This window comes from uncultured Modestobacter sp. (assembly GCF_947486615.1).
In the GTDB taxonomy this organism is placed as follows: domain Bacteria; phylum Actinomycetota; class Actinomycetes; order Mycobacteriales; family Geodermatophilaceae; genus Modestobacter.
This window is the reverse complement of record NZ_CANKUD010000003.1, coordinates 388,367-503,709: the sequence shown is the minus strand read 5'-3', so window position 1 is coordinate 503,709 and position 115,343 is coordinate 388,367. Positions and strand designations below refer to the sequence as shown.

Sequence of the window (115,343 nt, the reverse complement as noted above, 5' to 3'; positions counted from 1 at the left end):
GGTCGAGCACCCACGGCCGGCCGGCCTCCCCGGCGGCCCGGGCGGCCAGCCGCATCGCCTCCGCGGTGCGCTGGTGCACCGTGCCCACGTTGACCAGGACGGCGGAGGCGACGGCGGCGAAGTCCCCGGCCTCGGCGGGTTCATCGACCATCGCCGGGGCGGCGCCGATGGCCAGCAGGGCGTTGGCGGTGATCGTCTGCACCACGGTGTTGGTCAGGCAGTGCACCAGGGGTGCGGAGTCGCGCAGCGCCGTGCCGGCGGCGCGCAGAGCGGTGGCGTCCACGCCGTGACATCCCTTCGCCAGTGCGAACTGGAGCAGGTTCGACGGGTGTGCTCTCAGTCCCGGGCGGGACACCCCGTGTCAGGCCGGGACGCTAGCACCGCGCCCGGCCCGCCGCGGCCGGTGCGCCCGCCCGGCTTGATCACGAGCCGCTGACCTGCGACTCTGTGCGCCGGACCCAGGAGGAGGGCACGTGGACCCCATCGCCGTGGCCTTCCTCGCCGTCGGCGGGCTGGGCCTGCTCGTGCTCGTCGTCGCGCTGCTGGCCGGCGAGATCGGGGAGATCGGCCCGATCGACGCCGACGGCCCCTTCTCCCTCCCCGCCATCGCCGCGTTCCTCGGTGGGATCGGGTTCGGTGGCGCCGCGGCCACCGCGCTGCTGCCCGCCCTGCCCGGCGCCGTCACCGTGCTGCTCGCCCTGCTCGCGGGGCTGGTGGTGGCGCTCCCGCTGGCCGCCGGCGCCGTCCGGCTGTCGGCGCTGCTCCGCGACATGCCCACCGAGCCCACGCTCACCGCCGACCGGCTGCTCGGCGCCCAGGGGGTCGTCCTCTCCGCGGTGCCCGCCGGCGGGCTCGGTGAGGTCCGGCTCGGCGTGGCCGGCCAGCAGCTGAAGTACCACGCGCGCAGCGACGTCCCGTTGCCCGCGGGCACCCCCGTCTACGTCGTCGACACCCTCACGGAGACCTCCGTGCAGGTCGTCTCCACGGCAGCGGAGACGACCGACCTCTTCCCAGACCCCGGAGGAACCCAGCCGTGACCCTGCTCATCGCCCTCGGCGGCATCGCCGTCCTCGTGCTCCTGCTCGTCCTGCTGGTGCTCTCCCGGATCAAGGTCGCCGGGCCGAACCAGGCCTTCCTGGTGACCGGCCGGCAGGGCCGCTCGGTCACCGGCACCGACGGCGCGGTCAGCCGGGACATGTCCGGGCAGAAGGTCGTCATGGGGGCCAGCGTCTTCGTGCTCCCGGTGGTGCAGAAGCTGCACTCCATCGACCTGTCCAGCCGGCGCATCCCGGTCGGCATCCGCGGCGCGGTGAGCCTGCAGGGCGTCAAGTGCGACCTCGAGGGCGTCGCGATCGTCAAGGTCGGCGGCAACGAGGGCGCGATCCGCGCCGCGGCCCAGCGGTTCCTCGCCCAGCAGGAGGGCATCGACACCTTCACCTCGGAGGTGCTGGCCGGTGCGCTGCGCTCCATCGTGGGCCGGCTGACGATCGAGGAGATCATCCGCGACCGGGCCGCGTTCGCCTCCGCCGTCGCCGAGGAGGCCGAGTCCTCGCTCACCGGCCAGGGCCTGGTGCTGGACACCTTCCAGCTGCAGGACATCCAGGCCGAGGGCACCTACCTCGCCGACCTGGGCCGCCCGGAGGCCGCCCGGGTGCTCAAGGAGGCGTCGATCGCCGAGGCCCGCGCCCGGCAGGCCGCCCAGCAGGAGCAGCTGCTCGCCGACGAGGCGATCGCGGTCTCCCAGCGTCAGCTGCAGCTCAAGCAGGCCGAGATCGACGCGGAGATCGACGCCGCCAAGGCACGCGCCGCCGCCGCCGGCCCGCTCGCCCAGGCCGCGCAGGACCAGGACGTGCTGACCGCCCAGGAGAAGGTCGCCGAGCGGACGGCGGCGCTGACCCAGGCGCAGCTGGACACCAAGGTGCGCCGTCCGGCCGACGCGGAGCGGTACCGGGTGGAGCAGGAGGCCGAGGGCCGCAAGAACTCCGCCATCCTCACCGCCGAGGCCCAGCGGCAGGCCACCATCGCCGCCGCCCAGGCCGCGGCCGAGCAGGCGCGGCTGTCCGGTGAGGGCGAGCGGGCCCGCCGGTCGGCGCTGGCCGAGGCCGAGGCGATCGAGGGCGCCAAGCGGGGTGAGGCGGAGAAGCAGCGCCGCCAGGCGATCGCCGACGCCGTCGAGCGCGAGGGTGCTGCCGAGGCCGCCGCCATCCTGGCCCGCGGCAAGGCCGAGGCCGAGTCGATGGACGCCCGGTCCGAGGCGTTCGCCAACTACGGCGAGGCCGCGATCCTCGACCTGCTGGTCAAGGTGCTCCCGGAGGTGGTCGCGGCGGCCTCGGCCCCGCTGTCGGCGGTGGAGAAGATGACCGTCATCTCCGCCGACGGCGCCGGTTCGCTCGGCCGGTCGGTCGCGGCGAACGTCGCCCAGGGCCTCCAGCTGTCCGGTGACCTCACCGGCCTGGACGTCGCCGCGATGCTCAAGCGGCTGGGCAACGGGGCCGCGGGGAGCGTGGGCGAGGCGGCGCCGGTCACCCGCGTCCCGCTCGACGGCAACTCGCTCGACGGCAACGGCGCGACACCGGCGCGCGACTGACCCGCCGGCGTTCCCGCGGGAACGCCGTTGGACCGCTGACCTGCGGTTCTGTCGTACCCCCGGAGCAGCATCGCGGCATGGGTGCACTCGTGGCGGTCGGTGGCAGGTCGGTGGACGGCGTGGCTGTGGACGGCGTGGACGGCGTGGACGGCGATGGCGCGTCCGTGCCGCGGCCGGCCGAGCGGTCGGTGGCCGAACTGGCCCGGGAGATCCGGTCCGGGGCGGTCCGGCTGGCGGCGGCGACAGCTGTCTGGCTGCGGCTGGTGGCGGAGTTCGACGCCCGGGAGGGCTGGGGTGAGGTCGGCGTCCAGAGCTGTGCGCACTGGCTGGCCTGGCAGTGCGGCATGAGCCCCGGAGCCGCGCGGGAACACGTCCGGGTCGCCCGGGCGCTGGGCTCGCTGCCGGTGACGGCGGAGGCGTTCGCCGCCGGCCGGCTGTCGTACTCGAAGGTGCGGGCGATCAGCCGGGTGGCCGACCCCGGCACCGAGGTGGAGCTGGTCGAGCTCGCCCGGCACGCCACGGCGTCCCAGGTGGAGCGGGTGGTGCGTGCCTGGCGCCGGTCGGACGCCGTCGACGAGGGCCGGGTCGCGGAGAAGCGGTCCTTCCAGTGGCACTGGGACGCTGACGGGATGCTGGTGCTGCAGGTCCGCATGGACGGCGAGTCCGGCGCGGCCCTGCTGGCCGCGGTGGAGTCGCTGGCGGAACGGGACGCCCGCCGGGAACGCGCTGCAGCGACCAGGGCAGCAGCGGCGGCCGCAGAGGCGCCGATCGGAGAGGTGCCGCCCACGGACCCAACGCCCACCGAGACGGGGACGGCCGGTTGCCCTGCCGAGCCCGACACGTTCCCGCGGGAACGGATGAGTGCCCGGCGCTGCCGGGCGCTGGCCCAGCTGGCCGAGGTCGCCGCCGACACCGGCCGGCGAGCGGGCGACCCACCCCGCCGGGAGGTCGTGGTGCACGTGGACGCCGACGTGCTGGCCGACGACGCCGCCGCCGGGCGGGCGCACTTGGAGGGCGGGCCGGCGCTGGCACCGGCGCAGGTGCGGCGGATGGTGTGCGAGGCGTCCCTGACGGTCATCGTCGAGCGGAACGGTCAGCCGCTGGCCCTGGGACGCCGTCGACGGCTGGCCACCCGGGCGCAGCGGCGGGCGTTGTCGGCCCGCGACGGCGGCTGCGCACGGCCGGGCTGCACCGAGACCCGGATCGAGCGGCTGCACGCCCACCACCTCACCCCGTGGCGGCTGGGCGGCCGCACCGACGTGTCGGCGATGGTGCTGCTGTGCGATGTCGACCACGGCCTGGTGCACGACGAGGGCCTCGTGCTCGACCGTCGAGGGCGGGAGCTGGTGGCCCATGACCGGGGCGGGCAGCCGGTCTGGGGCCCGCCCGACCCGGCCTTCGGTGCCGGCCTCGCCGGAGAGCCGGCGGAGGCGGTGCGCCCGCCGCTGACCCTCGTGTCCGACGCCCCGCTGCCCGGCGCCCCACTGCCCGACGCATGGCCTGCCGGCGGGGAACGGATGGACCTCGGGCACGTCGTCTGGGCGTTGCTGGCGCATCGGGACCACCTGCGGCGGACGGCCTCCTGAGCGGTTGCGAGGATGACGCCGTGACCGATGCCCCCTCTCTGCGCTCGGCCCGGTTCGCCGAACTGACCCCCGCCGAGCTGTACGGGCTGCTGCGGCTGCGGGTCGACGTCTTCGTCGTCGAGCAGGAGTGCCCCTACCCGGAGCTGGACGGCCGGGACGTCGAGCCGACCACCGTGCACCTGTGGTTCGCCGACGACGAGGGCACGGTGCTGTCGACGATCCGGGTGCTGGAGAACGGTGAGGACCGGGCGATCGGCCGGGTGGCCACCGCGGTCCAGGCCCGGGGGCGGGGGCTGTCGGCGCAGTTGGTGCAGCGGGGCATCGAGCTGTGCGAGGGCCGCACGATCGACATCGGCGCGCAGGCGTACCTGGAGTCCTGGTACGAGCGGTTCGGCTTCCGCCGGTCGGGGCCGGACTACCTGGAGGACGGCATCCCGCACCTGCCGATGCGGCTGGCCGGCCGGGGCTGACCCGCGCGGACGCAGGGTCACCGGGCCACCCGGAGGGCTGTCACTCCGACGACCTTCTCGTCACCCAGCGGAGTGATCAGGTGACCATCTGTCTTCTGTTGGCCGCTGCGGGGACCTAGCGTCCGGGGTTCCGAGGTGGCCTCCGCCGGCCGACCTCACCGGAGTCCCGGAGAGAGCCAGGCATGACGAGGGTGCGCCCGCGCCGTCCCAGCCGTCGCGCGACGCGACGGGGCATCGTCGTGTCCACGGCCGGTGCGCTCGTGCTCGCCGCGGCCCTGCTGTGGCAGAGCGCCTACGCCGGCTTCACCGACCAGACCGCCGCGCTGCCGGCGAGCATCGGCACCGGCACGGTCGCGCTGACCAACGAGATCGAGGGCATCGCGCCCCTCAGCCTCCCGGAGATGCGCCCGGGCGACAGCGTCACCGAGTGCGTCATCGTCACCTCGACCGGGTCGCTGCCGGCGACCGTGCGGCTCTACGTCCGGGACCGGACGAGCACCACCGACCTGGCCAGCTACCTCCAGCTCTCCTGGGACGCAGGCACCGGTGGCGGCGTGAACGCCGACTGCGCCGGCTTCCGCTCCGCCGGCACCACGGTGAGCACCACGATGGGGTCCTTCGCCAGCAGCTACGCCCGCGGCATCCTGCCCTGGGACACGGCGGGCGGCACCACGGCGGAGACCCGCACCTACAAGTTCACCGTCACGCTCTCGGACAGCGCCCCGGCGCGGGTCAAGGGCGGCTCGGCGCGGCTCACCTTCGTCTGGGAGGCGCAGAACCGATGACCACGACCCTCCCGGCCCCGGCGCACGCCGCATGGCGACAGGGGTGGACGGCGTTCCTCCTCACCTCCCTGGCCCGCGTGGTGCTCGGCGCTCTCGCGGTGCTGCTCGCGGTCTCCGTGCTGCCGGTGGTCATCGGCTGGCAGTCCAGCGTCGTCCTGTCCGGTTCGATGGCGCCCACCCTCACCGTCGGGGACGTCGCCGTCGTCCGGCCGGTCGCGGTCGCGGTCGTCGAGCCGGGGCAGGTGCTGCTGGTCGACGACCCCGACTCCCCCGGTGAGCTCCGGCTGCACCGGCTGGTCAGCGTGCAGCCGGCCGGGCTCCAGCTCAAGGGCGACGCCAACGCGGCCGCGGACGGGTCGCTGGTCGCCCCCTCGGCCGTGCACGGCGTGGTCACCCTCGGGCTGCCGCTGGTCGGCCAGCCCGCGGTGTGGCTCGCCCAGGGGCAGGTGCTGCCGCTCGCCGGCACCGGGCTGGGGCTGCTCGCCCTGCTGGCGCTCGCCGTCGCGCACCGCCGTCCCGAGGACGACCCGCCGGCCGCTCCGCCGATCGCGACCGGGCGCCGCCGCCGTCCGGCCGTCCGAGGGCTGCGCCGCGGTGCCGTGCTCGCCTCCGCCGTCCTGGTGGCCGTGGCTGTGCCGGGCGCCGGCGCGGCGTTCTCCGACACGACGGCCAGCCCCGCGCTCACGTTCCCGGTCGCGGCACACTGGACCTGCCCGGACGTCGTCGCGGCCGACCGGGCGACGCACTACTACCGCCTCCAGGAGCGCTCCGGCACCATCGCCGGGAACTCCGGCACCACCGGCGCGGCGGGCAACGCGACCTACGGCGGCACGGCGACCAGCCAGCCCGGGGGGCCGAACTGTGGCGCCGGGGAGACCCGGGCGGTCACCCTCGACGGCTCCTCCGGGTACCTGTGGACCACCCAGGCGGTGGCGAACCCGCAGTCCTTCACCACCCAGCTGTGGTTCAACACCCGCACCAGCCGGGGCGGGAAGCTCATCGGCTTCGGCAACGGCACCAACGGCGACCGGTCCGGCTCCTACGACCGGCACGTGTACATGACCAACGCCGGGCAGCTGGTGTTCGGCCTCTACAACGGGACCATCTACACGGTGACCTCCCCGCGCACCTACAACGACGGGGCCTGGCACCTGATGACCGCCAGCTTCTCCGCGGGCAGCGGCATGCGGCTCTACGTCGACGGCGCGCTGGTCGCCTCCGGCTGGGCACCGGCGGCGGAGGCCATCACCGGGTACTGGCGGATCGGCTTCGACAACCTCAACACCTGGCCCGCCACGCCGACCAGCGAGTTCTTCGGCGGATCGCTGGCCCACGTGAGCATCTACGACCGGGTGCTGTCGGCCAACGACGTGCGGGAGGCCTGGGAGATCACCCGCTGACGGCCCGGTGACGTGGCCGGCAGACGGCCTCCCGCACCTGCCGATGCGGCTGGCGGGCACCCGGGCTGACCGGGCGCGGACGCTGGGTCACCGGACCACCCGGAGGGCGGTCACCTGGACGATCATCTCGTCACCCAGCGGAGTGAGTGTGTGACCGTGCGTCTTCTGTTGGCGTCGGCCGCGCCCTAACGTGCAGGTTCCGAGGTGGCCTCCCGCCGGCTGACCTCATCCGAGCCCCGGAGTGAGCCAGGCATGACGAGGGTGCGCCCCAGCCGTCCCGCGACGCGACGAGGCCTCGTCGCGTCCACGGCCGGCGCCCTGCTGCTCGCCACCGCCCTGGTGTGGCAGTCGGCCTACGCCGGGTTCACCGACCGGACGGCGTCCGTGCCGCTGCCCACCGTGACCACCGGGACGGTGGTGCTGTCCGACGACGACGCCGGCGGCACGATGTTCGCCGTCCCCGGCATGCGGCCCGGCGCCACCGGAACCCGCTGCATCACCGTGCGGTCCACCGGCAACGCGCCGGCCGGGGTCCGGATGTACGTCACCGGGCGCTCGGACACCAAGGGCCTGGCCGGCGCACTGCGGCTGACCGTCCGCATCGGCACCGGGGGCACCTACGCCGACTGCGCCGGCTTCCGGCCCGAGGGACCGATCTACGACGGCACACTGGCCGCCTTCCCGGCCGACCGGTGGGCCGACGGACGAGGCAGCTGGACGACGGCAGGCAACGCGGCCGGCGAGACGAAGACCTACGAGCTCACCTACGCCCTGCCGGCCGACGCCCCGACCTCGGTGCAGGGCGGATCGGCGACGGTGACCTTCGTCTGGGAGGCCCAGTCGCGCGGAGGCCGGACCCGATGAGCACCTCCCCGACCACCACCCCGCTGGACCCCGAGTCCGGGGACGGCGCCTGGCGGCAGACCCGGACGGCGCTGGCCGTGACGGTGCTGGCGCGGACCGTGCTGGGCACGCTCGTGTTGCTCGTCCTGGTCACGGTGCTGCCCGCCGTCGCCGGATGGCAGTCGACCGTGGTGCTCTCCGGTTCCATGGCACCGGGCGTGCAGCCCGGTGACCTGGCCGTGGTCCGGCCGGTGGACGCCGCGGAGCTGCGGCCGGGGCAGGTGCTCCTCGTCGACGACCCGGACGTGCCCGGCACGCTGCGGCTGCACCGGCTGGTCGACGTGGCGGACGGCGGCCTCCGGCTGCAGGGTGACGCGAACCCCCAGCCGGACGGTTCGCTGGTGCGCCCGTCGGCCGTGCACGGTGTGGGCGTGCTCCGGCTGCCCGGTCTCGGGCTCCCGGTGCTCTGGGCGGCGCAAGGACGCTGGCTGCCGGTGGCCGGTGCGGTGCTCGGGCTGGCCGGGCTGGTCGCGCTCACGCTGCTGCACCGCGCTCCGGCGGGCGCACCGGGCGGGCTGCCCAGCGACACGACCCAGCGGCCCGGCGGGGTCGGCCGACGCCGGGGTGTGGGTCGGGTGAGCCAGCGGACCGTCCGCGGTGGGCTGGCCGTGGGGGCCGTGGGGCTGCTGCTGGCCGTGCTGCCCGGCACCTCGGGCGCGGTCTTCACGGCCACCACCGCCAACCACGTGAACACCTTCACCGCATGGCAGCCCCCGACCTGCGCGTCGGTCGCGTCCGCTGCGCCCGGGTACTTCGGCTTCCAGGAGACCAGTGGGACCGTGGCCCGGAACAGCGGGACCGCCGGCAGCCAGGTCAACGGCACGTACCGCGGCGGGCCGACCCCGGTGGCCTCCGGGCCGCCGAGGTGCGCCCCCGACGGCGGTCGGGCCATGCGCTTCGACGGTGTCGACGACCAGATGACCACCTCCTACGCGATGGCCGACCCGCAGACCTTCTCGGTGCAGCTGTGGTTCGCCAGCACGGCCTGGGAGGGCGGAAAGCTGATCGGCTTCGGCACCGGGGCCAACGGCAGCGCCTCCGGCCAGCACGACCGGCACGTCTACATGACCAACTCCGGGAAGCTCACCTTCGGGGTCTACAACGGCGCCATCGAGACCGTCAGCACCGAGCGCTCCTACAACGACGGGGCCTGGCACCTGGTGACGGCCACGTTCTCCCCCACCACCGGGCTGCGGCTCTACGTGGACGGCGTGCTGGAGAAGGAACGGCGCACGACGACGTCGGCCGAGAACTACACCGGCTCCTGGCGGGTCGGCTACGACACGATCAGCGACTCCTGGCCGGGGAAGCCGCGCAGCGAGTTCTTCGCCGGCTCGATCGCGCACGTCAGCCTCCACCTGTCCGTGCTCTCGGCCGAGGAGGTCGCCCGGCAGTACGCGGTCGGCAGCTGAGGCAGGGACGGCGGGGTCGAGCCGGTCGGTCGCTCCCGGTCAGTCGCTCCCGGTCAGTGACGTGGCCGGCAGCCAGTCGGCGTCGAGCAGCTCGGCGATCTGCTGCAGGCCGGCGGTGTCTCCCCCGGCCGTCGAGCCGGTGACCGCCAGCCGCTCCACCATGACCCGGGCGACGTCCTCCTCCACCGTGTCCTGCGCGAACGCCACCCGCCACGGCGAGACCTGGTGGTCGCGGTGGGTGCGGCCGGTGACCTGCCGCGCGGCGATGCCGGAGAACCGCGGCTGGTGGAACAGCCCGACCCGCGGCGTCGTCGACGCGGTGCGCCCACCGGGCAGCACCTCGGCGGCGTGCAGGCTGATCGAGGCGGTCACGGTGAACACGCAGACCGGCGCCTCACCGGTCTGGAATCGCAGCCGCTCGGCCTCCACGTCGAAGCGGTCCCGGCCGTAGATGGAGGCGACCGCGATGCCGCCGTCCAGCAGGGCCTCGCGGATCGGGTCCGCGGCGGTCTCGACGAACTCCACCGACACCGCGACCTGCCGGTCGGCCTCCACCTGGGCCTTGACCCAGTCGACGGTGGCCTGCGCCCGGATCAGCCCGGCCTTCTGCCGGAACCGCAGCAGCGCCGCCCGGCCGCGCGCGGTCTCCCGCTTGCGGCGGGCCAGTTGCATCTCGGCGCGGAACTCCGACCACTCGGCCTCGTACTGGGCGCGCTCGGCCGGGGTCAGCTCGACCGGGGTGCCGGTGACCGACACCGGTCCCCACGGCGCGGGGCGGTGCAGCGTGGCCGGCGGATCGGTGTCGGCCAGCCAGCTGCGCAGCGTGGCCAGGTCGGCGCGGCGCTCCTCGGCGTCCTCGGTCCAGCTCCAGCCGTAGCGGGCACGTTCCACGTGGAACCCGTGCGCCGCCAGCCGGCTGGGCAGGTCGGCCCACTCCTTCAGCGGTTCCCCGTGGACGGCGGCGAAGTGCGGCGCGAGGTACGGCAGCTCCAGCGGGGTGTGCGCCGGGGTCGCGGTGGCCAGCAGGACGTAGGGCGCGTCCTTCACCCGGCCGGCGCCGGAGACCGACTTCCAGTGCTTCCACCGCTGGGTCGTGGTGTGCCGCACCATGTGCGCCTCGTCGGCGATCACCACGTCGAACCGCGCGCCGGTCGCCTTGGTCAGCCCGGCCACCTTGCCCAGCCGGTCCCAGGTGGTCACGCACCAGCGCAGCCCGCTGTCGCCGAAGGCGGCGATCGAGCGGGCCCAGTGCGGCACGGTGATGGCGGCCGGCCGGTCGGCGACGACCAGCACCGAGCGGACCGGCCGCTGCTGCTCGGCCCGCCGCGCGGCGATCTGCCGGACGGCGAGGACGGCAGTGCCGGTCTTGCCCACGCCCGGGTCGTCGCCGAGCAGGAACATCCGCCCGCCGGCGGCCTCGTGCGCGGCGATGACCGCCGACCCGGTCAGCTGCTCGGCCCGCGGGCTCATCGGCCGGGCCGTGGGGAGCGGGCGCGGCTCGGCGTTCAGCTCGTCCTCGACGAAGCGCTCGAAGCTGTGCGGCGGCGGGTCGTACGGCGCCAGCGCGGCGGGCAGCTCGCGGCCGACGAACACGTGCGCCGACAGCCCGGCGTGCCAGCTCGCTCCCGGCGCGGGTGCCCGGAACGGCACGGCGAGCACCCAGACGCGCTCCCCCGGCCCGGCCTGCGGCAGCTCGGCGGCCGCTCTCGGGGCCTTGCGGGGTGCGGCCTTCCGCGGGGCCGCCTTTCGGGTCGTGGTGGTCGTGCTGCTGCGGGTCGAGCTGGTGGAGCGCCGGCGGCGTCCGGGCACGGGGTCCTCCTGGGGCGGCCGTCGGGGAGCCCCGACGCTAACCGCGGGCACCGACGGTCGCGGGCAGCGACATCGGGTCTGGTGGGATGAGGGCATGACCGACGCGATCCGGCTGGCCGCCCGCACGCTCGGCACCACCGGCCCCCGGGTGGTGTTCGTGCACGGCCTGTTCGGCCAGGGCCGGAACTGGACGACGATCGCCAAGGCCCTCGCCGAGGACGGGCACCGGGTGACGCTGCTCGACCTGCCCAACCACGGGCACTCGCCGTGGACCGACCGGGTCGACTACGTCGACATGGCCGAGTTCGTCGCCGCCGAGCTGGCGCTGCTGGGCGACCCGGTGACGCTGGTCGGGCACTCGATGGGCGGCAAGGTGGCGATGCAGCTGGCGCTGCGGTGGCCGGAGCTGCTGCGGGCGCTGGTCGTCGTCGACATCGCCCCCACCGACTACCCGGAGACCGGCGGCCGCACCGACGACCCCGACGAGGAGGCCTCCCCGTTCGCCGCGTTCATCGCCGGGATGCAGGCGATGGACCTCGACGCGCTGGAGACCCGCGAGGACGCCGACCAGGCGTTGCGGGCGGCCGTGCCCAGCACGATGGTCCGGTCGTTCCTGCTGCAGAGCCTGGTCCGGGACGGCGTCGGGGCCGGCCAGGGCTGGCGGTGGCGGCTGAACCTGGAGACGCTGGCCCGCGACCTCGGCGAGCTGCGCCGCTTCCCCGACCCGCCGCCCGGGGCCACCTTCGACGGCCCGGTGCTGTGGATCGCCGGTGCCAACTCCACCTACGTGTTGGACGACGACCGGCCGCGGATGGACGAGCTGTTCCCCGCCACCCGGCTGGTGCGGGTGAAGAACGCCGGGCACTGGGTGCACTCCGAGCAGCCCGAGGTCTTCCTGGAGACGGTGCGCCGGTTCCTGGCGCAGGTGGAGGGATGACCTGGCCCCGGCCGGTGCCGCTGATCGGCGACGGCACCGCAGCCTCCGAGCGGGCCGCCGACCCGACCGGCTGGGCGCTGCCGGCCGAGGACCGGGCCGGGCTGTACCGGGCGATCGAGTCCCGGCGCGACATCCGCCGGTACCGCCCCGACCCGGTGCCCGACGAGGTGCTCACCCGGGTGCTCACCGCCGCCCACCAGGCGCCGTCGGTGGGGCACAGCCAGCCGTGGCGGTTCGTCGTCGTCCGGGACGCCGCGGTGCGGGACACCGCCGCCGTGCTCACCGACCGGGAGCGGCTGCGCCAGGCCGCCCAGCTGGAGCCGGACGCCGCCGCCCGGCTGCTGGACCTGCAGCTGGCCGGGGTGCGGGAGGCCCCGCTGGGCGTCGTCGTGTGCTGCGACCGGCGGGCGCCGGCGGCCGGGGTGCTGGGCCGGGCCACCTTCCCCGACGCCGACCTGTGGAGCTGCGCCGCCGCCATCCAGAACCTGTGGCTGGCTGCCCGCGCGGAGGGCCTCGGCCTGGGCTGGGTGACGCTGTTCCGCCCCGACGAGCTGGCCGCGCTGCTCGGCCTGCCCGAGGGCGTCGTCACGCTGGGCTGGCTGTGCCTGGGCTGGCCGGACGAACGGCCGCCGGAGCCGGGCCTGGAACGGGCCGCCTGGTCGCGCCGGCAGCCGCTGGCCGACGTCGTCCTCACCGACCGCTGGCCGGCCGGCGACGTCGCCGCTCCCCCGTCCCGGCTGCGGGCACCCGAGCCCGAGGCGGTGGTCGGCGCCCGGGATGCCGCCGACCGGCTGCTCACCCCACCCGGGTCGCTGGGGGTGCTGGACCGTGCGGTCGACCGCGCCGTCGCGCTGGGCCGCACCGAGCTGGCCGGCGGCACGCTCGTGCTCGCCGCCGCCGACCACCCGGTCGCCGCCCGCGGCGTCTCGGCGTACCCGGTGTCGACCACCCGGGACGTCGTCACGGCAGCGGTCGCCGGGGAGGCGCTGGGCGCGACGGCCGCCCGCTCGGCCGGGCTGGACGTCGTCGTGGTGGACGCCGGGGTCGCCGGACTCCCGGTGCCTGGCGCGGTGCCGGCGCGGGCGGCGGACCCGCGCGGTGACCTGGTGGACGCCGCTGCGCTCACCCCTGCCGACACCGAACGGCTGGTGGCCGCCGGTCGCCGGCTGGGCGCCGAGCACGGCGCCGCGACCGGGCTGGTGGCGCTCGGGGAGGTCGGCGTCGGCAACACCACGGTCGCGGCCGCGCTGGCCGCCGCCTTGTTGCACGTGGAACCGGACGTCGTCACCGGCCTGGGCGCTGGGGTGGACGCGGCGATGTTCGACCGCAAGCAGGCGGTGGTGGCGGCGGCGCTCGAGCGGGCCGGTGGGGACCTCGAGCCGATGCGCGCGCTCGGTGAGCTGGGTGGGCCGGAGTTCGCGGTGCTCGCCGGGGTGGTGCTGGGCGCGGCCGAGGCCGGGGCGATGGTGGTCGTGGACGGGTTCGCCACCTCGGTGGCCGCGCTCGTCGCCGTCCTGCTGGAGCCGGCCGTGCAGTCCTCGCTGGTTGCCGGGCAGCGCAGCCGGGAGCGGGGCCACGAGGCGGTGCTGCATGCGCTGGGCTGCGAACCGCTGCTGGACCTGCGGCTGCGCGCCGGCGAGGGCGTCGGCGCGGTGCTCGCGGCCGGGCTGCTGCACCAGGGCCTGGCGATGCGGGCCGGCACGGCGCGCGTCGACCACTAGTCGCCCGGCCCGGAGCAGGGACATGCTGGGCCGGTGCTGGCGGAGTCGGTGGTGCACCGTCCGCCGGCCGTGCTGCGGCCGTTCGTCGCCGAGGTGGTCGGCTACCGGCACGAGGGGTTGACCCCGACGCTGCACCGGGGGCTGCCCTCGCCGCACCTCACCCTGGTGCTGCCCCTGGACGAGCCGCTGGTGATGGCCGCCCACCCCGACCCCGGTCAGGCCGGGAGTGCCCACGATGCGCTGGTCGGTGGGCTGCACACCGCGCCGGCGCTCATCGCCACCGGCACCCGGCAGTTCGGCGTCCAGCTGTCGCTGACCCCGCTGGGTGCGCGGGCGCTGCTGGGCGTGCCGGCGGGCGCCCTGGCCTCGCTGGACGTCGAGCTCGCCGACCTGCTCGGCCCGGCGGCTGCCGAGCTGCTGGACCGGCTGCGGGCCGCGACCGGCTGGCCGGCCCGGTTCGCCGCCCTCGACGCGGCGCTGCTGCGGTTGCTGCCCGACCGTCCCGCGCTGCCTGCGCCCGAGCTGGCCGAGGCCTGGGCGCTGACGACCCGGGCCGCCGGCCGGCTCGGGGTCGCTGCCGTCGCGGCGCGGGTCGGCTGGTCCGAGCGGCACCTGCGGCAGCGGTTCACCGCCGAGTTCGGCCTGACACCCAAGGAAGCTGCCCGGGTGGCCCGTTTCTCCGTCGCCCGGCGGCGGCTGGCCGCCGCGGTGGCCCGGGGGCGCTCCCCCGACCTCGCCGTCCTGGCCGCCGGGCACGGCTACGCCGACCAGTCGCACCTGACCCGCGAGTGGCGGGCGCTGGCCGGGCTGCCACCGCGCCGCTGGCTGGCCGCCGAGCACCAGCTGCTGCGCCCCGACGCCGACGAGCTGCTCCGATTCGTCCAAGACGGGACGTCGGCCGGCGGGCCACCCTCACGGGCATGACGACTCCCCCGCCCACCGTCTGGCCCGCCTTCCGCGCCCGCAACGCGCACGGTCTGATCCGCTTCCTCGTCGACGCGCTCGGCTTCGCCGAGGTGTTGGTGGTGCCGGACGGCGCAGGCGGCGTCGCGCACGCCGAGCTGGCCTGGCCGCCCGGGGGCGGGGTGATGCTCGGCTCGGTGCGCGACGACCCGGACGACGGCTGGCCGGCCAGGCCCGGCACCGCGGCGGCCTACCTGGTCACCGCCGACGTCGACGCGCTGCACGTCCGCGCGGTCGCCGCCGGCGCGGTGTCGGTGCGCGAGCCGAACGACCCGCCGCACGGCGGCCGGGAGTCCTCGCTGCGCGACCCGGAGGGCAACCTCTGGAGCCTGGGCACCTACCGCGGCGCCCCGCGCCGGACCTGACCGCGTCCTCCCGGCCCGGGTCGACCCGCTGCACCGGTCAGCTGGAAGGGGCCGGACGTCATCTCCCCACGCCGGGGTTGACCCAGCCGCCATGATCACCTCGTGGACGACGCGACAACCCGGACCGGGACGGCGGACGTGGAGCTGCTCGCCGAGCTCCGGGGTCGACGGCAGTGGGTGCTGGGCATGTTCGCCGTGGTGTGGTTGGTCCTGGCTGCCCTCCAGTTGGCGGGCGGGAACGTCTGGGTGGGGTCCGCCCAGGTCGTGCTCGCGCTCGCGTATGCGGCGCTGTGGTGGTTCAGCCCCCGACCACATGTCCAGTCCGTCACCGAGGAGGCGCTGGTCCTGCGCCGCAGCACCTTCTGCACCCGGGCGATCCACCGGGCGCAGATCGACGACGTGCAGGCCAAGTACCTGGGCGCCTACGGCCTCCGTCTGACCCTGCAGGACGGCGAGACGATCGACCTGCCCGGCAGGGCGTTGCAGTACGAGGTTGCCGCAGCCCAGGCCGCGGCGCTCCGCCGGTGGGCCGGGCTGGACGACCCGGTCAGCTGAACAGCCCCCGGACGTCGTCGGCGGTCAGGGCGCCGGAGGCCAGTGCGCCGTCGTCGACGACCTGCTCGAATAGCGCCTGCTTGCGGGCCTTGAGCTCCATGACCTTCTCCTCGATGGTGCCCACGGCCACCAGCCGGTAGACGATCACCGTCTTGTCCTGGCCGATCCGGTGCGCCCGGTCGACGGCCTGCGCCTCGCTGGCCGGGTTCCACCACGGGTCGAGGACGAAGACGTAGTCGGCCTCGGTGAGGGTCAGGCCGAAGCCGCCGGCCTTGAGGCTGATCAGGAAGACCGGCGCCGTCCCGGTGCGGAACTGCTCGATGGCGGCGTCCCGGTCGCGGGTGCGGCCGTCCAGGTAGACCCAGTCGATGCCCTCGGCGGTGAGCCGGTCGCGGATGCCGCGCAGGAAGCGGGTGAACTGGCTGAACACCAGCACCCGGTGGCCCTCGGCGACCACCTCGCGCAGGTGCTCCAGGAAGGCGTCGGCCTTGCTGGACCGCACGTCGGAGTAGGCCGGGTCGACCAGCACCGGGTCCAGGCTCAGCTGCCGGAGCAGGGTCAGCGACCGGAAGATCGTCATCCGGTTCTTCTGCATGTCGTCGACCAGCCCGAGCACCTTGCTGCGCTCCCGCTGCAGGTGGGTCTGGTAGAGCTTCTCGTGCCGCGGGTTGAGCACCACCTCGAGCACCTGCTCCTGCTTGGGCGGCAGCTCGGCGGCGACCATCTCCTTGGTGCGGCGGCGCATCAGCGGGCGGATCCGGCGGCGCAGCACCGCCAGCTTCTCCGCGTCGCCGTCCCGCTCGATCGGGATGCGGTAGGCCTCGGTGAACCGCTCCGGGTCGGGGAACAGCCCGGGCGCGACGATCGACATCAGCGCCCAGATGTCCATGACGCTGTTCTCCAGCGGGGTGCCGGTCAGCGCCAGCTTCACCGGCGCCGGCAGACGGCGGGCGCACTGGTAGGTGCGGGCCTGGCGGTTCTTCACGAACTGCGCCTCGTCCAGCACCAGGGCGCGCCACGGCATCGACGTCCAGGCGTCCTCGTCGATCCGGAACAGCGCGTAGGAGGTGACGACGACGTGGGCGCCGGCCACCTGCTCCTCCAGCGCCCGCCCGCGCTTGCGCTCGGTCTCCTCCACGGTGACCACCCGCAGGCCGGGGGCGAACCGGGCCGCCTCCCGCGCCCAGGTGGAGACCACGCTGGTCGGCGCCACCACCAGCGCGGGCGCCTCGTCCAGGTCGCCGGCCTCGTGCGCCCGGACCAGCAGCGCGAGGGTCTGCAGCGTCTTGCCCAGGCCCATGTCGTCGGCGAGCACCCCACCGAGGCGGTGGTCCCAGAGGAAGGCGAGCCAGCCGTAGCCCTCGTGCTGGTAGGGCCGCAGCTCGGCGGCCAGCCCGGCCGGTACCGGTGGCGGCTCGGCCTGCTCGGCGTCGATCAGCCCGCGCACCTCGCGGGTCCAGCGCTCGCTCTGCTCCTCGACCACCCCGAGCCCGAGCAGCTGCTCCCACAGCCCGGCCTGGAAGCGGCTCACCTTCACCCCGTCGCCGGGCACGTCCTGCAGCGCCCGGGCCTCCTCGATCAGCAGCCGCAGCTGCTCGAACTCCGGCCGCTGCAGGGAGAACCAGGTGCCGCTGATCAGCGCCAAGCGGGTGCGTCCGGCGGCGAGTGCCTGGAACAGCGTCGCGAACGGCACGTGCTGGCCGTCGACGGTGACGCTGACCCCGAGGTCGAACCAGTCGGACTCCCGGCTGTCCCGGGCGGTGAAGCTGATCTCCGGTGCCGACGTGCTCTGCCGGTAGTCCGTCGGGGTGCCCAGCACGGTGACGTCGACGTCGGGGTCGGCGTGCAGCTCGGGCAGCACCTCGGTGGTGAACTCCAGCGCCTCCATCCCGGTCAGCTCCACCTCCTCGGCGAGCCGGCGCTCCGTCGTCCAGAGCTCGGGGAGCCCACCGACCGGCCCGGGGAGTGCCTCGACCAGCGACCGTTCGGCGGCCGGGTCACGGCCGTCGCCCGGCCTGGTCGGCTGTCCCAGGGAGAAGGAGCGCTCCGGCCCGTAGTGCACCGACCAGCGCACGCAGACCGCCGCGTCACCGGGGTAGCGCACCTCGACGGCCAGGCGCGGGGGCGCCACCTCGGGCAGGGCCACCGAGCCGTCGGCGGAGATGACCGGCACCGCCTTGCGCAGCCCGGGGTACCAGTCGCGCAGGAACCGGTCGACGTCACCGGACGGGATGCCGATCACCCCGCCGCGGGCCACCAGTCCGGCCAGCACCGGCGGCGCCGGGGCGTCCAGCCGGGCCAGCACCAGACCGGGGGCGCCGTCCGGTGCCTGGTCCCGGCTGGGCCCGTCCACGGTCACCCCGTGCGGCGGCATGCCCAGGAAGGAGATCAGCGCCGGGTCCACCGGACGGCCGTCCACCCGCAGGACGGCGGAGAGCTCCGTGCGCTCCGCGCCGTGCCGCAGGTCGACCGCGACGTCGGCATCGGCGTCGGCCAGCAGCACCGGGCGGGGCGGCCGGTCGGCGGTGAGCAGCGGGACCCCGTCGGTCACCGCCTCGCGCAGCAGCCGCCACAGCCCGGGGCCGAACTCGTGCAGGTACACGTCGACCGGGGCGTAGGACCAGTACTGGTTGCGGGCCGCCTGGTGGGTGGCGTGCAGCGCGCGCATCGCGGCCACGTGCGCGGGGTCCCAGCCGGCGCGGCTGTCGTCGTACTGCAGCTGCTTCCACGACACCCCGGTGCGCACCCACTGGCCGCGCTTGCCCGGCACCACCGGCCGCAGCCGGACCAGCCGCTGCCGGGTGCCGGGTGCGGCGACCGAGGAGCGGCCGCGGCCGGGCTCGGGCTCGACCAGCTCGAACTGCAGGCCGACCGGCACCGCGGCGCGCGGCGCCCGGTCCACGGCGGCGGTCACCAGCTCCTCGAGCTGCTGCTCCCAGCCCCGGACGGCGGGCTCGCGGGTGCCGGCCGGGATCAGCCGGCGCAGCGACAGCAGGACGGCGACCGCGTGCTTGCAGTCGTCGCCCACCGGGCAGGTGCAGGCCCCGGCCCAGGGCACCCGGCCGCCGTCGGTGCGCACCACCACCGTCCGGTAGGGCTCGGGCCCGCTGCCCTGCACCAGCCCGGTGAGCCGGCGCGCGTCGTCGGAGTGGCGGAGGTCGAGCACGCCCCGGGCGACGTAGGACCGGGCCCGCTCGAGCACCTCGGGCCCGACGGCGTCCGCCAGTGCCTCGTCGGTGACCATCTCCCGCCAGTCCCCGAGCACCCGATCAGGCTACGGCGGGGCACCGACAGGGCGACCCGGGTCGCGGTCAGCGGGGCTCCGGCGCGAAGATCAGCACATGAGCTCCGAGCGCGCCGGCCAGCCGGCCCAGCCCTCCGACCTGGTCGACGTCCCGCACCTGGTCACCGCCTACTACACGGTGCAGCCGGACCCGGCCGACGTGGCGCAGCAGGTGGTGTTCGGGACGTCGGGGCACCGCGGGTCCTCGCTGGACGGCGCGTTCAACGAGCCGCACATCCTGGCCACCACCCAGGCGATCTGCGAGTACCGCGCACAGCAGGGGTACGACGGCCCGCTGTTCGTCGGCCGGGACACCCACGGGCTGTCCGAGCCGGCCTGGGCGAGCGCTCTGGAGGTGCTGGCCGCCAACGACGTCACCGTGCTGGTCGACGCCGCCGACCGCTACACCCCCACCCCGGCGGTCAGCCACGCAATCCTGCGGGCCAACCGGGGGAAGACCAGCGGGCTGGCCGACGGCATCGTCGTCACCCCGTCGCACAACCCGCCCCGGGACGGCGGCTTCAAGTACAACCCGCCCTCGGGCGGCCCGGCCGACACCGACGCCACCGGCTGGATCGCGAAGCGGGCCAACGAGCTGCTGGCCGCCGGGCTGGACGGGGTGCGCCGCGTCCCGTTCGCCCGGGCCCGGGCCGCGGCACAGTCCTACGACTTCCTGGGCACCTACGTCGACGACCTGCCGAGCGTGCTCGACCTGGACGCCGTCCGGGCCGCGGGCGTGCGGATCGGTGCCGACCCGCTGGGCGGGGCGAGCGTCGACTACTGGGGTGCGATCGCCGAGCGGCACCGGCTCGACCTGACCGTGGTCAACCCGCTGGTGGATCCGACGTGGCGGTTCATGACGCTGGACTGGGACGGCAAGATCCGGATGGACTGCTCCTCCCCCTCGGCGATGGCCTCGCTGATCGGTGCGAAGGACCAGTTCCAGGTCGCCACCGGCAACGACGCCGACGCCGACCGGCACGGCATCGTCACCCCCGACGGCGGGCTGATGAACCCCAACCACTTCCTCGCCGTGGCGATCTCCTACCTGTTCACCCACCGCGACGGCTGGGGCGCCTCGACCGCGGTCGGCAAGACGCTGGTGTCGTCGTCCCTGATCGACCGGGTGGTCGCCGACCTCGGCCGGGAGCTGGTCGAGGTGCCGGTCGGGTTCAAGTGGTTCGTGCCCGGGCTGCTCGACGGGTCGGTCGGCTTCGGCGGCGAGGAGTCGGCGGGCGCGTCCTTCCTCCGCCGCGACGGCGGGGTGTGGACGACGGACAAGGACGGCATCCTGCTCGCCCTGCTGGCCTCGGAGATCCAGGCGGTGACCGGGAGCTCGCCGTCGCAGCTGCATGCGTCACTGACGGAAAAGTTCGGCGCCTCGGCCTACGCGCGGGTCGACGCCGCGGCCACCCGGGAGGAGAAGGCCGCCCTCGGCAAGCTCTCCCCGGAGGCCGTCACCGCCACCGAGCTGGCCGGCGAGCCGATCACCGCCAAGCTGACGACGGCGCCCGGCAACGGCGCCGCGATCGGCGGGCTGAAGGTCACCACCGAGAACGCCTGGTTCGCCGCCCGCCCGTCCGGCACCGAGGACGTCTACAAGGTCTACGCCGAGTCCTTCCAGGGCCCCGACCACCTCGCCCAGGTCCAGGAGGAGGCCAAGGCCGTCGTCTCCGCCGCCCTGGCCGGCTGACCAGCCCACTGACCGCCAAAATGGCCATTTTGGCGGTCAGTGGGCGAGGGCCTCGCAGACTCGACGGACGACGGAGTCCAGGTCGCGCAGGTCCGCGGCGCTGAGCCGGATGATCCGCCAGCCGGCAGCGACCAGGTCCGCGTAGCGCCGGTCGTCCGCGACGATCTTCTCTGCATCGAAGTGGTGGGCGCCCTCGTACTCGACGATGAGCTTCACCTCCGGCCATGCGAAGTCCACCCTGGCCAGGAAGTCGCCGCGGTGGAACACCTGGAACTGGGGCTCGGGGGTGAGCCCGGCGAGCTCGAATGCGACGCGCACCCTCGATTCCGGCGCCGACTCCGCTCGCGGGTCGACCAGCGGGATCGCACGTCGTACTCGCGTGACCCCCCAGCGGCCGGTGCCTCGTTCGGCGAGCTGCACCAGTTCGGGGAGGCTCACCGTCCCGCGCCGGGCCATCGCGTCGAGTGCTGCCACGGCGGTGCCCAGCGGCTCCAGGGTGGCGACGTCCCAGGCGGTGCGTAGCGGCGTGGTGATCGGTACACCGTCCACCTGCTGGACGTCGTCCACCCGGAGATCGGTTCGGTGCACTCGCACCTGCCGAGGGCCCTTCCACTCGATGTCCGCCGGCCGGACGACGGTCACCGCATCCTGGGCGCCGGCGAACGGTGCGCCGTGCCAGGCCGCCGCCGAATGGCCCCCGATCGCCGTCCCCGGGGGCAGCAGCAGCGCGACGCCGGAGGCGCGGACCCGGTGGTCGACGTCCAGTGCGGGATCTGCGTAGACGCCCTGCACGAGCCGCCGGTAGCCCAGGGTGCGCAGTCGCTCCCGAGTCAGCCGCCCCTCGGCGATGGCATGGCTGCCGATGAAGATCCCGGTGAGATGGGTGTCGCGCGGCACGCCGCAGAGAGTGCCGCGGATGGGCGAGTCGCCGCTCCCGCCGTCCACAGGGCCCGGCCTCATCCCGCCAAAATGGCCATTTTGGCGGACGGGTGGGTCAGCGGGTCTGGATCAGCACGCCGTACCAGCCGAGGCCCTGGTAGGTCTCGTAGCCGGGGGTGCGGGCGAAGCCGACGGTGCGGTCGCCGTCGGGGTAGGCGCCGGTCGTCTCGCCGCCGGTGCGCAGCTCCAGCCGCTCGGTGAGCACGCCCTGGCCGTCGGAGGCGGCGAGCACCAGGCCGGTGGCGTCGAGCAGCAGCGCGCGGGTGCGGGCGCGCTCGTCGTCGGCCAGCCGCAGCCCGTCCAGGATCGCCTGCGTCTGCGGCGCCCAGTCGAAGAAGACGCCGAGCGCGCCGATCACCTCGCCGTCGGTCTCGCCGTCCCGGCGCACCGCGGTGGCGTAGGTGGCGACCGCCGAGCCCAGCTCCGGTGACTCCCGGACGTCCTCCACGGCGTAAGCGTCCCCGTCGGGCGTGGCCAGCGCGTCGCGGAACCAGCGCTGGTCGCTGACGTCACTGCCGACCACGCCGGGCCAGCGGGCGGGGGCGGCGTTGGCCAGCACCCGGCCGGCGGCGTCGGTGACCCAGAGGTCCAGGTAGACGGTGTAGTTGCGCAGGATGACGCCGAGCCGCTGGGTGACCGTGGCCAGCGTGTGTGGGGTCGGAGAGGAGGCGGCATCGACGACGGCGGCGTCGGTGGCCCACCAGCGGACGTCGCAGGTGCGCTCGTACAGGTTGCGGTCGACCAGCTCGATGGCGTTGAGCGCCAGGTCGGCCAGCCGCTGCCCGCGCACCTGGGAGACCAGCTGGGCGCCGAGGTCGCGCAGCTCGGCGACGGTCGGGCCGAGCTCCTCCGACAGCCCGGTGCTGATCGCCGCGGCCCGCTCGGCGATCTGCTTGACCTCCTCGGCCACCACCGCGAAGCCCCGGCCGGCCTCGCCGGCGCGTGCCGCCTCGACGAGGGCGTTGAGGGCCAGCATCCGGGTCATCCGGGCGATGGTGTCCAGATCGCGCAGCCGGGACGACGACTGGGCGTCGACCGCCTCGGCCAGGGCGACGACTCTCTCCGGCACCGCTGCTCCGCTCGTCCGTGCAGCCGGTCGGGTCCGGCCTGCACCCTGGAGCATCGGTGCGTGGGAACGGTTGTCCAGCCGGGCCCGATGACGTTCGCGTTACCAGGTGCTCACCCATCCCCGCAGGTCAGACGCCGGTTCTCGCCGGGTGATCCCTCTGCTCCGGCACCGGGGCGCGGCGAGCCCACGGAGGTGACGAGGGTCGGCCGCATGGTCGGGCGGCGAGCCGTTGACATGCTGGCTAATGATGCTAGCTTCTAGCTAACGCACTAAGCCAACTGGAGGCAGTCATGACCGAGTTCCTCACCGTCGACGGCGGCACGCTCGCCTACGACCTGACCGGCACGACCGGTCCCCTCGTGGTGCTCGCCCACGGCATGGGCGACAGTCGCGAGGCCTACCGCTTCCTCGTCCCCGCCCTCGTCGACGCCGGCTACCGGGTCGCCGCCATGGACCTGCGCGGCTGCGGGGAGTCCAGCGCCGAGTGGCCGTCCTGGTCGCGCACCGACATCGCCGGTGACCTCCTCGCCCTGGTGCGCCACCTGGGCGGCCCGGCCGTGCTGGTCGGTCACTCCATCGCCGGTGGCGCGGTCACCATCGCCGCAGCGACGGCCCCGGAGCTGGTGACCGCGGTGGTCGAGCTCGCGCCGTTCACCCGCAAGCAGTCGATGAGCCTCGGCGACCTGCGGGTGGCCTCCTACCGCCGCGGCATGCGCCACCTGCTCGCCACCGCTGTGCTCGGCAGCACGAAGCAGTGGGTGAAGTACCTCGACGTCGCCTACCCCGGCACCAAGCCCGCCGACTGGGACACCCGGCTGGACCAGATCACCGCGATGCTCGCCGAGCCGGGCCGGATGAAGGCCCTGCAGGGGATGGGCAAGACCAGCCCCGTCGAGGCCGGGGAGCAGCTCCGCGACGTCCGCTGCCCGGTGCTGGTCGTGCAGGGCAGCGCCGACTGTGACTGGGTGTCGCCGCAGGCCGAGGGTGAGGCCATCGTCGCCGCCCTGCCCACCGGTCTGGGCCGCCTGGAGATGGTCGAGGGGGCCGGGCACTACCCGCACGTCCAGTTCCCCGCCGAGGTGGGCACCGCGATGCTCACCTTCCTGGCCGGCGCGCGTGCCTAGGGCCGGTCTCGGTACGGCCGCGGTCGTCGCGGCCGGCGCCGACCTCGCCGACGAGATCGGCTTCGCCGGGCTCACCATGGGCCGGCTGGCCGAGCGGCTCGGCGTGCGCACCCCGTCGCTGTACAAGCACGTGGCCGGCCAGGACGACCTCAACCGGCGCATCGCTGCGCTCGCCCTGGACGAGGCCGCGGGCGCGATCGGCGCCGCCATCCAGGGCCTCGCCGGCCGCGACGCCCTGCGGGCTGCGGCCCGGGCGCTGCGCGCCTTCGTCGTGGCCCACCCCGGCCGGTACGCCGCCACCATCGGCCTCGAGCCCACCGGACCCGAGGACCCGATCGCCCTCGCCGCGGCGCGGCTGCTCGAGCCGTTCAGCGCTGTGCTCCGCGGCTACGACATCGCGCCGGCCGACACGACCCACGCCCTGCGTGCGATGCGGAGCGTCTTCCACGGCTTCGCCACCATCGAGGCCGGCGGCGGCTTCCAGTGGGCCACCGGCACCGACGAGAGCTTCGAGTGGCTCGTGGACCTCGTCGACCGCGGCCTGTGCGCCGGGTCGGCAACCCAGCCCACGCGGTCCGCCGTCCACTGAGCTGCGCCCGGACGCAGCGCAGGCCCGCCGGAGTGGACTCCGACGGGCCTGCGCTGCTGACCAGGAGGCGTCAGCTGACGTCCTCGTCCACCCAGTCCAGCGACTTGGTGACCGCCTTCTGCCAGTTGCGGTAGTTGCGCTCCCGCTCGTCGTCGGCCATCTGCGGCTCCCAGCGCTTGTCCTCGGCCCACTTGGCGGTGAGCTCGTCCAGGTCGGACCAGAAGCCGACGGCGAGCCCGGCCGCGTAGGCCGCACCCAGCGCCGTCGTCTCGGCGATCTGCGGCCGGATCACCGGGACGCCGAGCAGGTCGGCCTGGAACTGCATGAGCAGCTCGTTGCCGACCATGCCGCCGTCCACCCGGAGCTCGGTGAGGTCGACGCCGGAGTCGGCGTTCATCGCGTCGAGCACCTCGCGGGTCTGGTAGGCGGTGGCCTCCAGGACGGCGCGGGCCAGGTGGCCCTTGTTGACGAACCGGGTCAGCCCGACGACGGCACCGCGGGCGTCGGAGCGCCAGTGCGGGGCGAACAGGCCGGAGAACGCCGGCACGAAGTAGGCGCCGCCGTTGTCGTCGACCGAGCGGGCCAGGTCCTCGATCTCCGGGGCGTTCTTGATCATGCCCAGGTTGTCCCGGACCCACTGCACCAGCGAGCCGGTGACCGCGATGGAGCCCTCGAGCGCGTAGACCGGCTTGGCGTCGCCGAGCTGGTAGCACAGCGTGGTGAGCAGGCCGTTCTGCGACGGGACGGCCTCCTCGCCGGTGTTGAGCAGCATGAAGTTGCCGGTGCCGTAGGTGTTCTTGGCCATGCCCTTGGTGAAGCAGACCTGGCCGAACGTGGCCGCCTGCTGGTCACCGAGCGACCCGGCGATCGGCACCCCGGCGAGGAAGCCGGCCTTGCGGCCCTTGCCGTACTCCTCGGAGTTGGAGCGGATCTCCGGGAGCATCGACATCGGGATGCCCATCTCCCCGGCGATGTCGGCGTCCCAGGCCAGCGTCCGGTAGTCCATCAGCATGGTGCGGGAGGCGTTGGAGACGTCGGTGAGGTGCAGCCCGCCGTCGGCGCCGCCGGTCATGTTCCAGATCAACCAGGAGTCGATGGTGCCCATGAGCAGGTCGCCGCGCTCGGCCTTCTCCCGGGCGCCGTCGACGTTGTCCAGGATCCAGCGGACCTTGGGGCCGGCGAAGTAGGTGGCCAGCGGGAGGCCGACCTTGTCCTTGTAGCGGTCGGCGCCGCCGCCGAGGGCGCCGAGCTGCTCGATGATCTTCGTCGTCCGGGTGTCCTGCCAGACGATCGCGTTGTAGACCGGCTGACCGGTGGTCTTGTCCCACACCACCGCGGTCTCCCGCTGGTTGGTGATGCCGACGGCGACGATGTCGGAGTTGCTGGCGTTGCCGCGGGCGAGGGCCTGGCCGACGACCTCGCGGGTGTTGGTCCAGATCTCGTTGGCGTCGTGCTCGACCCACCCGGCGCGCGGGAAGATCTGCTCGTGCTCCTTCTGTCCGACGGAGACGACCTTGCCGTCGTGGTCGAACAGCATGCAGCGGGTGCTGGTGGTGCCCTGGTCGATGGCGGCTACGTACTGGGCCATGGGGGTTCCTCCTGGAGACGGGGGGGTCAGATGGCGACGAACTGGGCGAACAGGCCGGCGAGCGTGGCGCCGATGATCGGGCCGACGATCGGCACCCAGGCGTAGCCCCAGTTGCTGGTGCCCTTGTTCTTGATGGGCAGCAGGGTGTGGGCGATGCGCGGGCCGAGGTCACGAGCCGGGTTGATGGCGTAGCCGGTGGGACCACCGAGCGAGGCGCCGATGCCGACGACGAGCAGGGCCACCGGCAGCGCCCCCAGCTCGGCCGGGCTGTCCCCGAACCGGAGGATGATGTAGACCAGCACGAACGTGCCGACGATCTCGCTGACCACGTTGTCCACGGGGCTCTTGATCGCCGGGCCGGTGGAGAAGGTGCCGAGGATCGTGCCGGCGTCCTCCTCGGCCTCGTAGTGCTTGCGGTAGGCGGCCCAGGCGAGCACCGCGCCGATGACGGCGCCGACCAGCTCTCCGGCGAAGTAGACCAGGGTCGTGGTGATCGTGACCGGCACGCCCGGCGCGTACTCGTCGGTGCCGCTGGCCCAGAGCCCGACGGTCACCGCCGGGTTGATGTGCGCTCCCGAGCTCGCAGCGGCGTAGACGCCGGCGAAGACGGCCAGGCCCCAGCCGAAGATGATCACGATGTAGCCACCGCCCAGACCGCCGGACTTGGCCAGCAGGACGTTGGCCACCACGCCGACGCCGAGCAGGATCAGGATGGCGGTACCGGTGACTTCACTGCCGAAGACGGTCCACAGACCGACGGTGTCCACGTGTAGGCGCTCCTCGCAACGGGTCCGCAGCTCTGCGGACCGTGGGTGGGTCTGGGCGGCCGTGTGGTGGCGATCACCTCGGGCCGTCCCGTGCGAGGACGGTAGGAGCCGGGTGTGAGCCGGACAACACGCTGAGTCCGACATCGTCGGACAGCCCGCGGTGACGCTGGGTCACCAGCGGGTCAGGGAGCGCCCCAGGCGATGCTCAGCTCCACCGCCCGCTCCCACCGCGGGTACTCCGCGGTGAGCGCCAGCGACCGCACCGGGGACGGCGTCCACTGCGCCGCCCGGTGCCAGTTCCGGCGCAGCGCCTCCACGTCGGACCACACGCCCACGGCCAGCCCGGCGGCGTACGCGGCCCCCAGCGAGACGGTCTCCCCCACCATCGGGCGCACCACGGGGGTGTCGAGGGCATCGGCGACGAACTGCATCAGCAGGTTGTTGGTGGTCATCCCGCCGTCCACCCGCAGTGCCGGCAGCGACAGCCCGGAGTCCGCGGCCATCGCCTGGACGACGTCCCGGGTCTGCCAGCCGGTGGCCTCCAGCACCGCGCGGGCCAGGTGGCCCTTGGTGACGTAGGAGGTGAGCCCGGCGACCAGGCCGCGGGCCTCGCCGCGCCAGTGCGGGGCGAGCAGCCCGGAGAACGCCGGGACGACGTAGCAGCCGCCGTTGTCGGCGACCGTGCGGGCCAGGGTCTCCACCTCGGCCGCCGAGCTGATCATCCCCAGCCCGTCGCGCAGCCACTGCACCAGCGCACCGGCCACGGCGACCGAGCCCTCCAGCGCGTAGTGCACCGGCTCGCCGGCCAGCTGGTAGGCGACCGTGCTGATCGAGCCCGACCGGGTGCGCACCAGCTCCGTCCCGGTGTTCTGCAGCAGGAAGCTGCCGGTGCCGTAGGTGCACTTGGCCTCGCCGGGGGCGAAGCAGGCCTGCCCGAACAGCGCCGCCTGCTGGTCACCCAGCGCACCGGCGATCGGCAGCGCCGGGGACAGCGCGGTGGCCAGCCCCAGGACGCCGACCGACGGGCGGATCTCCGGCAGCATCGCCGCCGGGATGTCGAAGAAGGCCAGCAGGTCGGGGTCCCAGCGGCAGCTGCGCACGTCCATCAGCAGGGTGCGGCTGGCGTTGGTCACGTCGGTGACGTGCACCCCGCCGTCCGGGCCGCCGGTGAGGTTCCAGATCAGCCAGGTCTCCATCGTGCCGAAGAGCAGCTCGCCGCGTTCGGCGCGCTCCCGGGCGCGGGGCACGTGGTCGAGGATCCAGCGCAGCCGCGGGCCGGAGAAGTAGCCGGCGATCGCCATGCCGCTGCGCTCGGCCACCAGGGCGGCGTCGGGCCGGGCGGCCAGCTCGGCGACCAGGTCGGCGGTGCGGGTGTCCTGCCAGACCAGTGCCCGGGTGACCGGCCGGCCGGTGGCCCGGTCCCAGACGACGGTGGTCTCCCGCTGGTTGGCGATGCCCAGCGCGACGACCTCGCCGCCGCCGGGCAGGTCGGCGAGCACCTGCGCGGCGGTGCGCTGGGTGTTGGCCCAGATCTCCATCGGGTCGTGCTCGACCCAGCCCGGCTTCGGGAAGTACTGCCGGTGCTCCCGCTGGCGGACGGCGACCATCCGCCCACCCCGGTCGAAGACCAGCGAGCGGGTGGACGTCGTCCCCTGGTCGACGGCGAGCACGTAGCGGTCAGCCACCGCCGGCCCCCAGTTCCCGGGAGACGCCGGCGGCGGCGTCGGTGACCATGCCGACCAGCAGCGGCCGGGGGGCGCCGCGGCCGTCGAACAGCGAGGTCACCGGTCCGTTGATGCCGAGCGCGGCGACGACCAGGCCGCCGGAGGCGCGCACCGGGGCGGCGATGCAGCCCCGCCCCGGGTGCTGCTCCCCCCGCTCGACGGCCCAGCCCCGGGCCCGGATCTCGGCCAGCTCCGCGGCCGCCGTCCCGGCCGCGGCACGGGGAGTGCGGCGGCCGAGGGAGTGGGCGAGCAGCACCCGGCCCAGCGCCGTGCTGCGGGCCGGCAGCGTGCTGCCCACGTCGAGCACCTGCGCGGAGTCGTCGGGCCGGAAGACGTGGTGGACGACGACGACCTCGTCGTCCCCGGCGGGGGTGACCAGCCGCACCGCGTGCCCGCTGCGGGCGGCCAGGGCGTCGGCCCAGTTCGACGAGCGGGCCCGCAGCTCGTTGACGTCCAGGTGGCTGCCCAGCCGCAGCAGCCCGGCGCCCACGGCGTAGTGGCCGGTCGCCCGGTCCTGCTCGACGAAGCCGACGTGCAGCAGGGTGCGCAGCAGGCTGTGCGCGGTGGTCTTGGCCAGCCCGACCGCCTCGGCGATGTCGGTGACCCCGAGCGTCCCGCCGGAGGCGGCGACGACCTGCAGGATGGCGGCTGCCCGCTCGATCGACTGCACGGTGCCCGGCACGACGCCCGACGCTAGGGCATGGCGACCGGCCGTGGAGAGCCCGCCGCCGTACGACCTCGTCGTACCGGGTGAGGCGGCGCCGTACGACCATGTCAGACAGCTCGCGTCGACGGGTCGCCCGGGACCGACCTACCGTGGGCGGCGAACGTGTGGGCGACAGCACATCGTCGTCCGGCACGTCGCAGCGGCAGCCACACCGAGGTGCGCCGGCCCGGCGCCACCTCGCCAGCACGTGCCCGTCCCCGCGACGGGACGTACCGAGGAGTTCGCATGACGGCAGTACGCCCGCTCGGGCCCGAGCAGCGCGCCCAGTCCTGGGCCGAGCTGGTCAAGGGCGAGTTCGAGGTCCTGGTCATCGGTGGCGGGGTGACCGGCGCGGGCGTCGCGCTGGACGCCGCCACCCGCGGCCTGCGGACGGCGCTGGTCGAGGCCCGCGACTTCGCCAGCGGCACCTCCTCGCGCTCGTCCAAGCTCTTCCACGGCGGGCTGCGCTACCTGGAGCAGTTCGACTTCGGTCTGGTCCGAGAGGCGCTGCACGAGCGCGACCTGTCGGTCAACCGGATTGCCCCGCACCTGGTCAAGCCGGTGCCCTTCCTCTACCCGCTGACCCACCGCGGCTGGGAGCGGCCCTACGTCACCGCCGGCCTGGCGCTCTACGACGGCCTGGCCCGCTTCGGCGCGCTGTCGGAGCCCATGCCGGGGCAGAAGCACCTGACCCGCACCGGTGCCCGCCGGATGTTCCCCGCGCTGAAGCCCGACGCGCTGGTCGGCGCCGTCCGCTACTACGACGCGCAGGCCGACGACGCCCGGCACACCCTGTCCGTGGCGCTCACCGCCGCCGCCTACGGCGCGACCGTGCTGAACTCCGCCGAGGTCGTCGCCTTCAACCACGCCGGCGGCCGCGTCGTCGGCGTCCGGGTGCGCGACGTGGAGACCGGCGAGGAGGTCGACGTCCGCAGCGAGGTGGTGGTCAACGCCACCGGCGTGTGGACCGACGACATCCAGACCCTGGTCGGCGGCCGCGGGCGCTTCCACGTGCGGGCCAGCAAGGGCGTGCACATCGTCGTCCCGCGCGACCGGATCAACGGTGAGGCGGGGCTGATCCTGCGCACCGAGAAGTCGGTGCTGTTCGTCATCCCCTGGGGCAGCCACTGGATCGTCGGTACCACCGACACCGACTGGGAGCTGGACAAGGCCCACCCGGCGGCGTCCAAGGCCGACATCGACTACATCCTCGAGCACGTCAACCGGGTGCTCTCGGTGCCGCTGACCCACCAGGACATCACCGGCGTCTACGCCGGGCTGCGCCCGCTGCTGTCCGGGGACAGCGAGATGACCAGCCAGCTCTCCCGGGAGCACGCGGTGGCCCGCCCGATGCCCGGCGTGATCGCGGTGGCCGGCGGCAAGTACACGACCTACCGGCCGATGGCCGCCGACGCGGTGGACGCCGTGGCCGAGGACGTGACCCGCACGGTGCCGCCGAGCGTCACCGAGAACATCCCGCTGGTCGGCGCCGAGGGCTACGCGGCGATGGTCAACTCCCTGGACGGGCTGTCCGAGCGGTGGGGCATCCCGCGGTTCCGGGCCGAGCACCTGATCAACCGGTTCGGCTCGCTCACCCCGGAGGTGCTGGCGCTGGCCGCCGACGCCCCCGAGCTGCTCGAGCCGGTGCCCGGCGCCGAGGAGTACCTGATGGTGGAGATGGTGTGGGGCGCCGTGCGCGAGGGCGCGCTGCACCTGGACGACCTGCTGGCCCGGCGCACCCGGATCTCCATCGAGACCGCGCACCGCGGCGTCGACTCCGCCGAGCCGGTGGCGCGGGCGGTGGCCTCGGTGCTCGGCTGGGACGAGGAGCGGATCAGCAGCGAGGTGGAGAGCTACCGGGCCCGGGTGGAGGCCGAGCGCCGCTCGCAGGAGGCCGCCGACGACCAGGAGGCCGACGCCGCCCGGGTCGCCGCGCCGGACACCCGCGCCGTCGCCGTGGGCCGCGCGCTGGGCTGATCGCCGCACGCCCGATCGAGGCCGTCGTCCCCCCGGGGGCGGCGGCCTCGTCCGTGTCCGGGGGGCAACACACGTCACACCCGTCCCGGCTCCCGATGCACCGGTGTATCCAATACAGTCCTGCATCGTGACCGCCACCGACCTCGACCGGCCCAAGCGCCGTCGTGAGGTCACCGTGGAGCGATTGCTGGACGCCGCCCTGGAGACCTTCGCCGAGCAGGGCTTCGACGCCGCCAGCGTGGAGGACGTCTGCAGCCGCGGGGGGTTCAGCCGTGGCGCCTTCTACTCCAGCTTCCGCAGCAAGGACGAGCTGTTCGAGGCCCTGATGACCCGAGAGGTCGACCGGGACCTCACCCGGGTCGCCGAGCTCCTCACCGGCCTGGCCGACGAGCCGGACCCGCTCGCCGCCGCCGTCGACCGGGTGCTGGGTGCCTTCCGGTGCGACCGCACCTGGGCGCTGGTGGTCACCGAGTACACGCTGCACGCCGCCCGGAACCCCGAGGCCGCCGAGGTGCTGCGCCGGCACGACGACCAGGTCGGCAGCCGCCTCGCCGAGCTGGTCGACCGGATGGCCACCGAGTCCGGACTCACCTTCACGATGCCGGCCGCGGACCTGATCGGGGCGGCCACCGCCCTGCTGACCGGGCTCAACGCCATGTCGCTGACCGCGCGGGGCGACCTCGAGCCCCTGCGCCGCACCGCCCTGCTCTCCCTCGTCCGCGGCGCGGTGTCGACCGCTCCGCCCGCTCCCTGACCCCGGCCGAACCACCAGGAGTACCGATGTCCACCCTGCTCTACCGGCTGGGCCGCGCGGCCTACCGCCGTCGCGTGCTCTTCTCCACCGCCTGGGTGGCGGTGCTGGGCATCGTCGTCGCCCTCTTCCTGACCATCGGCGGGGAGTTCGACGACGAGTTCACCATCCCCGGCTCGGAGTCCCAGGCCGCGCTCGACCGGCTCGACGAGGTCTCGCCGGCGGCGGCGGGGGTCGGCGCCCAGCTGGTGTTCGTCGCCCCCGAGGGCGCCACGGTCGCCGACCCGCAGTACGCCGCGGCGATCGGTGAGACCGTCGCCGCGGCCGGGCAGGTCGACCAGGTCGCCGCCGTCCAGGACCCGTTCACCACCCAGTCGATCAGCCCGGACGGGCGGGCGGCGCTGGCCTCGGTGCAGTACTCGGTGCAGGCCACCGAGCTCGGCGGGGACGCCCTCGAGGAGCTGCAGGCCGCCACCACCGCGGCGACCGAGGCCGGCCTGGAGGTCGAGGTCGGTGGCGGGGCCTTCGCCACCGGTGCGGTCACCGTCGGCCCGCTGGAGCTCATCGGTGTCGTGGTCGCCGTCCTGGTGCTGGTGATCACCTTCGGCTCGCTGCTCGCCGCCGGGATGAACCTGCTGACCGCGCTGGTCGGGGTGGGCATCGGGCTCACCGGCCTGCTGGCGACCTCCGGGATCATCACGCTCTCCTCGACCGCCCCCACGCTGGCGCTGATGATCGGCCTGGCGGTCGGGATCGACTACACGCTGTTCATCCTGTCCCGGCACCGTGCCCAGCTGGCCGCCGGGATGGACCCCGAGGAGTCGGCCGGGCGGGCCGCCGGCACCGCCGGGTCCGCCGTGGTCTTCGCCGGCCTCACCGTGATCATCGCGCTGTCCGGGCTGGCCGTCGTGGGCATCCCCTTCCTCACCGTGATGGGCCTGGGCGCTGCGGGCACCGTCCTGGTCGCCGTCCTGGTCGCGCTCACCCTGCTGCCCGCGCTGCTCGGCTTCGCCGGAACCCGGCTGGTGCCCAAGCCCGGGTCCCGCGCCGCCCGGCGCGAGCAGGCCCTCGCCGAGCACGCCGGCACCCCGGCCCGCACCGGTGGCGCCCGCTGGGCCGCCTTCGTCACCCGCCGCCCGCTGCTCACCGTGCTGGTCACCGTGGTCGGCCTGCTGGTCATCGCCATCCCCGCGCTGCAGCTGCGGCTGGCGTTGCCCGACGCCGGCACCGCCCCCGAGGAGAGCACCACCCGGCAGGCCTACGACGCGGTCAGCGAGTTCTTCGGCCCCGGCGCCAACGGCCCGCTGATCGTCTTCCTCGACGGCCTGGACCCGGCGACCGCCGAGCAGACCGCCAACCAGGCCGCCGCCGCGATCGGCGGCACGCCGACCGGCCAGCCCGGTGAGTTCACCGGCGGCCTGGACGACGTCGCCTACGCCGCCCCGCAGCTGCTGGCCGACGGCACCGCGGCGATCGTCCAGGTGGTGCCGGAGAGCGGCCCGCAGGACGAGGCGACCACCGCCCTCGTCGCCGACCTGCGCGACCTCGGCGACGACCTGGTGTCCGACCCCGGCGCCGACGTCACGGTCACCGGGCAGACCGCGGTCGCCATCGACGTCTCCGACCGGCTGGCCGGCGCGCTGCTGCCGTTCACCCTGGTCGTGGTCGGCCTGGCGCTGGTCCTGCTGCTGCTGGTCTTCCGCTCGGTCCTGGTGCCGATCAAGGCCGCGCTGGGCTTCCTGCTCTCGGTGGGCGCCTCGTTCGGCGCCGTGGTCGCCGTCTTCCAGTGGGGCTGGCTGATGGACCTCTTCGGCGTGCCGGCCACCGGCCCGGTGATCAGCTTCATGCCGATCCTGCTGATGGCGGTGCTGTTCGGCCTGGCGATGGACTACGAGGTCTTCCTGGTCTCCCGGATGCGCGAGGAGTTCGTGCACGGCGCGGCCCCTCGTGCGGCGGTGGTCGCCGGCATGCGGCACGCGTCCCGGGTCGTCGTCGCCGCCGCGCTGATCATGTTCTCGGTGTTCGGCAGCTTCGTGACCATCGAGGACGTGACCGTCAAGGCGATCGCCTTCGGGCTGGCCGTCGGCGTGCTGGTCGACGCCTTCGTCGTCCGGATGACGCTGGTGCCCGCGGTGCTGGCGCTGCTGGGCCGCTCGGCCTGGTGGCTGCCGCGCTGGCTGGACCGGCTGCTGCCCGACCTGGACGTCGAGGGCGCCAAGCTGAGCCGGACGGTCGAGTCCGAGCGCACCCCCGAACCGGTCGCCGGCTGAGCGCGGGGCAGGGGCGCGGGCCATGATCGGCCCATGAGCGCCCCTGCCCCGGACGTCGTCGCCCTGCTGCGCGAGCTGGTCGCCACCCCCACCGTCTCCGGTGACGCCGCCGCCCAGCGCGGGGTGCTCGGCACGGTGACCGACGTGCTGGCCGCCGCCGCGCCCCACCTGCGGGTGCAGACCGGCACCGACCCCGACCAGCCCTGGACGCTGCTCACCTCCCCCACCGACCCGGCCCGGCCGCGGCTGCTGGTGGCCTGCCACGTCGACACCGTGCCGGCCACGGAGCCGGGCAGCTGGCAGCGCGACCCCTTCGGCGCCGACCTGGCGGAGGGGCGCGTCTGGGGCCGCGGCGGGTCGGACATGAAGGCCGGTGTCGTGGCTGCCGTCGCCGCGTTCGCCGCGGCCGACCCGGGGACGCCGGTCGCGCTGCTGCTCACCAGCGACGAGGAGATCGGCTCCCGGGGTGCCGCCGCCGCGGCCGCCGCGGTGGCCGACCTGAGCGTCGGCGCCGTCGTCGTCCCGGAGGCGACCGGCAACCGGGTGGTGCTCGGCCACCGCGGCGCGCTGTGGCTGACCGTGCGGGCCCGCGGCGTCGCCGCGCACGGCAGCACCCCCGAGCGAGGTCACAACGCGCTGCTCGACCTGGTCGCCGTGCTGAACAGGGCGGGTTCGGAGCTGCCGCTGGCCAGCGAGCCGTTCCTGGGCACCGAGACCTGGAACCCGGGCGTGCTGCGCAGCGGCACCGTGCCCAACGTGGTCCCGGACCGGGCCGAGGCGGTGATCGACCAGCGCACCGTCGGCGAGGGCTCCGCGCTGCTGGACTGGTGGCGGGCGCAGCCGGAGGTCGCCGACGTCGACGTGCTGGTCGACCTGGCCCCGGTGCGCACCGACCGCGACGATCCGTGGGTGACCAGCCTGCCGGCCGGGGTCGAGCCGGCCCCGGCCACCTACTTCACCGACGCCTCGGTGCTGCGCCCGGTCGTGGGCACCGCGCCGATCGTGGTGTGGGGCCCGGGCACGCCGGCGGTCATGCACGCGGTGGACGAGTACGTCGAGGTCGCCGAGGTGCAGCAGGCGGCGGCCGCGTTCACCGACGTGCTCACCCGCTGGCCGGCGTGACCTCGTTCCACGTGGAACCGGGCTCGGTGACACCGGTGTGGGTCGAGGAGCACCTGCCGGTGGAGCCCGGCGTCGCGCTGTTCACCGCCCGGACCGCCGGCCCGGCCGACCGCACGCTGCTGGTGGTGCACGGCGGGCCGGACTGGGACGGCAGCTACCTGCGTGACCCGCTCCACCGGCTGGCACTCGCCCACCGCGTGGTGGTCCCGGACCTGCGGGGCTGCGGCCGGTCGACCACCGGCCTGCCACCCGGCGCCTGCACTCCGGATGCGGTGGTCGGCGACCTGGTGACGCTGATCGACGTCCTGGGCGGCGGGCCGGTCGACGTCCTCGGTTTCTCCTGGGGCGGGCTGATCGCCCAGCGGCTGGCCGATGCGGCACCGGACCGGGTCCGCCGGCTCGTGCTGGCCTCCACCAGCGTGCTCCCGGTGGAGGAGGTGCAGTTCGGCGACTGGCCGGAGCGGACCCGTCGCCGGGCGGCCGAGGGGGCCGTCTGGGCCGATCCGACCCTGGCCGGGCCGGCCTTCGCCCGCGCCGCCGCGCTGGCCGGCGCCCCGGCTGCCGTCTGGCGGGCCGAGGCGCTGCCGGGCTGGCGCGACCGGCTGGCCGCGGTGCGGTTCTCCGGCGACTGGCTGGCCGCCTGGCGCGCCACCGGCGCCCTGCCCTCCCCGCGGCTGCCCGACCCGGTCCGGCGGCTGGCGGCCACCGGGCGGCCGGTGCTGCTGCTGCACGGGCGGCAGGACATGGTCTTCCCGGCCGACCTCGCCCGGCAGGCCGCGGCTGCGCTGCCCGACGCCCGGGCCGTCCTGCTCGACGACGCGGGGCACATGGCCCACGTCGACTCCCCCGACGCCTGGCTCGCCGCGGTCCGCACATTCCTGGCGGGAGGGGCATCATGCTGACCGACGGCGAGGAGGCCGATGTGAACGAGTTCGACCTGGTGCTGCCCACGACGGTGGACGTGCGGGAAGTCGGCATGCGCGATGGCCTGCAGCTGGAGGACCCGCTGCCGCTGGCCGGCAAGCTGGCCATGCTCGAGGCGCTGGTCGCCACCGGCGTCCGCCGGATCGAGGTGACGTCGTTCGTCTCCCCCAAGGCGGTGCCCGCACTGGCCGACGCCGACCAGGTGGCCGCCGAGCTGCACCGCTTCGACGGGGTGCACTTCTCCGCGCTGGTCGCGAACCCCCGGGGCGCGGTGCGGGCGGTCGACGCCGGCATCGCGCACCTGGAGTACGTCGTCTCCGCCGCCGACTCGCACAGCCGGGCCAACGCCGGGCGCAGCACGGCCGAGGCGGTGGGCGCGGTCGGTGAGATCGCCGAGCTGGCCCACGGCGCCGGCGGCTCGCTGGAGGTCATCGTGGCCACCGCCTGGGACTGCCCCTTCGACGGCCGCACCCCGGTCTCGCGCACCGTCGACGTCACCCGGGCCGCGGTCACCGCCGGGGCCGACCAGCTCTGCCTGGGCGACACCATCGGCACCACCACCCCGCTGCGGGTCGTCCGGCTGATCGACGAGGTCCGCCGCGCCTGCCCCGGCACCCCGCTGGGCGTGCACTTCCACGACACCCGCGGCACCGGGCAGGCCAACGCGCTCGCCGCGCTGCAGGCCGGCATCACCCAGCTCGACGCCTCGGTCGGCGGTCTCGGCGGCTGCCCCTTCGCGCCCGGCGCCAGCGGCAACATCGCCACCGAGGAGCTCGTCTACTGGCTGGCCGACGCCGGCATCGTCACCGGCATCGACCTGGACGCCGTCCTCGCCGCGGCCGCGGTCACCGAGCACACGGTGGGCCACGAGCTGCCCAGCTCGCTGTACCGGGCCGGCGGGCGCAACCAGCCGCGGGGGGCCGTCGTCCCGGCGTGAGGCTCCGCACGGTGCCGGGTGCGGGCGGGCGTGATGGGATCGACGGCGTGAGTGCAGACGCGGCGGGCCCCCCGCCCCAGGTGGTCGACCCCCGGCTGATGCGCGACGTGCTCGGGCACTTCGTCTCCGGCGTCACGGTGGTGACCGCGATGGCCGCCGACGGGCCGGTCGGCTTCACCTGCCAGTCGTTCAGCTCGCTGTCGCTGGACCCGCCGCTGGTCGCCTTCGCCCCGGCCCGCACCTCCCGCACCTGGCCCCGGCTGCGCGAGGCCGGCCGGTTCTGCGTCAACGTGCTCGCCGAGGAGCAGAGCCACCTGTCCCGCCAGTTCGCCCGCTCCGGCACCGACAAGTACGCCGGGGTCGGCTGGACGCCCAGCCCGCACGGCTCCCCCGTGCTGGACGACGTGGTGGCCTGGATCGACAGCGAGCTGTGGGCCGAGTACGACGGCGGCGACCACACGATCGTCGTGGCCCGGGTGCTCGACCTGGGCGCCGACGCCGCCCGCACCCCGCTGCTCTTCCACCGCGGCGCCTACGGCCTGCAGCGGGCCCTCCTCGCCCCCGAGGTCACCGACACACTCTGAGCCGAGGCCGCCAAAATGGCCATTTTGGCGGCCTCGGCCTCGCAGGGGCGAGGGGGTCCTTCGTCAGTCGAAACGGACGGCGATGACGGCGACGTCGTCCCGGCGGTCGGGGTCGGTGCCCACCGCCTGCAGGCACAGCTCGGCCGGGTCGGCGTCGACGGGGGCGTCGGCGAGCCGGGTGACCAGCGCGGCGATCCCTTCGTCCATGTCCGTGCCGGGGCGCTCGATCAGCCCGTCGGTGTAGGCGATCAGGGTGGCGCCGGCGGGGACCTCGATCGCCCGTGAGGTGCGCGGACGGGTCGAGTCGACACCGATCAGCAGGCCGGTGACGCCGTCCAGCAACCGCACCGTGCCGTCGACGGCACGCAGCAGCAGCGGGGGGTGCCCGGCGTTGGCCAGCTGCAGGCGCCACGACCCGCCGGGGGAGTCCGGGCGCTCCACCCGGCCGTAGACCATCGTCGCCATCGGGGCCACGTGCAGCCCCTGAACCAGCCGGTCGACCCGGCCGAGGATCTCCCCCGGATCGCCGTCGCCGGCGTCCCAGGCGCAGGCCCGGAGCAGACCGCGCAGGTGGCCCATCGCGGCGGCGGCCGCCACGTCGTGGCCCACCACGTCGCCGATGGCGATGCCCACGCTGCCGTCGGGCAGGTGCAGCAGGTCGTAGAAGTCACCGCCGACGTCGGCCGAGCTGGAGGCGCTCAGGTAGTGCGCGGCCGCGGTGACCCCGGTGATCTCCGGCAGCTGGGGCAGCAGCGAGCGCTGCAGCGTCTCGGCGACCGAGTGCTCCTGCTGGTACAGGCGCACGTTGTCCATCGCCATGGCGGCCCGGCGGGAGAGGTCACGGGCCAGGTCGACGTCGTCGCTGCCGAACCGCCGGTCCTGGGTCTCGGCGACCAGGGTGAGCGCGCCGATCGTGCGGCGGCGGGCGACGAGCGGCACGGTGAGCTGGGAGGACGTGCCGAGCTCGGCCATCACCTCCCGCAGGGCCGGGTCGGGCGCGGCCGCCGCCAGGATGGCCTCGGTGATCTCCGGGACCAGCACCGGCTCGCTGGAGTCGAGGACCCGCCGGATGGGGGCGGCCTCGGGCAGGTCGGCGAAGCGCAGCTGGGCGAAGCGCCGCAGCTCCTGCGTCATGCCCCGGCGGTGCGCGGCCGAGGAGCCGGAGACGGCGCCGTGCTCGTCCACCAGGGTGATGAGCACCCAGTCGGCCAGCAGCGGCACGCACAGCGTCGCCAGCCGGTCGAGCAGGTCGTCCAGGTCGAGCGTCGCGCTCAGCGTGCTGGTGGCCTCGGCCATCAGCGCCAGCCTGCTCTGCGCCCGCTCGGCCTCGACCCGCGCTGCGTCGGCGGCGGCGTGCGCCTCCTCGGCGTCCCGGCGGGCGGCCTGCTCGGCGGCGAAGGCGGCCTTGCGGTCGTCCTCGACCCGTACCCGCTCGGTGACGTCGGTCTGCACCCCGACGAAGCTGACCAGCGTGCCCTCGCCGTCGAAGACCGGTGTGATGGACAGCTGGTTCCAGAAGGCGGTGCCGTCCTTGCGGTAGTTGAGCAGCGTGGTGGTGACCGGCTGCTCGTCCCGCAGCGCCTGGCGCAGGTCGTCGACGGCCTTGCGCTCGGTGGCCGGGCCCTGCAGGAACCGGCAGTTGCGCCCGACGCTCTCCTCGTAGCCGTACCCGCTGATCCGGGTGAACGAGGGGTTGACCCACACCAGCGGGTTGTCGGGCTGGCGCGGGTCGGTGATGGTGAAGGCGATGTCGGTGGCCACGACGGCCCGCTCGCGCAGCGCCTGCAGCTGCGTCTCCGGGTCGTCAGCTCCCGCGGTGTCGTCCAGCTGGAGGAAGACCACCAGCGACAGCCGCTGCTCGTTCGCGTCGTGCGAGAGCGGGAAGCCGGTGACCCAGAGCACCTGGTCGGGATCGTCGGCCGCCGCGGCGGCCCGGGCCTCGTCGGAGCTGCGCCGGGTGGAGAGCCGGACCGCCTCGCCGGCCACCGGGCGGCCCGAGGCGACGTGGGACAGCGGGTTGGCCGTGCTGGCCAGTGGCGATCCGGACAGGTCGGTCAAGCCGGCCGCCTCGCCCCACGCGTCGATCGCCACGGGGAGGCCGACGTTGCCGGCCAGGTCGTCGGCCGCGGTGTTGGCGTAGGTGACCGTGCCAGCGACCTGGTCGATGACGAGGACGGCGACCGGGACGTCGGCGAGCACGCCTGGCAGCGCCGACTGGGCGCCGCCGTCGTGGCTGGAGACGACCGCCTCGGCGGCGCCGACGATCGAGGCCTGCTGCCGGCGCTCGGCCGGCTCGGAGGTGGCCGCCATGCCCTCCGCCAAGGCCGCGGCGGCCTCGGGTGGGACCTGACCCGTCACCGGTTCGGCGGGTCGTCTGTCGGACGGCACCGGGCGATCGTAACGAGCAGCTTCGGTTGCGCACCACAGAGCGTGCTGCTGAGCGGCCGGGCGCTCAGCCGGCGCTGGGCCCGCCGTCCTGCTCGGCGGCGACCTGCGACTGGTGACGCAGCCACAGCAGGCCGAGCACGGGCAGCAGCAGCGGGACGAACCCGTAGCCCGAGCCGTAGCCCGACCACACCGTGTCGTCGGGGAAGGCCGCCGGGTCGGCCAGCGACAGCGTGCCGACGACCACGACGCCGGCGAGCTCCACCGAGCAGGCGAGGACGGCGGTGCGCCGCCCGCCGCTGCCCCCGCGGGCCAGGCCGATGGTGGCCAGCACGTAGACGACGGCGGCGAACGCGGACAGCAGGTAGGCCAGCGGTGCCTCGTCGAACTGCGTGGCGAGCTGCACCGCCGCCCGGGCGCCGGCGGCCAGCGCGAACACCCCGTAGAGCGCGACGAGCACCCGGCCCGGCCCGCGGGTGGTGTCCGGGACGGCGTCGGTCGGCTCGGGCGCCGGCCCGCCGAGTGCGCCGCCGGGTGTGTCAGCCACCGGTGACCACCCACAGGTCGAGCAGCCGCCAGAGCATGACGGCGACGGCGAGCGCGGCGACCGCGAGCACGGTGCCGGCCCAGCGGGTGGGCTCGCTGCGGGCCCAGAGCAGGCCGGCGACCGGCAGCAGCACCACGCTGCCCAGGTAGGCGAGGAAGGTGGCGAGCTCCGCGGGACGCTGCCCGCCGGCCAGCCCGACGACGGCGACCACCGCCTGGGCGACCAGCAGTGCCTCCAGGACGCCGGTCGCGGCCAGGTGGGCGGTGCCGGTGCGGCGGCGCAGCGCGGTGCTCAGCCCGCCCAGCACGGCCAGGACGACGGCGGCCACGGTCGCCGCGACGACGAGCGCGGTGCTCATCGGCGGGGGTCGGGCAGGCGGGAGCGCACCCGCCCATCCTGCCGTGCCCTTCGGCCACCGTTCAGGGGCCCGCGCCGAGCTTGCGAGGCGTGGGGGGAACGGTGGTCCTTCATCAGCGGTGCACGGTGGACATGTCCGGGTAGCGGTCGCCCGCGGTGGCCCCGCGCGGCGCGGCCTCGTCGAGGGCGCGCAGGTCGTCCTCGGTGAGCTCGACGTCGGTGGCGGCCGCGTTCTCCTCGAGGTAGGAGACGCGCTTGGTGCCCGGGATCGGCACGATCGCCGGGTTGCCGTCGCGGTCGGACTGCGCCATCACCCAGGCCAGCGCCAGCTGGGTGGCGGTGACGGCCTTGGCCTCGGCGAGCTGGCGGACCCGGTCGACCAGCCGCAGGTTCTGCTCGAACGCCGCACCCTGGAACCGGGGATTGTGCCGGCGGAAGTCGTCCGGAGCCAGGTCGTCGAGGCTGCGGATCTGCCCGGACAGGAAGCCGCGGCCGATGGGCGAGTAGGCGACGAAGCCGATGCCGAGCTCGGCGCAGGTGGCCAGCACACCGTCGTCCTCGGGGTCGCGGGTCCACAGCGAGTACTCGGTCTGCAGCGCGGTCACCGGGTGGACGGCGTGCGCCCGGCGGATCGTGTCGGGGGCGGCCTCGGAGATGCCGACGTGCCGCACCTTGCCGGCGTCCACCAGCTCGTGCAGCGCCCCCCAGGTGTCCTCGACCGGCACGGTGGTGTCCACCCGGTGCTGGTAGTACAGGTCGATCACGTCGACGCCGAGCCGCTGCAGCGAGGCGTCGCAGGCCTGGCGCACGTAGTCGGGCTTGCCGTTGATGCCGACCATGCCGCCGTCCGGCGTGCGCTCGTTGCCGAACTTGGTGGCGAGCACGACCTCGTCGCGTCGCCCGGCGATGGCCTTGCCGACCAGCTGCTCGTTGGTGAAGGGGCCGTACATGTCGGCGGTGTCCAGGAAGGTGACGCCGAGATCGAGGGCACGCTGGATCGTGCGCTCGGCCTCGGCCTGGTCGCCGGTGCCGTAGAACTCGCTCATCCCCATGCAGCCCAGGCCCTGGGCGGGGACGGTCAGGTCGCGGAGCTTCCGTGTCTGCATGCCGCGGTGGTGCCCGCCGGAGCGCATCGGCAACCCGCCTCCCGCCCAGTGGGAGATCCAGCCGCGTTGGTCACGAAATGGTCACGTCGAGGTGACAGGTGGGCAGCCGAGCTGATTGGTTAGGCAGGCCTTAGTGAGGGCAGCCTTCCCTCATCCGTCCGAGCCTGGAGCCCTGCATGCCCCGTACCGCCCGGCCGCTCGCCGCGACCGCCCTGTCCCTCTCGGCGTTGCTCGCCCTGACCGCCTGCGGGGAGGAGGCGGCGGTCGACACCGCCGCCGCGGACGAGGCCGCCACCGTCTCCTTCACCTGGGACCGCAACGTCGCCGCCGAGGACGCCGACCCGGAGTACGAGGAGACGACGGTCGAGGTCCCGAAGGACCCGGAGACCGTCGTCGTCTTCGACATGGCCAGCCTGGACACCATCGGCGCGCTGGGCGGCGAGATCGCCGGCGCGCCGCTGGACTCCGTCCCCGGGTACCTGCAGGACGCCCTCGCCGACGACGCCTTCAACGCCGGCACGCTCTTTGAGGCCGACCTGGTCGAGATCGAGGCCCAGCAGCCCGACCTGATCGTCATCGGCGGCCGCTCCGCGGCGCTGTACGAGGACCTCAGCGAGATCGCGCCGACCGTCGACCTGAGCATGCGCGGCTCGTTCACCGAGACGCTGGAGCGCAACGCCACCTTCCTCGGCGAGGTGCTGGGTGCCGAGGACGAGGCGGCCGCGGCGGTCGCGGAGGTGGAGGCCGGCATCGAGGAGGCGCGGGCTGCCACCGCCGACGCCGGCACGGGCCTCGGCCTGATGGTCTCCGGTGGCGAGCTCAGCGCACTGGCCCCGGCCGGCGACGCCGGCGACGCGCGGGGCGCCCGCGGCGGCCTGATCTACGACACCTTCGGCGTGCAGCCGGTGGTCGAGGACATCGAGGCCGCCACGCACGGCGAGCCGGTCTCCTTCGAGTTCCTGCTGGAGACCGACCCCGACCACCTGTGGGTCGTCGACCGGGACGCCGCCATCGGCGAGGAGGGCGCCCAGGCCGCCGCCGCGGTGCTGGACAACGAGATCGTCGCGCAGACCACCGCTGCTCAGGAGGACCAGGTCCACTACCTGGACCCGGTCGCCTGGTACGTCGTCTTCGGCGGCCTGGAGACGGCGCAGATCATGATCGACGACGTCCTGCAGATCGCCGGGTGACCGTGCCGGTCCTGCCCGCGCGCCCCGCCGGCTCCCGGTGACGGCGCTCGACACCACCCCGGCGAGCACCCCCACCCCGGCGCGGCCACGCCGCACCTGGGTGGGGGTGCTCATCGGCGTCCTGCTGGTGGTCCTGTCGGTCACCGGCCTGTTCGTCGGCGTCTCCGACGTCTCCCCCGCCTCGGTGCTCGACGGCGGCGCGGACGGGCACGCCGCCTTCCTGCTGGTCGCCAGCCGGGTCCCGCGCACGCTCGCCGCCGTCCTGGTCGGCGCCTCGCTCGGCATCGCCGGGCTGATCATGCAGATGCTGGTGCGGAACAAGTTCGTCGAGCCCGGCACCACCGGGGTCACCGAGTTCGCCACGCTCGGGATGCTCGTCACGATGGTCTTCCTGCCCGGGCTGGCCGTCGTCGGGAAGATGGCCGTCGCCGCGGTGTTCGGGCTCTTCGGCACCTGGGTCTTCCTGCGGGTGGTCCGCTTCGTGCCGGTGCGCCAGCTGGTGCTCGTCCCGCTGGTCGGCATCATGCTCGGCGGCGTCGTCGGTGCGGTGACCACGTTCGTCGCCTACCGGCTGGACCTGCTGCAGTCCCTCGGTCAGTGGGCGCAGGGCAGCTTCGCCACGGTCATGCAGGGCCGGTACGAGTTCCTCTGGATCGCCGGGGCGATGGTCGCGGTCGCCTGGTTCGCCGCCGACCGGTTCAGCGTGATCGGCCTCGGCGAGGAGTTCGCCACCAACCTGGGGCTGGACTACCGGAAGGTCGTCGCCGTCGGCATGGTGGTCATCGCGGTGATCACCGCGGCGGTGCTGGTCACCGCGGGCATGATCCCGTTCCTGGGCCTCGTCGTCCCGAACGTGGTCAGCCTGGTGATCGGGGACAACGTGCGCCGGGCGATCCCCTGGGTCGCCGGCCTCGGGGCCGTGTTCGTGCTCGCCTGCGACCTCGTCGCCCGCCTCGTCCGCTTCCCCTACGAGATCCCGCTGTCGGTCGTCGTCGGCGTCATCGGCGCGGCGCTGTTCCTCTGGCTGCTGCTGCGGAGGCGGAGCCGTGCTCACTGATCCCACCACCACGGAGTCCGGGGCGCTGCCCGATGCCGGTCTGCACCGCGGCCGGCTCGCGATCTCCTGGGCGAGCCCGGCGTTCCGGCTGGCCCTGCTCGGCGCGGTCGTCCTGGGGCTGGCCGCCGCCTACCTGTTCACCGACGTCCCCGGGTCGCTCGGCTACGCGCTGCGGATCCGCAGCCTCACGGTGGCCGCGATGATCGTCGTGGCCACGGCGGTCGGCGTCTCCACGGTCGTGTTCCACACCATCACGCAGAACCGCATCCTCACCCCCTCGATCATGGGGTTCGACGCGTTCTACGTGCTGATCTCCACCCTCATCGTGTTCTCCTCCGGGTCGGCGGCGTTCCTGGCTTTCGACCAGCTCACGCTCTGGCTGGTCCAGGTCGTGGTGATGGTGGCGTTCAGCGTGCTGCTGTTCACCTGGCTGTTCGGGGGCAAGCGCCGCTCGATCCACCTGATGCTGCTGGTCGGCATCGTGCTGGGCACGTTCTTCCGCAGCTTCGCCGAGTGGATGCAGCGGATGCTGGACCCGCTGGACTTCCAGGTGCTCACCGACGCGATGTTCGCCTCGCTCACCCGGCCCGACGAGACGCTGCTCGCCCTCACCGCCGGCCTCGTCGTGCTGGGCTGCGCCGCCGTCGTGCCGCTGCTGCGAGTGCTGGACGTGCTGACCCTGGGCGAGCCGGCCGCCGTCGGCCTCGGGGTCGACCACAAGCGGGTGGTGATGACCCTGTTCGTGGGGGTCTCGGTGATGATCGCCGCCTCGACGGCGCTGGTCGGGCCGATCCTCTTCTTCGGCCTCATCGTGGCCAACCTCGCCTACTCCTGGGCCGGGTCGTTCCGGCACGTGTGGACGCTGCCGACGGCGGTGCTGCTCGGCATGGTCTGCCTGCTCGGCGGCCAGTTGGTGCTGGAGCGGGTCCTCGGCTACGGCGGCACGCTGTCCACGGTCATCGACTTCGCCGGTGGCCTCTTCTTCCTGTACCTCGTGCTGCGGAAGGGGGCGCGGTGATCGCGCTCGAGAACGTCACCAAGCGCTACGGCCGGCAGCCGGTCGTGGACGACGTGTCGATCACCTTCGGCGGGGAGGGGGTCACCGCGCTGATCGGCCCGAACGGGGCGGGGAAGTCGACGCTGTTCGGCCTGGTCGGCCGGCTGCTGTCCCCCGACGCCGGGCGGGTCACCGTGGACGGGCTGGACGTGGCGTCGACGCCGTCCGGCGAGCTGGCCAAGGTGCTCGCGGTGCTGCGGCAGGACAACCACGTCGCGGCCCGGCTGACCGTGCACGACCTGGTGGAGTTCGGCCGCTTCCCGCACTCGCGGGGCCGGCTCACGACCCACGACCGCGAGCACATCGAGCAGGCGATCGGCTACCTGGAGCTCGACCCCTACCGGGACCGCTTCCTCGACGAGCTGTCCGGTGGGCAGCGCCAGCGGGCCTTCGTCGCGATGGTGCTGGCGCAGGACACCCGGTACGTGCTGCTGGACGAGCCGCTGAACAACCTCGACCTGCGGCACATGACCGAGATCATGCGGCTGGTCCGGCGGATGGCCGACGAGCTCGGCAAGCGGGTGGTCATCGTGCTGCACGACATCAACTTCGCCGCCAGCTACGCCGACCGGATCGTCGCCATGCGGGACGGCGTCGTGGTGGCCGACGCACCGGCGCGGGAGGTGATGCGCCCCGACGTGCTCGCCGCCGTCTACGACACCCCGGTCGACGTCCGGGAGATCGACGGCCGGCCGGTGGCGCTCTACTACGGCTGAGGCGCGTTCCACGTGGAACAGCGCCGCTGTGACGTGTCCGACGGGGGCGGCCCGGGCACCCCTGCGGGCATGTACGGCACGATGACCGAGGTGACCAGCAGCACCCGTCGCCTCGCCGGCCACCGCCCGCACCGCGCCCCCGCGGCCCTGACCAGCCGCTCCTGGCAGCAACCGGCGGCGCACCAGCTGCGCGGGATGACCAGTGACGTCGTGCTGGACATGGGCTGGGGCCGGCTGGTGTTCGGCCAGACCTTCGCCGACCTCTCCGGCGTGCTGGCCGCGCTGCGTGCCGAGGAGTCCGGCCGGCGGGACATCTGCGTCTACCCGTGGGACCCGCAGGTGCTGGTCGGGATGGCCCCCGACGAGCTGTTCATCGACCCCTCGTTCATCTTCCGGTTGCCGCTGCACCGCTACCGCCCGCGCGAGGAGCTGATCCGCGGCGTCTTCGTGCGCACGGTGACCTCGGCGGCGGAGATGGAGGAGGTCAACGACCTGTACGCCCGGGCCGGCATGGTCGCCGCCGACACCGCGACCATGTGGGCCAACCACCGCACCCGCAGGTTCACCTACCTCGTCGCCGAGGACCCGCGGACCGGCCGGATCGTCGGCACGGTGACCGGCGTGGACCACCACCTGGCCTTCGGCGACCCGGACGGCGGTTCGAGCCTCTGGTGCCTGGCCGTCGACGCCCAGGACGCCCCGCCCGGCACCGGGGAGGCGCTGGTCCGGGTGCTGGCCGAGCGGTACGCGGCGCGGGGGCGGGCGCACCTGGACCTGTCGGTGATGCACGACAACTCCGCGGCGATCCACCTCTACCGCAAGCTGGGCTTCGACCGGGTCTCCGCGGTCTGCGTGAAGCGGAAGAACCCGATCAACACCCCGCTGTTCGCCGCTCCCCCGCCGGGGCTGACCCAGCTGAACCCCTACGCCCGGGTGATCGCCGACGAGGCGCTGCGCCGCGGCATCCGGGTGGAGGTGACCGACGCCGAGTTCGGCGAGCTGCGGCTGTCGCTGGGCGGCCGGTCGGTGCTCACCCGGGAGTCGCTGTCGGAGTTCACCTCCGCGGTGGCGATGAGCCGCTGCGACGACAAGCGGGTGACCCGCCGGCTCATGGAGCGGGCCGGCGTCCGGGTGCCGCGCGGCGCAGTGGTCGGCGAGGGTGACCTCGCGGCCGCCCACGAGCTGCTCGCCGCCTGCGGCTCGGTGGTGGTCAAGCCGGCCCGCGGCGAACAGGGCAAGGGCATCACCGTCGGCGTCCGGGACGTCGAGGGGCTGGAGCGGGCCGTCCCGCTGGCGCTGCAGCACTGCCCCGACGTGCTGGTCGAGGAGCTGGTGGCCGGCGACGACCTGCGGGTCGTCGTGATCGACCACCGGGTGGTCGCCGCGGCGCTGCGCCGACCGGCCGAGGTGGTCGGCGACGGGCGGCAGGACGTGACCGCGCTGGTGCGGGAGACCAGCCGCCGCCGGGAGCGGGCCACCGGCGGGGAGTCGAGCATCCCGCTGGACGAGGCGACCGCCGAGGTGGTGGCTGATGCCGGGCACGCGATGGACGACGTGCTGGCCCACGGGCAGCGGCTGCGGGTCCGGCGGACGGCGAACCTGCACACCGGCGGCACGATCGTGGACGTGACCGACCGGCTGCACCCGGACATCGCCGCGGCCGCCGTGCGGGCCAGCCGGGCGATCGGCATCCCGGTGACCGGGCTGGACTTCATGGTGCCCGACGTGGCCGGCCCCGAGCACGTGTTCATCGAGGCGAACGAGCGGCCCGGGCTGGCCAACCACGAGCCACAGCCCACCGTGGACCGCTTCGTCGACCTGCTGTTCCCCGAGACGCGCCGCGACTGAGCGCTGTCGCCGGGCGGTGGCATGCTGCCCCCGGTCGCCGGCCCGGTGACCGGACCCGGGGAGGACCGCTGATCGGCTACGCCGCCGCTGCGCTCGGTGGTGCCCTCGGTGCACTGGGCCGCTGGGGCGTCGCCGAGGCGCTCCCCTCCCACGCGGCCGGCTGGCCGTGGGCCACCCTCCTGGTGAACCTCACCGGCTGCCTGCTGCTGGGGCTGCTGCTGGCGGTGCTGGCCGCCCGCCACCCGGGCTCCCCGTGGCTGAGGCCGCTGCTGGGCACCGGGGTGCTCGGCGGCTACACGACCTTCTCCACCTTCGCCGTGGAGACGGTGCGGCTGGCCGAGGCCGGCGCCTGGGCCACCGCCGCCGGCTACGTGGCCGTCTCGGTGCTCGGTGGCGTGCTCGCTGCCGCGGGCGGGGTGGTGCTGGGTCGCCGGCTGGCCCCGGTGCCCGGGGAGGGCGTCGCGTGACGGCGCTGTGGGTGGTGCTGGGTGCCCTGGTGGGCGCCCCGCTGCGACTGCTCGCCGACCGGGTCGCCACCGCCCGCCGCGGCCGGGGCAGCGTGGTGGGCACGCTGACCGTGAACGTCGCCGGCAGCGCGGTGCTCGGCGTGCTGCTCGGCCTGCGCGAGGTCTCCCCCGCCGTGCTGGCGCTGGTCGGCACCGGCTTCTGCGGCACGCTGACCACCTTCTCCACCTTCGGCACCGACGTCGTCCGGCTGGTCGAGGAGCGGGTGGTGCTGCGCGCGCTGGCCTACCTGATCGGCACGCTGGTGCTCGGGCTGGGCGCTGCCGCGGCCGGGTACCTGCTGGCCCGCTGAGTCGCCGGGCGCGCGCCGGAGGGTGCCCGTCACCTAGGGTCGGCTCAGGATGAGCGGATCAAGCGAGCGCGGAGGACGTCAGTGAGCGCCGACAGCCCGGTGGTCGTGGTCGCCAACCGGTTGCCGGTCGACCAGGTCACCGACCCCGACGGGACGACGCGGTACCAACGCAGCCCCGGTGGGCTGGTGACCGCCCTGGAGCCGTTCGTCGCCGGCCGCGGCGGCGCCTGGGTGGGCTGGTCCGGCGCCGCGGGCGACGCCCCGGAGCCGTTCGAGTCCGGCGGGATGTCGCTGGTGCCGGTGCCGCTGTCCGAGGAGGAGGTGGACCGCTACTACGAGGGGTTCTCCAACGCCTCGCTGTGGCCGCTCTACCACGACGTGGTGGAGAAGCCGGAGTACCACCGCACCTGGTGGGACGCCTACGTCCAGGTCAACAAGCGGTTCGCCGACCGGGCCGCCGAGGTGGCCGCCGAGGGCGCGATCGTCTGGGTGCACGACTACCAGCTGCAGCTCGTGCCCGCGATGCTCCGCCAGCGCCGCCCCGACCTGACCATCGGCTTCTTCCTGCACATCCCCTTCCCGCCCTACGAGCTGTTCACCCAGCTGCCCTGGCGCTCGGCGATCATCGAGGGGCTGCTGGGCGCGGACCTGATCGGCTTCCAGCAGCCGACGGCGGCGACGAACTTCGTCAACCTCGCCCGGCGGCTGCACGACCTGCCCACCAAGGGCAACACGATCAGCTACGAGGGCCGCACGGTCACCGCCAGGGCCTTCCCGATCTCCATCGACGTGAGCGCCTTCGACGAGCTCGCCCGCACCCCCGAGGTGCTGGCCCGGGCCGCGCAGATCCGCGAGGAGCTGGGGCAGCCGGAGAAGATCGTGCTCGGCGTCGACCGGCTGGACTACACCAAGGGCATCGGCGTGCGCCTGGAGGCGTTCGAGGAGCTGCTGGAGGACGGCGCCATCGAGGCACCCGCCACGGTGTTCGTCCAGGTGGCCACGCCCAGCCGCGAGCGGGTCGAGCACTACGTGACCATGCGCGAGACGATCGAGCAGCAGGTCGGGCACATCAACGGCCTGTACGGCTCCACCGCCGGGCCGGCGGTGCAGTACTTCAACCAGTCGATGCCCCGCGAGGAGCTGGCCGCCATGTACCGGGCGGCCGACGTCATGCTGGTCACCCCCTACCGGGACGGCATGAACCTGGTGGCCAAGGAGTACGTCGCCGCCCGCGGCGACGACGGCGGGGTGCTGGTGCTCAGCGAGTTCGCCGGCGCGGCCGCCGAGCTCAAGCAGGCGCTGCTGGTCAACCCGCACGACATCGCCGGGGTGAAGAACCAGCTGCTGCGCGGGCTGCGGATGGACCGGGCCGAGGGCGTCAAGCGGATGCGCGCGATGCGCCGGTACATCACCAAGCACGACCTCGACCACTGGGCGAACTCGTTCTTCGACTCGCTGCAGGCCCAGGCGTGAGCCACCCGCTGGACGACGCACTGGCCCAGGCGCTCGACGAGCTGGCGCGGGCCCGGCCGCTGCTGCTGGCCAGCGACTACGACGGCGTCCTGGCCCGTCTCCGCGACGACCCCGCCGCCGCCGTGCCCGAGCCCGGGGTGGCCGACCTGCTCGGCCGGCTGGCCGCCGTCGAGGGCGTCACGGTCGCGCTGGTCAGCGGCCGGGGCATCGAGGACCTGCAGGCCACCAGCGGGCTCACCGGCCCGTTCCGCTGGATCGGCAGCCACGGCGCGGAGTTCGACGGCCCGCTCGCCGGGGAGCTGCGTGCCGCCCGGGACGAGCTGGTCGCCACCCTGTCGCCGCTGGTGGACGCCGTCCCCGGCGCGCGCCTGGAGGTCAAGCCGGCCGCCGTCGCCGTGCACGTGCGCACGGTGCCCGAGGCCGCCGCTCGCCCGGCGCTGCTGGAGCGGGCCGCGGCCGCCGCGGGCCCGCACCACACCCCCAAGCCCGGCAAGGACGTGCTCGAGCTCGCGGTCACCGACGCCGACAAGGGCAGTGCCCTGGTCCGGCTCCGGGACGAGCTGGGTGCCCGGGGTGCCCTCTACCTCGGCGACGACGTCACCGACGAGGACGGCTTCCGGGCACTGGCACCGGCCGGGGTGACCGTCAAGGTCGGTGAGGGCGAGACCCACGCCGCCCACCGGGTGCCCGACCTGGCCGGGGTGCGCGCCGTGCTCGAGCGGCTGTCCGCCGCGCTGGGGGTCTGACCTCCCGCACGTCCGGGAACGACGCGCCACCCGGTGGTGCCATGACGCCCACGGGGTAATAGCGTCGCGCAGCGTGATCGTCGGCCGCGCTGGCCACCGCGGCGATCGGCTCGTTCGTGGCCGGCACGATCGCCACGGTGCTGCTGGCGCTGGTCGCGCCGACCGTGGTCGAGCTGGCCATCGGCGTCACCTCGGCCGACTACTTCGCCCTGGCTGTCATCGCCTTCGTCGCCGTCGCCACGGTGCTGGGGTCCTCCCCGCTGCGCGGGCTCGCGTCGCTGTGCCTGGGGCTGTACCTGGGGCTGGTCGGCACCGACGTGCTGACCGGTCAGGAGCGGTTCACCCTGGGCATCCCGCAGCTGTCCGACGGCATCGACGTCGTCGTGGTGGCGGTGGCGCTGTTCGCGGTCGGCGAGGCGCTGCACGTGGCCTCCCGGCTGCGCCGGGGCGCGGTGCAGGTGATCGACCACCAGGGCAGCTGGATGACCCGCCAGGACTTCCGCCGGTCCTGGGCGCCGTGGCTGCGCGGCACCGCGTTCGGCTTCCCGCTGGGGGCGCTGCCCGCCGGCGGCGCTGAGATCCCGACGTTCCTCTCCTACGCGACCGAGCGGAAGCTGACCAAGCACCCGGAGGAGTTCGGCAAGGGCGCCATCGAGGGCGTCGCCGGCCCGGAGGCGGCGAACAACGCCGCCGCGGCCGGGGTGCTCGTGCCGCTGCTGACCTTGGGCATCCCGACCTCGGCGACCGCGGCGATCATCCTGGCCGCCTTCCAGGGCTACGGCATCCAGCCCGGGCCCACGCTGCTCACCACCGAGGGCCCGCTGGTCTGGGCGCTGATCGCCTCGCTGCTGATCGGCAACGCGATGCTGCTGGTGCTGAACCTGCCGCTGGTCGGGCTCTGGGTGAAGCTGCTGCGCATCCCCCGGCCCTACCTGTACGCCGGGATCCTCGCCTTCGCCTCGCTCGGGTCGTTCGCGGTGAACGCCGACCCGCTGGACCTGGTGCTGCTCCTGCTGCTCGGGCTGCTGGGTTTCGTCATGCGACGGTATGGCTGGCCGGTGGCCCCCGCGGTGATCGGGCTGATCCTCGGACCGATCGCGGAGACCAACCTGCGACGAGCGCTGGCGATCAGCAACGGCGACCTCGGCGTGCTCGTCGACACCTGGTTCAGCCGGGTCGTGCTGGCGCTGGCCGTGCTGGCCCTGGTCGGCCCGATCGTGCTCCGGGCGGTCCGCGGACCCCGCCCCTCCCCCGCCGAGCTCCAGCACGCCGACGCGGCTGCCGATGAGGACGAGACGGTCCGGAGCGCGGACCGGTGACCGGAGAGGAGCGGCCCGTGGCCGTCGTCGTGGTGGGCATGGTCCCCAACCCCCGGGGGCAGGCCGCCCTGCAGCACGGCCTGCGCGAGGCCCGGCAGCGGGCGGCCCGGCTGGTGGTGGTCAACACCTCCCGCGGTGACGCGCTCGTCGACGAGGAGTTCCTGCAGGGCGACGCGCTGCGCCGGCTGCACGAGGAGCTGGCCGCCGCCGGCGTTCCGTTCGAGGTGCGCCAGCCGGTGCACGGCCAGGACGTCGCCGAGGAGCTGTCCGCCGTGGTGGCGGAGACCGGGGCCGAGCTGCTGGTCATCGGTGTCCGCCGGCGCACGCCGGTCGGCAAGCTGCTCATGGGGTCGGCGGCCCAGCGCATCCTGCTGGAGGTCGACTGCCCGATCCTGGCCGTCAAGAGCCCGCCGCCGACTTCCTGAACCCGGGAGTCCCACCGGCCTCACCAGGCCGTTCCCGCCCTTTCTCCCCCACTGTGACCGTCGGCCCGCCGGGCCGGCGGTCACAGTCGTCCGTGCCTCTGCCGATCAGTCAGATCACGCTGCAGTCACACGCGCTGACCTGGTCGGACGGTGACCTGCGTGAATTGTCGACATGACCCCGAATGACCATTCTCGGGCCATGACGGACCAATTCAGAAAAGGCGGACGCGAGCCCGGATCTCACCTTCAGGTGACTCCGATCGCGCCGATGAAGCCATCACTGTGCGGGGCAGGCCCGGACGGCGCACCAAGGGGAAGAGGCAGGCGTGGAAGGTCTGGACGACATCGTCGAGGAGTTCCTCGTGGAGAGCCACGAGAACCTCGATCAGCTGGACCAGGACCTGGTGGCCCTGGAGCAGGACCCCCGTTCGCGGGACCGGCTCTCGAGCGTCTTCCGGACGATCCACACCATCAAGGGCACCAGTGGCTTCCTGGCCTTCAACCGGCTCGAGGAGGTCGCGCACGTCGGGGAGAACCTCCTCTCCCGGCTGCGGGACGGCGCCCTGGACCTCACCCCGGCGCGCACCAGTGCGCTGCTGCTGATGACCGACACCATCCGCGCGCTGCTGGCCGAGATCGAGGCCAGCGGGGGCGAGGGCTCGGTGGCGGTCGCCGAGACCGTGGCGGTGCTCGCCAGCGCCCTCGAGGACGCCCCCGCTGCGCCGGCAGCCGAGCCGGTCGTCGAGGTGGCCGTGGCCGAGCCGGTGGCCGTGGCCGAGCCGGTGGCCGAGGCGCCGCCCGCGCCGGTGAAGAAGCCGGCCGCGAAGCGGGCCCCGGCCAAGCGGGCCTCCCGCGCCAAGGCCGCCGTCCCCTCGCCGGCCCCCGTTCCCGCGGTCGAGCAGATCGCCGCGCCCACTCCCCCGGCCGCCGCCCCGGCGCCCACCGCCGAGATCCCCCAGCCCGAGATCCCCCAGGAGGTCCCCGTGCCGACCGCGCCCGCCGCCCCCGCGGCGCTCGCCCCCGAGCCGGGCACCCCGGAGGCCCAGCCCAAGGGCCGCGGCGTCGCCGACAGCACCATCCGCGTCGACGTCGACCTGCTGGACAACCTGATGCTGCTGGTCGGTGAGCTGGTGCTGACCCGCAACCAGATCGTCCAGTACGTCGGCCGGCAGAACGACCAGGACCTGATCCGCGCCTCCCAGCGGCTGAACCTGATCGCCAGCGAGCTGCAGGAGAGCGCGATGAAGACGCGCATGCAGCCGATCGACCACATCTGGTCCAAGCTCCCCCGCGTCGTCCGCGACCTCGGCCTGCAGCTGCAGAAGAACATCCGGCTGGAGATGGAGGGCAAGGACACCGAGCTGGACAAGACCCTCCTCGAGGCGGTCAAGGACCCGTTGACCCACCTGGTCCGCAACTCCGTCGACCACGGCATCGAGAACACCGCCGGCCGCATCGCCGCCGGCAAGTCCCCCGAGGGCGTGCTGACGCTGCGCTCGCGGCACGAGAGCGGCCAGGTCGTGGTGGAGGTCGCCGACGACGGTGCAGGCATCGACCCGGCCAAGATCGGCGCCAAGGCCGTCGAGAAGGGCATCATCACCGCCGAGGCGATGAGCCGGATGAGCCCGCAGGACCTGCTGCAGCTGATCTTCCAGCCCGGCTTCTCCACCGCCGCCGCGGTCACCAACGTCTCCGGCCGCGGGGTCGGCATGGACGTGGTGAAGACCAACATCGAGGGCATCGGCGGCACCATCGAGGTCGAGTCCACGGTCGGCCGCGGCACCTGCATGCGGCTGCGCATCCCGCTGACCCTGGCGATCGTCCCGGCGCTGACCATCGAGTGCGCCGGCGACCGCTATGCCATCCCGCAGATCAGCCTGCAGGAGCTCGTCGCCCTGGACGCCGAGAAGGCGGCCGCCGCGGTCGAGGAGGTCGGTGGCGCGTCGGTCTACCGGCTGCGCGGCGAGCTGCTGCCGCTGGTGCACCTGGCCGAGGTGCTCGGCCTGCCCTCGGACCGGCACGACGGGCACGTCGTCATCGCCGTCCTGCGGTCGGAGGGCCGCCGGTTCGGCCTGGTCGTGGACCGGGTCATCAACACCGAGGAGATCGTCGTCAAGGCCGTCAGCGGCCAGCTCAAGTCGATCGGCCTCTACTCCGGCGCGACCGTGCTGGGCGACGGCGCCGTGGCGCTGATCCTCGACGTCCAGGCGCTGGCCCGCCGGGCCCTGCGGGCGGAGTCCGCGGAGCGCCAGGAGAGCCGGGTCGCCGCCTCCGTCGCCATCGCGGCCCAGGAGCGGCAGCGGATGCTGCTGGCGGCCATCGGTGGTGGCCGGCGGGTCGCCATCCCGCTGGACACCGTCACCCGGCTGGAGCAGGTGCGCAGCGAGACCGTCGAGCGGGTCGGCTCCCGCGAGGTGGTGCAGTACCGCGGCGCGATCCTGCCGATCGTCCGGCTCGACCGGCACCTGGGTGCCTTCGGCGAGACCGACCGGGAGACCCTCGAGGTCATCGTGTACGCCGACCACGGCCGCAGCGTGGCCATCGTGGTCGACGAGATCCTCGACATCGTCGACGGCGAGGCCGCGGTGCAGAGCGACATCGACGACCTGGGCCTGCTGGGCTCGGCCGTCATCGGCGACCGGGTGACCGAGCTGCTCGACGTCCGGGCCGCGATCCTCGCCGCCGACCCGGCCTTCTACACGACGGCCCCGGTCGCACTCCCCTCCCCCGACGCCTTCGCCTTCGACGGCGCCGGTTCCCCCGCCCCCCTGATGGAGGTCTGACATGAGCACCGCCACCGAGGCCCGGACCGTGCCGGCCACCAGCCAGCTGGCCACCTTCTGGCTGGACGGCGACCTCTACGGCGTGGAGGTCGAGCACGTCCAGGAGGTGCTGCGCAGCCAGAGCATCACCCGGGTGCCGCTGGCCCCGCCGGCCGTCGCCGGGCTGATCAACCTCCGCGGCCAGGTCGTCACCGCCATCGAGCTGCGCGAGCGGCTCGGCCGGCCGGCCCGCCCGGAGGCCGAGCAGCCCGTCGTCATCGTCGTCCGGCTGCACGGCGAGGCGGTCAGCCTGCTGGTCGACAGCATCGCCGACGTCGTCGACGTCGACGTCCGCGACTTCGAGGCCCCGCCGGACACCCTGGACGGCGCTGCCCGTGAGCTGATCCGCGGGGCCTACAAGCTCTCCGGCCAGCTGCTGCTCGCCCTCGACGTCAACCGCGCCGTCGGCACGTGAACACCGGCCCCGCTGCCACCACGGCAGCGGGGCAGCACCACCCGGGGCCGCGCCCCGGGGCCCAACCCGCTCACCACTCGAGCCGCGGACCGGGCCACCCGTCCCGCCCGCTCCGCACCCCCCACAGGAGACCCAGAATGAGCAGTGTCGCTTCCCCCTCCCGGCGGCTCGGGTGGTTCGCCGACCGACCGATCGGCGTCAAGATCGGTGCGGTCATCACCCTGCTCGCCGTCGTCGTCCTCGGCACGAACGCGCTGGCCATCACCCGCATCGACGACATGCGCGCGGCCGAGCAGGCCATCTACACGGAGAACCTCAAGCCGCTGAACTCGCTCTCCGCCGTCCAGCGCGCCACCGCCGCCCACCGCGCCCGGGTGCTCGAGTACGCCTTCTCCGACACCGCCCGTCAGCAGGAGCTGATCGGTCAGATGGAGGAGAAGCAGGCCGACGTGGAGGCGGGTCTGGCGGAGTACGAGCCCTTCATCGTCAACCAGGCCGCCATGGACAAGTACCTGGACGCGCGGGCCGGTCTGCTGCAGACGCTGACCAGCACCGCCTTCCCGCTGGGCGCGACCGGTGACATCGCCGGCTACAGCCAGCTCGTCCGCAACACCCTGCAGCCCTTCTTCGACGACATCGCCGACGGCCTGGAGGAGGAGGGCATCGCCCAGTCCGAGCTGGCCGCCGACCGCAACGAGGCCGCCGCCGAGGAGGCCAGCAGCACCGTCACCCTGCTCCTCACCGTGTCGCTGACCGCGATCGTCGTCGCCGCCCTCCTGGCCTTCCTGGTCGTCCGCCGCATCCTCGCCACCGTGCGCTCGGTGCAGGCCTCGGTCCAGGCCATGGCCGACGGTGACCTCACCGTCGCCCCCGAGGTCCGCGACCGGGACGAGATCGGCCAGATGGCGCTGTCGCTGGCCGAGGCGCAGGAGAACCTCCGCTCGGTGATGGCCTCCGTCGTCGCCTCCTCCGACGCGGTCGCCGCCGCCTCCGAGCAGCTGTCGGCGTCCTCGGCGCAGATCTCGGCCTCGGCCGAGGAGACCTCCGCGCAGTCCGGTGTGGTCTCGGCCGCCGCCGACGAGGTGTCCCGCAACGTGGCCACGGTCGCGGCCGGCGCCGACGAGATGAGCTCGGCCATCCGGGAGATCAGCCAGAGCGTCAACGAGGCCACCCGGGTCGCGGCCCAGGCCGTCGGCGAGGCGCAGACCACCACCGAGACCATCCAGAAGCTGGGGACGTCGTCCCAGGAGATCGGCGCGGTCGTCAAGGCCATCACCTCGATCGCCGAGCAGACCAACCTGCTGGCGCTCAACGCCACGATCGAGGCGGCCCGGGCCGGTGAGGCGGGCAAGGGCTTCGCCGTCGTCGCCAACGAGGTCAAGGAGCTGGCCCAGGAGACCGCCCGGGCCACCGAGGACATCGCCCGACGGGTCGAGGCCATCCAGGGTGACACCGGTGGCGCGGTGTCGGCGATCGGCCGGATCTCGGAGATCATCGGCTCGATCAACGACTTCCAGCTGACCATCGCCTCCGCGGTGGAGGAGCAGACCGCCACGACCAACGAGATGTCCCGGTCGGTCCAGGAGGCCGCCGGCGGGTCCACCGAGATCGCCACCAACATCACCGGTGTCTCGACCGCGGCCTCCTCGACCACCCAGGCGCTCGGGCAGACCCGGCAGGCGGTCGACGAGCTGTCCCGGATGGCCAGCGACCTGCGCACCTCGGTGTCCCGCTTCAGCTACTGAGCTGACCCCGTGCCCCGCCACCGGCGGGGCACGGGGCCACCGGACACGCAGCACCCCCCGACCCCCGGCCGCTGCCCCGCCCCCTTCCCCGGGCGAGGTGGCGGCCGTGGCCGTTCCCGGACCATTCCCACAGTTCCTCGACGCCTTTCCGCCGGGGCGATCGGCCGGATCTCGGAGATCATCGGCTCGATCAACGACTTCCAGCTGACCATCGCCAGTGCGGTGGAGGAGCAGACCGCCACCACGAACGAGATGTCCCGGTCGGTGCAGGAGGCCGCCGGCGGATCGACGGAGATCGCCACCAACATCACCGGGGTGTCGGCGGCGGCGTCCTCGACGACGCAGTCGCTGGGGCAGACCCGGCAGGCCGTGGACGAGCTGTCCCGGATGGCCAGCGACCTGCGCCGCAGCGTGGCCACCTTCACCTGGTGAACTCCGGCGGGTCTGCCCGTCCGACGGTCCGGCCGTCTCTCCCGTCGATCCGGGGTGAGGCGGCCGTCGCCGTTCCGCGACCATTCATCGAACCTCGGTGAGTGGTCCTCTCGATGTCGACAAGCAGACGTCCTGAACCGGTCGTCGTGCCATTTCCCCGGTTGTGCACGACACGTCCTGCACAACGACACGGAGCGTTCTCGCATCCGACACCATGGTTCCGGTAACGCCCATTCCCGCAGTTGCTGGTTCGGGTGGAGAGCGGCCGGTCGGCCCGTTCTCCCGTTCATCCCCCTCTGCTGCTCCACTCCCTCAGGAGAAGACCATGTCCCGAAACTCGCTGGCCCGTCCCGCTTCCTGGTGGGGAGACCGCAGTGTCCGGACCAAGGTGCTGGCCACCGTCGGTGTCGCCGGCGTCGTGGCGGCCGGCATCGGCGTGACCGGGCTGGCCGCCCTCGGCAACGCGGCAGATGCGGCCGGGGCCCTGTACCAGGACAACCTGCTGGGCGTCGCCGCGGCGGCGGACATGGACGGCATCGTGGGGGACATGCGGGTCAACATCCGCGACACCATCCTCGCGGCCGACACCGCAGCCGCGGTGACGAACGTCGACACCCTCGCCGCCGACTTCGCCGCCGCGCTGGCGACCTACCGGGAGGGGACGGCGAACCCGGACAAGCTCGCCGTCCTCGACGAGATCGAGGTGTCGATGGGCGAGTACGTGTCGCTGCAGCAGGACGTGCTCGTGCCGCTGGCGCAGAACCAGGACTTCCAGGGCTGGATCAGCACGAACGCCAGCCAGTCGGGGCCCATCGTCGAGCAGGCCACCGCCGACATCAAGGCGCTGCGCGACATCGAGGCCGAGGAGGCGCTGGCGGCCGCCGGGACGATCCGGGCGGACTACGAGTCCCAGCGCACCACCTCGATCCTGTTGATCGTCGGCGGCGTCGCGCTCGCCCTGGGTCTCGGCTTCTTCGTCGCCTCGGCGATCGCCCGCGCCACCGGCCGGGTGCGCGACGTCGTCCAGGGGCTGGCGGAGGGCGACCTGACCCGCAGCAGCGGGCTCACCACCCGCGACGAGATGGGCCAGATGGGCCAGGCGCTGGACGCCGCGGTCGAGAACCTGCGGTCGGTGATGGCCTCGGTGGTCGCCTCCTCCGACGCGGTCGCCGCGGCCTCGGAGGAGCTGTCGGCGTCCTCCGCGCAGATCTCGGCCTCGGCGGAGGAGACCTCGGCGCAGTCCGGCGTCGTGTCCAACGCTGCGAGCGAGGTGTCCCGCAACGTCGCGACCGTGGCCGCCGGCGCGGAGGAGATGGGTGCCTCCATCCGGGAGATCAGCCAGAACGCCAACGAGGCCGCCCGGGTCGCCGCCCAGGCGGTGACCGAGGCCGAGACGACCACGCAGACCATCACCAAGCTCGGCGTCTCGTCGCAGGAGATCGGGGCCGTGGTCAAGACCATCACGAGCATCGCGGAGCAGACCAACCTGCTGGCGCTGAACGCCACGATCGAGGCGGCGCGGGCCGGTGAGGCGGGCAAGGGCTTCGCGGTGGTCGCGAACGAGGTCAAGGAGCTGGCCCAGGAGACCGCCCGGGCCACCGAGGACATCGCCCGCCGGGTCGAGGCCATCCAGGGTGACACCGGTGGTGCGGTGTCGGCGATCGGCCGGATCTCGGAGATCATCGGCTCGATCAACGACTTCCAGCTGACCATCGCCTCCGCGGTGGAGGAGCAGACCGCCACGACCAACGAGATGTCCCGGTCGGTGCAGGAGGCCGCCGGCGGGTCCACCGAGATCGCCACCAACATCACCGGGGTGTCGGCGGCGGCGTCCTCGACCACCCAGGCGCTGGGGCAGACCCGGCAGGCCGTGGACGAGCTGTCCCGGATGGCCAGCGACCTGCGGGGGAGCGTCGCGCGCTTCTCCTTCTGACAGGCCCACGCCGGCGACTCGACGCGGCCGTCGTCCCCTCCCCGGGGGCGGCGGCCGCGTCGTGTTCGGCGTGTGGCGTCGCCCCTGTCGACAAATGTGCTCCGCGAAATGGTCGTCGCGCGATCTGCCCGCCATTTCCGCGACACGCACGAGAATGGCGATCGACGACTCTTCCGCTCTCCGATGATCTGGATCGCACCACCGGTCACACCCGTCCCAGCCTGGAGGCATCACCGTGAGCGCACCGTCCGTCCTCGCCCGGCTCCGCGACCGCGGGATCATGGCCAAGATCGTCGCGGCGGTGAGCGTGGCGGTGCTCGTCGCCGTCGGCGTCGGCCTGGTCGGGCTGCACACGCTGGGCCGGTCGGCCGACCGGACCGAGGGCATGTACCAGGACGAGCTCGTCGGCACCGTGGACGTCGCGGAGGTGCGCGGGCAGCTGTACGCGCTGCGGCTGTCCTCGGTGAACTACGCCGTGGCCACCGACTCGGCCGCCAAGCAGACGTACATGGGCGACCGGCAGGCCGCCTACGAGGGCCTGGCCCTGGCCGCGTCGCACTACCTGGCCACCCAGCCGCAGGCGGAGAGCCGGGCGCTGATCGACCACGCGCTGGGCGAGCTGAACCGGTACAAGGCGGCGATGCCGCCGCTGGACGAGCTCGCCGACTCCGGCGACCTGGCCGCCTGGTCGCAGATGCGCGACACGGTCGTCGCCCCGATCGCCGAGTCGATCATCGCCGACCTGGACCAGCTGTCGGTGCTGCGGCAGGAGGCGGCCGCGGCCAGTGCGGCCGAGGCGCGGGACTCCTACGGCGACACCCGCTGGCTGCTGGTGGCGGTCATCGCGGCCGGCGCCGCCGTGGCCCTGGGCTTCGGCGTCCTGGTGGCCCGCCGGATCACCGGCTCGCTGCGCCGGGTGCAGCACACCGCCGAGGGGCTCGCCGCCGGGGACCTGACCCGCCGGGCGGACGTCACCACCGGTGACGAGGTGGGCCGGACGGCGGCGGCGCTGGACGGCGCGATGGCCGAGCTGCGGTCGGTCATGGCCTCGGTGGTCTCCTCGGCCGACGCGGTGTCCGCCTCGTCCCGGGAGCTGTCGGCGTCCTCGGCCCGGATCTCCACCTCGGCGGAGGAGACGTCGGCGCAGTCGGGTGTGGTGTCGGCGGCGGCGGAGGAGGTGTCCCGCAACGTGGCGACGGTGGCGGCCGGCGCCGAGGAGATGGGTGCCTCGATCCGGGAGATCAGCCAGAACGCGAACGAGGCGGCGCGGGTGGCGGCCCAGGCGGTGTCCGAGGCGGAGGCGACCACCCGGACGATCACCGAGCTGGGGGCCAGCTCGAAGGAGATCGGTGCGGTGGTGAAGACGATCACGAGCATCGCGGAGCAGACGAACCTGCTGGCGCTGAACGCCACGATCGAGGCGGCGCGGGCGGGTGAGGCCGGCAAGGGCTTCGCCGTCGTCGCGAACGAGGTCAAGGAGCTGGCGCAGGAGACGGCCCGGGCGACCGAGGACATCGCGCGGCGGGTGGAGGCGATCCAGGGCGACACGGCGAAGGCGATCGACGCGATCGGCGGCATCTCCACGGTGATCGGCTCGATCAACGACTTCCAGCTGACCATCGCCTCCGCGGTGGAGGAGCAGACCGCGACCACCAACGAGATGTCGCGCTCGGTCCAGGAGGCCGCCGGCGGGTCGACGGAGATCGCCACGAACATCACCGGGGTCTCGGCGGCGGCGTCGTCCACGACCCACTCGCTGGGGCAGACCCGGCAGGCGGTGGACGAGCTGTCCCGGATGGCCGACGACCTGCGGGGGAGCGTGGCCCGCTTCACCTTCTGACGCGTGCCCCAGGGACCCGATCGGGGAACGGGTTTCGACACACGGTCACCGGGCACTGACGGTGCGACGCGAACGCGCGGAGGTCGCCTGCTCGCTGTCCTGCGAGCGGGTGACCTCCGTGTCGCGTCGTGCACCGGGGCCGCCGCACGATGGCCTGACCACTTCCCTGGAGGCGACGTGCCCTACTCCCTGGTCAGCGCTGCGACGCTCGGCTTCGACCTCGTCCGACTGCCCGCCGGCGGGCAGGTCGCCGACGTGCTGGTGACCGGCCTCGGCGCCGACGCCCACACCCTGCACCGCCTGGCCGGGGCGCACCCCGCCGCCGGCCGCCCGGACGCCGAGCGCGCCGGGCTGGCCGTGCGGGCCCGCCGGGCGCACGAGCTCGCCGCCTCCGGCGTCCCGCAGCTGCGGGACATGACCGACCCGGGCGGCGACGAGGACAGCCGGTCCGCCCGGCTGGTCGCCCTCCTCGAGCGCGGCACCATCGGCAACACCCCGGCCCTCGAGCGGCTGGTCCGCGACGACGTGCTGGGCCCCGAGCACGGCGTCGTCGCCGACCTCGACCCGGCCGTCGCGAGCCTCGCTGCCGACGTCCTGGCCGACGCCGCGACCGGCTGGTGGGCCGCCGACGCCCTGGACCCCGCCGTCCGGCAGGAGCTCACCTCCCCCTACTCGACCGCCACCGCCTGGGAGCACGGCCCCCGGCCCGACCTCGGCCCGATGGGCCCCGGCCTGGCCGAGCTGCTCGGCGAGCTCCGTTCCCTCGACGAGGCCGGCCGCCGCCGCTGGCGGCTGGCCGTCGACGCGAGCCGGGCCCAGCGACGCCCCTGGGCTGCCGCCATGCACGGCGCGGCCTGGGCCGCGCACGTCTCCGGCCGCACCCGCACCCTCGCCGCCGCCCAGCTGCTGTCGGTCTCGGCCTTCCTCGACGCCGGGTTCACCGCCCGGGACGGCGCCGAGGGCGTGTGGAACGCGCTGGCCGGCTGCGTGCAGGGGCTGGCGATGGCCGACCTGCTGGACGAGGAGTCGCTGACCGTGCTCGGCGGCCCCTGGACCATGGTGACCGGGAGGTCCCTCCCCCTCGCGGGGTGAGTCGCGCACCGATCCGTAGTACACGCCCGAATCCGCTCAAGCCCCGGCGGCTGATGCCGATACAGGTCTGGAGCGGCCCACCGGCCGGACCATCGGCTGCGGGGGAACGCGTGGAACAGATCAAGGTGATGGTCGTCGACGACTCGGTCGTCGTCCGCAAGATCGTGACGGACGTGCTGTCCGAGGACCCGATGATCCAGGTCGTCGGCACGGCCCCGAACGGCCGGCTCGCGGTGAGCAAGCTCGAGCAGCTCAAGCCCGACCTGGTCACGATGGACATCGAGATGCCGGACATGAACGGCATCGAGGCGGTCCGGGCCATCCGCGCCACGCGGTCCCGGGTGCCGATCATCATGTTCAGCACGCTGACCGAGCGGGGCGCCTCCGCCACCCTGGACGCGCTGTCCGCCGGCGCCAACGACTACGTCACCAAGCCGGCCAACGTCGGCAGCGTGGCCCAGTCGATGGAGAGCGTGCGCCAGCAGCTCGTCCCCAAGATCAAGGCCCTCACCGGCCGGCCGATGACCAGTGGCCCGGCCGCGGCCCCCGCGGCCGCCGCGCCGGTCGCCGTCCGGCCCCCGGCTGCCCGCAGCCGCGCGCCCAAGCAGCCCGCCGTCCTGGTGATCGGCTCCTCCACCGGCGGCCCCGAGGCGCTGACCAAGGTGCTGCCGCTGCTGCCGGCCTCGCTGCCGGTCCCGGTGCTGCTGGTGCAGCACATGCCTCCGGTGTTCACCCGGCAGTTCGCCCAGCGGCTGGACCGGCTGTGCGCGCTCACCGTGGTCGAGGCCGTCGACGGCACCCCCCTGGCGCCGGGCACCGTGCACATCGCCCCCGGCGACTTCCACCTGACCGTGGGCACCAGTGGCGCCAGCAAGCGCACGGCGCTCAACCAGGCCCCTCCGGAGAACTTCTGCCGCCCGGCCGTCGACGTGCTCTTCCGCTCCGCGGTGGCCGCCTACGACGGTGCGGTCCTCGGCGTCGTCCTCACCGGCATGGGGTCCGACGGGCGCATCGGCGCCGGTCAGATCCGCGAGGCCGGCGGCACCGTCGTCGCCCAGGACCAGGCCACCTCGGTCGTCTGGGGCATGCCCGGCGCCGTCACCCAGGCCGGGTTCGCCGACGAGGTCCTGCCCCTCGGGCGGGTCGCCGAGGCGATCACCCGGCTCCTGCCCACCCCCCGCCCCGCGGCGAGCTTCGCCGCGGCCCGCGCCGCAGCCCCGATGGGAGGCCTCCGATGACACTCACCGCCACGAGCTTCGACTGGGTGCGCCAGCTGGTGCACCGAGAGAGCGCGATCGTCCTGCAGCCCGGCAAGGAGTACCTGGTCGAGGCCCGCCTCCTGCCGATGGCCCAGCAGCGTGGCCTGTCCGGGGTCAGCGAGCTCGTCGAGTCCGTCCGCAACCGCCCCGACCCCGCCGTGACCCGGCGCATCGTCGAGGCGCTGACCACGAACGAGACGTCCTGGTTCCGGGACGGCGACCCGTTCACCGCCCTGACCAGCACCGTCATGCCGCAGCTGGTGGCCGCCCGTCGTCCCGACGAGCGGCTGCAGATCTGGTCGGCCGCCTGCTCCAGCGGGCAGGAGGCGTACACGATCGCGATGCTGCTGTCCGACGCGCTGCCCAACGCCACCACCCGCGTGTCGATCACCGCCACCGACCTCTCCCGCGAGATGGTGGAGCGGACCCGCGCCGGCCGGTTCAGCCAGCTCGAGGTCAACCGCGGCCTGCCGGCCTCGATGCTGGTGCGGCACTTCACCCGGGCCGGCAACGAGTGGGAGATCGCGCCGGCGCTGCGCCGGATGGTCACCGCCTCCGAGTGCAACCTGGCCGCACCGCTGCCCCGCCTGGGGCCGTTCGACGTGGTCTACCTGCGCAACGTGCTCATCTACTTCGACCTGCCCACCAAGCAGGGCATCTTGAACCGCGTCCGCCAGATCATGCGACCCGACGGGTGGCTGTTCCTGGGGGCTGCCGAGACCACTCTCGGCGTGGACGACAACTGGGAGCGGGTCGTCCTCGGCCGTGGCTCCGCCTACCGGCCCAAGAAGGGAGCCTGACCGTGCGAGCTCTGGTGATCGACGACTCTCGCGCCATGCGGCGCATCGTCGGCACGATCCTCAAGGACTTCGGATTCGAGGTGCGTGAGGCCGGGGACGGTCAGCAGGCCCTCGACGTGCTGCAGGAGGGCAAGGCCGAGTCCTGGGTCCCCGACCTGTGCTGCATCGACTGGAACATGCCGGTGATGGACGGCCTGCAGTTCGTCATGGCCGTCCGCGCCAACCCCGAGTTCCGCCAGGTGACGCTGATGATGGTCACCACGGAGAGCGAGACCGGCCAGATCGTCAAGGCGCTGGCCGCCGGTGCCCACGAGTACCTGATCAAGCCGTTCACCGCCGACGCGCTCCGCGACAAGCTGGCGCTCCTCGGCCTTCTCCCCGAGGGGGTGTCCGCATGACCCTGTCCCAGACCCAGCCGATCACCGAGCTGCTGGACGCCGCGACCGTGCAGAGCATCTGCGACGAGGTCTGGCCGTCGCTGGTCGGCGACGGCGAGGCGTTCGTGCCGGTGCCGGTGCCGCCGCCGGCGGAGCTCGTCAGCGCCTGGGTCGACATCATCGGCCCCTGGACCGGCTCCGTCGTGGTGACCTGCGCGCCGGCCACGGCCGAGGCGCTGACCGAGTCGGTGCTGATGACCCGCCCGCCCACCGTGGTGGACGACGAGGACGTCGCCGACGCCCTCGGCGAGCTGGCCAACGTGCTCGGCGGCAACGTCAAGAGCGTCCTGCCGGGTGAGTCCCGGCTCGGCCTCCCCCAGATCGGTCCAGCGCCCGCCCGTGGGCGGCTGGACGACGTCCGTGCCCTCGTCGGTCAGTGGCGAGGCAACTACCTGACCATCACCGTGCAGGGCACCGCCCCGCACCCGAGCGGAACTGAGGTGCCGCAGTGAAGATCCTGGTGACCGACGACAGCCGTGTCATGCGGCAGATCGTCATCCGCACCCTGCGCCAGGCGGGGTACGACGACCACGACATCGTCGAGGCCGAGGACGGGGCCCAGTGCCTCGAGAAGGTCGGCTCCGAGTCCCCCGACCTGGTCCTCTCCGACTGGAACATGCCGAACATGAGCGGCATCGAGTGCCTGCAGGCGCTGCGCGCCTCCGGCTCGCAGGTGCCCTTCGGGTTCGTGACCTCCGAGGGCTCCCCGGAGATGCGGGAGAAGGCGGCCAACGCCGGCGCGCTCTTCCTCATCGCCAAGCCGTTCAACGAGGACACGTTCAAGGACGCCCTCGACGGGGTGATCGCATGACCGCCGCCCTGCAGCCGGCGACGCTGCCCACCGCCAAGGACGTCCGCGACATGCTCGAGGGCCTCTTCGGCAAGGAGGTCGTGGTCTCCCCCGGTGACCCGGTCTCGCTCAACGGCAAGCCGGCCGTCGCCGTCTACGTCGACCCGTCCATGGCCACCACGGCCCTGTGCCTGGTCGACCTGCGGCTGGGCGCCTGGCTGGCCGGCGCCCTCGCGCTGCTCCCCAAGGGCGGCCTCGAGGACGCGATCGACGAGGGCGAGCTCTACCCGATGCACCTCGAGGCGCTCTACGAGGTGGTGAACATCGCCGCGTCGATGTTCAACGGCGAGGGTGTCAACCACTCGAAGCTGTACAAGCTGCACGCGCCGGGGGAGTCGATCCCGGGGGACATCGCCGGGCTCGCCGCGGCGTTCAACCGGATCGACCTCAAGCTCGACGTCGCCGGTTACGGCTCGGGCAACCTGTCCATCGTGATGGCGCACTGACCTCGAGCACCGCACGACCCCGGGACCGGGGGAGCAGGCCCGACCACCGGGCCGGCTCCTCCGGTCTCGTCGTGTTGGGGCCGGTCACCGCCAGCGGTAGCCGACCTCCGGGCGCCCGGCCGTGCCGTACCGGGGGCTGCGGGCCACCAGCCCGGCGTCGGCGAGGTGCTCCAGGTAGCGCCGCGCGGTGATCCGGGAGGCGCCGATCAGCTCGCCGGTCCTGGCCGCGGACAGCCCGTCGGGGGCTGCCCCGTCGGCGCCCCGCAGCGCCGCCACCACGGCCTCCAGCGTCTCCCGGGACATGCCCTTGGGCAGCACCGCCGGGCGGGGGGCGCGCACCGCGTCCAGCGCCCGGTCGACGTCGTCCTGGCCGGTCAGGTCGCCGTGACCGGCCAGCCGGGCCCGGTAGTCGGCGTAGGCGGTCAGCCGGTCGCGCAGCGCCGGGTAGGTGAACGGCTTGAGCAGGTAGCCGACCACCCCGGCGGAGACCGCGGCGCGGACGGTGGCCAGCTCCCGCGCGGAGGTGACGGCCAGCACGTCGACGTCCCGGCCGGTGGCCCGCAGCCAGCGGACGACGTCGGTGCCGTGGGCGTCGGGCAGGTTCATGTCCAGCAGCACCAGGTCCACCGGACGGCGGGTGAGCGCCTCCCGGGCGAGCGCGCCGGTGCCGGCCACGCCCACCGCGGTGAACCCGGGCGTGCGGTCGACGTAGAGCCGGTGCGCCTCGGCGGCGATCGGCTCGTCCTCGACCACCAGCACCCGGACCGGCGGGTCGCCGCTCACCGCAGCCCCGCCGGCGCGGGCAGTGGCACGGTGACGGTGAACTCCGCGCCCGGGCCGGGCCGCACCTCGATCGTGCCGCCGTGCCGGCGCACGGTCTGGGCCACCAGGGCCAGGCCGAGGCCGCGCCCCAGGCCGGCCGGCGCCCCCGGGAGGGCCGCCTTCGTCGTCCAGCCCTGGTCGAACACGTGCCGGGCCTGCTCCTGCGTCAGCCCCGGCCCGGTGTCCTCGACCCGGACCTCCAGCACCGCGCCGTGCGCCCGCAGCAGCAGGTGCACCTCGTGCGGCGGGGGGCCGTCCAGGGCGGCGTCGACCGCGTTGTCCAGCAGGTTGCCCACGACGGTGACCAGGTCGCCGCCGGGCAGGCCGGTGCTGCCCACCGTCGAGTCGGGGTCGACCACCAGCGCCACCCCGCGTTCGTGCGCCGCGGCCGCCTTGCCCAGCAGCAGGGCGGCCAGCACCGGCTCCTCGACCGCGGCGACCACTTCGTCGGTCAGCCGCTGGGCGACGGCGAGCTCGGTGGTGGCGAACTCGATCGCCTCCTCGGTGCGGCCCAGCTCGACCAGGGAGATGGTGGTGTGCAGCCGGTTGGCCGCCTCGTGGGACTGCGCGCGCAGCGAGGAGGCGAACGCGCGGACGCTGTCCAGCTCGCCGGTCAGCGCCTGCAGGTCGGTGTGGTCGCGCAGGGTGACCACGGCGCCGACCGGCCGCCCCGCCTGCCGCGCCGGCGCCTGGTTGACCACCAGCACCCGGGACCGGGTCACCTGGACGGCGTCCACGGTCAGCTGCTGCCCGGTGAGCAGTGCGGTGAGCTCGGCGGGCAGGCCCAGCTCCGTGACGTGCCGGCCGGTCGGGTCGCCGGCGAGGTCGAGCAGCCGGCGGGCCTCGTCGTTGACCAGCTGCACCCGGCACCGGCCGTCGACCAGCAGCAGGCCCTCCCGGACGGCGTGCAGCACCGCGTCGTAGTACTCCAGCATCCGGGCCAGCGGGGCCGCGCCCAGGCCGTGGGTCTGCCGGCGCAGCCGCCGGCTGATCGCCCAGCTGCCCATCCCGCCGACGGCCAGTGTCGCCAGCGCCGTCCAGGCGATGCCGGGCAGGGCGCTCCGGAGGTCATCGCCGATCGCCGAGACGGTGATGCCGGCAGAGACCAGGGCGACCACCTCGCCCCGCTCGTCCAGCACCGGCCCGGTGGCGCGCACCGAGGGCCCCAGAGTGCCGGTGTAGGTCTCGGTGAAGGTGCGCCCGGCCAACGCCGGGCCGATCGTGCCGAGGAACGGGCGGCCGATCTGGGCGACGTCGGGGTGGGTGTACCGGGTGCGGTCGGGGGCCAGCACGGTGATGAACGACGTCCCGGTGTCGGCCCGGATCCGCTCGACGTAGGGCTCCAGCAGGCCGGTGGGGTCGGGCCCGGTGACGGCGGTGAGCACGAAGGGCGAGTTGGCCAGGCTCTCCACGATGCCGAGCACCTCGGACTCGGCGGCCTCCCGCACCGCCGTCCGGGCGGAGCTGTAGGCCACCCCGCTGGCGACCAGCACCACGACCGTCACCAGGCACGCCTGCAGGAGCAGCAGCTGGCGGGCCAGGCTGCCGCGGCCCGGCCGGCGGCCGGCGGGAGCGGGCGGGTGCACTGGCCGAGTGTCCACCGCCAGGAGCCCCGGCCGTGAACGCTATGAACACATGCGTGACCGCCGTCACGCTGCGGGTCAGGGTGCTCAGGTCGCCCCCTCCGGGCGACCTGATCCGAGGCCAGGAGCCCCGGCCGCCGACTCCACAGGAGCAGTCATGGCCACCGGCAGCACGCCCGTCGACCAGGGAGCGGACACCGGCACCCCGAGCCGCCACCGCGACCGCACCCACTGGCTCTACCTCGCCGTCATCGCCGCGGTGGCCCTGGGCATCCTGGTCGGGCTGGTCTTCCCCGACTTCGCCGTCGGCCTCAAGTGGCTGGGCGACGCCTTCGTCGCGCTGATCAGGATGCTGATCGCCCCGGTCATCTTCTGCACGATCGTGCTGGGCATCGGCTCCATCCGGCAGGCGGCCAAGGTCGGCCGGGTCGGTGGCCTGGCGCTGGGCTACTTCATCGTGATGTCCACCTTCGCCCTGGCCATCGGGCTGGTGGTGGGCAACCTGCTGCACCCCGGCGACGGGCTGCAGATCACCGAGGAGCTGCGCGACCGCGGCGCGGAGTACGCCGGCGAGGCGGAGGGCGCGGGCGGCACCACCGACTTCATCCTCGGCCTGATCCCGGAGACCCTGGTCTCCGCGCTGACCGACGGCTCGGTGCTGCAGGCGCTGCTGGTCGCGCTGCTCGTCGGCTTCGCCATCCAGGCGATGGGGCCGGCCGGTGAGCCGGTGCTGCGCGGGATCGGCCACTTCCAGCGGCTGGTGTTCCGGGTGCTGTCGATGATCATGTGGGTGGCGCCGGTCGGCGCGTTCGGCGCCATCGCCGCCGTCGTCGGGGCCACCGGCGTCGACGCGCTGAAGAGCCTGGCGATCCTGATGCTCGGCTTCTACGCCACCTGCGTGCTCTTCGTCTTCGGCGTCCTGGGCACGCTGCTGCGGGTGGTCGCCAAGGTGAGCGTCTTCAAGCTCTTCCGGTACCTCGGCCGGGAGTTCCTGCTGATCGTCTCCACCTCCTCCTCGGAGACGGCGCTGCCCCGGCTGATCGCCAAGATGGAGCACGTCGGCGTCTCCAAGCCGGTGGCCGGCATCGTGGTGCCGACCGGCTACTCGTTCAACCTGGACGGCACGGCGATCTACCTGACGATGGCCTCGCTGTTCATCGCCGAGGCCCTCGGCGACCCGCTGTCGCTGGGTGAGCAGATCGGCCTGCTGGTGTTCATGATCGTGGCCTCGAAGGGCGCGGCCGGGGTGACCGGCGCGGGCCTGGCGACGCTGGCCGGTGGGCTCTCCTCGCACCGGCCGGAGCTGCTGGAGGGGGTCGGGCTGATCGTCGGCATCGACCGGTTCATGTCCGAGGCCCGCGCGCTGACCAACTTCGCCGGCAACTCGATCGCCGCCGTCCTGGTCGCCACGTGGACCAAGGAGCTGGACCGCGAACAGCTGGACGCCGTGCTGTCCGGGGAGCGGCCGTTCGACGAGGCGACGATGGTGGACGACGGGCACGGCACCGACCACGGCGGCGCCCCGCAGGCTCCGGCCGAGCTGCCGGCGGCTCGCTGACCGGCGCCGGGGGGTCACCCAGCAGAGGGACGCGCCGCGCCCAGCCAGGCCCGGACGGTGGGGCGCGGCGCGCGTCATGAGGCACAGTGAGCCCATGACCACGGTGGGTGGGGCGGCGCGGGCCGACCTCCTGATGCTCGCCGTGGAGGGCATGGCCCGGCCGCTGTTCGTCCTCGACCGCGACTGGCGGTTCGGCTACATCAACCCCGCCGGCGCAGCGCTGCTCGGGCAGACCGTGGACGCACTCACCGGCCGGGTGGTCTGGGAGGTCTTCCCGGAGGCGGTCGGCGGCCCGTTCGAGCAGCACTACCGGCAGGTGGCGGCGACGGGGGAGCCGGCGAGCTTCGAGGCCTGGTTCGCGCCGCTGCGCACCTGGTTCCAGGTCGACGCCTTCCGCACCGAGGCCGGCGTGGTGGTCACCTACGACGACGTGACCGCCCGCCGCCGGGTCGAGCGCGAGCGCGAGGAGGCCGTCGCCGCCCGTGAGGAGGAGGCCGCGCGGGCCGCGGAGTCCGCGGCCGCCGCCGAGCTGGCCGGCCGGCACCTGATGCTGCTCGGCGACATCAGCCAGGCGATGACCGCCACCCTGGACATCGACGAGGCGGTGCAGCGCTTCGCCGAGCTCGTCGTCCCCCAGCTGGCCGACTGGTGCCTGGTGAGCGTGGTCGAGGACGGCCGCCGCCGGGACGTCGGCCGGGCGCACCGCGACCCGGCGATGGTCGAGGCGATGCACCACTACGCCGACCTGCGCGCCCGCACGAACTCCTCGACCGCCCCGGTGCCCACCGCGCTGCGCGAGGGCCGGTCGGTGGTCATCCAGGACCTGCAGCCCGAGCAGGTCGAGGCGATGACGACCCCGGCTGCGCGGGTGGCCCTGGCGCCGCTGGCCCCCGCGGCCGTCGCCACCTTCCCGCTGGTCGCCCGCGGCGAGCTGTTCGGCGCGCTGACCCTCGTCACCGGCCCCGGGCGTGGGGCGTTCACCGACGCCGAGCTGCGCACCGCCGAGATCGCCTCCCGGCGGGCCGCGCTGGCCCTGGACAACGCCCGGCTGGCCACCGCGCAGAGCCGGGTCGCCGAGCGGCTGCAGCGCAGCCTGCTCTCGGCCCCGGTGCAGCCGGACCACCTGGAGCTCGCCGTCCGCTACCGGCCCGCCGCGCAGGACGTCGCCATCGGCGGCGACTGGTACGACGCCTTCCAGCAGCCCGACGGCGCCACGGTGCTGGTGATCGGTGACGTGATGGGCCACGACCTGGAGGCCGCGGCCGCCATGGCGCAGCTGAAGACGCTGGTCCGGGCGATCGCCTACGACCGGCAGGACGAGCCGGCGGAGGTCGTGCGCCGGGTCGACCGGGCGGTCGCCGGGCTGGACGTCACCACGCTGGCCACCGCGCTGGTCGCCCGGGTCGAGCAGCACGACGTCGACCACGCCGCCGGGCTGCGGCGGCTGCGCTGGGCGACGGCCGGCCACCCGGTGCCGCTGCTGCTGCTCGCCGACGGCACGGTGGCCGACCTGGAGGCCCCGGTCGGCCCGCCGCTGGGGATGGGCTGGATGGGGGAGCGGGCCGACGGAATGGCGCTGCTGCCCCCGGAGAGCACGCTGCTGCTGTTCACCGACGGGCTCTTCGAGCGGCGCACCGGCGACCTGGACGAGGGGCGCGCCCGGCTGCGGGCCGCCGTCGCCGAGCTGGCGGGGCAGCCGCTGGACGTGCTCTGCGACGGCCTGCTGGCCGCGCTGCTGGACGAGGGCGCCGAGGACGACGTCGCCCTGCTCGCCGTCCGCGCCCACCGGGAGCCGAGCCGGCCCGCGGGGGACACCCGGGCGACGGCCGGGGTGGCCGCCGTCCGGGTCTGACGCCCGGGATCAGCGGTCCCGGGCCGCGGCCTCCCGCACTGCCGCGGTGATCGCGGCGACGCCCTGCTCGGACCAGAGGATCGACCAGTGGTCGGTGTCGGGCACCTCGCGGGCGGTGACGTGCGCGCCGGTCAGCCCCATCCCGTCCAGCCGCACCTCGTCGTAGAGGCCGGGCACCTGACCCTGCATCCCGCGGGTGGCCCACAGCAGGGTGGCCGGGACGGGCAGGTCGGTGGTGGCCTCCAGCACCGTCTGGTTGCGCAGCATGTCGGCGCCGTCCACCCGGACGGCCTCGTGCACCACGGCGCTGTGCAGCTCCGGCTCGCTGCCGGTGAGGTCGCGGGTCAGGAAGCCGGCGACCTCGGGCCGGTCTGTCCACGGGCCGACGGCGGGGTGCTCGGCCCAGTACCGCCGGACGGCGTCCAGGTCGGGGAAGGTCTCGTCCAGCCGGGCCAGCGACGACCCGAGGAAGGCCGCCAGCATGTCGTCGGTGTCCGCGGCCGGCGGGACGGCGAAGGGCAGCCCGCCGTCGACCAGCACCAGCCCGTGCACCAGTTCCCGGGCGATGCCGCTGGTGGCCAGCGCGGTGACGAAGCCGCCCATCGAGTGCCCGACCAGCACGGTGGCGTCGGCGCCGGCTGCGGCGTCGGCACCGAACCGGTCGAGCAGGCTGGCCAGGTCGGCCGCGTGCTGCGACAGGCCGTAGGGGCCGGCTAGCCCCGCGCTGCCGGCCCGGCCCCGCAGGTCGGGGGCGACCACCTCGCACTCACCGGCCAGGGCGGCGGCGACCGGGGCCCAGACGGCGGCGTTGCCGGTGATGCCGTGCACCAGGACGACCAGCGGGGCGCCGGGGGCGTCGGCGGCCCAGTACAGCGCGGCCAGCTCACCGCCCTCGACCGGGACGGTGATCTCCTCGGGGGAGCGGACGTCGGCAGGGGTGCTCACGTCGATCACCCTGCCGCCCCGGCGCCGACGTTGCACGTGGAACCGTGCTCGGCCGGTCCTCCCTCAGTCGGTGGCGTGGCTGAGCAGGTAGCGGCCGAAGTGCGGCACGGTGAAGGCGATCTGCCCGCGCTCGGCGGAGTAGACCAGGCCCTTCTTGATCAGCGAGTCCCGGGCGGGGGAGAGCGAGGCGGGCTTGCGGCCCAGCGAGACCGCGACGTCGGAGGTGCCGACGGCGGCACCGGTGGGACCACCCAGCTCGGCCATCGCATGCATGTACTCGCGCTCGGCGGGGGTCGCCCGGTCGTAGCGCGAGCCGAAGAAGCCGACCGCGAGCTCGGCCTCGGCGGCGGGGGCGGCCATGGCGACGTCGGCGGCGGTGATGGGGGAGGAGGCGGCGACGTCCCAGGTGACCTTGCCGTAGGCCTGGACGAAGTAGGGGTACCCGTCGGCGGCGGCGTAGAGGGCGTCGAGCGCGTCGGGGTCGAAGGCGACGTCCTCGCGCTCGGCCGGGGCGAGCAGCGCCCGGTCGGCGGCGGCGCGGTCGAGCCGGTCGATCCGCAGGTAGCGGAAGAGCCGTTCGGAGTAGCTCTTGGACGCGCTGAGCACCGCGGGCAGGTGGGGGAGCCCGGCGCCGACGACGATCAGCGGCGACCCCTGCTGGGACAGCTCGTGGCAGGCGGCGCAGATGGCCGAGACGTCGTCGGCCTGCACGTCCTGCATCTCGTCGATGAACAGCGCCACGCCCTTGCCGACGTCGGCGGCGATCCCGGCGACGTCGGACAGCAGCTCCACCAGGTCGATCTCCATGTCCCCGGAGTCGGCCCGGCCGGTGGCGGCGGGGACGTCGATGCCGGGCTGCCAGCGGTCGCGCACCTTCGCGTCCGCGGGCGCCTGGCGCTGGGCGAAGGCCTTGAGCGTGCCGAGGACGGCGTCGGTGGACTCCTGGTCGGGGTGCCGCAGCTCGCGCAGCGCCATGTGCAGCGCGGCGGACAGCGGGCGGCGCAGCGACTGGTCGGGGCGGGCCTCGATCTTGCCCGTCCCCCAGCCGCGGCTGATCGCCGCGGAGCGGAGCTGGTTGAGCAGCACGGTCTTCCCCACCCCGCGCAGCCCGGTGAGCACCAGTGAGCGTTCCGGCCGGCCGCGGGCGATCCGCTCCAGGACGACGTCGAACGCCGACAGCTCGACGTCCCGGCCGGCCAGCTCGGGCGGTCGCTGGCCGGCGCCGGGGGCGTACGGGTTCCGCACGGGGTCCATGTCGAGCAGCCTATGGGGTCGTCTTGCCCAGGGGGTAGACACGCATAGACGACGGCATGGTCGATCGTCTCGATGTCCGTCTCCGGCACTCTAGGGCCACAGCTAGACACGGACATACGACGACAGAGCCCCGTCGACCCCTGATCGGCCGTTCTCCCGCGACGGCGTCGACCGTAGCGCGGTATTCGAACACGCGTTCGAACGAGCGACGCTCAGTCGGGCGATGCGCCGGCTGTGCCCGCCCGGCGCCGGCGCAGGCCGAAGGTCGCCAGCACGAGCACGGCGACGGTCAGCGGCAGCAGTCCGAGCAACCACGACGGCTGACCGTCGCCGACGGTGGCGCCGATGGTCACGTGCAGCACGGTGCCGGGGAGCAGTCCGAGCGCAGTGCCGGCCAGGTGGTCGCACAGCCGCATGCCGGACAGGCCGCCGGCGTAGCTGACCAGGGTGAACGGTACGACCGGCGTGAGCCGGCCGATCAGCACGGCGAGGAAGCCCCGCTCGGCGAGCAGTGCGTCGGCGCGGGCCAACCGTGGCCCGGCCAGGCGGGTGACCGTCTCCCGGCCGAGCAGGCGGGCGAGCGTGAACCCGGCCGCCGCACCGAGCACACCGCTGGGGACCGCGAGCGCCAGGCCGCCCCAGAAGCCGGCGAGCACCCCGGCCAGCACCGACAGCGCGGTGCGCGGCACGGGGGCGAGGGTGGCCAGCGCGAGCCCGGCCAGCAGTGCGGCCCAGCCGACCGGTCCGGCGTCGGCGAGCCAGCGGCGCAACGTGGCCACCTCGGGGAGGTCGACCAGCAGGGCGACGGCGATGCCGGCCAGCAGCACGGCCAGCAGCAGGAGGGCCCGCCGCAGCGCGCGCGGGGGCAGCCGGCCTGCGGTCCGGCGGTAGGACGCCGGTTCCGGATCGCCGCCCACGGGGTGAGTCTGGCAGTGGAACGCAGCGCCCCGCCGGGAGCCGAGTCCCGACGGGGCGCGCGATGGCCGGTCCAGCAGGCGCCTCTCGGCGAGTGGTCGCACGGGGCGACGAGGGGTGGAGCCCGGGGTCCGTCCGGACCGGCACCCGGATCAACGCCGGAATCGTCCGATTGTTCCCAACCGGATCGCGCGCTCTCCGTCTCCGACGTCCGTCTAGCAACGACGCGAGACAGCGGTAGACGGCGCCAGATGTCCGGCTCCGGACGGCGTGGCGCTAGCCTCCCCGCCGTGGCCACGATCGGGAAGTTCGCCGTCCGCGTCGTCGTGCTGGCGGCGATCATCTACGCCGTCACACGCCTGGTCGACGGCATCGAGGTGATCGGCAACCCGACCGGCTTCTTCGGCGAGACCGGCACCTACCTCTGGGTGGCGCTGCTGTTCGCGCTGGTCAACTCCATCGTCGGGCCGATCGTCCGGTTGCTCGCGCTGCCCTTCGTGATCCTCACCCTCGGCCTGTTCCTGCTGGTGATCAACGCGGCGATGCTCGGCCTCACCGCGGCGATCTCCGACCGGTTCAGCGTCGAGGGGTTCCTGGCCGCGGTCTTCGGCGGCTTCCTGATCGCGCTGTTCAGCTGGATCGCCGAGCTCGTGCTGCCGCTGAAGGTGCGCGCCGGCTGAACCGCGTCGCGGCACCGGCCGGGCAGATCACGGATGTGCGTGCGGGGGACCTGACCGGCCACTAGCGTCGGTGAGCATGGCTGGCCCCGGTGCGTCCCCCGATCCGTCCACCGCTGCCGAGCCCGACCACGGCACCGTGGACCTGACCTCCGGCACCGTGGACCTGACCTCCGGGACCGCCGACATGGCCTCGCTGGAGGCGGCGCAGGACGAGAAGCGCCGGCTGCTCGACGAGGCCGGCCGGGTGGCTCGCGCGCAGCTCGGCGGCGAGCAGGCGCTGCCGGCCGGCATGCAGCCGGCTGACACCGCGGCGCTGATGCACCGCTACTACGCCGGCGAGCCGGCGGCCGAGGTCATCGGCCACGACCCCGCCGCCCTGGCCGCGCTGGCGCTGCAGCACGTGCGGCTCGCCGCCCGGCGGGCCCCCGGCACTCCGGTCGTCGACGTGCACCGCACCGCCACCGGCCGCGCCGTGCTGCGCTGCGTGGTCGACGACATGCCCTACCTGGTCGACTCGGTCACCGCCGAGGTGGTCCGCCAGGGCGTGGCGCTCGACCACGTCGTCCACCCGGTGGTCGTGGTGCGCCGGGACGCCGAGGGTGAGCTGATCGCCTTCTGCGACAGCGCGGACGCCGCATCCTGCGGCGCTGACGCGCTGGCCGAGTCCTGGATGGCCGTCGTCCTGTCCGGGCACGTCGACGAGGAGTCCGCCGCCGACCTGCTGACCGGCCTGGAGCGGGTGCTGGCCGACGTCCGCTGCAGCCACGAGGACGCCGGTGCGCTCGCCCAGCGCGCCCGCGAGGTCGCCGACTCCCTCGAGCGGCTCGCGCCGGACGGCGACCCCGCCGGGCACCCGGCCGACGACCCGGCCGAGGCCGCAGCGCTGCTGCGGTGGCTGGCGGCGGGCAACTTCCTGTTCCTCGGTGCCCGCACGGTGGAGCTGGTCGGCGACGCCGCCCAGCCCGCGACCGACGTGGTGGCCGGCTCGGAGCTCGGTGTGCTGCGCAGCGCAGCGGACCGCGCGACGTCGGTCGCCCCGGCGGCGCTGGCCGTGCCGGGTGCGGTGGCCGCCCGCCGGGTGCGGGTGACCAAGGGCGACACGCGGTCCACCGTGCAGCGCCCGGCCTGGCTGGACCTGGTGGTCGTCGACCTGCCCAGCGACACCCCCGGCAGCCGGGGCCGGCAGCACCTGCTGGTCGGGCTGTTCCCGAACGAGGCCTACACCAGCAGCGTCCGGGACGTGCCGCTGGTCCGGCGGATCGCCGAGGCGGTGCTGGCCCGCTCCGGGGTGCCCGCCGACAGCCACTCCGGCAAGGAGCTGCTCGACGTCCTGGAGACCTACCCGCGGGACGAGCTGCTCCAGGTCGACGTGGACGAGCTGCTGCCGGTGGCGCTGGCCGTGCTGCACCTGCGCGAACGCCGGCAGACCCGGCTGTTCCTGCGCCGGGACCCCTTCGACCGCTTCTTCTCCGCGCTGGTCTACCTGCCCCGCGACCGGTACACGACCCAGGTGCGGCTGACCATGCAGCGGCTGCTGCTGGAGACCCTGGGCGGCACGAACGTCGAGTTCACCGTCCGGTCCAGCGAGTCGGTGCTGACCCGGCTGCACTTCGTCGTCCGGATGCCGGTCAGCCGCCGGGGCACTGCCGCGCTGCCCGAGGTCGACGTCGCCGCGCTGGAGGCGGCGCTGGCCGCCGCGGCCCGGAGCTGGACCGACGACCTGGCCGCCGCCCTCGCCGATCGGCACGGCGACGAGGCGCCCCGGCTGCTGGCCCGGGTCGCCGACGCCTTCCCGGCGGCCTACCAGGAGGACTTCCCGGCCCAGGTGGCCGTGGAGGACCTCGCCCGGCTGGACCGGCTGGTCCCCGGCGGGCTGGACCTGCGGCTGTGGGCGCACGAGGGCCCGGACGGCGAGCGGCGGCTGACCGTCTACCGGGTCGGCGAGCGGCTGCTGCTGTCCGACGTGCTGCCGGTGCTGCAGCACATGGGCGTCGACGTCCTGGACGAGCGGCCCTACGAGATCGACCGGATCGGCGCGCCGATGGCCTGGGTCTACGACTTCGGGCTGGCCTCCCCGACCGGTGAGGTGCCCTTCCCCGGCACGCTGCCCGAGCGGTTCACCGACGCGATCACCGCGGTCTGGGCCGGCCGGGCCGAGGACGACGCGCTGAACTCCCTGGTGCTGCTGGCCGGCCTCACCTGGCGGCAGGTCGCGGTGCTGCGGGCCTACGTGCAGTGGCTGCGCCAGGGCGGGCTGCCCTTCGGCGAGGGCTACGTGCAGGAGACGCTCGCCGCGCACCCGGGGATCGTGGCCCGGCTGGTCGCGCTGTTCGAGACCCGGTTCCACCCCGACCGCTCCGCCGGCCGCGAGGCCCGGACGACGGCGCTGGTCGAGTCGCTGACCGAGGCGATCGGGTCGGTGGAGTCGCTGGACGCCGACCGGGTGCTCACCTCGCTGCTGGCCGCGGTGCGGGCCACGCTGCGCACCACCGCCTACACCGCCGGGGTGTTCACCGGCGGCGCCCCGCTGGCGCTGAAGCTCGACCCGCACGCCGTCCCGGACCTGCCCGAGCCGCGCCCGGCACGCGAGGTGTGGGTGAGCTCGCCGCGGGTGATGGGCGTGCACCTGCGCTTCGGCGCGGTCGCCCGCGGTGGGCTGCGTTGGAGCGACCGGCGGGAGGACCTGCGCACCGAGGTGCTCGGCCTGGTCAAGGCGCAGACGGTGAAGAACACGGTGATCGTGCCGACCGGTGCCAAGGGCGGGTTCGTCGTCCTGCGCGGGCCGGGAGAGGGGGCCTCCCGCGACGAGGTGCTCGCCGAGGGCAAGGCCTGCTACGAGCTGTTCATTGGCGCGCTGCTGGCGCTCACCGACAACCTGGTCGAGGGCACCGTCGTCCCGCCGGAGCGGGTGGTGCGGCACGACGGCGACGACACCTACCTGGTGGTCGCCGCCGACAAGGGGACGGCGACCTTCTCCGACCTGGCCAACGCGGTGGCGATCGAGCGCGGCTTCTGGCTCGGGGACGCCTTCGCCTCCGGGGGCTCGGTCGGCTACGACCACAAGGCGATGGGCATCACCGCCCGCGGCGCCTGGGAGTCGGTCACCCGGCACTTCCGGGAGCTGGGCGTGGACGTGCAGAGCCAGGAGGTCACCGTCGTCGGGATCGGCGACATGTCCGGTGACGTCTTCGGCAACGGGATGCTGCTGTCGGAGCACCTGCAGCTGGTCGCGGCCTTCGACCACCGGCACGTCTTCGTCGACCCCACCCCGGACGCCGCTGCCTCCTTCGCCGAGCGCCGCCGGCTGTTCGCGCTGCCGCGCTCGTCGTGGGCCGACTACGACCGGTCGCTGATCAGCGCCGGTGGCGGGGTCTGGCCGCGGACGGCGAAGTCGGTGCCGGTGTCCGAGCCGATGCGGGCTGCCCTCGGGCTGGCCGCCGACGTCGACGCGCTCAGCCCCGCGGAGCTGGTGCGCGCGGTGCTGCTGGCCCCGGTCGACCTGCTGTTCAACGGCGGGATCGGCACCTACGTGAAGGCGGCGTCGGAGAGCGCCCTGGACGTCGGGGACAAGGCCAACGACGCGGTGCGGGTCGACGGCGGGCAGCTGCGGGCGCGGGTGGTCGGCGAGGGCGGCAACCTCGGCCTCACCCAGCGCGGGCGGATCGAGTACGCGCTGGCCGGTGGCCGGGTGAACACCGACGCCATCGACAACTCCGCCGGCGTGGACACCTCCGACCACGAGGTGAACATCAAGATCGCGCTGAACCGGGTGGTGGACGAGGGCCGGCTGGACGCGACCGGCCGGGCGCGGCTGCTGGGCGAGATGACCGACGAGGTCGCCGCCGACGTGCTGGGCGACAACTACGCGCAGAACGCCGCGCTGGCCGGGGAGTCCGCGGCCGCGCGGGGCCTGCTCGACGCCCACCAGCGGTACCTGCGCGCCCTGGAGCGGTCCGGGCGGCTGGACCGGGCCGTGGAGGCGCTGCCCGACGACCGGGCGATCGTGGAGCGGCGCCGGGACGGGCAGGCGCTGACCAACCCCGAGCTCAGCGTGCTGCTCGCCTACGCCAAGATCGAGGCCGGCGACGCGGTCCTGGACAGCGGGCTGCCCGACGACCCCGCGCTGGACGAGCTGCTGACCGGCTACTTCCCGGCTCCGCTGCGCCGCCGGTTCCCCGCGGCGATCTCCAGCCACCCGCTGCGCCGGGAGATCGTGGCCACCGCACTGAGCAACCGGACGGTCAACACCGCCGGGGTGACCGGCCTGTTCCGGCTGGCCGAGGAGACCGGGGCGCCGGTGTCGGCGGTGGTGCGCGCGCACACCGTGGCCCGGGCGGTGTTCGGCGTCGACCGGCTGTGGGACGCCCCCCGCGAGCTGGACAACCGGGTGCCGGCGGCGACCCAGGTGCAGCTGCGCACCGAGGCCACCCGGCTGGCCGAGCGGGCGGCCCGCTGGCTGCTGCGCGTGCCGGAGCTGACCGCGGAGCCGGCGGCGTCGCTGGCTGCGGTGGTCGACCGGTTCGCCGAGCCCGTGGCCGAGGTCTGCGCGGGGCTGCCGGGCTGGCTGCTGGGTGCGGACGCCGAGGCCTACGCCGAGCGGGCGGCCGAGCTGCGGGCGGCCGGGGTGCCCCCGGAGCTGGCCGCCGAGGTCGCCGCCGCGCCGCTGCTGCCCACCGCGCTGGACCTGGCGGTCGTCGCCGAGGACACCGGGGCGCCGATCGCGCTGGCCACCCAGGTGTCCCAGTGCCTGGCCGAGCGGCTTGGGCTGGTGCCGCTGCGCGAGCTGGTGACCGGGCTGCCCCGGGACCGCCGCTGGCCGTCGATGGCCCGGGCCAGCCTGCGCGACGACCTGGCCAGCGAGCAGGCGACGCTGACCGCCGACGTGCTGGGCCTGCGGGCCGAGGACCGGGCCGAGGACGCCGCCGCGCTGGTCGAGCGGTGGGTCGAGGCCTGGGACGTCACCCAGCAGCGCGCGGCCACCCAGCTGGCCGAGCTGGCCGGTGGCGACCGGCACGAGCTGGCCGAGCTGCTGGTCGCCGTCCGCACCCTGCGCGGCCTGCGCCGCCGTCGGTAGACCGAACGGTCAACGGCGCACCTGGTCGGGTGAGGTCAACGGCACCCAGCCGGCCGGCACGCCGGGGTCGCCGGCCGGCTGCCCGACCACGGTGGGCAGCCGGTCGGCGACGGCCAGCTGGTCCAGGTCCAGGCCGGTGAGCGCGGCGAGGTCGGCGATCGGGACGCCGAAGGTGCGGAAGGCGCCGGGCGGGGGAGGGGAGGCGGCGGCGCGCGCGGGCAGCCGGCCGATCAGCTGGGTCTGGTCCAGCAGGTAACCGGTGGCGCCGAGCCCGCCGCCGTCGAGGAAGGCCGCCACCTTCCAGAACCGCAGCGGCAGCTGGACGCCGCGGTAGACCGGGTCGGCGGGGTCGAGCACCGGGCCGGTGAAGACCACCAGCCGGCGTTCGCCGGTCTCCGCGTTGGCCAGCAGGAGGTCCTCGAGACCGAGCCAGAGCTCCGCGCCCTGGTTGAACGCGGCGGCCTGCGGCGCGGCGTTGGTCAGGAAGAAGGTGTCCTCGTTGCCGCGCTGGGCCTCCGCGTCGGTGGCGCCCCAGACCGCGTCGGCCCGGCGCACCAGGTGCCCGCGGTCGAGGTCGTTGCGGGCGTAGACGGCCTCCCCGGTCTGCTGATCGGCGGGCAGTCGCGGGTCCAGCCGCCAGTCGATGCCGGCCCGTGGCCGGTCCTGCAGCAGGGCGCCGTCGATGCCCACCCCGGCGACCGCGGCCAGCCGGCGGTCGGTGCGCAGCAGCACGCTGAAGTGCGTGTAGTCGAGCCGGACGGCCGGCAGCGGGTCGCGCAGCGCCGGCAGCGGGACGGGGACGCCGAGCAGCTGCTCGTCCAGTCCCGTCCGGTCGGCGAGGTCCGCGGCGGTGGGCTGGGCTGGTCCGGTCATGACCCCATCCTGGGCGGGGGTCCGACACTCCGCGCGGCTGGCGTGGACCGGCGATCAGTGGGGCACAACGGATCCGTGAAGACCGTCGTGATCGCCGTCCTCGGGGGGCTGCTGACCCTCGCCGGGATCTGCCTCCTCGTCCTGCCCGGGCCGGGGTTCGTGCTCGTCGCGGCCGGCCTGGCGGTGCTGGCCACCCGGTTCCCGTGGGCGGCCAAGCCGCTGGACTACGCCAAGGAGAAGGCGCAGGAAGGCGTGGAGGAGGTCGGCAGGAGCCCGCTGCGCGCCGCCGGGGCGGTGCTCGCGGCGCTGGTGCTCGTCGCGCTCGGGGTGCTGGCGCTGATCGGCGTGGACCTGCCGTTCGTCAACGCCGTCACCGCCGTCGTCCTGATCATCTCCGGGCTGTTCCTGGTCGGCACCGTGGTCTTCGCCCGGCACGAGGAGAAGGTCGTCGACGCCAAGGCGCGCCGCCCCGCCGGCACGCCCGGCGACGGGGGCGCCTACCGGGTGGCCGGGCCGAAGGCCGACTGACTCAGTCCAGGTCGGGACGACGCCGGCCGAAGCCGGTGGCCTGCTCCAACGCGTGCCCGACCTCCAGCACCCGGCGGTCGGCGCGCGGCGGACCCACGATCTGCAGCCCCACCGGCAGCCCGTCGGCGGTGAACCCGCCGGGGACCGACAGCGCCGGGCAGCCGGTCGCCGAGATCAGCGTGCAGGAGCGCATCCAGCCCAGGTAGTCCTCCTGCGGCACGCCGGCCACCTCGGTCGGGTACTCCTGCTCGACCGGGAAGGGCAGCACCTGGGTGGTGGGGGCCAGCAGCACGTCGTACCGCTCGAAGAACGCCACCACCCGCTCGAAGAGCTTCGTGTGCGCCACCTCCGCCCGGCCGACGTCCGCGCCGGTCAGCTCCGCGCCGCGGGCGGCGTTCCAGCGGATCGTCTCCTTGACCGCCTCCGGGTTGCGGCGGACCAGGTCGCCGAAGCTCGCCTCGAACAGCCAGGCGCGCAGCACGCCGAACGCCTCGTCGGCCCCGCGCAGGTCCGGGCAGGCCTCCTCCACGGTGGCGCCCAGGTCGGTGAGGACGCCGAGGGAGGCGGTCAGCGTCTCGGTGATCGCCGGGTCGACCGGCACCTGCCCGCCCAGGTCGGGCGCCCAGGCGACCCGTAGGTCCCGCAGCTCGGTGGGCAGCGGGGCGGCGAACGGGGCGCCCGGGTCGCTCAGCGCGATCGGTACCCGGGGGTCGGGCCCGGCCAGCGCGGACAGGGTGAGCGCCACGTCGGCGACCGTGCGGCCCAGCGGCCCCTGCACCGACAGCTGCGACCAGCCGATCGCCGCCGGGTGGGTGGGCACCCGGCCGGGGGTGGGCCGCAGGCCCACGACGTTGCAGAACGCGGCCGGGTTGCGCAGCGAGCCGCCCATGTCGCTGCCCTCGGCGAGCGGCACCAGCCCGGCGGCCAGCGCGGCTGCGGCCCCACCGGAGGAGCCGCCGGCGGACAGCCCGTGCCGGTAGGGGTTGTGCGTGGCGCCGAAGAGGGTGTTGAAGGTGTGCGAGCCGGCCGCGAACTCCGGCACGTTCGTCTTGCCGATCCGGATGGCCCCGGCGGCACGCAGCCGGGCCACGGCCAGCTCGTCGCGCGCCGGCACGGTCTCGGCGTGCAGCGGCGAGCCCCAGGTGGTGCGCATGCCGCCGGTGGCGTGGGTGTCCTTGTGCGCGACCGGCAGCCCGTGCAGCGGTCCGACCGGCTCCCCGGCGGCCAGCGCCGCATCGGCGGCGTCGGCGGCGGCGCGGGCGCCCTCCGGGTCGAGCGTGACGATGGCGTTCAGCTCGGGGTTCAGCCGGTCGATCCGCGCCAGGTGGGCGTCCAGCAGCTCCCGGGCCGAGACCTCGCGGGCCCGCAGCATCGCCGCGAGCTCGGTGGCCGGGCGGGTGCAGAGGTCCTCGGCGCTGGTCACCCCGGCGACCGTACTGGGTCTCTCAGCGTTGAGGAACTCAGCTCAGCGGGTGACGGCGGCGGCGGGGACCACCAGGGTGAGCTCGGTGCCGGGCGCCTTCCGGTCGGTTGCGTGTTCCACGTGCAACCCCGCCCGGCGGAGCAGTGCCCGCAGCCGGACGACGGAGTCCGGCTCGCCGGTGGTGGTGGCCAGCAACCGCGCCAGCCGGCCCTTGTGCGCCTTGTTGAAGTGGCTGACCACGGCGCGGGTGCCGTCCGGCCGTTCGCTGAGCACGGAGACGGTGACCGCCCCTGCGACGGGCGCCAGGTCGGCGTAGGCGCCGGACCGCAGGTCCACCACCAGGTCGTCGATCCCGGTGAGCACGTCGGTCAGCACCGGCTTCCACAGCGACCGCAGGGTGGGCAGGCCCGGCAGCGAGCTGCCGGCGGAGAGGCGGTAGGCCGGGACGGCGTCGTCGGCGCGCAGCAGCCCGAACAGCGCGGAGCCGACCGCCAGCCGGCCATCGGCCCGCCGCCGCTGCGCGCGGGACAGCGAGCGGACGTCCAGGGCGTCGTAGAGGACGCCGGTGTAGCGCTCGATCGCCGGCATCGTCGGGCTGGACCGGAGCGCGGCGTTGCGGGCGATCTCGTCGTCCTGGGCGGGGGAGAGGCCCAGCGCGGACCGGGCAGCCGGGACGTCGCCGGCCAGCTCCAGGACCGCCTGGACCAGTTGCTCGCGCAGCGGGTTCAGCTCGGGGCTGCTCAGGGCGGTGAGGTCCAGCGGGGCGCCGTCCCCGCCGGGGTGCTTGGTCTCCGACGGGGGCAGCAGCACGAGCACGGGGGCCGAGGTTACGTGTCGTCGCCGGTCCGGCAGACGGGAGCTGGCAGGCTCGGGGTCCCGCGGACGCCGCTCGCGGGCGGCCGCCGGGGCCGTGATCTACCGTTCGACGACGCTGCGTTCGCGGTGCCAGGGCTGGTCGAGGAGGTGAGAGACGTGCTCGTGCTGGACAGTGCTGCCGTCTCCACCCGTGGGCCGCGCCCGGACAACCAGGACTCCGCGGTCGCCGGGCCGCTGCTCATCGCCATCGCCGACGGGGTCGGCGGCAACGTCGGTGGCGCTGTGGCGTCGTCCCTGGTGGCGAACTGGCTGGCCCCGCTGGCCGCGGGCAGCACCGGGGACGGCGCCGACGACCCGGTGCGGGTGGTGGCCAGCGCGAACGAGCGGATCCGGGCCGCCTACACCGAGCGGCCGCGGCTGCGCACCATGGCGACGACGATGACCGCGGTGCACTCCGATGCCCAGGGGCTGGCGCTGCTGCACATCGGCGACTCCCGCGGCTACCTGCTGCACGACGGCGAGCTGCAGCAGATCAGCACCGACCACACCCTGGTCCAGGCGCTGATCGACGCCGGCTCGATCACCCCGGCCGAGGCGAAGGTGCACCCGCAGCGCTCGGCGGTCTACGCGGCGCTGCACGGCGCGGACGACGACGTGGCGGCCGTCGACGTGCTCCGGCTGGACGCCCGGCCCGGCGATCGGCTGATGGTCTGCTCCGACGGGCTGTCCGACGTCGTCCCGCCCGACGTGCTGCGCGACCTGCTCGCCGCGCCGGGCACCCCCGCCGAGGCCGCCGCCCGGCTGCGGGACGCCGCGCTGGCCGGCCCGCCCACGGACAACATCACCGTCGTGGTGGCCGACGTCCGGGAGTCCGCGCCGGGGAACGACCCGATCCGGGTGTGCACCGTCGGCGCGGCCACCGAGCTGCGCGAGGAGACCGCGGAGGCGCTGGAGGCCGTCTGGCCCGGCCCGATCCCGGTCGGGCTGGTGCAGCACCGCCCCCGATGACAGCGCGGAGCTCGAGCGGTCTGGGGGTGCGGACAGGGACCGGGGCGACGGGCGGAGCGGTGAGCGCGGTGGTCATCCCCTCCTGCAACGGGCCCGGGCGGGTCGCGCTTCCGCTCAGGCGGCGCGGCGCCGCACCACATCGCGATGGGCCATCAGCGCCCAGACGACGTGCCGCAGGTCCATCCGCTCCCCGTCGGAGGGCAGTGCTGCGGGCAGGAGGTGCGGGGGCGGGAGCAGGGCGGTGAGCCCCTCGGCGGCGGTTCCGCGGAACCGTTCCGCGGTGTCCTCCCACGGCCGCCCGCCGTCCGGGGCCACGGCGACCAGCCGGCCGCCGCGCCGGCTGAGCGCCAGGTCGTGGTCGTGGACCAGCCCGTGATCGACGTCGCAGAGCAGCACCAGGTTGGAGACGTCGGTGCGGCCGCCGTGCAGCCAGTGCCGCAGGTGGTGGGCGTGCAGCCGCTCCGGCCGGGTCTCCTCGCACCCGGGCCGGGCGCAGCCGCCGTCGCGGAGCAGCAGTGCCCGGCGTTGGGCACGGGTGGCGTACCGCCGTGAGCGGCCCTGGGCCAGCACCTCGGGGCCGTCGGTGACGATCGCGGTGACGGCCGCGTCGCACGCCAGCCGCCGGGCCTGGGCGGGGGTGAGGGCAGGACCGCCTTCCAGCGCGGCGCGTCCCGCGGCCTCGTCGTCGGCGAGCACTGCGGCGTCCACGACCACCACCACCTCGCGGCGCGGCGGGTCTCCGGCCCGGCGGTCGGCGTCGGCCGCCGCCGCGGCCAGCAGCGTCATCGCCCGGCAGCGGCGTTCGGTGGTCACGGCCAGCGGCTCGACCGTGTCCGCTGCGGTGGGGTCGACGGCACTGCCGTCCTCCGCAGCGACGTCACCGATGGCCGTCGCCCCGCCGGCGGCGGTTCCGCCCGCCGGGTCGGCGGCAGTCGGGACCCCGGGTCCGGCGTGGGCTCCGGTCGGGACTCCGGCGCCGGCTTCGGCGCTCACCCCGGCCGCCATGGCCGGCCGTGGCCCGTCGGCCTCGACGGCCCGCGCCTTGGCACGGGCAGCTCGGTCCCGGCGGGCGTCCCGTTCGGCGAGGGACTCGATCGCCGCGAGGAACTCGGCGCCGTGCTCGGCCTCCATCCGGACCTGGACCGAGATCATCCCGTCGTCCTCGATCCACCAGGAGAACCGGCGCCGGTCGGCCACCCGGCCCGCGTCGACGTCATCGGCCCGGCGCCAAGCGCGCACGGTGCGCTCGACCTGGGAGGCGGTGGCGTGCCGGGCGAACTCGACGAGCTCGGCCTCGGTGCCCGGCTCGGCGACCCGGGTCAGTGCGCGCACCTTCGAGTAGGAGAGCTCGCCGGCGGAGAAGGCGGCGCTGATCAGTGGCAGCTCACGCAGCGCCCGCGCCACCCGGACGTGCTGCCGGGCCGTTCCCGGCGTCAGCGCGCACTTCCAGGCCAGCCAGTGCGCGCACGAGGTGATGCCGATCCCCCGCCAGCCCTCCCGCTCGTCGAACTCGGCGACCAGTCGCAACCAGGCCGCCGTCGCCGCGGCCAGCTGCACGGCTCCGGCGCGGATCCGATCGCCGAGCGACTCGAGCGGCTCGACCTGTTCGGTGGCGTCAGCGACGACGGACAGCGGCGGGGGAGTGACCAGCGCATCGATCATGTGTTCGAACCTAGACGAGAGCACTGACAGAACCGCTGGTCAGCCGTGCACGACGGTTCCGCGGAACCGCCACGACCACGCCGCCGGCGGCGGCACCGTCTGGGATCGCCCAGTGGAGTCGGCCAGGATGACGCCACGGACGGACGAGAGGGGCGTCATGAGCACGACAGCAGGCCCGGACTTCGCCGGGGGCCGCAACATCGCCATGAAGGTGCCGCCCCACCAGTGGGAGGCGACCGTCCGCTTCTACCGGGACACCCTCGGGCTGCGCGAGCTGGACAACCCGTTCGACAGCGGCCCGGAGTCCGTCGGCTTCGAGTTCGGCGCCAACCGGCTGTGGATCGACCGCGTCCCGGGCATGAGCCAGGCAGAGCTGTGGCTCCAGGTGACGACCGACGACACCGCGGCCGCGGCCGAGCACCTGGCCGCCCACGCGGTGGCCCGCTGTGACGAGATCGAGCCGCTGGGCACCACGGCGGCCTACTGGATCAGCAGCCCGGCCGGCATCGTGCACCTGGTCTCGGCACCGGACGCCGACTGAGCTGGGTCAGTCGGCCAGGTCGACGATCACCGGGGCGTGGTCGCTGGCGCCCTTGCCCTTGCGCTCCTCGCGGTCGATCCGGGCGTCGGAGACCCGCCGGGCCAGCGCGGGGGAGCCGAGCACGAAGTCGATCCGCATGCCCTCGCGGCGGGGGAAGCGCAGCTGCGTGTAGTCCCAGTACGTGTAGACGCCCGGGCCCGGCGTGTACGGCCGGACGACGTCGGTGAACCCCGCCTCGACCACACCGCGGAACGCCGCGCGCTCGGGCTCGGAGACGTGCGTGGAGTGGCTGAACACCGAGATGTCCCAGACGTCGTCGTCCTGGGGGGCGATGTTCCAGTCGCCGACCAGGGCCACCTGCGCCTCGGCGTCCGCGGTGAGCCAGCCGCCGGCGTGCACCCGCAGCGCCTCCAGCCACTCCAGCTTGTACTGCAGGTGCGGATCGGTGAGGGTGCGGCCGTTGGGCACGTACAGGCTCCACACCCGCACGCCGCCGCAGGTCGCGCCCAGCGCGCGGGCCTCCGCGACCGGCTCGGCGCCCTCCTTGGCCCACGACGGCATGCCCGGGAAGCCCACCTCGACGTCGGTCAGGCCCACCCGGGACAGCAGCGCCACCCCGTTCCACTGCGAGTGGCCGACGTGCGCGACCTCGTAGCCCAGCGCCCGGAACCGGTCCTCGGGGAACTGCTCGTCCTTGCACTTGGTCTCCTGCAGCGCCAGGACGTCGACGTCGCTGCGCTGCAGCCAGGCCTCGACCCGGTCCACTCGACTGCGGATGGAGTTCACGTTCCAGGTGGCCAGGCGCACGGGGTCCGAGCGTAGGCGCACGGCGCGGGGTGTCCCCGTCGCGGTCGCCGAGAGGGGCGGCATGTGCCCGGCGTCGTCGTCGGTAACGATCCGTGATGTTGGTGTTGTGGCCGATCACGAACCGGAACGATCGCGGGCGGTCGCCGCGAGGTCGGCCCGCCGCTGCCGAAGACGTCGGTTGGCAGGCCCGTCGCGTCGTCGCAGGAGCATCCATGAGCGCAGCAGCAGAAGAGATCAGCACCTACCCGCGTACACGGATCCGGCTGCTGCAGTGGTGGTTCGACCGGAGCGTCCAGACGAAGGTGCTCACCGCGGTGTGCCTCGCCGCGTCGATCTCGGTGGTCGTGGGCTTCCTCGGGCTGCAGGCCCTCGGCCGGACCGCCGACCGCACCCAGGTCCTCTACGAGGAGAACATGCTGCGCGTCGCGGCCAGCGGTGACATGCGCACCGCGCTCGCGGACGTGCGGGTGGCCACCCGGGATGCGCTCATCGCCGGCGATGCGGCCGGCGCGCAGGGCGCGCTGGACCGGATCCCCGACCTGGAGACCGCGTTCGCCGACGCCGCCACCGCGTACTCCACGGGTGGGTTGGCCTCCGACAAGGAGGCCGTGCTGGTCGATGCCCGGCAGTCCTTCGCCGACTACGGCACCGCGGTCACGACGACCCTCCGCCCGCTCGCGCTGTCGGGGGACGCGGCCGGCTGGCGGGCCGCCAACGACGCAACCGTCCGGCCCCTCGTGGAGCGCGCCGAGGCGGACATCGACCAGCTGATCGCCCAGGAGCGGGCCGAGGGGAGTGATGCGGCCGCTGACGCGGAGGCGGCCTACGGCAGCCAGCGGACGCTCGTCGTGGTGGTCGTCCTGGCCGGGCTGGCCATGGCCGTCGCGTTCGGCGTCGTCATCGCCCGCGGCCTGGCGGCGGGCGTGCGGTGCGTGCAGCGGGTCGCCGAGGCGCTGGCCGCCGGTGATCTGACCCAGGCCAGTGCCTTCGGGACCGAGTGCGAGCTGGGTGCGATGAGCCGGGCGCTGGACGCTGCGGTGGCCAACCTCCGTTCGGTGATGACCCAGGTCGCCGCCTCGGCGGACGCGGTGGCCGCCTCCTCGGAGGAGCTGTCGGCGTCCTCGGCGCAGATCTCGGCCTCGGCGGAGGAGACCTCGGCGCAGTCCGGTGTCGTCTCGGCCGCCGCGGAGGAGGTGTCCCGGAACGTGGCGACGGTCGCGGCCGGTGCCGAGGAGATGGGTGCCTCGATCCGGGAGATCTCGCAGAACGCCAACGAGGCGGCGCGGGTCGCCGCGCAGGCGGTGACCGAGGCCGAGACCACCACGCAGACCATCACCAAGCTGGGGATCTCGTCGCAGGAGATCGGTGCGGTGGTCAAGACCATCACCAGCATCGCGGAGCAGACCAACCTGCTGGCGCTCAACGCCACGATCGAGGCCGCGCGGGCGGGTGAGGCGGGCAAGGGGTTCGCCGTGGTGGCCAACGAGGTGAAGGAGCTGGCGCAGGAGACGGCGCGGGCGACCGAGGACATCGCCCGCCGGGTGGAGGCGATCCAGGGCGACACCGGTGGTGCGGTGTCGGCGATCGGCCGGATCTCGGAGATCATCGGCTCGATCAACGACTTCCAGCTGACCATCGCCAGTGCGGTGGAGGAGCAGACCGCCACCACGAACGAGATGTCCCGGTCGGTGCAGGAGGCCGCCGGCGGATCGACCGAGATCGCCACCAACATCACCGGGGTGTCGGCGGCGGCGTCCTCGACGACGCAGTCGCTGGGGCAGACCCGGCAGGCCGTGGACGAGCTGTCCCGGATGGCCAGCGACCTGCGCAGCAGCATGACGCAGTTCGTCTACTGAACTGATCCGGGGGCCGACCGCCCGGTCGGCCCCCGGATCAGGTCTGGGAGAGCGGGGCGATCTCGGTGTCGGACCTGGCCTGCATCCGGGCGCGCATCCGCTCGCGGCTCTCCACGAACTTGGTCGCCTGCGCGTCCAGGCCGACCATGAACTGGGCCAGCTCCTCGCGGGCCTGCTCGCCGGCCGGGCCCAGGTTGGTGCGCTCGAACACCTTCCAGGCCCGCAGCACCGGGGAGATGACCTCGTCGTGGTGCAGCCGCAGGTCGTAGATGCCGGCCTTGGCGATGAGCACCGAGTTCTTCCGGAAGCCGGCCATCGAGGCGCCGGGCATCTCGAAGCGCATCACCTCGTCGGCGACCGCGCGCATCGTCTCGTCCGGGGCGATGTCGAACGCCGCGGAGACGATGTTGCGGTAGAAGACCATGTGCAGGTTCTCGTCCTTGGCGATCCGGGCGAGCAGCCGGTCGGCGATCGGGTCGCCGGTGGCCTTGCCGGTGTTCCGGTGGCTCACCCGGGTCGCCAGCTCCTGGAACGAGACGTAGGCGACCGCCTCCAGCGGGGTCTTGTCGCCGGAGTCGTAGCCCGAGGTCATGTAGTCCATCCGGGCCCGCTCGAGCTCGACCGGGTCGACCCCGCGGGTGACGACGAGGTAGTCGCGCAGCGCGATGCCGTGCCGGTTCTCCTCCGCCGTCCAGCGGCCGACCCAGGTGCCCCAGGCGCCGTCCCGGCCGAACCGGGTGGCGATCTCCCGGTGGTAGCTGGGCAGGTTGTCCTCGGTGAGCAGGTTGGTGAACATCGCGGCCTTGGCCGTCTCGTCCAGCTTCGACTGCTCCGGGGCCCAGTCCTCCCCGCCCAGGAAGGCGAAGTCGCGGCCCTGGGACCACGGGACGTAGTCGTGCGGGTGCCATTCCTGCGCCAGGCCGATGTGCCGGTCGAGGTTCTCCTCGACCACCGGCTCGAGCTCGATGAGCAGTGCGCCCTGCGGCGACGTCTCCGACACGTGGACCTCCCTGGTCAGCCACCTACGGTCCCGTAACCTACGGCACCGTAACCACGTGCCCGGGACAACGGCCCGGCCGCGGGCCAGGTTCCTCGACGCCGGCGGTGGGCTCCGGCGTCCGCTGAAGAGGTACCCGCCCGACGTCGGTCCAGTCGTGGCGGCGTGCGCTGGATCACAGTGGGCTGCTCGTGCGGGTGATCCCGGACGATCAGGACGGCATCCGTCCACCGATCAGTGGGAACATGGCCGGATGACCGGAGTCCTGGCAGCCGCATGAGCGAGGGGAACCAGCACGGCAGCCGCCGGTGGCGGCCCGGCGACACCGAGCGGATCGACCCGGTCGACGTCCGGGCGACCACCGGCCTCCCGCTCGCCGGCGACCCCCCGGCCCACCGTGGCGGCCGGCACGCCGCATCCGGCTTCGGTCCGGCCCTGGGGCTCACGGTCCTCGGCGCGGCCGTCCCCGGCACCGCCTTCCTGGCCAGCGGACGGCGACGGCTCGGCGCCGCCGTGCTCGCCGTCTTCCTCCTGCTGCTTGCCGGCGGCGTCTGGCTGGCCGCCGTCGGCTGGCGGGACGCCATCCGGCTCGCGGTCGACTCCACCGCCCTGCTCTGGGTGATCGGTGGCATCTGCGTCGCGGCGCTGGCCTGGCTGGCCGTCGTCGTCACCGGGTACCTCGCGGTGCGCCCCCGGCCACTGCGGGGCTGGCAGCACGCCGTCGGTGGTCTCGTCGTCCTCGCGCTCTGCCTGGCCGTCGTCGTCCCGGCCGGCTGGGCGGTGCGGATCGCCGACGCCCAGCGCGACCTGGTGGACACCGTCTTCGCCGACGGGGAGAGCGCCACCGTCACCGACGAGGCCGAGGAGCTCTTCGGTGACCGCGAGGAGCTCAACATCCTGCTGCTGGGGGGCGACGGCGGCGAGGGTCGCGAGGGCGTCCGCACCGACACGGTGATCGTCGCCAACATCCAGGTGGAGACCGGGGCGACGACGCTGTTCAGCCTCCCCCGCAACCTGGAGGACCTCCCCTTCCCGGCCGACAGCCCGCTCGCCGAGGTCTACCCCGACGGGTTCGACGCCGGGTCGGAGAGCGAGAGCCTGCTCAACGCCGTCTACCGCAACGGCCCGGCCTGGTACCCCGACGTCCTGGGCCCCACCGACGACCCGGGGGCGGACTTCCTGAAGCTGGGCGTCGGCGAGGCGCTCGGCCTGCACATCGACTACTACGTGCTGGTCAACCTCGACGGTTTCAGCCAGCTGGTCGACGCCCTGGGCGGCATCACCGTCGACGTCAACTACTACGTCCCGGTCGGTGGCGAGCCGACCCTGAACATCTTCCCGGACGCCTACATCGCCCCCGGCCCCGACCAGCAGATGGACGGCGCCACCGCGCTGGCCTACAGCCGCGGCCGGTTCGGTCTGACCGACTACCAGCGGATGGACCGCCAGCGGTGCGTCATCGACGCCATCGTCGACGCCGCCGACCCGCTGACCCTGCTGACCCGCTTCCAGCAGCTCGCCGCGACCACCCAGGACATCGTCTCCACCGACGTGCCCCAGCGGGTGCTGGGCGACGTCGTCGACCTGGGCCTGCGGGTCAAGGACGCGCCGATCCGCAGCGTGGTCTTCGACAACACGGTGATCGACCCGGCCTACCCGGACTACGACCGGATCCGCGCGCTGGTCCAGCAGGCGCTGGCCGGCCCGTCGGACACCTCACCGGCCGCCGGGACGACGGCCCCGTCGTCCGCGCCGTCGTCGTCGGCCGCCCCGTCGAGCGAGCCCGGGACGAGCAGCGCGCCGGCCACGAGCGCGGCGGCGGACCCGGCCGCCGAGATCGGCGACGCCTGCGCCTACGACCCGGCGCAGGCGCAGGCCGCCCGCGCGAAGGGGCAGCCGCCGACCCGCAACGGCTGATCAGCCGCCGACCAGCACCACCAGCAGCGTGCGCGGGCCGTGCACGCCCTCGACCCGCTGCAGCTCGATGTCGCTGGTGGCCGACGGCCCACTGACCATGGTCAGTGGGCGCAACGGGTCCAGCCGGGCCAGGCCCTCGGGCACGCTGCCCACCACCTGGTCGGCGGTGACCACGCAGACCAGGCAGTCCGGCAGCAGGGACAGCGCCCGCCGCCCGCAGGCGGGGGAGCCGTCGAGCACCAGGGTGCCGGTCTCGGCGATCGCCACGGCCACCGCGGTGACCGAGGCCGCCCGCTCGGCCAGCTGCACCGCGGGGCGGTCGTCGTCCACGTCGCAGCCGGCCGGGCGCCAGTCCGCGGCCAGCCCGGGCGCGACGACGACGTCGCCGGCCGCCCACCCGGTGCCCAGCCCCTGGTCCAGGGCGGCCCGCACCGTCGCGCCGACCTCGGCCGGGCCGCAGCGGAGCACCGTGGCGCGGTAGTCCTCCACCCGGTCGACCAGCAGGGTCAGCAACTCCTCGTCCCCCGCCGGCCGGCCGTCGGTGAGCCGGTAGTCCCGCACCACCTCGGGCACCGGCGTCCGGGTCTCCCCCAGCGCCTGGCGGACCCGGGCCAGCACCTCCTCGCGGGCGCTCACCGTCGTCCACCGGTCGTGTTGCACGTGGAACCAGTCATGACCGGTGCTCCTCGGTCCACTGCTGCACGAACGTCTTCGTCGGCGGGGTCGGCAGATCGCGGCTGCGCGTCCAGCCGGAGATCGGCGGCGGCAGCGCGTTCGGCAGCGTGGGCCTGCCGCGGGAGACCAGCCGGCCGAGCCGGGCCGCCCGCTGGGCCAGGTGCCACAGCCGGGGATGCGACATCGCCTTCGCCAGACCGCGGAAGGCGACCGCCTCCGCCGTCGGCCGATCCCGGTCCCGGGCGACGGCCTCGACGTGCTCGCCGCGCAGGTGCACCAGGATCGAGGGGATGTCGATGGCCACCGGGCAGACGTCGTAGCAGGCTCCGCACAGCGACGAGGCGTAGGGCAGCGAGGCGTTGTCCTCGACGCCGGTGAGCATCGGGGAGAGCACCGCGCCGATCGGCCCGGGGTACACCGAGCCGTAGGAGTGCCCGCCGGCCCGCTCGTACACCGGGCAGACGTTCAGGCACGCCGAGCAGCGGATGCAGTGCAGCGCCTCCCGGCCCACCTCGTCGGCGAGCACCGCGGTGCGGCCGTTGTCCAGCAGCACCAGGTGGAACTCCTGCGGCCCGTCGCCGGGGGTCACCCCGGCCCAGGCCGAGGTGTAGGGGTTCATCCGCTCGCCGGTGGAGGAGCGCGGCAGCAGCTGCAGGAACACCTCCAGGTCGCGCCAGGTGGGCACCACCTTCTCGATCCCCATCACGGTGATCAGCGTCTCCGGCAGGGTCAGGCACATCCGGCCGTTGCCCTCGGACTCGACCACGGTGAGCGTGCCGGTCTCCGCGACGCCGAAGTTCGCGCCGCTGACCGCGACCCGGGCCCGCAGGAACCGCTCGCGCAGGTGCGCCCGGGCGGCCATGGCCAGCTGCCGGGGGTCGTCGGTCAGGCCCGGGTCGACGCCGGGGATGGTGCGGGCGAAGATCTCCCGGATCTCGGCGCGGTTCTTGTGGATCGCCGGCACCAGGATGTGCGACGGGCTGTCCTCCCCCAGCTGCACGATCAGCTCGGCCAGGTCGGTCTCGAAGACGTCGAGCCCGGCGGCCTCCAGCGCCTCGTTCAGGCCGATCTCCTGGGTGGCCATCGACTTGACCTTGACCACCTCGGACGTGCCGGTGGCCTGCACCAGCCGGGTCACGATCTCGTTGGCCTCGTTCGCGTCCCGGGCCCAGTGGACGACGCCGCCGCGGGCGGTCACCTGGCGCTCGAGCTCCTCCAGGTGCTCGTCGAGGCGGGCCATCGTGGCGGTCTTCAGCGCCTTGCCGGCGGCGCGCAGCTGCTCCCAGTCGGGCAGCTCGCCGACCACGTTGGCCCGCTTGCCGCGGATGGTGCTGGTGGCGTGGCCGAGGTTGGCCCGCAGCTGGCCGTTGCGCAGCGCCCCGCGGGCGGCGTCCGGGAAGGACTCGGCACCGCGCAGGTGCCCCACCCCGCGCGGGGCGTGCGGCAGGCCGGGCATGCCCAGGTCGACGGCGGTCACGCGGTCACCGCCGGGATGGCCTTCTGGTCAGGGGTCACGGCTTCCTCCGTCGAGGCCAGGATCTCGGCCAGGTGCACGGTGCGGGTGCCGGCCCGGAGCCGGGAGAGGCCGCCGCCGATGTGCATCAGGCAGGAGGCGTCCCCGGCGGTGCAGACCTCGGCGTGCGTGCCGAGCACGTTGGCCATCTTGTCGGTGAGCATCGCGGTCGAGGTGTCGGCGTTCTTCACCGCGAAGGTGCCGCCGAAGCCGCAGCACTGCTCGGCGCCGGGCAGCTCCACCAGCTCCAGCCCGCGCACCGCCCGCAGCAGCTGCAGGGGCGCGTCGCCGACCCGGAGCAGCCTCAGCGAGTGGCAGGTCGGGTGGTAGGTGACCCGGTGCGGGTAGTAGGCGCCCACGTCGGTCACCCCGAGGACGTCGACCAGGAACTGGGACAGCTCGTGGGTGCGCCCGGCCAGCTCCTCGGCGGCCTGGGCCAGCGCCTCGTCCCCGGCCCGCCGGGCGACGGCGGCCTGCTGGTGGTGGATCGAGGCCACGCACGAGCCGGACGGCGCGACGATCACCTCCGCGCCCTCGAAGGCCCGCACGTGGTTGGCGACGATCGACACCGCCTCGCGCCGGTAGCCGGTGTTGACGTGCATCTGACCGCAGCACGCCTGCGCCGGCGGGACGACGACCTCCTGCCCCAGCCGCTGCAGGAGCGCTGCGGTGGCGTGGGCGACGCTCGGGGTCATGGTGTCCACCAGGCAGGTGGCGAACAGTGCGACCTTCACCTGAGACCTCCGCTCAGCTCGCCACGGACCGGCGGGGGTGCCGGACCGTGCTGGACTCCCGGGCGACGAGCACGGGCTCGAAGACCGGTTGCTGGTGCTCGTGGCCCTCACCCGCAGCCTCGTCCAGCAGCAGCTCCGCCGCTCGGCGGCCGAGCTCCTGGCGGGGCTTGCGGACCGAGGTCAGCGGGACGGCGGCGGCCGCGGCGTAGTCGATGTCGTCGTAGCCGACGAGGGCGAAGTCGTCGGGCACCCGGAGCTCCCGGCGGACCATCTCCTGGAGCGCGCCCATCGCCAGCAGGTCGTTCGCGCAGACCGCGGCGGTGGGACGCTGCCCGGCCGGCAGCGCGAGGAGGCGGGCCGCCGCCTCGCGGCCACCGGCCACGGTGAGCGTCTCGGGGGTGATCAGCACGAGGGCCTCGTCGGAGCCGGTGCCCTCCCGGACGGCGGCGACGACCCCCTCGTAGCGCTCCTGCAGCTGCGGCAGCCCGCCCGGGCCGCCGATGAACGCGATCCGGCGGTGCCCCTGGCCGAGCAGGTGCCCGGCGGCCAGCCGGCCGCCCAGGACGTCGTCCACGGCCACGGCGCACTGGTCGGGACCGGGCGCGCGGCGGTCCAGCAGCACCACCGGGACGCCGCGCTGCCGCAGCGTCCCGACCTGCGGGGAGATCTCGGCGGTCGGGGTGAGGACGACGCCGCGCACCCGCTGCTCGGTGAGCGCGTCGAGGTGGGCGGCCTCCTTGTCGGGCCGGCCGTCGGAGTTGCACAGCACCACCGACAGCCCCTGCGCGTTGGCCACCTCCTCCACCCCGCGGGCGACGTCGGTGAAGAAGGGGTTGGCGATGTCGAGCACCACCAGCCCGATGGTGCGGCTGTGGCCGGCGCGCAGCTGGCGGGCCGACTCGTTGCGCACGAAGCCGAGGGTGTGGATGGCGGCGAGCACCCGGTCGCGGGTCGCGGGGCTGACCGAGTCGGGCCGGTTCAGGACGTTGCTGACCGTGCCCACCGAGACGCCGGCGGAGACGGCGACGTCCCGGATGCTGACGGTCAGCGCTGCCCCCTCGGTTCCCGGCGGGCCCGTTGACCGCTCGCACACAGCATCCTACTGTGGCCCACAGCACCTTGTGAATCGTTTCAGTGAGGAGACGTCGTGTCGCGGGTCTGTTTCACCCTGCAGGTCCGGGCCGACCGGCTCGCCGAGTACCGCGCACGGCACGCCGCCGTCTGGCCGGAGATGCTCCGCGCGCTGCGCGACGCCGGCTGGCGGGACTACCAGCTGTTCCTGCGGGACGACGGCCTGCTCGTCGGCACCGTGCAGACCGATGACCTGGATGCCGCCCAGGCCGCCGTCGACGCCGCCGAGGTCAGCGCCCGCTGGGAGGCCGAGATGGCGCCCTTCTTCGAGACCGGGGACGGCCGCGGCAAGTCCTCGCTCGACCTCGTCTTCGACCTGGACGCCCAGCTGCGGGCCGCCGGGGAGCCCACTACGACGAACGGAGAGACCCCGTGACCACCGACCTCCAGGCCCAGGCCCTGACCGCGCTCGCCGAGCAGACCATCGAGCTGCCGTCCTGGGCGTTCGGCAACGCCGGCACCCGGTTCAAGGTGTTCAGCACCCCCGGCGTCCCGCGGAACCCGTTCGAGAAGATCAGCGACGCCGCCGTCGTCCACCGGTACACCGGCGCCGCTCCCCGGGTCTCGCTGCACATCCCGTGGGACCTGGTCGACGACTTCGCCGAACTCGCCCAGCACGCCACCGACGAGGGCGTCTCCATCGGCGCGATCAACTCGAACCTGTTCCAGGCCGACGAGTACAAGCTCGGCTCGCTCACCTCCGCCGACCCGGCGGTGCGGGCGAAGGCCGTGGCCCACCACGTGCAGTGCATCGACGTCATGCGGGCCACCGGCTCGACCGACCTGAAGATCTGGCTGCCCGACGGCACCAACTACCCGGGCCAGGACGACATCCGCGACCGGCAGGACCGGCTGGCCGAGTCGCTGCAGCAGATCTACGCCGAGCTCGACCCCGGGCACCGGCTGATCCTGGAGTACAAGTTCTACGAGCCGTACTTCTACACGATGGACGTCCCCGACTGGGGCACCTCGCTGCTGCACTGCCTGGCCCTGGGCGAGCAGGCGAAGGTCGTGCTGGACACCGGCCACCACGCGCCGAACACCAACATCGAGTTCATCGTCGCCCAGCTGCTGCGGGTGGGCCGGCTCGGCGCCTTCGACTTCAACTCCCGCTTCTACGGCGACGACGACCTGATCGTCGGCGCGGCCGACCCGTTCCAGCTGTTCCGGATCATGAACGAGATCGTCCGGGCCGACGCGCTCCGGCCGGACTCCGGCGTCAACTTCATGCTCGACCAGTGCCACAACATCGAGCCGAAGATCCCCGGCCAGATCCGCTCGGTGATGAACGTGCAGGAGGCCACCGCCAAGGCGCTGCTGGTCGACCGCGAGGCGCTGCGGGCCGCCCAGCAGTCCGGTGACGTGCTCGGCGCCAACGGTGCGCTGATGGACGCCTACAACACCGACGTCCGCCCGCTGCTCGCGCAGCTCCGCGAGTCGAAGGGGCTGGCCGGCGACCCCTACCGGGCCTACGCCGCCTCCGGGCACCAGGAGCAGATCGCCACCGACCGCGTCGGAGGCCAGCAGGCCTCCTGGGGCGCTTGAGGAACTGGAGGACGACGAGATGACGAACCCCGTGGTCAGTGACCTGCTCACCCGCTCGAACCGCCTCGGCGCGGACCCGCGGAACACCAACTACGCCGGCGGCAACACCTCCGCCGCCGGCACCGGCACCGACCCGGTGACCGGGCAGCCGGTCGAGCTGCTCTGGGTGAAGGGCTCCGGCGGCGACCTCGGCACGCTCACCGAGCCGGGCCTGGCGGTGCTGCGGCTGGACCGGCTGCGCTCGCTGGTCGACGTCTACCCCGGCGTCGACCGGGAGGACGAGATGGTCGCCGCGTTCGACCACTGCGCGTTCGGCCGGGGCGGGGCGGCGCCGTCGATCGACACCGCGATGCACGGGCTGGTCCGCGCCGCGCACGTCGACCACCTGCACCCCGACTCCGGCATCGCGCTGGCCACCGCGGCCGACGGCGAGGCGCTGACGGCCGAGTGCTTCGGCGACCGCGTGGTCTGGGTGCCGTGGCGCCGTCCCGGCTTCCAGCTGGGGCTGGACATCGCCGAGATCGCCGAGAAGAACCCGCAGGCCATCGGGGCGGTCCTGGGCGGGCACGGCATCACCGCCTGGGCCGACACCAGCGAGCAGTGCGAGGCCAACAGCCTCGAGATCATCCGGACGGCGGAGCGCTTCCTCGCCGAGCGCGGCCGCCCGCAGCCCTTCGGGGCGCCGCTGCCCGGGTACGCGGCGCTGCCGGAGGCCGAACGCCGGGCGAAGGCGGCCGCGCTGCTGCCCGTCGTCCGCGGGCTGGCGAGCACCGACAAGCCGCAGGTCGGCCACTACACCGACACCGACGTGGTGCTGGACTTCCTGGCGTCGGCCGAGCACCCACGGCTGGCCGCGCTGGGCACCTCCTGCCCCGACCACTTCCTGCGCACCAAGGTGCGCCCGCTGGTGGTCGACCTGCCGGCGTCCGCCCCGGTCGAGGACGTCGTCGCCCGGCTGCGTGAGCTGCACGAGGCCTACCGCGCCGACTACGCCGCCTACTACGAGCGGCACGCGGGCCCGGACTCCCCGCCGATGCGCGGCGCCGACCCGGCGATCGTGCTGGTGCCCGGCGTCGGCATGTTCAGCTTCGGGGCGAACAAGCAGACCGCCCGGGTCGCCGGTGAGTTCTACGTCAACGCGATCAACGTGATGCGCGGCGCCGAGGCGGTGTCGACCTACGCGCCGATCGACGAGAGCGAGAAGTTCCGGATCGAGTACTGGGCGCTGGAGGAGGCCAAGCTCGCCCGGATGCCGAAGCCCAAGCCGCTGGCCACCCGGGTCGCGCTGGTCACCGGCGCGGCCAGCGGGATCGGCAAGGCGATCGCCCAGCGGCTGGCCGCCGAGGGCGCCTGCGTCGTCGTCGCCGACCTGGACCTGGCCAAGGCCACCGACGCCGCGGCGGAGATCGGCTCGACCGACGTCGCGGTGGGCGTGGCCGCCGACGTCAGCGACGCCGAGGCGGTGGCCGCGGCCTTCCGGGCGGCGGTGCTCGCCTTCGGCGGGGTCGACCTGGTGGTCAACAACGCCGGGCTGTCGATCTCCAAGCCGCTGCTGGAGACCACGGAGCAGGACTGGGACCTCCAGCACGACGTGATGGCCAAGGGCTCGTTCCTGGTCTCCCGCGAGGCGGCCCGGATCATGATCGAGCAGGGCATGGGCGGCGACGTCGTCTACATCTCCAGCAAGAACGCGGTCTTCGCCGGACCCAGCAACATCGCCTACTCCTCGACCAAGGCCGACCAGGCGCACCAGGTGCGGCTGCTCGCCGCCGAGCTGGGCGAACACCAGATCCGGGTCAACGGCATCAACCCCGACGGCGTCGTGCGCGGGTCGGGGATCTTCGCCGGCGGCTGGGGCGCCAAGCGGGCCGCGGTCTACGGCGTCCCCGAGGAGGAGCTGGGCAAGTACTACGCCCAGCGCACCCTGCTCAAGCGCGAGGTGCTGCCCGAGCACGTCGCCGACGCCGTCTTCGCGCTGACCGGCGGCGAGCTCACCCGGACCACCGGACTGCACGTCCCCGTCGACTCCGGCGTCGCCGCCGCCTTCCTCCGCTGAGCCCGGCCATGTCGGCCAACACGGCCGGTCGGGAGCTGACCCTGGCCGCTGTCGACCTGGGGGCCTCGAGCGGGCGGGTGATGGTCGGGCGGGTCGGGCCCGGGCGGCTGGAGCTGCACGAGGTCAACCGGTTCGCCAACCGGCCGGTCCGGGTCGCCGGCACGCTGCACTGGGACGTGCTGGCCCTCTACGGCGGGGTGCGCGACGGCCTGCGGGCCGCCGGCCGGGACGCCGGGCCGCTGGACGGCGTGGGCATCGACAGCTGGGCCGTCGACGTCGGGCTGCTCGACGCCGACGGCGCGCTGCTGGGCAACCCGGTGCACTACCGGGACGCCCGGCACGCCACCGCCGTCCCCGGGGTGCACGAGCTGGTGTCGCCGGCCGAGCTGTACCGGGTCAACGGCCTGCAGCACCTGCCGTTCAACACGGTGTTCCAGCTCGCGGCGATGCGGCAGCTGGCCGGGTTCGGGCTGGCCCGGCACGCGCTGCTGATCCCGGACCTGCTGGCGTACTGGCTGACCGGGGCGGTGGGGGCCGAGGTCACCAACGCCTCCACCACCGGGCTGCTGGACGCCACCACCCGGCGGTGGTCGACCGACCTTGTCGACCGGCTCCGCCTGCCGCACGAGCTGTTGCCGCCGCTGCGGCAGCCCGGTGACCGGCTCGGCGAGCTCACCGGTGAGGTGCTCGCCGAGACCGGGCTGACCGGGCCGGTGCCGGTGACGGCGGTCGGCTCGCACGACACCGCCTCGGCGGTCGTGGGGGTGCCGGCGGAGTCCGAGCGGTTCGCCTACGTCTCCTGTGGCACCTGGTCGCTGGTCGGGATGGAGCTCGACGCCCCGGTGCTCACCGAGGCCAGCCGGGCGGCGGGGTTCACCAACGAGCTCGGGGTGGACGGAACGGTCCGTTACCTGCGCAACGTGATGGGGCTGTGGTTGCTGCAGGAGTCGATGCGCACCTGGCAGGCGGCCGGGCTGCCGGCCGACCTCACCGAGCTGCTGCACGCGGCGGTCCGGGAGCCGGCCTTCGGCGCGGTCGTGGACTGCGACGACGACCGCTTCCTGCCGCCCGGCGACATGCCCGCCCGGATCGCCGAGGTCTGCCGGGAGACCGGGCAGACGCCGCCGCAGAGCCAGGCGGCCACCGTCCGCTGCATCCTGGACAGCCTGGCGCTGGCCTACCGGCGCGCGGTGCGCCAGGCGGCCGAGCTCTCCGGGCAGTCCGTGGACGTCGTCCACCTGGTCGGCGGCGGTGCCCGCAACACGCTGCTGTGCCAGCTCACCGCCGACGCCTGCGGCCTGCCGGTGGTCGCCGGGCCGGTGGAGGCGGCGGCGCTGGGCAACGTGCTGGTGCAGGCCCGCGCGGGCGGCGCGGTCAGCGGCGGGCTGGCGGAGCTGCGGGCGCTGCTGCGGGGGACCCAGCAGGTGCAGCGCTACGAGCCGGCCACCGGCGCCGAGCCGGCCTGGGCCGCCGCCGAGGCGCGGCTGCGCTGATCCCGCCGCGGGTCAGCCGCCGAGGATCGGCTCGTAGACCTCCTGCGTGCGGTCGAGCAGCTCCTGGAACTCGGCCGCGCCCTGGAACTCCGCCGGCACGTACTCCTCGCCGACCTGCTCGACGACCGCCGGGTCCTCGGCCGCCGTCCGGAGGGCGTCCTCCAGCTCGGTGACGATCTCCTCGGGCAGGTCACCGGGGCCGATGAGGCCGAAGGTCGACCCGGACAGGGTCAGCTCCGGGAAGCCGGACTCGGCGAGGGTCGGGGTGTCCGGCAGCCAGGACAGCCGCTCGGCGGAGGAGACCGCCAGCGGCTGGAACTGGCCGGCGTCGATGTTGGTGGTGACGTCGGAGGAGGCGTTGATCAGCACCGCGTCGACGTTGCCGCCCAGCAGGGCGGTGGTCATCTCCGCGTTGCCGTTGAACGGCACGGCGGTGACCTCGACGTCGTACTCGTCGGCCAGCCGCTGCAGCTCGATCGCCTGCGGGGTGGAGGCGCCCGGGGTGCCCACGTTCAGCGTGCCCGGCTGCTCCTCCGCCGCGGCGACGAGGTCCTCGACGGTCGCGTACGGCGAGTCCGCGCCGACGGCGAGCACCGACGGCACCTCGGTCAGCACCCCGATCGGCGTCACGTCGTCCTTGGTGTAGCCGACCTCGTTGGCCAGCGGCGTGACCACCAGTGTTCCCGCGGTGGCCAGGGAGAGGGTGTGCCCGTCGGGGTCGGCGGCGAGCAGCTCCTGGGTGGCGAGCGCTCCCGAGCCGCCGGGCAGGTTCTCCACCACCACCGTCTGGCCCAGCTGCTCCTCCAGGGAGGCGCCGAAGGCGCGGGCGGCCAGGTCGGTGGGCCCGCCTGCCCCGTAGGGCACCAGCAGCCGGATCTCCTCGGTCGGGTACTCCGCGGCCGAGCCGGACGGCGACTCCTCCGACCCGCACGCGGTGAGCAGGCCGAGGGCGGCACATGCGGCGAGTGCGCGGGCGGTGCGGGACAGGGGCATCGTTGCCTCCGGGGGTCGGGCGGTGCGGGTCAGTGCGGGTCGAGCTCGCCGACGTCGTCGGCGAAGGTGAGCCGGGCGGCGGTGACCGACTGCAGCTCCGCGCGGGTGAGCCCCGGGGCCATCTCCCGGACGACCAGCCCGGCGGGGCCGACGTCCAGGACCGCCAGGTCGGTGTAGACCCGGTCGACCACCCGCGCGGCGGTGAGCGGGTAGGTGCAGCGGGGCAGCAGCTTCGGGCGGCCGTCCCGGGTGGTGTGCGTGGTCATCACCAGCACCCGCTTCGCGCCCACGGCCAGGTCCATCGCTCCGCCGACGGCCGGCGGCATGGTGGCCAGGTCGGTGATCCAGTTGGCCAGGTCGCCGCTCTCGGAGACCTGGAAGGCGCCGAGCACGGAGATGTCGATGTGCCCGCCGCGCATCATCACGAAGGCGTCGGTGTGGTGGAAGTAGCTGCCGCCGGGCAGCAGGGTGACCGGCTGCTTGCCGGCGTTGATCAGCTCGCGGTCCTCCTCGCCGGGTGCGGGGGCCGGTCCCATCCCGAGGATGCCGTTCTCGCTGTGGTAGACGATCTCCTTGTCCGGCCCGACCACGTCGCCGACCAGGATCGGCATCCCGATGCCCAGGTTGACGTAGGCGCCGTCCGGGATGTCGCGGGCCACCCGCCGGGCCATCGCGACGTCGCTGATCGGGCGGATCACGACGCCGCCACCTCGGCCACCCGGTCGACGAAGATGCCGGGCGTCACCACCGCCTCGGGGTCCAGGTCGCCGAGCTCGACGAACTCCTCGACCTGCACCACCGTCAGCGTGGCCGCGGTCGCCATGGTGGGGCCGTAGTTGCGGGCGGCCTTGCGGTAGACGAGGTTGCCCCACCGGTCGGCGCGGTGGGCCTTGACCAGCGCGACGTCGCCCGGCAGCGGGTGCTCGAACACGTGCGGGCGGCCGCCGATGGTGCGCACCTCCTTGCCCTCGGCCAGCAGGGTGTCCGCGCCGGTCGGGGTGAAGAACCCGCCCAGCCCGGCCCCGGCGGCGCGCATCCGCTCGCTCAGCGTGCCCTGCGGCACCAGCTCCAGGCCGATCTCGCCGGCCCGCCACAGCTCCTCGAACCAGATCGAGCCCATCGACCGGGGGTAGGAGCAGACGACCGTGCGCACCCGCCGCTCCCGGATCAGCGCCGCGACGTCGCTCTCCCCCGCCCCGGCGTTGTTGGTGACCACCGTCAGGTCGCGGGCGCCCTGGTCGAGCAGGGCGTGCACCAGCTCCACCGGGACGCCGGAGTCACCGAAGCCCCCGATCAGCACCGTGGCGCCGTCGGAGATCCCGGCGACGGCGTCGGCGAGGGTCGCCACCCGCTTGTCGATCACCGCACGCCCATCGCCGGTTCAGTCGCCGAGGACGTCACGGAAGGTCTCCTCGGTCTCGGCGAACAGCTCGCCGAGGCCGTCGGCGCCGATGAACTCCGCCGGCACGTACCGCTCGTCCAGCGCCTCGACGACGCCGGGCTCCTCCGCCGCGGTGCGCAGCGTGTCCTCCAGCGTCTGCACCACCTCCGCCGGCGTGCCGGCCGGGGCGATCACCCCGAAGGTCGTGGTGCTCTGCACCAGCTCGGGGTAGTCGAGCTCGACGAACGTCGGGGCGTCCACGTAGGGCAGCGGCTCGGGGCTGCCGACGGCCAGCACCCGCAGGTCGCCGGAGTCGATCGCCGGCAGGACGTCCTGGGAGAGGTTGGCGAAGCCGGCGGTGACGTTGCCGCCCAGCAGCGCGGTCTGCACCTCCGCGTTGCCGTTGAACGGGACGACGGTCAGCGGGACGTCGTAGAGCGCGGTGATCCGCTGGGTCTCCGCGGCGTGGGTGTTCGTCGCCCCCGGGGTGCCCACGGTGACCGCCTCCGGGTCGGCCCGCGCGGCGTCGAAGAGGTCCTCCAGCGACTCGTACGGCGAGTCGGCCGGGACGATGATCCCCGAGGGCACCTGGGTGACCACGCCGACCGGGGCGAAGTCCTCCCGGGTGTAGCCGACCTCGTTGGACAGGTAGTTGAGCACCGCCGTGGGCAGCGCGGTCATCGACAGCGTGTAGCCGTCGGCGTCGGCGTTGATCAGCTGCTGGTAGGCGGTGGCGCCCGACGCGCCGGGCGCGTTCGTCACGACGACGGACTGACCGAGCTCGTCCTCCATGTGCGCGGCCAGCGCCCGGGCGGCGATGTCGGTCGGCCCGCCGGCGGTGTAGGGCACCAGCAGCTCGATGTCGTCGGTCGGGTAGTCCTCCGGCGCCTCGCCGGACCCGCCCCCGCTGCCGCAGCCGGTCAGCGCGGTACCGGCGAGCAGCAGGACGGCGAGGGCACGGCGCGCGGTCATCGTTCTCCCGGGGTGCTGGTGGGGGGCGTGTCGGTCGTCGAGTCGGCGCCGGGGCTGCCCTCGGCGGTGACCTGCCGGTCGGCGTCCGGCGCCGGCTCGTCGACGTCGGCGGGGTCGACCCGGCCGAAGACGGCCTTGCGGCGCCGGCTGGTGACCGCGCTCACGATGATGATCACGGCCATCAGGGCGAACAGCCCACCGGACAGCGGACGGGTGACGAAGATGTCGAAGCTGCCGCCGGAGAGCAGCATCGACTGCCGGAAGGCGCGCTCGAGGATCGGCCCGAGCACGAAGGCGAGCACCAGCGGGCCGGGCTCGAAGCCGGTCTTCTTCATCAGCCAGCCGATGACGCCGAAGCCCAGCACGATCCACATGTCGAAGACGTTGTTGTTGACCGAGAAGACGCCGGCCATGGTCACCAGCAGGGCGAACGCGGCGAGGATGCCGGCCCGCACCCGGAGCATCTGCACGAAGATGCCGACCATCGGGATGTTCAGCGCCAGCAGCATCAGGTTGCCGATGAACATCGAGGCGATGACGCCCCAGAAGATCTCCGGCTCCTGCTCGATCAGCTGGGGTCCCGGGGTGATGCCCTGCACCAGGAGCGCACCGAAGATCAGCGCCAGCACGACGTTGGCCGGGATGCCCAGGGTGAGCAGCGGGATGAACGCCGAGGTGGAGGAGGCGTTGTTCGCCGTCTCCGGGCCGGCGACCCCCTCGATGGCGCCCTTGCCGAAGCGGCTGGGGTCCTTGGCCCGGCGCTTCTCCATGGCGTAGGAGGCCAGCGAGGAGACGACCCCGCCGCCGCCGGGCAGCACGCCGATCACGAAGCCGAGCAGCGAGCCGCGGCCGATGGCGCCGGCCGAGTCGCGGAAGTCCGTGCGGGTCGGCCAGATGCCCTTGATCTTGGCGGTGACGGCCTGCACCTTCTCGGTCCGCTCCAGGCTGTGCAGGATCTCGCCCACGCCGAACAGGCCCATCGCCACCGCGACGAAGTCCAGGCCGTTGAAGAGCGAGACCTCCCCGAAGGTGAAGCGGGCGGTGCCGGTGATCGGGTCCAGGCCGGCCGTCGAGAGCAGCAGCCCCAGCGCGGCCATCGACAGGCTCTTCAGCGCCGAGCCGGTGCCCAGGTAGGTGACCAGCAGGATGCCCAGGACGGTCAGCGCGACGAACTCCGGCGGCCCGAAGGAGACCGCCAGGTCGGCCAGCGGCGGTGCCAGCAGCACCAGCCCGACCACCGACACGATGCCGCCGATGAAGGAGCCGACGGCGGCGATGCCCAGCGCCGGCCCCGCCCGGCCCTGCTTGGCCATCTGGTAGCCGTCGAAGGTGGTCACCACCGACGCCGCCTCGCCGGGCAGCCTCAGCAGCACCGAGGTGATCGTGCCGCCGTACATCGAGCCGTAGTAGATGCCGGCCAGCAGGATCACCGCCGTCACCGGCTCGACCGAGTAGGTGATCGGCAGCAGCAGGGCGATCGTCGCCGTCGGCCCGAGTCCGGGCAGCACCCCGATCACGGTGCCGATCAGCACGCCGAGGAAGACGTAGAGCAGGTTGGTCGGGTCCAGGGCGACGGAGAACCCCTGGCCGATGCCGCTCCAGGTGCTCACCTCAGCCCCCGACCACGGCGTCGACGAGGCCGTCGGGGAAGGGCACGCCCAGCGCCTCGACGAACAGCAGGTACATGACCGCCGTCCCGCCGGCGGCCAGCAGCAGGGTCAGCCGCCAGGACTCCCCGCCGAAGACCCGCAGCCACAGCAGCAGCATCAGGAAGGCCGCGACGACGAAGCCGAGGGCCTGGAACAGCACGATGAAGACGCCCAGGCTGACCAGTCCGGCGATGATCCGCACGGTGCCCGACGTCCAGGGCTCGTAGTCCTCGGCCGGGTCGACCAGGACCAGGGCGACCGCGGTGCCGGTGAGCAGCAGCGAGACGATGAAGGGCCAGAGGCCGGGCCCCGGGGCGGTCAGCTCGCCCAGTCCCAGCCGGCGGGAACCGGTGACCGCCGCCACCCCGAGGGCGACCAGCAGCACGGGCGCGAGCCGGTGCAGCCGGAGCCACCGGTGCGCCCGGGCCGCCGTCGCCTCCGGCCCGGTCTGGGACGCCGCTGTGGACCCGTGCACCTGCTCACCTCGTCCTCGTCGACGCTGCGTGTGACCCAGGACACTAGGGCTGGCTTTGAGAGTGGTCCAATACGGAATCGCCCACTGATCCAGACGGGGAGGGCATCAATGACCGGAGGCTCGATGGAGCTGCGGCACCTGCGTGCCTTCGCCGCCGTGGCCGAGGAGCTGCACTTCGGCCGGGCCGCCGCCCGGCTGCACACGGCCCAGCCGGCGCTGAGCCAGCAGATCAAGCACCTCGAGGCCGACGTCGGCACGCTGCTGCTGGAGCGCACCACCCGGCAGGTGCGGCTGACCGGGGCCGGCGTCGTCTTCCTGGAGCATGTCCGCCGGGTGCTGACCGAGGTCGACCGCGCGCGGGAGTCGGTGCTGGCCAGCGAGCGGGGCGCCCGCGGGGAGATCCGGGTCGGGGTGACCGGGGCGATCACCTGGCGCCTGCTGCCCCGGATGGCCCGCACCTACCGCCAGCGGTACCCGCTGGTGCGGCTGGACCTGCACCCCGCGGTGTTCAGCGGCACCCAGGTCAGCGCGCTGCTGGACGGGCGGATCGACGTCGGGTTCCTGCGCGCGCCGGTGCCCGACGGGCCGCTGGCCAGCCGGGTGATCCTCAACGAGCCGCTGATGGCCGTGCTGCCGCTGGACCACCCGCTCGCCGCACAGCAGTCGGTTGACCTGGCCGACCTGTCCGGCGACCCGTTCGTCACCTACCCGTCCCGGCAGGGCTCCGCGTTGCGGGACGCCGCCGTGCACGCCTGCTTCTCGGCCGGGTTCACCCCGCGCGTCGTCCAGGAGGCGCCGGACACGCACACCGTGGTCGCCCTGGTCGGCGCCGCGGTCGGGGTGACGCTGATGCCGTCCTCGGCCGAACGGCTCCAGCTGGAGGGCGTGGTCTTCCGGCCGATCGCCGGCGGGGTGGACGTGCGGGTGCCGATCGCGCTGGCCTGGCGGCGGGACGACCCGTCCCCGGTGCTGGCCGGGTTCCTGGACACCGCCGAAGAGGTGCTGCCCAGCCCGTCGGGGTAGGGCGGTGCCGTCCGGACGGTGGACGCCCGGACGGCACCGGCCGGCGGTCAGTCCTGCAGGATCGGGCCGTAGGCCTCGACGATCTCGTCGATCCGGTCGGCGAAGGCGTCCGCACCGATGAACTCGTCGGGCACGTACTGCTCGCCGAGCCGCTCCTGGGTCTCCGGCTGCTCCAGGCAGCTGCCGACCGTGTCCTCCAGGGTCTGCACCACGTCGTCCGGGGTGCCGGCCGGGGCCGCCAGGCCGAACACCGACACGCTGTTGGTCAGCTCCGGGAAGCCCGACTCGGCCAGCGTGGGCACGCCCTCCAGGTAGTCGACCTGCTCGGCCGGGCTCACCGCCAGCGGCACGAACTCGCCGGCCTCGATGTTGGCCAGCACGTCCTGGGAGGCGTTGATGAAGACGGCGTCCACGTTGCCGCCCAGCAGCGCCGTGGTCATCTCGGCATTGCCGGTGAAGGGCACCGCGGTCAGCTGGACGTCGTACTCCTCGGCCATCCGCTGCACCTCCATCGCCTGGGACGTCGTCGCCCCGGGGACGCCGATGTTGATCGTGCCGGGGTCCTCCTCGGCGGCCTGGAAGAACGCCTCGGCGTCGGCGTACTCGGAGTCCTCCCCGACCGCGAGCACCGAGGGGATCTCGGTGACCGCGGCGATCGGGACGTAGTCCTCGTTGGTGTAGCCGACGTCCTGCTGCAGCGGGTTCGTCGCGGTGGCCGGGACGGCGATCAGCGACAGGCTGTAGCCGTCGCTGCCGCCGGCGAGCATCGCCTGCATGCCGATGGACCCGGAGGCACCCTCGCGATTCTCCACCACCACGGTCTGCCCGAACTCCGCGGAGAGGCAGTCGCCGATCGTGCGCGCGGCCAGGTCGGTCGGGCCGCCCGCCGCGTAGGGCACGTACAGGGTGATGTCGTCGGTCGGGTAGTCCGCGGCCGCGGCCGCGTCGTCCCCACCACCCCCGGTCGCGGGCTCGTCCTCGGAGCCGCCGCAGCCGGCCAGGGTGAGTGCGGATGCGGCGAGGAGAGCGGGAAGGGTGAGCCGGCGTCGTTGCATCGGTTGTCCTCCGTCGGGTGGGCGGGCAGTGGTCTGGCTCACTGTGCCCTGCGTCACCGCAGGCCGGGCGGCCGCTCCGTCACGGTCGGGCAACGATCCCGGTGAGATGGTGACCCGCATCACCTCCCAGACGTCCAGGACGACTGGCAGAGTGCCGACATGGCAGCCACGACGCCCCCGGCCCTGCACGTCAAGCCCGGCACCGAGTGGGCCGCGGTGCTCGGCCGCGCCGCCGAGCTCGCCCCCGAGGCCTTCGGCACCGACCGGCTGCACAACCTGGTGGACGGCGCCTGGCGGCCGATCGGCAGCCCCGAGCCGATGGTCACCCCGGTCGACGGCACGAAGCTGATCGGCCTGCCCCGGCTCTCCGCCGGTGAGGCGCAGCACGCCGTCCTGGCCGCCGCGGCCGCCCACCGGGAGTGGGCCCGGACGCCGCTGGCCGAGCGGAAGGCCCGGGTGACCGCCGCGGTCGAGGCGATGGCCGCCGCCCGCGACGAGCTGGCGCTGCTGCTGGCCTGGGAGATCGGCAAGCCGTGGAAGCTGGCCTGCGCCGACGTCGACCGCGCCCTGGACGGCGTCCGCTGGTACCTGGCGGAGATCGACGGCATGCTCACCGGCCGCGAGCCGCTGCCCGGCCCGGTCAGCAACATCGCCAGCTGGAACTACCCGATGTCGGTGCTGGTGCACAGCGAGCTGGTGCAGCTGCTCGCCGGCAACGCGGTGCTGGCCAAGACGCCGTCCCAGGGCGGCGCGGCCTGCCTGACCCTGGCCCACGCGCTGATGGCCCGGGAGGGGCTGCCGGTCACCCTGCTCTCCGGCGGGGGCGCGGAGCTGTCGTCCGTGCTGGTGCGCTCCCCGGAGATCGGTGCGCTGGCCTTCGTCGGCGGCCGGTCCAACGGCGGCAAGGTCGCCGCCGACCTGCTGGACACCGGCAAGCGGCACATGCTCGAGCAGGAGGGGCTCAACGCCTGGGGCATCTGGGAGTTCTCCGACTGGGCCGGGCTCGCCGCGCACCTGAAGAAGGGCTTCGAGTACGGCAAGCAGCGCTGCACCGCCTACCCGCGCTACGTCGTCCAGCGGGAGCTGGTCGACCAGTTCCTGGCCACCTACCTGCCGGTCGTGCAGTCGCTGCGGTTCGGCCACCCGCTGGCCGTCGAGGCCGACGGCGACGACCTCCCGACGCTGGACTTCGGCCCGGTGATCAGCGCGGCCAAGGCGCAGGAGCTGGGCCGCCGGGTGGACGACGCGATGCACCGGGGTGCGGTCCCGCTGTACCGCGGCAGCGTCACCGACGGCCGGTTCATCACCGGGCAGGACACCTCGGCCTACGTCGCCCCGGCCGCGCTGCTCTCCCCCGCCGGGGCCAGCGCGCTGATGCACGCCGAGCCGTTCGGGCCGATCGACACGATCGTCGTGGTCGACTCCGAGGCCGAGCTGCTGGCCCAGATGAACGCCTCCAACGGCGCGCTGGTCGCCAGCCTCGCCTGCGACGACGAGGACAAGGCCCGCCGGCTGGCCCGGGAGGTGCAGGCGTTCAAGGTCGGCATCAACAAGCCGCGCTCCCGCGGGGACCGGGCCGAGCCGTTCGGCGGCCGCGGCGCGTCCTGGCTGGGCTGCTTCGTCGGCGGGGAGCTGCTGGTCCAGGCGGTCACCCAGGGCCCGGACAACGAGCTGCTGTACGGCAACTTCCCGGAGCACTCGCGGTACCCCGCCGCGATCTGACCGCCGCGCTCAGGCGCTCTGCCGGACCACCAGCGCGGAGCCGAACAGCGTCACCGGCGTCCGGTCGCGGTCGAGCAGGCTGCCGGCGGCGCGGGCGGCGATCTGCTCGACCGGGTGGGTCGAGGTGGTCAGGGGCGGACCGGTGACGGCGGCCAGCGGCAGGTCGTCGAAACCGGTCACCGCGACGTCCTCCGGGACACGGCGGCCCAGCGCCCGCAGCGCCTGGATCGCGCCCAGCGCGGTCTCGTCGGAGATCGCGTACAGGGCGTCGGTGTCCGGCCAGCGGCGCAGCGCCTCGACGGCGCCGAGCCGGCCGCTCTCGGCGGTGAAGTCCGCGGCCAGCACCCGCTCCGGCAGGCCGGCGGCGCGGACGGCGGCCCGGTGCGCGGCCACCGGGCGCTCGGCGCAGGGCAGCCACGGCGGCCCGGCCAGCATCGCGATCCGCCGGCGTCCCGAGGAGAGCAGGTGCGCGGTGAGCGCCGTCGCGGCCGCCGCGGTGTCCACGTCGACCAGGGGGACGGCGGGGGAGCCCGCGCCGATCGAGACCACCCGCCCGGACAGCCGGGGCGGCAGCGCGGCCAGCACCCGGTGGGTGGTGTTGACCAGCACCACCCCGGCGACCGAGCGGTCCCGGGCCAGCGCCTCGAGCGTGGGCTCCGGTGACCCCAGCGGCAGCCACTGCAGCGCCACCCCGAGCCCGTCGCCGGCGCACCGCTGGGCGGCCGAGCCGACCACCCGGGAGACGTAGGGGCAGTCGACGAGGTCGGTGGGGGAGGCGCTGGTCACCGCGACGACCAGCCGGGTGCCCCCGCCGTGCACCAGCGCCCGGGCGACCGGGTCGGCGGTGTAGCCCAGCCGCTCGGCGGCGGCGCGTACCCGCTGTGCGGCGTCGGCGGAGGAGGGCCCCGACCCGGTGAGCACCCGGGACACCGTGGCCCGGGAGACCCCGGCGGCGCGGGCGACGTGCTCGATGGTCACCGCGGGCCGGTGCTCCTGGCGCATGTCACCAGCCTGGCACCGGCGGGGCGGTCCCGGGAGGCCCAGCGCGCTGGAACCGCTCTCAGGTCGGTCTGAGAAGGTCGACCCCATGACCTCACCGGAACCGCGGGCCCCCCGCGAGCGGCAGATCGGCCTCTTCCTGCTGGGCATCGCCGTCGTCCTGCTGGTCTCCTCGGTCACCTGGTTCGGCAGCGACCGCGGCGGGATCGGCATCGCCCAGGTGGCGGTCGGCCTGGTGGTGGCGGTGGCGGGCGGCCTCCTCGTGCGTCGGGCGCAGCCGCGCTGACCGCCTGATCGGGACCACCTGGCGATCTCGGGACCGACCCGGCAGTGTGACCGCTGACACATCCAGGAGTGGAGGCGGCCGTGCAGATCAGCAGGGAGCAGTTGGTCCAGGTGCTGCGCACCGAGGGCGACAACGACACCGCGGACCGGGTGGAGGCGGGGCTGCCGGAGCAGATCGACACCGACCGGGACGCCGACGCGCTCACCGCGGCGGGGCTGGACCGCACCCAGCTGATGGCGAAGCTGGCCGGCGGGGCGTTCGGGGGCACGCTGGCCCCGTGACTGGTGCCGCCGACCGGGTCGGCGGCACCAGCGGCCCCCTCGCAGGGGCCCGCCGCGAGCGTGCGAGCGGTGGGGGGCGAGGGTGTCCTTCCTCAGCCGGCGAAGGGGCGCTCGCGGGCGAGCTCCTCCTTGGCGACGCCGCGGACGTGCACCGCGTCCGGGCCGTCGACGATCCGCAGCGTGCGCGCGCTGGCGTAGAAGCGGGCGAGCACGGTGTCGCCGCTGACCCCGGCGCCGCCGTGCAGCTGGATGGCCCGGTCGATGACGTCGAGGGCCACCCGGGGTGCGGCGACCTTGATCGCGGAGATCTCGGTGCGCGCGCCCTTGGCGCCGAACCGGTCGATCAGGTCGGCGGTCTGCAGCACGTAGAGCCGGGCCTGGTCGATCTCGATCCGGGACATCGCGATCGACTCCCGCACGGTGCCCTGCTCGGCCAGCGGCCGGCCGAACGCCACCCGGCTCTTGGCCCGCTCCACCATCAGCGCCAGCGCCCGCTCGGCCATGCCGATCGCTCGCATGCAGTGGTGGATGCGGCCCGGTCCCAGCCGGGCCTGGGCGATCATGAAGCCGTCGCCCTCGCCGGAGAGGATGTTGGTCACCGGCACCCGGACGTCGGTGAAGCGCAGCTCCGAGTGGCCGTGCTGATCCTGGTAGCCGAACACCGGCAGGTGCCGGACGATCTCCAGGCCCGGGGTGTCGCGGGGCACGAGCACCATCGACTGCTGGCGGTGCGGCGGGCCGTCCGGGTCGGTCTTGCCCATCAGGATGAAGATCTCGCAGCGCTCGTCGGCGGCACCGCTGGTCCACCACTTGCGGCCGTTGATGACGTACTCGTCGCCGTCCCGGACGATCGAGGTCTGGATGTTGCGGGCGTCGGAGCTGGCGACGTCGGGCTCGGTCATCGCGAAGCCGGACCGGATCTCCCCCTCCAGCAGCGGGGTGAGCCAGCGGGTCTTCTGCGCTGGCGTGCCGAAGAGCATCAGGGTCTCCATGTTCCCGGTGTCCGGGGCGCCGCAGTTGGTCGCCTCCGGCGCGATCACCGGCGACCAGCCCATGATCTCGGCGATCGAGGCGTACTCGAGGTTGGTCATCCCTCCGAGCTCGTGGTGGAAGAGGTTCCACAGGCCGCGCCGGCGCGCCTCGGCCTTGAGCTCCTCCAGGATCGGCGGGTGCGCGTGGTCGTCGTGGCCGCGCGCGGCGCGCCACTCGTCGTAGCCGGGCTCAGCGGGGAAGACGTGCTCCCGCATGAAGTCCCACATCCGGCCACTGACGTCCTCGGCCTTGGCGGAGAGGGTGAAGTCCATGGCCGGACGTTAGCGCCGGACGTGACGTAGGACGCACCGGGGGCCGCACGCGCGACCGCCCGGACACCGGTGACGGTGTCCGGGCGGTCGCGGTGGAGCTGCTGCCGGGCGCTGGTGGGCTCAGCGGCGCAGGGACTGGTCCGGTCCGCGCGCGGTGTCCACGGTCTTCACCGGGCCGAGCGCGATGACCAGGCCGATCACCGCGGTCACGATGTGCAGCACGTTGTCCGCGGTGTTGATGTTGAGGAAGTCCCAGTCCTCGCCCTGGGCGATCAGCCCGTAGACGAAGGC

The 115,343-nt window shown here is 74.2% G+C and carries 102 protein-coding genes and 1 riboswitch (2 of these 103 running past the window's edge); of the genes, 64 read left to right on the top strand and 38 right to left on the bottom strand.

Annotation, left to right across the window (positions count from 1 at the left end):
- Positions 1-283: the start of a hydroxyethylthiazole kinase gene (gene thiM / locus Q1A09_RS08620; RefSeq protein WP_299953586.1), read on the bottom strand. The gene continues 512 nt to the left of window position 1, outside the view; the window shows 283 of its 795 coding nt (coding positions 1-283); it begins with the start codon at positions 281-283; its stop codon lies off the left edge, out of view.
- Positions 276-369, bottom strand: a riboswitch (TPP riboswitch). Its footprint overlaps the gene before it by 8 nt.
- A 104-nt stretch (positions 370-473) precedes the next feature.
- Here thiM and Q1A09_RS08615 point away from each other — a divergent pair.
- From Q1A09_RS08615 to Q1A09_RS08580, 8 genes are all read left to right on the top strand, one after another.
- The gene (locus Q1A09_RS08615; protein WP_299953584.1) at positions 474-1,037 is read left to right on the top strand and encodes an NfeD family protein; all 564 of its coding nucleotides are present in this window, start codon (positions 474-476) and stop codon (positions 1,035-1,037) included.
- Positions 1,034-2,587, top strand: coding sequence for a flotillin family protein (locus Q1A09_RS08610; protein ID WP_299953581.1), 1,554 nt, complete (start codon positions 1,034-1,036; stop codon positions 2,585-2,587). Before Q1A09_RS08615 ends, Q1A09_RS08610 begins: the two co-directional genes overlap by 4 nt.
- Before the next feature lie 77 nt (positions 2,588-2,664).
- Positions 2,665-4,173 carry an HNH endonuclease signature motif containing protein gene (locus tag Q1A09_RS08605; protein WP_299953579.1) on the top strand — a complete coding sequence of 503 codons (1,509 nt, stop codon included), beginning with the start codon at positions 2,665-2,667 and terminating at the stop codon, positions 4,171-4,173.
- A gap of 20 nt (positions 4,174-4,193) precedes the next feature.
- On the top strand, positions 4,194-4,643 hold the full coding sequence (locus tag Q1A09_RS08600; RefSeq protein WP_299953577.1) for a GNAT family N-acetyltransferase: 450 nt from the start codon (positions 4,194-4,196) through the stop codon (positions 4,641-4,643).
- Positions 4,644-4,825: 182 nt separating this feature from the next.
- A complete protein-coding gene (locus Q1A09_RS08595; protein WP_299953576.1) occupies positions 4,826-5,428 on the top strand; it encodes a hypothetical protein in 603 nt (200 codons plus the stop codon).
- Complete coding sequence (locus Q1A09_RS08590; protein WP_299953574.1) at positions 5,425-6,828, top strand: signal peptidase I; 1,404 nt, start codon at positions 5,425-5,427, stop codon at positions 6,826-6,828. The genes Q1A09_RS08595 and Q1A09_RS08590 overlap by 4 nt, the downstream gene beginning before the upstream one ends.
- Positions 6,829-7,080: 252 nt before the next feature.
- On the top strand, positions 7,081-7,692 hold the full coding sequence (locus tag Q1A09_RS08585; protein ID WP_299953572.1) for a hypothetical protein: 612 nt from the start codon (positions 7,081-7,083) through the stop codon (positions 7,690-7,692).
- Positions 7,689-9,143, top strand: coding sequence for a LamG-like jellyroll fold domain-containing protein (locus Q1A09_RS08580; RefSeq protein WP_299953571.1), 1,455 nt, complete (start codon positions 7,689-7,691; stop codon positions 9,141-9,143). Before Q1A09_RS08585 ends, Q1A09_RS08580 begins: the two co-directional genes overlap by 4 nt.
- Positions 9,144-9,182: 39 nt before the next feature.
- On the opposite strand, the gene Q1A09_RS08575 is transcribed toward Q1A09_RS08580, so the two are convergent.
- Positions 9,183-10,952 carry a helicase gene (locus Q1A09_RS08575; RefSeq protein WP_299953569.1) on the bottom strand — a complete coding sequence of 590 codons (1,770 nt, stop codon included), beginning with the start codon at positions 10,950-10,952 and terminating at the stop codon, positions 9,183-9,185.
- Positions 10,953-11,046: 94 nt separating this feature from the next.
- On the opposite strand from Q1A09_RS08575, the gene Q1A09_RS08570 reads away from it, so the two are divergent.
- The 5 genes from Q1A09_RS08570 to Q1A09_RS08550 all read left to right on the top strand — a co-directional run bounded on the left by Q1A09_RS08570 (position 11,047) and on the right by Q1A09_RS08550 (position 15,493).
- Entirely contained in the window at positions 11,047-11,889 is an 843-nt protein-coding gene (locus Q1A09_RS08570) for an alpha/beta fold hydrolase (RefSeq protein WP_299953566.1), read from the top strand.
- Positions 11,886-13,610 carry a 5,6-dimethylbenzimidazole synthase gene (bluB, locus tag Q1A09_RS08565; protein ID WP_299953563.1) on the top strand — a complete coding sequence of 575 codons (1,725 nt, stop codon included), beginning with the start codon at positions 11,886-11,888 and terminating at the stop codon, positions 13,608-13,610. The genes Q1A09_RS08570 and bluB overlap by 4 nt, the downstream gene beginning before the upstream one ends.
- 33 nt (positions 13,611-13,643) lie before the next feature.
- Positions 13,644-14,534, top strand: a complete 891-nt coding sequence (locus Q1A09_RS08560) for an AraC family transcriptional regulator (protein WP_299953561.1) — start codon at positions 13,644-13,646, stop codon at positions 14,532-14,534.
- On the top strand, positions 14,531-14,938 hold the full coding sequence (locus Q1A09_RS08555) for a VOC family protein (RefSeq protein WP_299953559.1): 408 nt from the start codon (positions 14,531-14,533) through the stop codon (positions 14,936-14,938). The genes Q1A09_RS08560 and Q1A09_RS08555 overlap by 4 nt, the downstream gene beginning before the upstream one ends.
- Positions 14,939-15,040: 102 nt before the next feature.
- Positions 15,041-15,493, top strand: coding sequence for a hypothetical protein (locus tag Q1A09_RS08550; protein WP_299953558.1), 453 nt, complete (start codon positions 15,041-15,043; stop codon positions 15,491-15,493).
- On the opposite strand, the gene Q1A09_RS08545 is transcribed toward Q1A09_RS08550, so the two are convergent.
- The gene (locus Q1A09_RS08545; protein WP_299953556.1) at positions 15,486-18,758 is read right to left on the bottom strand and encodes a DEAD/DEAH box helicase; all 3,273 of its coding nucleotides are present in this window, start codon (positions 18,756-18,758) and stop codon (positions 15,486-15,488) included. The genes Q1A09_RS08550 and Q1A09_RS08545 overlap by 8 nt on opposite strands.
- Positions 18,759-18,834: 76 nt before the next feature.
- On the opposite strand from Q1A09_RS08545, the gene pgm reads away from it, so the two are divergent.
- Positions 18,835-20,469, top strand: coding sequence for a phosphoglucomutase (alpha-D-glucose-1,6-bisphosphate-dependent) (pgm, locus tag Q1A09_RS08540; RefSeq protein WP_299953554.1), 1,635 nt, complete (start codon positions 18,835-18,837; stop codon positions 20,467-20,469).
- Between the two features lie 36 nt (positions 20,470-20,505).
- On the opposite strand, the gene Q1A09_RS08535 is transcribed toward pgm, so the two are convergent.
- Positions 20,506-21,366, bottom strand: coding sequence for a DUF559 domain-containing protein (locus Q1A09_RS08535; RefSeq protein ID WP_299953552.1), 861 nt, complete (start codon positions 21,364-21,366; stop codon positions 20,506-20,508).
- A gap of 97 nt (positions 21,367-21,463) precedes the next feature.
- Complete coding sequence (locus tag Q1A09_RS08530; protein WP_366139762.1) at positions 21,464-22,531, bottom strand: methyl-accepting chemotaxis protein; 1,068 nt, start codon at positions 22,529-22,531, stop codon at positions 21,464-21,466.
- Between the two features lie 236 nt (positions 22,532-22,767).
- Here Q1A09_RS08530 and Q1A09_RS08525 point away from each other — a divergent pair, with 236 nt between their 5' ends.
- Together Q1A09_RS08525 and Q1A09_RS08520 are read left to right on the top strand one after the other, a co-directional pair.
- Entirely contained in the window at positions 22,768-23,601 is an 834-nt protein-coding gene (locus Q1A09_RS08525; RefSeq protein WP_299953548.1) for an alpha/beta fold hydrolase, read from the top strand.
- A complete protein-coding gene (locus Q1A09_RS08520) occupies positions 23,594-24,190 on the top strand; it encodes a TetR/AcrR family transcriptional regulator (RefSeq protein WP_299953546.1) in 597 nt (198 codons plus the stop codon). Before Q1A09_RS08525 ends, Q1A09_RS08520 begins: the two co-directional genes overlap by 8 nt.
- Before the next feature lie 70 nt (positions 24,191-24,260).
- Here the strand turns inward: Q1A09_RS08520 and glpK (Q1A09_RS08515) are convergent, their stop codons facing one another.
- The 4 genes from glpK (Q1A09_RS08515) to Q1A09_RS08500 form a co-directional block, all read right to left on the bottom strand.
- Complete coding sequence (gene glpK, locus Q1A09_RS08515) at positions 24,261-25,778, bottom strand: glycerol kinase GlpK (RefSeq protein ID WP_299953544.1); 1,518 nt, start codon at positions 25,776-25,778, stop codon at positions 24,261-24,263.
- 26 nt (positions 25,779-25,804) lie between these two features.
- Entirely contained in the window at positions 25,805-26,545 is a 741-nt protein-coding gene (locus Q1A09_RS08510) for an MIP/aquaporin family protein (RefSeq protein WP_299953542.1), read from the bottom strand.
- Positions 26,546-26,727: 182 nt separating this feature from the next.
- On the bottom strand, positions 26,728-28,230 hold the full coding sequence (glpK, locus tag Q1A09_RS08505) for a glycerol kinase GlpK (protein ID WP_299953540.1): 1,503 nt from the start codon (positions 28,228-28,230) through the stop codon (positions 26,728-26,730).
- Positions 28,223-28,951 carry an IclR family transcriptional regulator gene (locus tag Q1A09_RS08500; RefSeq protein ID WP_299953538.1) on the bottom strand — a complete coding sequence of 243 codons (729 nt, stop codon included), beginning with the start codon at positions 28,949-28,951 and terminating at the stop codon, positions 28,223-28,225. The genes glpK (Q1A09_RS08505) and Q1A09_RS08500 overlap by 8 nt, the downstream gene beginning before the upstream one ends.
- 270 nt (positions 28,952-29,221) lie before the next feature.
- On the opposite strand from Q1A09_RS08500, the gene Q1A09_RS08495 reads away from it, so the two are divergent.
- From Q1A09_RS08495 to Q1A09_RS08465, 7 genes are all read left to right on the top strand, one after another.
- Entirely contained in the window at positions 29,222-30,952 is a 1,731-nt protein-coding gene (locus Q1A09_RS08495; protein ID WP_299953536.1) for a glycerol-3-phosphate dehydrogenase/oxidase, read from the top strand.
- Positions 30,953-31,079: 127 nt separating this feature from the next.
- The gene (locus Q1A09_RS08490) at positions 31,080-31,706 is read left to right on the top strand and encodes a TetR/AcrR family transcriptional regulator (RefSeq protein WP_299953534.1); all 627 of its coding nucleotides are present in this window, start codon (positions 31,080-31,082) and stop codon (positions 31,704-31,706) included.
- A gap of 26 nt (positions 31,707-31,732) precedes the next feature.
- Positions 31,733-33,973, top strand: coding sequence for an MMPL family transporter (locus Q1A09_RS08485; RefSeq protein ID WP_299953532.1), 2,241 nt, complete (start codon positions 31,733-31,735; stop codon positions 33,971-33,973).
- Between the two features lie 33 nt (positions 33,974-34,006).
- Positions 34,007-35,095 carry a M20 family metallopeptidase gene (locus Q1A09_RS08480; RefSeq protein WP_299953530.1) on the top strand — a complete coding sequence of 363 codons (1,089 nt, stop codon included), beginning with the start codon at positions 34,007-34,009 and terminating at the stop codon, positions 35,093-35,095.
- A complete protein-coding gene (locus Q1A09_RS08475) occupies positions 35,092-35,997 on the top strand; it encodes an alpha/beta fold hydrolase (RefSeq protein WP_299953528.1) in 906 nt (301 codons plus the stop codon). The genes Q1A09_RS08480 and Q1A09_RS08475 overlap by 4 nt, the downstream gene beginning before the upstream one ends.
- On the top strand, positions 35,991-36,956 hold the full coding sequence (locus tag Q1A09_RS08470) for a hydroxymethylglutaryl-CoA lyase (protein ID WP_299953526.1): 966 nt from the start codon (positions 35,991-35,993) through the stop codon (positions 36,954-36,956). The genes Q1A09_RS08475 and Q1A09_RS08470 overlap by 7 nt, the downstream gene beginning before the upstream one ends.
- A gap of 47 nt (positions 36,957-37,003) precedes the next feature.
- The gene (locus tag Q1A09_RS08465; protein ID WP_299953525.1) at positions 37,004-37,540 is read left to right on the top strand and encodes a flavin reductase family protein; all 537 of its coding nucleotides are present in this window, start codon (positions 37,004-37,006) and stop codon (positions 37,538-37,540) included.
- Positions 37,541-37,603: 63 nt separating this feature from the next.
- Here Q1A09_RS08465 and Q1A09_RS08460 read toward each other — a convergent pair whose 3' ends face one another.
- From Q1A09_RS08460 to Q1A09_RS08445, 4 genes are all read right to left on the bottom strand, one after another.
- Positions 37,604-39,850, bottom strand: a complete 2,247-nt coding sequence (locus Q1A09_RS08460; RefSeq protein WP_299953523.1) for a PP2C family protein-serine/threonine phosphatase — start codon at positions 39,848-39,850, stop codon at positions 37,604-37,606.
- A gap of 142 nt (positions 39,851-39,992) precedes the next feature.
- Positions 39,993-40,472: a hypothetical protein gene (locus tag Q1A09_RS08455; RefSeq protein WP_299953521.1), complete on the bottom strand. Its 480-nt coding sequence runs from the start codon at positions 40,470-40,472 to the stop codon at positions 39,993-39,995.
- Positions 40,465-40,830, bottom strand: coding sequence for a hypothetical protein (locus tag Q1A09_RS08450; RefSeq protein ID WP_299953519.1), 366 nt, complete (start codon positions 40,828-40,830; stop codon positions 40,465-40,467). The genes Q1A09_RS08455 and Q1A09_RS08450 overlap by 8 nt, the downstream gene beginning before the upstream one ends.
- 112 nt (positions 40,831-40,942) lie before the next feature.
- Positions 40,943-41,935: an aldo/keto reductase gene (locus Q1A09_RS08445; RefSeq protein WP_299953518.1), complete on the bottom strand. Its 993-nt coding sequence runs from the start codon at positions 41,933-41,935 to the stop codon at positions 40,943-40,945.
- A gap of 176 nt (positions 41,936-42,111) precedes the next feature.
- On the opposite strand from Q1A09_RS08445, the gene Q1A09_RS08440 reads away from it, so the two are divergent.
- From Q1A09_RS08440 to Q1A09_RS08325, 24 genes are all read left to right on the top strand, one after another.
- Positions 42,112-43,125, top strand: coding sequence for a siderophore ABC transporter substrate-binding protein (locus Q1A09_RS08440; RefSeq protein ID WP_299953516.1), 1,014 nt, complete (start codon positions 42,112-42,114; stop codon positions 43,123-43,125).
- Positions 43,126-43,162: 37 nt separating this feature from the next.
- On the top strand, positions 43,163-44,182 hold the full coding sequence (locus Q1A09_RS08435; protein ID WP_299953514.1) for an ABC transporter permease: 1,020 nt from the start codon (positions 43,163-43,165) through the stop codon (positions 44,180-44,182).
- Positions 44,172-45,200 carry an iron chelate uptake ABC transporter family permease subunit gene (locus Q1A09_RS08430; RefSeq protein WP_299953512.1) on the top strand — a complete coding sequence of 343 codons (1,029 nt, stop codon included), beginning with the start codon at positions 44,172-44,174 and terminating at the stop codon, positions 45,198-45,200. Before Q1A09_RS08435 ends, Q1A09_RS08430 begins: the two co-directional genes overlap by 11 nt.
- On the top strand, positions 45,197-45,955 hold the full coding sequence (locus Q1A09_RS08425; protein ID WP_299953510.1) for an ABC transporter ATP-binding protein: 759 nt from the start codon (positions 45,197-45,199) through the stop codon (positions 45,953-45,955). The genes Q1A09_RS08430 and Q1A09_RS08425 overlap by 4 nt, the downstream gene beginning before the upstream one ends.
- Positions 45,956-46,036: 81 nt before the next feature.
- Positions 46,037-47,803: an N-acetylglutaminylglutamine synthetase gene (gene ngg, locus Q1A09_RS08420; RefSeq protein WP_299953606.1), complete on the top strand. Its 1,767-nt coding sequence runs from the start codon at positions 46,037-46,039 to the stop codon at positions 47,801-47,803.
- Entirely contained in the window at positions 47,800-48,270 is a 471-nt protein-coding gene (gene crcB, locus Q1A09_RS08415) for a fluoride efflux transporter CrcB (RefSeq protein ID WP_366139765.1), read from the top strand. The genes ngg and crcB overlap by 4 nt, the downstream gene beginning before the upstream one ends.
- Positions 48,267-48,620, top strand: a complete 354-nt coding sequence (locus Q1A09_RS08410) for a CrcB family protein (RefSeq protein ID WP_299953509.1) — start codon at positions 48,267-48,269, stop codon at positions 48,618-48,620. Before crcB ends, Q1A09_RS08410 begins: the two co-directional genes overlap by 4 nt.
- 81 nt (positions 48,621-48,701) lie before the next feature.
- Positions 48,702-50,093: a trehalose-6-phosphate synthase gene (locus Q1A09_RS08405; protein ID WP_299953507.1), complete on the top strand. Its 1,392-nt coding sequence runs from the start codon at positions 48,702-48,704 to the stop codon at positions 50,091-50,093.
- Positions 50,090-50,839, top strand: a complete 750-nt coding sequence (gene otsB / locus Q1A09_RS08400; protein WP_299953505.1) for a trehalose-phosphatase — start codon at positions 50,090-50,092, stop codon at positions 50,837-50,839. Before Q1A09_RS08405 ends, otsB begins: the two co-directional genes overlap by 4 nt.
- 89 nt (positions 50,840-50,928) lie before the next feature.
- Complete coding sequence (locus Q1A09_RS08395; protein WP_299953602.1) at positions 50,929-52,158, top strand: tripartite tricarboxylate transporter permease; 1,230 nt, start codon at positions 50,929-50,931, stop codon at positions 52,156-52,158.
- A gap of 17 nt (positions 52,159-52,175) precedes the next feature.
- Positions 52,176-52,583, top strand: coding sequence for a universal stress protein (locus tag Q1A09_RS08390; protein ID WP_299953504.1), 408 nt, complete (start codon positions 52,176-52,178; stop codon positions 52,581-52,583).
- Between the two features lie 326 nt (positions 52,584-52,909).
- Complete coding sequence (locus tag Q1A09_RS08385; protein ID WP_299953502.1) at positions 52,910-55,366, top strand: chemotaxis protein CheA; 2,457 nt, start codon at positions 52,910-52,912, stop codon at positions 55,364-55,366.
- Between the two features lies 1 nt (position 55,367).
- Positions 55,368-55,820: a chemotaxis protein CheW gene (locus Q1A09_RS08380; RefSeq protein ID WP_299953500.1), complete on the top strand. Its 453-nt coding sequence runs from the start codon at positions 55,368-55,370 to the stop codon at positions 55,818-55,820.
- Positions 55,821-55,957: 137 nt separating this feature from the next.
- A complete protein-coding gene (locus Q1A09_RS08375; protein ID WP_299953498.1) occupies positions 55,958-57,565 on the top strand; it encodes a methyl-accepting chemotaxis protein in 1,608 nt (535 codons plus the stop codon).
- A 222-nt stretch (positions 57,566-57,787) separates the two neighbouring features.
- On the top strand, positions 57,788-57,997 hold the full coding sequence (locus Q1A09_RS08370; RefSeq protein ID WP_299953497.1) for a hypothetical protein: 210 nt from the start codon (positions 57,788-57,790) through the stop codon (positions 57,995-57,997).
- Between the two features lie 325 nt (positions 57,998-58,322).
- Positions 58,323-59,930: a methyl-accepting chemotaxis protein gene (locus Q1A09_RS08365; protein WP_299953495.1), complete on the top strand. Its 1,608-nt coding sequence runs from the start codon at positions 58,323-58,325 to the stop codon at positions 59,928-59,930.
- A gap of 235 nt (positions 59,931-60,165) precedes the next feature.
- Positions 60,166-61,770: a methyl-accepting chemotaxis protein gene (locus Q1A09_RS08360; protein WP_366139761.1), complete on the top strand. Its 1,605-nt coding sequence runs from the start codon at positions 60,166-60,168 to the stop codon at positions 61,768-61,770.
- A gap of 177 nt (positions 61,771-61,947) precedes the next feature.
- Positions 61,948-62,862, top strand: coding sequence for a hypothetical protein (locus Q1A09_RS08355; protein ID WP_299953493.1), 915 nt, complete (start codon positions 61,948-61,950; stop codon positions 62,860-62,862).
- A gap of 110 nt (positions 62,863-62,972) precedes the next feature.
- The gene (locus Q1A09_RS08350) at positions 62,973-64,100 is read left to right on the top strand and encodes a chemotaxis response regulator protein-glutamate methylesterase (RefSeq protein WP_299953492.1); all 1,128 of its coding nucleotides are present in this window, start codon (positions 62,973-62,975) and stop codon (positions 64,098-64,100) included.
- The gene (locus Q1A09_RS08345) at positions 64,097-64,921 is read left to right on the top strand and encodes a protein-glutamate O-methyltransferase CheR (protein WP_299953491.1); all 825 of its coding nucleotides are present in this window, start codon (positions 64,097-64,099) and stop codon (positions 64,919-64,921) included. The genes Q1A09_RS08350 and Q1A09_RS08345 overlap by 4 nt, the downstream gene beginning before the upstream one ends.
- A gap of 2 nt (positions 64,922-64,923) precedes the next feature.
- On the top strand, positions 64,924-65,319 hold the full coding sequence (locus Q1A09_RS08340) for a response regulator (protein ID WP_299953489.1): 396 nt from the start codon (positions 64,924-64,926) through the stop codon (positions 65,317-65,319).
- A complete protein-coding gene (locus Q1A09_RS08335) occupies positions 65,316-65,810 on the top strand; it encodes a chemotaxis protein CheX (protein ID WP_299953487.1) in 495 nt (164 codons plus the stop codon). The genes Q1A09_RS08340 and Q1A09_RS08335 overlap by 4 nt, the downstream gene beginning before the upstream one ends.
- Positions 65,807-66,169: a response regulator gene (locus Q1A09_RS08330; protein WP_299953486.1), complete on the top strand. Its 363-nt coding sequence runs from the start codon at positions 65,807-65,809 to the stop codon at positions 66,167-66,169. Before Q1A09_RS08335 ends, Q1A09_RS08330 begins: the two co-directional genes overlap by 4 nt.
- Positions 66,166-66,654, top strand: coding sequence for a hypothetical protein (locus tag Q1A09_RS08325; protein ID WP_299953484.1), 489 nt, complete (start codon positions 66,166-66,168; stop codon positions 66,652-66,654). The genes Q1A09_RS08330 and Q1A09_RS08325 overlap by 4 nt, the downstream gene beginning before the upstream one ends.
- An 84-nt stretch (positions 66,655-66,738) precedes the next feature.
- On the opposite strand, the gene Q1A09_RS08320 is transcribed toward Q1A09_RS08325, so the two are convergent.
- Positions 66,739-67,437, bottom strand: coding sequence for a response regulator (locus tag Q1A09_RS08320; RefSeq protein ID WP_299953482.1), 699 nt, complete (start codon positions 67,435-67,437; stop codon positions 66,739-66,741).
- On the bottom strand, positions 67,434-69,062 hold the full coding sequence (locus Q1A09_RS08315; protein WP_299953481.1) for a sensor histidine kinase: 1,629 nt from the start codon (positions 69,060-69,062) through the stop codon (positions 67,434-67,436). Before Q1A09_RS08315 ends, Q1A09_RS08320 begins: the two co-directional genes overlap by 4 nt.
- A 154-nt stretch (positions 69,063-69,216) precedes the next feature.
- On the opposite strand from Q1A09_RS08315, the gene Q1A09_RS08310 reads away from it, so the two are divergent.
- Positions 69,217-70,617 carry a cation:dicarboxylate symporter family transporter gene (locus tag Q1A09_RS08310; protein ID WP_299953480.1) on the top strand — a complete coding sequence of 467 codons (1,401 nt, stop codon included), beginning with the start codon at positions 69,217-69,219 and terminating at the stop codon, positions 70,615-70,617.
- Positions 70,618-70,711: 94 nt separating this feature from the next.
- Positions 70,712-72,469 (top strand): SpoIIE family protein phosphatase, encoded by a 1,758-nt coding sequence (locus tag Q1A09_RS08305; protein WP_299953479.1) that lies wholly within the window; start codon positions 70,712-70,714, stop codon positions 72,467-72,469.
- 9 nt (positions 72,470-72,478) lie between these two features.
- Here the strand turns inward: Q1A09_RS08305 and Q1A09_RS08300 are convergent, their stop codons facing one another.
- The 3 genes from Q1A09_RS08300 to Q1A09_RS08290 form a co-directional block, all read right to left on the bottom strand.
- Positions 72,479-73,414 carry an alpha/beta fold hydrolase gene (locus tag Q1A09_RS08300; protein WP_299953478.1) on the bottom strand — a complete coding sequence of 312 codons (936 nt, stop codon included), beginning with the start codon at positions 73,412-73,414 and terminating at the stop codon, positions 72,479-72,481.
- Between the two features lie 63 nt (positions 73,415-73,477).
- Positions 73,478-74,668, bottom strand: a complete 1,191-nt coding sequence (locus Q1A09_RS08295; RefSeq protein ID WP_299953477.1) for an ATP-binding protein — start codon at positions 74,666-74,668, stop codon at positions 73,478-73,480.
- A gap of 212 nt (positions 74,669-74,880) precedes the next feature.
- Positions 74,881-75,585, bottom strand: a complete 705-nt coding sequence (locus tag Q1A09_RS08290; protein ID WP_299953476.1) for a TVP38/TMEM64 family protein — start codon at positions 75,583-75,585, stop codon at positions 74,881-74,883.
- A gap of 288 nt (positions 75,586-75,873) precedes the next feature.
- Here Q1A09_RS08290 and Q1A09_RS08285 point away from each other — a divergent pair, with 288 nt between their 5' ends.
- Both Q1A09_RS08285 and Q1A09_RS08280 read left to right on the top strand, forming a co-directional pair.
- Positions 75,874-76,263 (top strand): phage holin family protein, encoded by a 390-nt coding sequence (locus Q1A09_RS08285; RefSeq protein WP_299953475.1) that lies wholly within the window; start codon positions 75,874-75,876, stop codon positions 76,261-76,263.
- A 76-nt stretch (positions 76,264-76,339) separates the two neighbouring features.
- The gene (locus tag Q1A09_RS08280) at positions 76,340-81,337 is read left to right on the top strand and encodes an NAD-glutamate dehydrogenase (protein ID WP_299953473.1); all 4,998 of its coding nucleotides are present in this window, start codon (positions 76,340-76,342) and stop codon (positions 81,335-81,337) included.
- A 9-nt stretch (positions 81,338-81,346) separates the two neighbouring features.
- Here Q1A09_RS08280 and Q1A09_RS08275 read toward each other — a convergent pair whose 3' ends face one another.
- Entirely contained in the window at positions 81,347-82,210 is an 864-nt protein-coding gene (locus tag Q1A09_RS08275) for a DNA/RNA non-specific endonuclease (protein WP_299953472.1), read from the bottom strand.
- Between the two features lie 75 nt (positions 82,211-82,285).
- Between Q1A09_RS08275 and Q1A09_RS08270 the strand changes: the two genes are divergently transcribed.
- Complete coding sequence (locus Q1A09_RS08270) at positions 82,286-82,738, top strand: PGPGW domain-containing protein (RefSeq protein ID WP_299953471.1); 453 nt, start codon at positions 82,286-82,288, stop codon at positions 82,736-82,738.
- 1 nt (position 82,739) lies between these two features.
- Here the strand turns inward: Q1A09_RS08270 and Q1A09_RS08265 are convergent, their stop codons facing one another.
- Together Q1A09_RS08265 and yaaA are read right to left on the bottom strand one after the other, a co-directional pair.
- Positions 82,740-84,161 (bottom strand): amidase, encoded by a 1,422-nt coding sequence (locus Q1A09_RS08265; protein WP_299953470.1) that lies wholly within the window; start codon positions 84,159-84,161, stop codon positions 82,740-82,742.
- A gap of 42 nt (positions 84,162-84,203) precedes the next feature.
- Complete coding sequence (gene yaaA / locus Q1A09_RS08260) at positions 84,204-84,977, bottom strand: peroxide stress protein YaaA (protein ID WP_299953468.1); 774 nt, start codon at positions 84,975-84,977, stop codon at positions 84,204-84,206.
- A gap of 156 nt (positions 84,978-85,133) precedes the next feature.
- Between yaaA and Q1A09_RS08255 the strand changes: the two genes are divergently transcribed.
- Positions 85,134-85,985 carry a PP2C family serine/threonine-protein phosphatase gene (locus Q1A09_RS08255; protein WP_299953467.1) on the top strand — a complete coding sequence of 284 codons (852 nt, stop codon included), beginning with the start codon at positions 85,134-85,136 and terminating at the stop codon, positions 85,983-85,985.
- A 114-nt stretch (positions 85,986-86,099) separates the two neighbouring features.
- On the opposite strand, the gene Q1A09_RS08250 is transcribed toward Q1A09_RS08255, so the two are convergent.
- Positions 86,100-87,647, bottom strand: a complete 1,548-nt coding sequence (locus Q1A09_RS08250; RefSeq protein ID WP_299953465.1) for an HNH endonuclease signature motif containing protein — start codon at positions 87,645-87,647, stop codon at positions 86,100-86,102.
- A 157-nt stretch (positions 87,648-87,804) separates the two neighbouring features.
- On the opposite strand from Q1A09_RS08250, the gene Q1A09_RS08245 reads away from it, so the two are divergent.
- Complete coding sequence (locus Q1A09_RS08245; RefSeq protein ID WP_299953463.1) at positions 87,805-88,188, top strand: hypothetical protein; 384 nt, start codon at positions 87,805-87,807, stop codon at positions 88,186-88,188.
- A gap of 6 nt (positions 88,189-88,194) precedes the next feature.
- Here the strand turns inward: Q1A09_RS08245 and Q1A09_RS08240 are convergent, their stop codons facing one another.
- Entirely contained in the window at positions 88,195-88,995 is an 801-nt protein-coding gene (locus Q1A09_RS08240; RefSeq protein ID WP_299953461.1) for an exodeoxyribonuclease III, read from the bottom strand.
- 212 nt (positions 88,996-89,207) lie between these two features.
- Here Q1A09_RS08240 and Q1A09_RS08235 point away from each other — a divergent pair, with 212 nt between their 5' ends.
- Positions 89,208-90,851: a methyl-accepting chemotaxis protein gene (locus Q1A09_RS08235; protein ID WP_299953459.1), complete on the top strand. Its 1,644-nt coding sequence runs from the start codon at positions 89,208-89,210 to the stop codon at positions 90,849-90,851.
- Between the two features lie 37 nt (positions 90,852-90,888).
- Here Q1A09_RS08235 and Q1A09_RS08230 read toward each other — a convergent pair whose 3' ends face one another.
- Positions 90,889-91,851 carry an acyl-ACP desaturase gene (locus Q1A09_RS08230; protein WP_299953457.1) on the bottom strand — a complete coding sequence of 321 codons (963 nt, stop codon included), beginning with the start codon at positions 91,849-91,851 and terminating at the stop codon, positions 90,889-90,891.
- Between the two features lie 273 nt (positions 91,852-92,124).
- On the opposite strand from Q1A09_RS08230, the gene Q1A09_RS08225 reads away from it, so the two are divergent.
- Complete coding sequence (locus Q1A09_RS08225; protein ID WP_299953456.1) at positions 92,125-93,765, top strand: LCP family protein; 1,641 nt, start codon at positions 92,125-92,127, stop codon at positions 93,763-93,765.
- On the opposite strand, the gene Q1A09_RS08220 is transcribed toward Q1A09_RS08225, so the two are convergent.
- From Q1A09_RS08220 to Q1A09_RS08205, 4 genes are read right to left on the bottom strand one after another with little or no spacing between them, the layout of a single operon-like run.
- A complete protein-coding gene (locus Q1A09_RS08220; protein ID WP_299953454.1) occupies positions 93,766-94,401 on the bottom strand; it encodes an LUD domain-containing protein in 636 nt (211 codons plus the stop codon). It lies immediately after the preceding gene.
- A gap of 34 nt (positions 94,402-94,435) precedes the next feature.
- Positions 94,436-95,917, bottom strand: a complete 1,482-nt coding sequence (locus tag Q1A09_RS08215; RefSeq protein ID WP_299953453.1) for a LutB/LldF family L-lactate oxidation iron-sulfur protein — start codon at positions 95,915-95,917, stop codon at positions 94,436-94,438.
- Positions 95,914-96,687, bottom strand: coding sequence for a (Fe-S)-binding protein (locus tag Q1A09_RS08210; protein WP_299953452.1), 774 nt, complete (start codon positions 96,685-96,687; stop codon positions 95,914-95,916). Before Q1A09_RS08210 ends, Q1A09_RS08215 begins: the two co-directional genes overlap by 4 nt.
- Positions 96,688-96,700: 13 nt before the next feature.
- On the bottom strand, positions 96,701-97,780 hold the full coding sequence (locus tag Q1A09_RS08205) for a LacI family DNA-binding transcriptional regulator (RefSeq protein ID WP_299953450.1): 1,080 nt from the start codon (positions 97,778-97,780) through the stop codon (positions 96,701-96,703).
- 54 nt (positions 97,781-97,834) lie between these two features.
- On the opposite strand from Q1A09_RS08205, the gene Q1A09_RS08200 reads away from it, so the two are divergent.
- The 4 genes from Q1A09_RS08200 to Q1A09_RS08185 are packed head-to-tail and all read left to right on the top strand — an operon-like array spanning position 97,835 to position 102,912.
- On the top strand, positions 97,835-98,194 hold the full coding sequence (locus tag Q1A09_RS08200; protein WP_299953448.1) for an L-rhamnose mutarotase: 360 nt from the start codon (positions 97,835-97,837) through the stop codon (positions 98,192-98,194).
- The gene (gene rhaI / locus Q1A09_RS08195) at positions 98,191-99,363 is read left to right on the top strand and encodes an L-rhamnose isomerase (RefSeq protein WP_299953446.1); all 1,173 of its coding nucleotides are present in this window, start codon (positions 98,191-98,193) and stop codon (positions 99,361-99,363) included. Before Q1A09_RS08200 ends, rhaI begins: the two co-directional genes overlap by 4 nt.
- 19 nt (positions 99,364-99,382) lie before the next feature.
- Positions 99,383-101,419 (top strand): bifunctional aldolase/short-chain dehydrogenase, encoded by a 2,037-nt coding sequence (locus Q1A09_RS08190; RefSeq protein ID WP_299953444.1) that lies wholly within the window; start codon positions 99,383-99,385, stop codon positions 101,417-101,419.
- Positions 101,420-101,427: 8 nt separating this feature from the next.
- The gene (locus tag Q1A09_RS08185; protein WP_299953442.1) at positions 101,428-102,912 is read left to right on the top strand and encodes a rhamnulokinase family protein; all 1,485 of its coding nucleotides are present in this window, start codon (positions 101,428-101,430) and stop codon (positions 102,910-102,912) included.
- Positions 102,913-102,924: 12 nt separating this feature from the next.
- Here Q1A09_RS08185 and Q1A09_RS08180 read toward each other — a convergent pair whose 3' ends face one another.
- Genes Q1A09_RS08180 through Q1A09_RS08155 form a run of 6 tightly spaced genes read right to left on the bottom strand, consistent with a single transcriptional unit; the run spans position 102,925 to position 108,382 of the window.
- Positions 102,925-103,905, bottom strand: coding sequence for a tripartite tricarboxylate transporter substrate binding protein (locus tag Q1A09_RS08180; RefSeq protein ID WP_299953440.1), 981 nt, complete (start codon positions 103,903-103,905; stop codon positions 102,925-102,927).
- A 29-nt stretch (positions 103,906-103,934) separates the two neighbouring features.
- Positions 103,935-104,576, bottom strand: coding sequence for a 3-oxoacid CoA-transferase subunit B (locus tag Q1A09_RS08175; protein WP_366139764.1), 642 nt, complete (start codon positions 104,574-104,576; stop codon positions 103,935-103,937).
- Between the two features lie 23 nt (positions 104,577-104,599).
- On the bottom strand, positions 104,600-105,268 hold the full coding sequence (locus Q1A09_RS08170) for a 3-oxoacid CoA-transferase subunit A (protein ID WP_299953438.1): 669 nt from the start codon (positions 105,266-105,268) through the stop codon (positions 104,600-104,602).
- Positions 105,269-105,286: 18 nt separating this feature from the next.
- On the bottom strand, positions 105,287-106,258 hold the full coding sequence (locus Q1A09_RS08165) for a tripartite tricarboxylate transporter substrate binding protein (protein WP_299953436.1): 972 nt from the start codon (positions 106,256-106,258) through the stop codon (positions 105,287-105,289).
- On the bottom strand, positions 106,255-107,868 hold the full coding sequence (locus Q1A09_RS08160; protein WP_299953434.1) for a tripartite tricarboxylate transporter permease: 1,614 nt from the start codon (positions 107,866-107,868) through the stop codon (positions 106,255-106,257). The genes Q1A09_RS08165 and Q1A09_RS08160 overlap by 4 nt, the downstream gene beginning before the upstream one ends.
- A gap of 1 nt (position 107,869) precedes the next feature.
- Entirely contained in the window at positions 107,870-108,382 is a 513-nt protein-coding gene (locus Q1A09_RS08155; RefSeq protein WP_299953433.1) for a tripartite tricarboxylate transporter TctB family protein, read from the bottom strand.
- Between the two features lie 108 nt (positions 108,383-108,490).
- Between Q1A09_RS08155 and Q1A09_RS08150 the strand changes: the two genes are divergently transcribed.
- Positions 108,491-109,405, top strand: coding sequence for a LysR family transcriptional regulator (locus tag Q1A09_RS08150; protein WP_299953431.1), 915 nt, complete (start codon positions 108,491-108,493; stop codon positions 109,403-109,405).
- Positions 109,406-109,452: 47 nt separating this feature from the next.
- Here Q1A09_RS08150 and Q1A09_RS08145 read toward each other — a convergent pair whose 3' ends face one another.
- The gene (locus tag Q1A09_RS08145; protein WP_299953429.1) at positions 109,453-110,460 is read right to left on the bottom strand and encodes a tripartite tricarboxylate transporter substrate binding protein; all 1,008 of its coding nucleotides are present in this window, start codon (positions 110,458-110,460) and stop codon (positions 109,453-109,455) included.
- Between the two features lie 159 nt (positions 110,461-110,619).
- Here Q1A09_RS08145 and Q1A09_RS08140 point away from each other — a divergent pair, with 159 nt between their 5' ends.
- Entirely contained in the window at positions 110,620-112,182 is a 1,563-nt protein-coding gene (locus Q1A09_RS08140) for an aldehyde dehydrogenase family protein (protein ID WP_299953427.1), read from the top strand.
- 9 nt (positions 112,183-112,191) lie between these two features.
- On the opposite strand, the gene Q1A09_RS08135 is transcribed toward Q1A09_RS08140, so the two are convergent.
- Positions 112,192-113,184, bottom strand: coding sequence for a LacI family DNA-binding transcriptional regulator (locus Q1A09_RS08135; RefSeq protein WP_299953425.1), 993 nt, complete (start codon positions 113,182-113,184; stop codon positions 112,192-112,194).
- Positions 113,185-113,269: 85 nt separating this feature from the next.
- Here Q1A09_RS08135 and Q1A09_RS08130 point away from each other — a divergent pair, with 85 nt between their 5' ends.
- Together Q1A09_RS08130 and Q1A09_RS08125 are read left to right on the top strand one after the other, a co-directional pair.
- Entirely contained in the window at positions 113,270-113,467 is a 198-nt protein-coding gene (locus Q1A09_RS08130; protein ID WP_299953423.1) for a hypothetical protein, read from the top strand.
- Between the two features lie 80 nt (positions 113,468-113,547).
- Positions 113,548-113,748, top strand: a complete 201-nt coding sequence (locus Q1A09_RS08125) for a hypothetical protein (RefSeq protein ID WP_299953421.1) — start codon at positions 113,548-113,550, stop codon at positions 113,746-113,748.
- A 92-nt stretch (positions 113,749-113,840) separates the two neighbouring features.
- On the opposite strand, the gene Q1A09_RS08120 is transcribed toward Q1A09_RS08125, so the two are convergent.
- Positions 113,841-115,052, bottom strand: coding sequence for an acyl-CoA dehydrogenase family protein (locus Q1A09_RS08120; RefSeq protein WP_299953419.1), 1,212 nt, complete (start codon positions 115,050-115,052; stop codon positions 113,841-113,843).
- Between the two features lie 120 nt (positions 115,053-115,172).
- A protein-coding gene (locus Q1A09_RS08115) for a DUF4383 domain-containing protein (RefSeq protein ID WP_299953417.1) crosses the window boundary here: on the bottom strand, positions 115,173-115,343 show its end. 285 nt of this gene lie beyond the right edge of the window; 171 of the gene's 456 nt are visible here — the last part of the coding sequence; its start codon lies beyond the right edge, outside the window; its stop codon occupies positions 115,173-115,175.

Coding starts and splice junctions, on each gene's coding strand:
- Q1A09_RS08310 (WP_299953480.1), top strand. CDS start 69,217: ATGGCCACCGGCAGCACGCCCGTCGACCAGGGAGCGGACACCGGCACC.
- Q1A09_RS08445 (WP_299953518.1), bottom strand. CDS start 41,935: ATGCAGACACGGAAGCTCCGCGACCTGACCGTCCCCGCCCAGGGCCTG.
- bluB (WP_299953563.1), top strand. CDS start 11,886: ATGACCTGGCCCCGGCCGGTGCCGCTGATCGGCGACGGCACCGCAGCC.
- Q1A09_RS08480 (WP_299953530.1), top strand. CDS start 34,007: ATGAGCGCCCCTGCCCCGGACGTCGTCGCCCTGCTGCGCGAGCTGGTC.
- Q1A09_RS08120 (WP_299953419.1), bottom strand. CDS start 115,052: ATGGACTTCACCCTCTCCGCCAAGGCCGAGGACGTCAGTGGCCGGATG.
- Q1A09_RS08295 (WP_299953477.1), bottom strand. CDS start 74,668: ATGGACCCCGTGCGGAACCCGTACGCCCCCGGCGCCGGCCAGCGACCG.
- Q1A09_RS08495 (WP_299953536.1), top strand. CDS start 29,222: ATGACGGCAGTACGCCCGCTCGGGCCCGAGCAGCGCGCCCAGTCCTGG.
- Q1A09_RS08555 (WP_299953559.1), top strand. CDS start 14,531: ATGACGACTCCCCCGCCCACCGTCTGGCCCGCCTTCCGCGCCCGCAAC.
- Q1A09_RS08335 (WP_299953487.1), top strand. CDS start 65,316: ATGACCCTGTCCCAGACCCAGCCGATCACCGAGCTGCTGGACGCCGCG.
- Q1A09_RS08145 (WP_299953429.1), bottom strand. CDS start 110,460: ATGCAACGACGCCGGCTCACCCTTCCCGCTCTCCTCGCCGCATCCGCA.
- Q1A09_RS08180 (WP_299953440.1), bottom strand. CDS start 103,905: ATGCCCCTGTCCCGCACCGCCCGCGCACTCGCCGCATGTGCCGCCCTC.
- Q1A09_RS08365 (WP_299953495.1), top strand. CDS start 58,323: ATGTCCCGAAACTCGCTGGCCCGTCCCGCTTCCTGGTGGGGAGACCGC.
- Q1A09_RS08150 (WP_299953431.1), top strand. CDS start 108,491: ATGACCGGAGGCTCGATGGAGCTGCGGCACCTGCGTGCCTTCGCCGCC.
- Q1A09_RS08245 (WP_299953463.1), top strand. CDS start 87,805: ATGAGCACGACAGCAGGCCCGGACTTCGCCGGGGGCCGCAACATCGCC.
- Q1A09_RS08325 (WP_299953484.1), top strand. CDS start 66,166: ATGACCGCCGCCCTGCAGCCGGCGACGCTGCCCACCGCCAAGGACGTC.
- Q1A09_RS08345 (WP_299953491.1), top strand. CDS start 64,097: ATGACACTCACCGCCACGAGCTTCGACTGGGTGCGCCAGCTGGTGCAC.
- glpK (WP_299953544.1), bottom strand. CDS start 25,778: ATGGCCCAGTACGTAGCCGCCATCGACCAGGGCACCACCAGCACCCGC.
- Q1A09_RS08530 (WP_366139762.1), bottom strand. CDS start 22,531: ATGCTCCAGGGTGCAGGCCGGACCCGACCGGCTGCACGGACGAGCGGA.
- Q1A09_RS08225 (WP_299953456.1), top strand. CDS start 92,125: ATGAGCGAGGGGAACCAGCACGGCAGCCGCCGGTGGCGGCCCGGCGAC.
- Q1A09_RS08375 (WP_299953498.1), top strand. CDS start 55,958: ATGAGCAGTGTCGCTTCCCCCTCCCGGCGGCTCGGGTGGTTCGCCGAC.
- Q1A09_RS08190 (WP_299953444.1), top strand. CDS start 99,383: ATGACGAACCCCGTGGTCAGTGACCTGCTCACCCGCTCGAACCGCCTC.
- Q1A09_RS08185 (WP_299953442.1), top strand. CDS start 101,428: ATGTCGGCCAACACGGCCGGTCGGGAGCTGACCCTGGCCGCTGTCGAC.
- Q1A09_RS08250 (WP_299953465.1), bottom strand. CDS start 87,647: ATGATCGATGCGCTGGTCACTCCCCCGCCGCTGTCCGTCGTCGCTGAC.
- Q1A09_RS08130 (WP_299953423.1), top strand. CDS start 113,270: ATGACCTCACCGGAACCGCGGGCCCCCCGCGAGCGGCAGATCGGCCTC.
- Q1A09_RS08590 (WP_299953574.1), top strand. CDS start 5,425: ATGACCACGACCCTCCCGGCCCCGGCGCACGCCGCATGGCGACAGGGG.
- ngg (WP_299953606.1), top strand. CDS start 46,037: ATGACCGAGGTGACCAGCAGCACCCGTCGCCTCGCCGGCCACCGCCCG.
- Q1A09_RS08470 (WP_299953526.1), top strand. CDS start 35,991: ATGCTGACCGACGGCGAGGAGGCCGATGTGAACGAGTTCGACCTGGTG.
- Q1A09_RS08450 (WP_299953519.1), bottom strand. CDS start 40,830: ATGAGCACCGCGCTCGTCGTCGCGGCGACCGTGGCCGCCGTCGTCCTG.
- Q1A09_RS08135 (WP_299953425.1), bottom strand. CDS start 113,184: ATGCGCCAGGAGCACCGGCCCGCGGTGACCATCGAGCACGTCGCCCGC.
- Q1A09_RS08380 (WP_299953500.1), top strand. CDS start 55,368: ATGAGCACCGCCACCGAGGCCCGGACCGTGCCGGCCACCAGCCAGCTG.
- Q1A09_RS08570 (WP_299953566.1), top strand. CDS start 11,047: ATGACCGACGCGATCCGGCTGGCCGCCCGCACGCTCGGCACCACCGGC.
- Q1A09_RS08525 (WP_299953548.1), top strand. CDS start 22,768: ATGACCGAGTTCCTCACCGTCGACGGCGGCACGCTCGCCTACGACCTG.
- Q1A09_RS08305 (WP_299953479.1), top strand. CDS start 70,712: ATGACCACGGTGGGTGGGGCGGCGCGGGCCGACCTCCTGATGCTCGCC.
- Q1A09_RS08595 (WP_299953576.1), top strand. CDS start 4,826: ATGACGAGGGTGCGCCCGCGCCGTCCCAGCCGTCGCGCGACGCGACGG.
- Q1A09_RS08580 (WP_299953571.1), top strand. CDS start 7,689: ATGAGCACCTCCCCGACCACCACCCCGCTGGACCCCGAGTCCGGGGAC.
- Q1A09_RS08280 (WP_299953473.1), top strand. CDS start 76,340: ATGGCTGGCCCCGGTGCGTCCCCCGATCCGTCCACCGCTGCCGAGCCC.
- Q1A09_RS08585 (WP_299953572.1), top strand. CDS start 7,081: ATGACGAGGGTGCGCCCCAGCCGTCCCGCGACGCGACGAGGCCTCGTC.
- Q1A09_RS08460 (WP_299953523.1), bottom strand. CDS start 39,850: ATGGCGGCCACCTCCGAGCCGGCCGAGCGCCGGCAGCAGGCCTCGATC.
- Q1A09_RS08605 (WP_299953579.1), top strand. CDS start 2,665: ATGGGTGCACTCGTGGCGGTCGGTGGCAGGTCGGTGGACGGCGTGGCT.
- Q1A09_RS08235 (WP_299953459.1), top strand. CDS start 89,208: ATGAGCGCAGCAGCAGAAGAGATCAGCACCTACCCGCGTACACGGATC.
- Q1A09_RS08440 (WP_299953516.1), top strand. CDS start 42,112: ATGCCCCGTACCGCCCGGCCGCTCGCCGCGACCGCCCTGTCCCTCTCG.
- Q1A09_RS08165 (WP_299953436.1), bottom strand. CDS start 106,258: ATGACCGCGCGCCGTGCCCTCGCCGTCCTGCTGCTCGCCGGTACCGCG.
- pgm (WP_299953554.1), top strand. CDS start 18,835: ATGAGCTCCGAGCGCGCCGGCCAGCCGGCCCAGCCCTCCGACCTGGTC.
- Q1A09_RS08175 (WP_366139764.1), bottom strand. CDS start 104,576: ATGGCCCGGCGGGTGGCCCGCGACATCCCGGACGGCGCCTACGTCAAC.
- Q1A09_RS08485 (WP_299953532.1), top strand. CDS start 31,733: ATGTCCACCCTGCTCTACCGGCTGGGCCGCGCGGCCTACCGCCGTCGC.
- Q1A09_RS08275 (WP_299953472.1), bottom strand. CDS start 82,210: ATGACCGGACCAGCCCAGCCCACCGCCGCGGACCTCGCCGACCGGACG.
- Q1A09_RS08140 (WP_299953427.1), top strand. CDS start 110,620: ATGGCAGCCACGACGCCCCCGGCCCTGCACGTCAAGCCCGGCACCGAG.